At 63.5% G+C, this 114,051-nt stretch carries 105 protein-coding genes and 5 pseudogenes (2 of these 110 only partly in view); 55 read left to right on the top strand and 55 right to left on the bottom strand.

Annotated elements, in window-relative coordinates; genetic code table 11:
* On the bottom strand, positions 1-904 hold the beginning of the coding sequence (locus BLU88_RS06280; RefSeq protein ID WP_157688994.1) for a glycosyltransferase. 959 nt of this gene lie to the left of the window's left edge; 904 of the gene's 1,863 nt are visible here — the first part of the coding sequence; the start codon lies at positions 902-904; its stop codon lies off the left edge, out of view.
* Positions 905-1,098: 194 nt separating this feature from the next.
* Here BLU88_RS06280 and BLU88_RS06275 point away from each other — a divergent pair, with 194 nt between their 5' ends.
* From BLU88_RS06275 to BLU88_RS06260, 4 genes are all read left to right on the top strand, one after another.
* Positions 1,099-1,974, top strand: a complete 876-nt coding sequence (locus tag BLU88_RS06275; RefSeq protein WP_092017235.1) for a glycerophosphodiester phosphodiesterase — start codon at positions 1,099-1,101, stop codon at positions 1,972-1,974.
* A gap of 13 nt (positions 1,975-1,987) precedes the next feature.
* On the top strand, positions 1,988-2,749 hold the full coding sequence (locus BLU88_RS06270; protein WP_092011369.1) for a pyrimidine reductase family protein: 762 nt from the start codon (positions 1,988-1,990) through the stop codon (positions 2,747-2,749).
* Positions 2,746-3,270 (top strand): flavin reductase family protein, encoded by a 525-nt coding sequence (locus BLU88_RS06265; protein WP_092011366.1) that lies wholly within the window; start codon positions 2,746-2,748, stop codon positions 3,268-3,270. Before BLU88_RS06270 ends, BLU88_RS06265 begins: the two co-directional genes overlap by 4 nt.
* 146 nt (positions 3,271-3,416) lie before the next feature.
* Positions 3,417-5,003, top strand: a complete 1,587-nt coding sequence (locus BLU88_RS06260) for an FMN-binding glutamate synthase family protein (RefSeq protein ID WP_092011363.1) — start codon at positions 3,417-3,419, stop codon at positions 5,001-5,003.
* A 16-nt stretch (positions 5,004-5,019) separates the two neighbouring features.
* On the opposite strand, the gene BLU88_RS06255 is transcribed toward BLU88_RS06260, so the two are convergent.
* Entirely contained in the window at positions 5,020-7,521 is a 2,502-nt protein-coding gene (locus BLU88_RS06255) for an ATP-dependent DNA ligase (protein ID WP_092011360.1), read from the bottom strand.
* 169 nt (positions 7,522-7,690) lie between these two features.
* Complete coding sequence (locus BLU88_RS06250; protein ID WP_092011357.1) at positions 7,691-8,941, bottom strand: phospholipase D-like domain-containing protein; 1,251 nt, start codon at positions 8,939-8,941, stop codon at positions 7,691-7,693.
* Positions 8,942-9,092: 151 nt separating this feature from the next.
* Here BLU88_RS06250 and BLU88_RS06245 point away from each other — a divergent pair, with 151 nt between their 5' ends.
* The 4 genes and pseudogenes from BLU88_RS06245 to BLU88_RS06230 all read left to right on the top strand — a co-directional run bounded on the left by BLU88_RS06245 (position 9,093) and on the right by BLU88_RS06230 (position 12,061).
* The gene (locus BLU88_RS06245; RefSeq protein WP_092011354.1) at positions 9,093-10,205 is read left to right on the top strand and encodes an FUSC family protein; all 1,113 of its coding nucleotides are present in this window, start codon (positions 9,093-9,095) and stop codon (positions 10,203-10,205) included.
* A 72-nt stretch (positions 10,206-10,277) separates the two neighbouring features.
* Positions 10,278-10,589 (top strand): annotated as a pseudogene (locus tag BLU88_RS06240) (Ku protein); the annotation flags it as partial.
* 111 nt (positions 10,590-10,700) lie between these two features.
* On the top strand, positions 10,701-11,117 hold the full coding sequence (locus tag BLU88_RS06235; RefSeq protein ID WP_092011351.1) for a ChaB family protein: 417 nt from the start codon (positions 10,701-10,703) through the stop codon (positions 11,115-11,117).
* A 50-nt stretch (positions 11,118-11,167) separates the two neighbouring features.
* Complete coding sequence (locus BLU88_RS06230; RefSeq protein ID WP_092011348.1) at positions 11,168-12,061, top strand: SDR family oxidoreductase; 894 nt, start codon at positions 11,168-11,170, stop codon at positions 12,059-12,061.
* Between the two features lie 548 nt (positions 12,062-12,609).
* Here BLU88_RS06230 and BLU88_RS06225 read toward each other — a convergent pair.
* From BLU88_RS06225 to BLU88_RS06200, 6 genes are all read right to left on the bottom strand, one after another.
* Positions 12,610-12,996 (bottom strand): hypothetical protein, encoded by a 387-nt coding sequence (locus BLU88_RS06225; protein WP_092011345.1) that lies wholly within the window; start codon positions 12,994-12,996, stop codon positions 12,610-12,612.
* A gap of 142 nt (positions 12,997-13,138) precedes the next feature.
* Positions 13,139-14,728, bottom strand: a complete 1,590-nt coding sequence (locus BLU88_RS06220) for a zinc-binding metallopeptidase family protein (protein ID WP_092011342.1) — start codon at positions 14,726-14,728, stop codon at positions 13,139-13,141.
* Complete coding sequence (locus BLU88_RS06215; protein ID WP_231939715.1) at positions 14,715-15,554, bottom strand: C-terminal binding protein; 840 nt, start codon at positions 15,552-15,554, stop codon at positions 14,715-14,717. The genes BLU88_RS06220 and BLU88_RS06215 overlap by 14 nt, the downstream gene beginning before the upstream one ends.
* Before the next feature lie 169 nt (positions 15,555-15,723).
* Positions 15,724-17,379 carry a thiamine pyrophosphate-binding protein gene (locus BLU88_RS06210; RefSeq protein ID WP_092011339.1) on the bottom strand — a complete coding sequence of 552 codons (1,656 nt, stop codon included), beginning with the start codon at positions 17,377-17,379 and terminating at the stop codon, positions 15,724-15,726.
* Between the two features lie 3 nt (positions 17,380-17,382).
* Entirely contained in the window at positions 17,383-19,086 is a 1,704-nt protein-coding gene (locus BLU88_RS06205) for an amidohydrolase (protein ID WP_092011336.1), read from the bottom strand.
* Positions 19,086-20,426, bottom strand: coding sequence for an MFS transporter (locus BLU88_RS06200; RefSeq protein WP_092011333.1), 1,341 nt, complete (start codon positions 20,424-20,426; stop codon positions 19,086-19,088). The genes BLU88_RS06205 and BLU88_RS06200 overlap by 1 nt, the downstream gene beginning before the upstream one ends.
* Before the next feature lie 206 nt (positions 20,427-20,632).
* Between BLU88_RS06200 and BLU88_RS06195 the strand changes: the two genes are divergently transcribed.
* On the top strand, positions 20,633-21,622 hold the full coding sequence (locus BLU88_RS06195; protein WP_231939638.1) for an Lrp/AsnC family transcriptional regulator: 990 nt from the start codon (positions 20,633-20,635) through the stop codon (positions 21,620-21,622).
* A 56-nt stretch (positions 21,623-21,678) separates the two neighbouring features.
* Here BLU88_RS06195 and BLU88_RS06190 read toward each other — a convergent pair whose 3' ends face one another.
* From BLU88_RS06190 to BLU88_RS06180, 3 genes are read right to left on the bottom strand one after another with little or no spacing between them, the layout of a single operon-like run.
* Entirely contained in the window at positions 21,679-22,662 is a 984-nt protein-coding gene (locus BLU88_RS06190) for a M56 family metallopeptidase (RefSeq protein ID WP_092011330.1), read from the bottom strand.
* A complete protein-coding gene (locus tag BLU88_RS06185) occupies positions 22,659-23,048 on the bottom strand; it encodes a BlaI/MecI/CopY family transcriptional regulator (protein ID WP_092011328.1) in 390 nt (129 codons plus the stop codon). Before BLU88_RS06185 ends, BLU88_RS06190 begins: the two co-directional genes overlap by 4 nt.
* Positions 23,045-23,605 (bottom strand): hypothetical protein, encoded by a 561-nt coding sequence (locus BLU88_RS06180; RefSeq protein WP_092011325.1) that lies wholly within the window; start codon positions 23,603-23,605, stop codon positions 23,045-23,047. Before BLU88_RS06180 ends, BLU88_RS06185 begins: the two co-directional genes overlap by 4 nt.
* A 126-nt stretch (positions 23,606-23,731) precedes the next feature.
* Between BLU88_RS06180 and BLU88_RS06175 the strand changes: the two genes are divergently transcribed.
* The 5 genes from BLU88_RS06175 to BLU88_RS06155 all read left to right on the top strand — a co-directional run bounded on the left by BLU88_RS06175 (position 23,732) and on the right by BLU88_RS06155 (position 28,641).
* Positions 23,732-24,451, top strand: a complete 720-nt coding sequence (locus tag BLU88_RS06175) for a DsbA family protein (protein ID WP_197678200.1) — start codon at positions 23,732-23,734, stop codon at positions 24,449-24,451.
* Between the two features lie 3 nt (positions 24,452-24,454).
* Positions 24,455-25,663, top strand: a complete 1,209-nt coding sequence (locus BLU88_RS06170) for a hypothetical protein (RefSeq protein ID WP_092011322.1) — start codon at positions 24,455-24,457, stop codon at positions 25,661-25,663.
* A gap of 99 nt (positions 25,664-25,762) precedes the next feature.
* On the top strand, positions 25,763-26,509 hold the full coding sequence (locus BLU88_RS06165; protein ID WP_092011320.1) for a DsbA family protein: 747 nt from the start codon (positions 25,763-25,765) through the stop codon (positions 26,507-26,509).
* On the top strand, positions 26,509-27,480 hold the full coding sequence (locus tag BLU88_RS06160) for a cytochrome c biogenesis CcdA family protein (RefSeq protein ID WP_092011317.1): 972 nt from the start codon (positions 26,509-26,511) through the stop codon (positions 27,478-27,480). Before BLU88_RS06165 ends, BLU88_RS06160 begins: the two co-directional genes overlap by 1 nt.
* A 3-nt stretch (positions 27,481-27,483) precedes the next feature.
* Positions 27,484-28,641: a hypothetical protein gene (locus tag BLU88_RS06155; protein WP_092011314.1), complete on the top strand. Its 1,158-nt coding sequence runs from the start codon at positions 27,484-27,486 to the stop codon at positions 28,639-28,641.
* A 94-nt stretch (positions 28,642-28,735) separates the two neighbouring features.
* Here the strand turns inward: BLU88_RS06155 and BLU88_RS06150 are convergent, their stop codons facing one another.
* A complete protein-coding gene (locus tag BLU88_RS06150; RefSeq protein WP_092011312.1) occupies positions 28,736-29,518 on the bottom strand; it encodes an IclR family transcriptional regulator in 783 nt (260 codons plus the stop codon).
* Positions 29,519-29,640: 122 nt separating this feature from the next.
* Here BLU88_RS06150 and BLU88_RS06145 point away from each other — a divergent pair, with 122 nt between their 5' ends.
* The 4 genes from BLU88_RS06145 to BLU88_RS06130 are packed head-to-tail and all read left to right on the top strand — an operon-like array spanning position 29,641 to position 34,373.
* Entirely contained in the window at positions 29,641-30,210 is a 570-nt protein-coding gene (locus BLU88_RS06145; RefSeq protein ID WP_331712463.1) for a thioesterase family protein, read from the top strand.
* A gap of 40 nt (positions 30,211-30,250) precedes the next feature.
* Entirely contained in the window at positions 30,251-31,411 is a 1,161-nt protein-coding gene (locus tag BLU88_RS06140; RefSeq protein ID WP_092011307.1) for an acyl-CoA dehydrogenase family protein, read from the top strand.
* Entirely contained in the window at positions 31,411-33,591 is a 2,181-nt protein-coding gene (locus BLU88_RS06135) for an acetate--CoA ligase family protein (protein ID WP_092011304.1), read from the top strand. Before BLU88_RS06140 ends, BLU88_RS06135 begins: the two co-directional genes overlap by 1 nt.
* 8 nt (positions 33,592-33,599) lie before the next feature.
* Positions 33,600-34,373, top strand: coding sequence for an enoyl-CoA hydratase-related protein (locus BLU88_RS06130; protein WP_231939636.1), 774 nt, complete (start codon positions 33,600-33,602; stop codon positions 34,371-34,373).
* A gap of 33 nt (positions 34,374-34,406) precedes the next feature.
* Here the strand turns inward: BLU88_RS06130 and BLU88_RS06125 are convergent, their stop codons facing one another.
* From BLU88_RS06125 to BLU88_RS06100, 6 genes and pseudogenes are all read right to left on the bottom strand, one after another.
* A complete protein-coding gene (locus tag BLU88_RS06125; protein WP_092011299.1) occupies positions 34,407-35,699 on the bottom strand; it encodes an MFS transporter in 1,293 nt (430 codons plus the stop codon).
* Between the two features lie 134 nt (positions 35,700-35,833).
* Positions 35,834-36,067 carry a hypothetical protein gene (locus BLU88_RS06120; protein ID WP_092011296.1) on the bottom strand — a complete coding sequence of 78 codons (234 nt, stop codon included), beginning with the start codon at positions 36,065-36,067 and terminating at the stop codon, positions 35,834-35,836.
* Positions 36,068-36,457: 390 nt separating this feature from the next.
* Positions 36,458-36,910, bottom strand: a pseudogene (locus tag BLU88_RS06115) (aminotransferase class V-fold PLP-dependent enzyme); the annotation flags it as partial.
* Between the two features lie 285 nt (positions 36,911-37,195).
* On the bottom strand, positions 37,196-38,107 hold the full coding sequence (locus BLU88_RS06110; protein ID WP_092011294.1) for a dioxygenase family protein: 912 nt from the start codon (positions 38,105-38,107) through the stop codon (positions 37,196-37,198).
* Between the two features lie 51 nt (positions 38,108-38,158).
* A pseudogene (locus tag BLU88_RS19175) lies at positions 38,159-39,228 on the bottom strand (maleylacetate reductase).
* Positions 39,225-41,072, bottom strand: a complete 1,848-nt coding sequence (locus BLU88_RS06100) for an FAD-dependent oxidoreductase (RefSeq protein WP_092011291.1) — start codon at positions 41,070-41,072, stop codon at positions 39,225-39,227. The pseudogene BLU88_RS19175 and the gene BLU88_RS06100 overlap by 4 nt, the downstream one beginning before the upstream one ends.
* A gap of 155 nt (positions 41,073-41,227) precedes the next feature.
* On the opposite strand from BLU88_RS06100, the gene BLU88_RS06095 reads away from it, so the two are divergent.
* Positions 41,228-42,229: an AraC family transcriptional regulator gene (locus BLU88_RS06095; protein ID WP_167356873.1), complete on the top strand. Its 1,002-nt coding sequence runs from the start codon at positions 41,228-41,230 to the stop codon at positions 42,227-42,229.
* A 25-nt stretch (positions 42,230-42,254) separates the two neighbouring features.
* Here BLU88_RS06095 and fdhD read toward each other — a convergent pair whose 3' ends face one another.
* Both fdhD and BLU88_RS06085 read right to left on the bottom strand, forming a co-directional pair.
* Positions 42,255-43,136, bottom strand: coding sequence for a formate dehydrogenase accessory sulfurtransferase FdhD (fdhD, locus tag BLU88_RS06090; protein WP_092011285.1), 882 nt, complete (start codon positions 43,134-43,136; stop codon positions 42,255-42,257).
* 14 nt (positions 43,137-43,150) lie between these two features.
* Positions 43,151-43,684 (bottom strand): MogA/MoaB family molybdenum cofactor biosynthesis protein, encoded by a 534-nt coding sequence (locus BLU88_RS06085; protein WP_092011282.1) that lies wholly within the window; start codon positions 43,682-43,684, stop codon positions 43,151-43,153.
* 299 nt (positions 43,685-43,983) lie between these two features.
* Here BLU88_RS06085 and BLU88_RS06080 point away from each other — a divergent pair, with 299 nt between their 5' ends.
* Entirely contained in the window at positions 43,984-44,463 is a 480-nt protein-coding gene (locus BLU88_RS06080; protein WP_092011278.1) for a DoxX family protein, read from the top strand.
* Between the two features lie 144 nt (positions 44,464-44,607).
* Here the strand turns inward: BLU88_RS06080 and BLU88_RS19000 are convergent, their stop codons facing one another.
* The 3 genes and pseudogenes from BLU88_RS19000 to BLU88_RS06070 form a co-directional block, all read right to left on the bottom strand.
* Positions 44,608-44,994 carry a DoxX family membrane protein gene (locus tag BLU88_RS19000; protein ID WP_331712461.1) on the bottom strand — a complete coding sequence of 129 codons (387 nt, stop codon included), beginning with the start codon at positions 44,992-44,994 and terminating at the stop codon, positions 44,608-44,610.
* Positions 44,976-45,233 (bottom strand): annotated as a pseudogene (locus BLU88_RS19125) (aromatic-ring hydroxylase C-terminal domain-containing protein); the annotation flags it as partial. The pseudogene BLU88_RS19125 and the gene BLU88_RS19000, both read right to left, overlap by 19 nt.
* A 105-nt stretch (positions 45,234-45,338) precedes the next feature.
* On the bottom strand, positions 45,339-46,247 hold the full coding sequence (locus BLU88_RS06070) for an MBL fold metallo-hydrolase (RefSeq protein WP_269457687.1): 909 nt from the start codon (positions 46,245-46,247) through the stop codon (positions 45,339-45,341).
* 65 nt (positions 46,248-46,312) lie between these two features.
* Between BLU88_RS06070 and BLU88_RS18565 the strand changes: the two genes are divergently transcribed.
* The gene (locus BLU88_RS18565) at positions 46,313-46,489 is read left to right on the top strand and encodes a hypothetical protein (RefSeq protein ID WP_231939633.1); all 177 of its coding nucleotides are present in this window, start codon (positions 46,313-46,315) and stop codon (positions 46,487-46,489) included.
* Between the two features lie 84 nt (positions 46,490-46,573).
* Here the strand turns inward: BLU88_RS18565 and BLU88_RS06065 are convergent, their stop codons facing one another.
* The 3 genes from BLU88_RS06065 to BLU88_RS06055 form a co-directional block, all read right to left on the bottom strand.
* On the bottom strand, positions 46,574-48,373 hold the full coding sequence (locus BLU88_RS06065; RefSeq protein ID WP_092011272.1) for an FAD-dependent oxidoreductase: 1,800 nt from the start codon (positions 48,371-48,373) through the stop codon (positions 46,574-46,576).
* 51 nt (positions 48,374-48,424) lie between these two features.
* Positions 48,425-49,294 (bottom strand): fumarylacetoacetate hydrolase family protein, encoded by an 870-nt coding sequence (locus tag BLU88_RS06060; RefSeq protein ID WP_092011269.1) that lies wholly within the window; start codon positions 49,292-49,294, stop codon positions 48,425-48,427.
* Positions 49,295-49,364: 70 nt separating this feature from the next.
* Positions 49,365-49,976, bottom strand: coding sequence for a VOC family protein (locus BLU88_RS06055; protein ID WP_197678197.1), 612 nt, complete (start codon positions 49,974-49,976; stop codon positions 49,365-49,367).
* A gap of 206 nt (positions 49,977-50,182) precedes the next feature.
* Here BLU88_RS06055 and BLU88_RS06050 point away from each other — a divergent pair, with 206 nt between their 5' ends.
* From BLU88_RS06050 to BLU88_RS06035, 4 genes are read left to right on the top strand one after another with little or no spacing between them, the layout of a single operon-like run.
* On the top strand, positions 50,183-50,878 hold the full coding sequence (locus BLU88_RS06050) for a FadR/GntR family transcriptional regulator (protein ID WP_231939632.1): 696 nt from the start codon (positions 50,183-50,185) through the stop codon (positions 50,876-50,878).
* A gap of 13 nt (positions 50,879-50,891) precedes the next feature.
* On the top strand, positions 50,892-51,338 hold the full coding sequence (locus BLU88_RS06045; protein ID WP_092011266.1) for a MarR family winged helix-turn-helix transcriptional regulator: 447 nt from the start codon (positions 50,892-50,894) through the stop codon (positions 51,336-51,338).
* Between the two features lie 59 nt (positions 51,339-51,397).
* A complete protein-coding gene (locus BLU88_RS06040) occupies positions 51,398-52,645 on the top strand; it encodes an LLM class flavin-dependent oxidoreductase (RefSeq protein WP_231939631.1) in 1,248 nt (415 codons plus the stop codon).
* Positions 52,642-53,208: an NADPH-dependent FMN reductase gene (locus tag BLU88_RS06035; RefSeq protein ID WP_092011260.1), complete on the top strand. Its 567-nt coding sequence runs from the start codon at positions 52,642-52,644 to the stop codon at positions 53,206-53,208. Before BLU88_RS06040 ends, BLU88_RS06035 begins: the two co-directional genes overlap by 4 nt.
* A 127-nt stretch (positions 53,209-53,335) precedes the next feature.
* On the opposite strand, the gene BLU88_RS06030 is transcribed toward BLU88_RS06035, so the two are convergent.
* Positions 53,336-53,962: a TetR/AcrR family transcriptional regulator gene (locus BLU88_RS06030; RefSeq protein ID WP_092011257.1), complete on the bottom strand. Its 627-nt coding sequence runs from the start codon at positions 53,960-53,962 to the stop codon at positions 53,336-53,338.
* Positions 53,963-54,041: 79 nt separating this feature from the next.
* Here BLU88_RS06030 and BLU88_RS06025 point away from each other — a divergent pair, with 79 nt between their 5' ends.
* Together BLU88_RS06025 and BLU88_RS06020 are read left to right on the top strand one after the other, a co-directional pair.
* The gene (locus BLU88_RS06025) at positions 54,042-54,575 is read left to right on the top strand and encodes a hypothetical protein (RefSeq protein WP_092011250.1); all 534 of its coding nucleotides are present in this window, start codon (positions 54,042-54,044) and stop codon (positions 54,573-54,575) included.
* Positions 54,576-55,047: 472 nt separating this feature from the next.
* Complete coding sequence (locus BLU88_RS06020; RefSeq protein ID WP_092011247.1) at positions 55,048-56,256, top strand: calcium:proton antiporter; 1,209 nt, start codon at positions 55,048-55,050, stop codon at positions 56,254-56,256.
* 94 nt (positions 56,257-56,350) lie between these two features.
* Here the strand turns inward: BLU88_RS06020 and BLU88_RS06015 are convergent, their stop codons facing one another.
* Positions 56,351-57,085, bottom strand: coding sequence for a FadR/GntR family transcriptional regulator (locus BLU88_RS06015; protein ID WP_231939630.1), 735 nt, complete (start codon positions 57,083-57,085; stop codon positions 56,351-56,353).
* 136 nt (positions 57,086-57,221) lie between these two features.
* On the opposite strand from BLU88_RS06015, the gene BLU88_RS06010 reads away from it, so the two are divergent.
* Genes BLU88_RS06010 through BLU88_RS05975 form a run of 8 tightly spaced genes read left to right on the top strand, consistent with a single transcriptional unit; the run spans position 57,222 to position 64,250 of the window.
* A complete protein-coding gene (locus BLU88_RS06010) occupies positions 57,222-57,464 on the top strand; it encodes a biotin/lipoyl-containing protein (protein WP_092011241.1) in 243 nt (80 codons plus the stop codon).
* The gene (locus BLU88_RS06005; RefSeq protein ID WP_092011238.1) at positions 57,461-58,426 is read left to right on the top strand and encodes a thiamine pyrophosphate-dependent dehydrogenase E1 component subunit alpha; all 966 of its coding nucleotides are present in this window, start codon (positions 57,461-57,463) and stop codon (positions 58,424-58,426) included. Before BLU88_RS06010 ends, BLU88_RS06005 begins: the two co-directional genes overlap by 4 nt.
* A gap of 5 nt (positions 58,427-58,431) precedes the next feature.
* The gene (locus BLU88_RS06000; protein WP_231939629.1) at positions 58,432-59,412 is read left to right on the top strand and encodes an alpha-ketoacid dehydrogenase subunit beta; all 981 of its coding nucleotides are present in this window, start codon (positions 58,432-58,434) and stop codon (positions 59,410-59,412) included.
* The gene (locus BLU88_RS05995; protein WP_092011231.1) at positions 59,409-60,758 is read left to right on the top strand and encodes an aminotransferase family protein; all 1,350 of its coding nucleotides are present in this window, start codon (positions 59,409-59,411) and stop codon (positions 60,756-60,758) included. The genes BLU88_RS06000 and BLU88_RS05995 overlap by 4 nt, the downstream gene beginning before the upstream one ends.
* Positions 60,759-60,797: 39 nt before the next feature.
* Positions 60,798-61,778, top strand: coding sequence for an ABC transporter substrate-binding protein (locus tag BLU88_RS05990; protein WP_092011228.1), 981 nt, complete (start codon positions 60,798-60,800; stop codon positions 61,776-61,778).
* Positions 61,779-61,794: 16 nt separating this feature from the next.
* On the top strand, positions 61,795-62,745 hold the full coding sequence (locus tag BLU88_RS05985; RefSeq protein WP_092011225.1) for an ABC transporter permease: 951 nt from the start codon (positions 61,795-61,797) through the stop codon (positions 62,743-62,745).
* Between the two features lie 22 nt (positions 62,746-62,767).
* Positions 62,768-63,595, top strand: coding sequence for an ABC transporter ATP-binding protein (locus BLU88_RS05980; protein WP_157688988.1), 828 nt, complete (start codon positions 62,768-62,770; stop codon positions 63,593-63,595).
* Positions 63,540-64,250, top strand: a complete 711-nt coding sequence (locus tag BLU88_RS05975; protein ID WP_092011219.1) for a 2-oxo acid dehydrogenase subunit E2 — start codon at positions 63,540-63,542, stop codon at positions 64,248-64,250. Before BLU88_RS05980 ends, BLU88_RS05975 begins: the two co-directional genes overlap by 56 nt.
* Before the next feature lie 41 nt (positions 64,251-64,291).
* Here the strand turns inward: BLU88_RS05975 and BLU88_RS05970 are convergent.
* The 3 genes and pseudogenes from BLU88_RS05970 to BLU88_RS05960 all read right to left on the bottom strand — a co-directional run.
* Positions 64,292-65,034: pseudogene (locus BLU88_RS05970) on the bottom strand (transposase); the annotation flags it as partial.
* A gap of 266 nt (positions 65,035-65,300) precedes the next feature.
* Positions 65,301-67,376, bottom strand: coding sequence for a cytochrome c oxidase assembly protein (locus BLU88_RS05965; RefSeq protein ID WP_092011216.1), 2,076 nt, complete (start codon positions 67,374-67,376; stop codon positions 65,301-65,303).
* Entirely contained in the window at positions 67,363-68,040 is a 678-nt protein-coding gene (locus tag BLU88_RS05960) for a DsbA family protein (RefSeq protein WP_197678196.1), read from the bottom strand. The genes BLU88_RS05965 and BLU88_RS05960 overlap by 14 nt, the downstream gene beginning before the upstream one ends.
* A 284-nt stretch (positions 68,041-68,324) precedes the next feature.
* Between BLU88_RS05960 and BLU88_RS05955 the strand changes: the two genes are divergently transcribed.
* The 4 genes from BLU88_RS05955 to BLU88_RS05940 all read left to right on the top strand — a co-directional run bounded on the left by BLU88_RS05955 (position 68,325) and on the right by BLU88_RS05940 (position 72,297).
* A complete protein-coding gene (locus BLU88_RS05955) occupies positions 68,325-69,284 on the top strand; it encodes a cytochrome c biogenesis CcdA family protein (protein ID WP_092011210.1) in 960 nt (319 codons plus the stop codon).
* A 168-nt stretch (positions 69,285-69,452) separates the two neighbouring features.
* Positions 69,453-70,187 (top strand): DsbA family protein, encoded by a 735-nt coding sequence (locus BLU88_RS05950; protein WP_092011207.1) that lies wholly within the window; start codon positions 69,453-69,455, stop codon positions 70,185-70,187.
* A gap of 186 nt (positions 70,188-70,373) precedes the next feature.
* On the top strand, positions 70,374-71,039 hold the full coding sequence (locus BLU88_RS05945; protein WP_092011203.1) for a metalloregulator ArsR/SmtB family transcription factor: 666 nt from the start codon (positions 70,374-70,376) through the stop codon (positions 71,037-71,039).
* Between the two features lie 19 nt (positions 71,040-71,058).
* Positions 71,059-72,297: an MFS transporter gene (locus BLU88_RS05940; protein ID WP_231939627.1), complete on the top strand. Its 1,239-nt coding sequence runs from the start codon at positions 71,059-71,061 to the stop codon at positions 72,295-72,297.
* Between the two features lie 309 nt (positions 72,298-72,606).
* On the opposite strand, the gene BLU88_RS05935 is transcribed toward BLU88_RS05940, so the two are convergent.
* Together BLU88_RS05935 and BLU88_RS05930 are read right to left on the bottom strand one after the other, a co-directional pair.
* The gene (locus BLU88_RS05935; protein WP_092011196.1) at positions 72,607-74,208 is read right to left on the bottom strand and encodes an AMP-binding protein; all 1,602 of its coding nucleotides are present in this window, start codon (positions 74,206-74,208) and stop codon (positions 72,607-72,609) included.
* Positions 74,209-74,426: 218 nt separating this feature from the next.
* Positions 74,427-75,485: a GmrSD restriction endonuclease domain-containing protein gene (locus tag BLU88_RS05930; RefSeq protein ID WP_197678195.1), complete on the bottom strand. Its 1,059-nt coding sequence runs from the start codon at positions 75,483-75,485 to the stop codon at positions 74,427-74,429.
* A 280-nt stretch (positions 75,486-75,765) separates the two neighbouring features.
* Between BLU88_RS05930 and BLU88_RS05925 the strand changes: the two genes are divergently transcribed.
* Positions 75,766-76,386 carry a hypothetical protein gene (locus BLU88_RS05925; protein WP_092011193.1) on the top strand — a complete coding sequence of 207 codons (621 nt, stop codon included), beginning with the start codon at positions 75,766-75,768 and terminating at the stop codon, positions 76,384-76,386.
* A 142-nt stretch (positions 76,387-76,528) separates the two neighbouring features.
* Here the strand turns inward: BLU88_RS05925 and BLU88_RS05920 are convergent, their stop codons facing one another.
* The 4 genes from BLU88_RS05920 to BLU88_RS05905 are packed head-to-tail and all read right to left on the bottom strand — an operon-like array spanning position 76,529 to position 82,017.
* Entirely contained in the window at positions 76,529-78,817 is a 2,289-nt protein-coding gene (locus tag BLU88_RS05920; RefSeq protein ID WP_231939626.1) for a heavy metal translocating P-type ATPase, read from the bottom strand.
* On the bottom strand, positions 78,807-80,828 hold the full coding sequence (locus BLU88_RS05915; RefSeq protein ID WP_157688984.1) for a cytochrome c oxidase assembly protein: 2,022 nt from the start codon (positions 80,826-80,828) through the stop codon (positions 78,807-78,809). The genes BLU88_RS05920 and BLU88_RS05915 overlap by 11 nt, the downstream gene beginning before the upstream one ends.
* A 50-nt stretch (positions 80,829-80,878) precedes the next feature.
* Positions 80,879-81,655 carry a M56 family metallopeptidase gene (locus BLU88_RS05910; protein ID WP_092011187.1) on the bottom strand — a complete coding sequence of 259 codons (777 nt, stop codon included), beginning with the start codon at positions 81,653-81,655 and terminating at the stop codon, positions 80,879-80,881.
* A gap of 11 nt (positions 81,656-81,666) precedes the next feature.
* A complete protein-coding gene (locus BLU88_RS05905; protein WP_092011179.1) occupies positions 81,667-82,017 on the bottom strand; it encodes a BlaI/MecI/CopY family transcriptional regulator in 351 nt (116 codons plus the stop codon).
* Positions 82,018-82,197: 180 nt separating this feature from the next.
* Here BLU88_RS05905 and BLU88_RS05900 point away from each other — a divergent pair, with 180 nt between their 5' ends.
* Positions 82,198-82,863, top strand: a complete 666-nt coding sequence (locus tag BLU88_RS05900) for a DUF5134 domain-containing protein (RefSeq protein WP_092011176.1) — start codon at positions 82,198-82,200, stop codon at positions 82,861-82,863.
* An 11-nt stretch (positions 82,864-82,874) separates the two neighbouring features.
* Here BLU88_RS05900 and BLU88_RS05895 read toward each other — a convergent pair whose 3' ends face one another.
* Genes BLU88_RS05895 through BLU88_RS05885 form a run of 3 tightly spaced genes read right to left on the bottom strand, consistent with a single transcriptional unit; the run spans position 82,875 to position 85,218 of the window.
* Complete coding sequence (locus tag BLU88_RS05895) at positions 82,875-83,675, bottom strand: sulfite exporter TauE/SafE family protein (RefSeq protein WP_092011173.1); 801 nt, start codon at positions 83,673-83,675, stop codon at positions 82,875-82,877.
* A gap of 12 nt (positions 83,676-83,687) precedes the next feature.
* Entirely contained in the window at positions 83,688-84,389 is a 702-nt protein-coding gene (locus tag BLU88_RS05890; protein ID WP_197678194.1) for a thioesterase family protein, read from the bottom strand.
* 43 nt (positions 84,390-84,432) lie between these two features.
* A complete protein-coding gene (locus BLU88_RS05885; protein ID WP_092011170.1) occupies positions 84,433-85,218 on the bottom strand; it encodes an enoyl-CoA hydratase/isomerase family protein in 786 nt (261 codons plus the stop codon).
* Between the two features lie 202 nt (positions 85,219-85,420).
* Between BLU88_RS05885 and BLU88_RS05880 the strand changes: the two genes are divergently transcribed.
* From BLU88_RS05880 to BLU88_RS05865, 4 genes are all read left to right on the top strand, one after another.
* Positions 85,421-86,749 carry an MFS transporter gene (locus BLU88_RS05880; protein ID WP_092011167.1) on the top strand — a complete coding sequence of 443 codons (1,329 nt, stop codon included), beginning with the start codon at positions 85,421-85,423 and terminating at the stop codon, positions 86,747-86,749.
* Positions 86,746-87,387, top strand: coding sequence for a GntR family transcriptional regulator (locus BLU88_RS05875; protein WP_092011164.1), 642 nt, complete (start codon positions 86,746-86,748; stop codon positions 87,385-87,387). The genes BLU88_RS05880 and BLU88_RS05875 overlap by 4 nt, the downstream gene beginning before the upstream one ends.
* A gap of 246 nt (positions 87,388-87,633) precedes the next feature.
* Entirely contained in the window at positions 87,634-88,644 is a 1,011-nt protein-coding gene (locus BLU88_RS05870; protein ID WP_092011161.1) for an aldo/keto reductase family protein, read from the top strand.
* 315 nt (positions 88,645-88,959) lie between these two features.
* Complete coding sequence (locus tag BLU88_RS05865; RefSeq protein ID WP_092011157.1) at positions 88,960-90,411, top strand: MDR family MFS transporter; 1,452 nt, start codon at positions 88,960-88,962, stop codon at positions 90,409-90,411.
* A gap of 83 nt (positions 90,412-90,494) precedes the next feature.
* Here the strand turns inward: BLU88_RS05865 and BLU88_RS05860 are convergent, their stop codons facing one another.
* Entirely contained in the window at positions 90,495-91,046 is a 552-nt protein-coding gene (locus BLU88_RS05860; RefSeq protein WP_092011154.1) for a TetR/AcrR family transcriptional regulator, read from the bottom strand.
* Between the two features lie 198 nt (positions 91,047-91,244).
* Here BLU88_RS05860 and BLU88_RS05855 point away from each other — a divergent pair, with 198 nt between their 5' ends.
* Positions 91,245-91,676 carry a DoxX family protein gene (locus tag BLU88_RS05855; protein WP_197678193.1) on the top strand — a complete coding sequence of 144 codons (432 nt, stop codon included), beginning with the start codon at positions 91,245-91,247 and terminating at the stop codon, positions 91,674-91,676.
* A 10-nt stretch (positions 91,677-91,686) separates the two neighbouring features.
* Here the strand turns inward: BLU88_RS05855 and BLU88_RS05850 are convergent, their stop codons facing one another.
* Positions 91,687-92,202, bottom strand: a complete 516-nt coding sequence (locus BLU88_RS05850; RefSeq protein ID WP_092011148.1) for an SRPBCC domain-containing protein — start codon at positions 92,200-92,202, stop codon at positions 91,687-91,689.
* A 16-nt stretch (positions 92,203-92,218) separates the two neighbouring features.
* Here BLU88_RS05850 and BLU88_RS05845 point away from each other — a divergent pair, with 16 nt between their 5' ends.
* Positions 92,219-92,560: an ArsR/SmtB family transcription factor gene (locus BLU88_RS05845; protein WP_092011145.1), complete on the top strand. Its 342-nt coding sequence runs from the start codon at positions 92,219-92,221 to the stop codon at positions 92,558-92,560.
* Between the two features lie 5 nt (positions 92,561-92,565).
* On the opposite strand, the gene BLU88_RS05840 is transcribed toward BLU88_RS05845, so the two are convergent.
* Positions 92,566-93,798, bottom strand: a complete 1,233-nt coding sequence (locus tag BLU88_RS05840) for an MFS transporter (protein ID WP_092011142.1) — start codon at positions 93,796-93,798, stop codon at positions 92,566-92,568.
* Between the two features lie 110 nt (positions 93,799-93,908).
* Between BLU88_RS05840 and BLU88_RS05835 the strand changes: the two genes are divergently transcribed.
* Positions 93,909-94,460 carry a hypothetical protein gene (locus tag BLU88_RS05835; protein WP_092017221.1) on the top strand — a complete coding sequence of 184 codons (552 nt, stop codon included), beginning with the start codon at positions 93,909-93,911 and terminating at the stop codon, positions 94,458-94,460.
* A gap of 53 nt (positions 94,461-94,513) precedes the next feature.
* Here the strand turns inward: BLU88_RS05835 and BLU88_RS05830 are convergent, their stop codons facing one another.
* A complete protein-coding gene (locus BLU88_RS05830; RefSeq protein ID WP_092011139.1) occupies positions 94,514-95,701 on the bottom strand; it encodes a hypothetical protein in 1,188 nt (395 codons plus the stop codon).
* A 165-nt stretch (positions 95,702-95,866) separates the two neighbouring features.
* On the opposite strand from BLU88_RS05830, the gene BLU88_RS05825 reads away from it, so the two are divergent.
* On the top strand, positions 95,867-96,928 hold the full coding sequence (locus BLU88_RS05825; protein WP_092011136.1) for a helix-turn-helix transcriptional regulator: 1,062 nt from the start codon (positions 95,867-95,869) through the stop codon (positions 96,926-96,928).
* 309 nt (positions 96,929-97,237) lie between these two features.
* Entirely contained in the window at positions 97,238-97,714 is a 477-nt protein-coding gene (locus tag BLU88_RS05820; RefSeq protein WP_092011133.1) for a hypothetical protein, read from the top strand.
* 53 nt (positions 97,715-97,767) lie between these two features.
* On the opposite strand, the gene BLU88_RS05815 is transcribed toward BLU88_RS05820, so the two are convergent.
* From BLU88_RS05815 to BLU88_RS05805, 3 genes are all read right to left on the bottom strand, one after another.
* Positions 97,768-99,930, bottom strand: a complete 2,163-nt coding sequence (locus BLU88_RS05815) for a BCCT family transporter (protein WP_231939624.1) — start codon at positions 99,928-99,930, stop codon at positions 97,768-97,770.
* Positions 99,931-100,016: 86 nt separating this feature from the next.
* The gene (locus BLU88_RS05810; protein ID WP_092011130.1) at positions 100,017-100,460 is read right to left on the bottom strand and encodes an NUDIX hydrolase; all 444 of its coding nucleotides are present in this window, start codon (positions 100,458-100,460) and stop codon (positions 100,017-100,019) included.
* The gene (locus BLU88_RS05805; protein ID WP_092011127.1) at positions 100,457-101,077 is read right to left on the bottom strand and encodes a DNA-3-methyladenine glycosylase I; all 621 of its coding nucleotides are present in this window, start codon (positions 101,075-101,077) and stop codon (positions 100,457-100,459) included. Before BLU88_RS05805 ends, BLU88_RS05810 begins: the two co-directional genes overlap by 4 nt.
* 115 nt (positions 101,078-101,192) lie before the next feature.
* On the opposite strand from BLU88_RS05805, the gene BLU88_RS18365 reads away from it, so the two are divergent.
* Both BLU88_RS18365 and BLU88_RS18360 read left to right on the top strand, forming a co-directional pair.
* Entirely contained in the window at positions 101,193-101,753 is a 561-nt protein-coding gene (locus tag BLU88_RS18365; RefSeq protein ID WP_197678192.1) for a hypothetical protein, read from the top strand.
* A 2-nt stretch (positions 101,754-101,755) separates the two neighbouring features.
* Positions 101,756-102,076 (top strand): aspartate dehydrogenase domain-containing protein, encoded by a 321-nt coding sequence (locus BLU88_RS18360; RefSeq protein ID WP_231939714.1) that lies wholly within the window; start codon positions 101,756-101,758, stop codon positions 102,074-102,076.
* Between the two features lie 166 nt (positions 102,077-102,242).
* Here the strand turns inward: BLU88_RS18360 and betT are convergent, their stop codons facing one another.
* The 4 genes from betT to aztD all read right to left on the bottom strand — a co-directional run bounded on the left by betT (position 102,243) and on the right by aztD (position 109,115).
* Complete coding sequence (betT, locus tag BLU88_RS05795; protein ID WP_092011123.1) at positions 102,243-104,324, bottom strand: choline BCCT transporter BetT; 2,082 nt, start codon at positions 104,322-104,324, stop codon at positions 102,243-102,245.
* Between the two features lie 312 nt (positions 104,325-104,636).
* On the bottom strand, positions 104,637-106,016 hold the full coding sequence (locus BLU88_RS05790) for a short-chain fatty acid transporter (RefSeq protein WP_092011120.1): 1,380 nt from the start codon (positions 106,014-106,016) through the stop codon (positions 104,637-104,639).
* Between the two features lie 197 nt (positions 106,017-106,213).
* Positions 106,214-107,593, bottom strand: coding sequence for an NAD-dependent succinate-semialdehyde dehydrogenase (locus tag BLU88_RS05785; protein ID WP_092011117.1), 1,380 nt, complete (start codon positions 107,591-107,593; stop codon positions 106,214-106,216).
* A 253-nt stretch (positions 107,594-107,846) separates the two neighbouring features.
* A complete protein-coding gene (gene aztD, locus BLU88_RS05780) occupies positions 107,847-109,115 on the bottom strand; it encodes a zinc metallochaperone AztD (protein ID WP_231939623.1) in 1,269 nt (422 codons plus the stop codon).
* A gap of 170 nt (positions 109,116-109,285) precedes the next feature.
* Between aztD and BLU88_RS05775 the strand changes: the two genes are divergently transcribed.
* Positions 109,286-109,639: a nuclear transport factor 2 family protein gene (locus BLU88_RS05775; RefSeq protein ID WP_092011114.1), complete on the top strand. Its 354-nt coding sequence runs from the start codon at positions 109,286-109,288 to the stop codon at positions 109,637-109,639.
* 14 nt (positions 109,640-109,653) lie between these two features.
* Here BLU88_RS05775 and BLU88_RS05770 read toward each other — a convergent pair whose 3' ends face one another.
* Complete coding sequence (locus BLU88_RS05770; RefSeq protein ID WP_231939622.1) at positions 109,654-110,481, bottom strand: DUF981 family protein; 828 nt, start codon at positions 110,479-110,481, stop codon at positions 109,654-109,656.
* A 136-nt stretch (positions 110,482-110,617) separates the two neighbouring features.
* Positions 110,618-111,538, bottom strand: a complete 921-nt coding sequence (locus BLU88_RS05765) for a 3-hydroxyacyl-CoA dehydrogenase NAD-binding domain-containing protein (protein WP_092011108.1) — start codon at positions 111,536-111,538, stop codon at positions 110,618-110,620.
* Positions 111,539-111,702: 164 nt separating this feature from the next.
* Here BLU88_RS05765 and BLU88_RS05760 point away from each other — a divergent pair, with 164 nt between their 5' ends.
* Positions 111,703-112,566, top strand: a complete 864-nt coding sequence (locus tag BLU88_RS05760) for a hypothetical protein (RefSeq protein ID WP_092011105.1) — start codon at positions 111,703-111,705, stop codon at positions 112,564-112,566.
* 58 nt (positions 112,567-112,624) lie between these two features.
* Positions 112,625-113,893: a chromate efflux transporter gene (chrA, locus tag BLU88_RS05755; RefSeq protein WP_092011102.1), complete on the top strand. Its 1,269-nt coding sequence runs from the start codon at positions 112,625-112,627 to the stop codon at positions 113,891-113,893.
* 18 nt (positions 113,894-113,911) lie between these two features.
* Here the strand turns inward: chrA and BLU88_RS05750 are convergent, their stop codons facing one another.
* Positions 113,912-114,051, bottom strand: partial view of a long-chain-fatty-acid--CoA ligase gene (locus BLU88_RS05750; protein ID WP_092011098.1) — the 3' end only. Its footprint extends 1,492 nt past the window's final position; only the last 140 of its 1,632 coding nucleotides appear in the window; its start codon lies beyond the right edge, outside the window; its stop codon occupies positions 113,912-113,914.

The following is a 114,051-nucleotide window of genomic DNA, read 5'->3' as shown; positions in this document are numbered from 1 at the left end:
CCGGATCTCCATGCAGATCGTCCGTCAGATTCGACACAGTCGCAAGCTTTCCGCTCGATAGGTCCAGTCCTTCCATGGCGACTCGCTGCGAATCGGTGAGCGTCGTCGCCAGATCGAACCCGTCCAGTTGACGGAGGTAGCCGAACTTGTCTTCAGCCAACGCACCGGTGGGCGCATCATTGGCATCAGCAAGAAAGTGATTGTGATTGACCATGCAGAGAATGACGTTGTCGCGCCGGTACTCATGAATGAAATTGCCGACGAAGGCAGAGTCGCAGATGAGGTAGGAGGGCTTGTCTCCGATGACGACGTCGAGCCACGCCTGATAGAACTCCCGCGCCGTTGACCATTGTGCGATGACAGTCTGTTCGCGGTCGAACAGTGTGATCCGACGACCGCCTCGGCGACCGGGCTTCTTCATGTCCTGGCGATCAATGACAAGCAGATGCCCTCGATCGTGGTATCTGTCGGCCTGGAGCAGACTGTCCTCGGAATCGTTCCTCTGTTCAGTCCATTCCTGACCGGTCCGCTTGATGACATCATCGGCTGCTGTCGGATCGGGATCGACCGTGCCGACCATCCTGCGCAGCTTTCGGTCAGACCAGGAGGTGAGGTCCTGCCAGAGATTGCGGACTTTCACCTTACGGTCGATCGACCCCGCGGCCCGAAGCTCGCGTTCTCGATCCAGGCCTTTCATCTCCGGGCTCAGAGTCAGAATCTCAACGCGCCGATTGTCGAGCCGAGCGAAGGCGGAGCTCCGTTCCAGCGCAACCGTGGTCATGCCGCCGTAGTCGTAGCCGATGGTCCACGTCAGAGTGAAGTAGCTGCCTTCGGGCAGGCGACCGCGATGAGGGAATCGGTGGGGATGGGACTGTCTTGGGGATGTTTCGGGGATGCTGTTCACTACAGAAATATAGGCCGACCGCGGAGCAGCCGACCGCCGACACACCACAACCGAAAGGTGATGTGCATTTCACGAGGGACCTTTGCGGAATCGAACTCACGGGGCCGTTCATTTCCCACCCGTTCGCCCACTCGGCCGATGACGTTCACGGCGGCTTCGCCACACGATCACCTGCGCTTCGTAGCGTCGCGAACGTGAATACACAGAGAGAAACATCCACACACACCCGCCCGTACACGATTCTCGCCGCTGCAGTCCTCACTGCCTCGGCCGCCTTCGGCGCCGGCCTCGCCCCCGCAGCAGCCACCGGCCTCGGCTCCGCCGGAGACACACCGGAACTCGACTCCCCCAGCGACTACACCGCCCCCGACAAGGTCGCCGACCTCGAATTCCCGACCACGATCTCCCACCGAGGCGGCGCCGCTGTCTATCCGGAAGAATCCATGGAAGGATTCACCGCCTCGGCGAAGGACGGATTCCTCCCCGAAATGGACATCCAGTTCCTCGCAGACGGCACCCCCGTCCTCATCCACGACGACACTGCCGATCGCACCCTCAACGGCGCGACCGGACCCATCCGGGACCTCAGCCGCGAGGAATGGGACTCCGCCACGATCAAGCACCCGGCCGGCGGAGAAGAAGCCGCCACCGTCACCCTCGACGAACTCCTCGACGAAATGGGAGGCGAAGTCGTCCTCGTGCCCGAGATCAAACCCAGAGCCACCCCCGAGGAGGTCAATCGGGTCCTCGACGAATTCGACGAACGAGGATTGAAGGATTCCCTCGTCGTCCAGTCCTTCGACTTCGACGCTGCGAAGACGATCGCCGACCGCGGATACACCTCGCTCTACCTCATGGGTTCGACCATGCCGAAGGAATCACCGGCCGAGATCAAGGACGCCGGCATCGAATGGGTAGGACCAAGCAAGAACCTGCCGACGAACAAGATGCGCGAACTCGACAAAGCCGGCTTCCACGTCGCCCCCTACACACTGGCGACCGCGAAAGACGGACAGCGCCTGCCCGGATTCATCGACGGCTACTTCACCGACGACGCCTGGACGGGCTGAGTAGACTGCCTGGATGGAGCCTCTCGAACGCGGCACCCCTATCCCGGACCCGCTGACACCCTATCTCGAGGTCAATCGCTCCCAGCCGCGGCACGAATGCTGGGTCACCGGTCACATGGTCGCCGGCCTCGACGGAACCGCCGCCATCCACGGGCGCGTCGGCGCCCTGTCGACAGAACCCGATCAGGACCTCTTCCGACGGATGCGGCAGATCGCCGATGTCGTCATGGTGGGCGCTCAGACCATCCGCAGCGAAGGCTACGCTCCGATGCGGCTGAGCGAGTCCGCCCGAGCCCAGCGACAAGCACGGGGACAGTCCGAGATGCCGCCGGTGGCGGTCGTCAGTCGCAGCCTCGACCTCGACTGGTCCTCACAGGTCTTCGCCGCGGCACCCGAGCACGCGCGCACCATCGTCATCACGTGCGCCCGGGCCGATCCGAAACGGCTGGCAGCCGCCGAACAGGCGGCCACGGTCGTCATCGCCGGTGACGACCGGGTCGAACCGGCGAAGGCTCTTCAGGCCCTTGCCGGTTTCGGTTACCAGGTCGTCCTCTGCGAAGGCGGACCGCGCTGGCTCGGTGAGCTCGTCGCCGCCGATCGACTCGACGAACTGTGCCTGTCGATCTCACCGATGATGGGCGGTGATCCGCTGCCCGTCAGCGTTGCGCCTCCGGGAGCCGACATCGCACAGTTCTCTCTGAAATCGACGATGGTCGCCGATGACACCCTCTTCCTCCGCTACGAATCGAAGACGGCTGACGAGGGACGATCATGAGTGCCCCCGGGCTCGACGACCTCATGGGATCGGTCGATTCCCCGCTCATCGTCGTCACCACCTCGGCGGAGGGCGAACAGGCCGGATGCTTGGTCGGATTCCATTCGCAGGCGAGCATCGATCCTGAGCACTACTGCTTCTGGCTGTCGAAGGCCAACCACACCTACCGGGTGGCACTGCGTTCGGATCATTTCGCCGTCCATTTCCTCACCACTGCCGACCGCGAGTTGGCCCGTCATTTCGGGTCGCTCTCCGGATCGGACACGGACAAGTTCGCCGGTCTTGACTTCGCCCTCACCGAGGATGGGGTCCCGCTGCTTGCGGACCTGCCCAACCGCCTCCTTGTCGAACGCATCGCGATGCTTGACGACGGAGGCGATCACGTCTGCCTCACTGGGCGTGTCGATTCGGTCGAGGTCGCGGGCGGCTTCACAGCTCTGCGTCTGTCTCAGCTGGGGGACCTCACTCCAGGGCACAACGCCGAGGAACGGGCGATCCGCCTGCAGCGGCCCACGGACTGATCCGCCCGACTGTCGATGGTGACGGCAGACACACAGACTTTCCCCTCACGTCGCCGCCGCTTCCCAAGCACCGGTCGGAGGTCCACGATGGAATGTACGAGCGGGGCGGCTCAGTCTCGGCTCGGATTCCAGTCTGAGGAGGACTCATGGGACGGTTCCTGATGATCACGTCGACACTCATCGCGCTCGTTGCGGCGGCTTGGGCCGCCTCGGCAGGACCGTGGGCGTGGTGGGTCCTCGCTGCGGTGGTGCTCGTCATCGTCGGTGTGGCCGTGTACGACCTGCTGCAGCGCAAACACTCGATTCTGCGCAACTACCCGGTCGTCGGTCATCTGCGATTCCTGTTGGAGACCCTCCGACCCGAACTCCAGCAGTACTTCATCGAACGCAACTGGGACGGACGGCCATTCGACCGGGACATCCGCTCCCTCGTCTACGAACGGGCGAAGGGAATCCACGGAGAGTTGGCTTTCGGTACCGAACGGGACGTCAACTCCCTCGGCTATGAGTTCCTCATCCACTCCACCGCACCTGTCGCAGTTCCGGAACGGCCGCCTCGCGTGCAGGTGGGCGGACCCGATTGTGCGAAGCCGTACGACATGGCTCTGCTCAACGTCTCAGCCATGAGTTTCGGCTCTTTGTCGCCGAATGCCGTCAGGGCGCTCAACCGCGGCGCCGACCTCGGCGGCTTCGCCCATGACACCGGTGAGGGCGGGATCTCCGACTACCACCTCGAAAACGGAGGTGACCTCGTCTGGGAGATCGGGGCGGGCTATTTCGGTGCCAGGACCGATATCGGCGACTTCGACCCCGCCCAGTTCGCCGACCAGAGCTCCCGCGACCAGGTCAGATGCGTCTCGCTCAAACTGAGTCAGGGCGCGAAGCCCGGTATCGGAGGCGTCCTGCCCGCTGCCAAGGTCAATGCTGAGATCGCCCGGACTCGAGGCGTCCCGCAAGGAGAGAAATGCGTGAGCCCAGCCGCCCACAGCGTCTTCAGCACCCCGGTCGAACTCATCGAGTTCATCGCCCGGATGCGCGAGCTCTCAGGCGGCAAACCCACGGGGTTCAAACTCTGCGTAGGATCCCGCACGGATGTGCTCGCTATCTGCAAGGCAATGCTCGAAGTCGGTACCGCACCCGACTTCATCATCGTCGACGGTTCCGAAGGCGGCACGGGTGCTGCTCCGTTGGAATACGAGGATCATGTGGGCACTCCTCTCACCGACGGCCTGCTCACCGTCCATAATGCGCTGGTGGGAACAGACCTGCGAGATCGGATCCGCATCGGCGCCAGCGGTAAGGTCGCTGCGGGCAATGACATCGTCAAACGACTCATCCAGGGAGCAGACTATACGAACTCAGCCCGCGCCATGATGATGGCAGTCGGCTGCATTCAGGCTCAGATCTGCCATACCGGGAAGTGCCCGGTCGGTGTCACCACCCAGGACCCCAAGCGGCAGAGGGCCCTGCATGTGGATGACAAGAGTGAGCGGGTGCGGAATTATCAGGAGGCAACCGTGCAGCAGGCCGTGGAGATCATGGCGTCCATGGGCGTCAGCGATCCTTCCGAGCTGTCCCCACAGCAGCTCCATCGCAATACCGGCCGCAACGAACACCTTTCATACGCCGAACTCTACGATTGGCTCGAGCCGGGAGAGCTGCTGGCACAGCCTCCCCAGTCCTGGAGCCGAGACTGGGCTGCGGCCGATGCGGGAACGTTCCGTTCGGTCTGAGAGGACTGCATGGTGTTCAGACCCGCACATCCTCCGCGTCGATGTCGGAGCGCAGGCCGCGCCATACAGGGTGCCGCAGGCGACCGGCCTCGGTCAGGCCCGAGAACCGGACCTCCCCGACGAGGTCGGGGCGCACCCAGTGGGCATCTCGCGATTCGGCGGCAGGCACCGTGAGCGCCGGCGTCTTCCGTGACCGGCGATCGAGTCGGGCCCGCAGACTCTGCAATGCCTCGCCGTCGAACCCGGTACCCACGCGGCCCAGGTAGTGGAGTCCGTCGTCGTGGGCGGCGACCAGCAGTGAGGCAAAGCTGTCAGCGCGTTCGCCTTCTCCGGTGCGCCAGCCGACGATGATGACATCGCGCGTCGAGGCGTGCTTGAGCTTGGCCCAGGTGCGGGTGCGTTTTCCGGGGAGGTAGACGCTGTCGGTCCGTTTTGCCATCACTCCTTCGAGTCGGAGCTTCCGGCTGGACTCGAAGGCGGCGTCGACGCTTCCCTCGAACGTGTCGGGAATTTGGATGTGCTCGCTCTCGGTCACGAGGTCGAACAGACGTTCGCGCCGTTGCGTATAGGGGGCGCGCAGCAGCGAGGTTCCGTCCGCGTGGAGGACGTCGAAGAGCATGAGGTAGACGGGTGTGCGTCGCTGCTCCCGTTCGACATCGCTGTCCCGGCTCAACCCCATTCTGCGCTGGAGGCCCCCGAAGTCCGGTCGGCTGCCCCGCCCGAGGGCGACGATCTCCCCGTCGAGGATGCAGTCGACATCAACACACTCGGCCAGTTCGCGAAGCTCCGGGTAGGTGTTCGTCATGTCTCGACCGTTGCGGCTGGTCAGCTCGACGCTGCTGCGGTCCGCGTCGCCCGGCTGCACCCTTGCCAGGGCACGGATGCCGTCCCACTTCATCTCGAACGCCCAGTCCTCTGCCTCCCGCCGGACGGAGTCGATGTCTCCGACGCTCGCGAGCATCGGAGACAGATCCGCAGGCAGGGCCGCCCGCTTGCGACCGGCGGAGGGGGCCGCCTTCTTCGGCTCGTCCTCCATGAGATGGATCATCCAGTTCTTCTCGGGATCCTTGTTCGGGCCGTGGCTCCCGGTGTTGAACAGCGCGAACCGCTGCACTCCCCCGAGGCCGCCGTCGTCACGTCCATAGAGGACCGCGATGACTTCCCTGCCTTCGTTCCACTTCTCGATGTCGCAGGTTCCCGAGTCCCAGATCTCGACGTCGCCGGCACCGTACTCCCCCTTCGGGATCGTGCCTTCGAAGCTGCCGTATTCGAGGGGGTGGTCCTCGGTCTGGACCGCCAGGTGGTTCTTCCCCGGGTCGGTCGGCGGTCCCTTCGGCAGCGCCCAGGAAACCAATACCCCATCGTGTTCGAGTCGGAAGTCCCAGTGGAGGCTCCTCGCGTGGTGTTCTTGGATGACGAAACTCAGTTCGTCTCCGCTCGTTCCCTGTTTCGCTGGGACGGGTTCGCTCGTGCGCTTCGGATCCCGTTTGGACCGGTAGATTTCCAACCGGTCGCGCTCGGCTTCCGGGGTCTCTTCTGACTTCGAGTTCGCGTGGGACTCCGGATCCGCTTCGGACTCCGGCGCCGAGGCGATTCCTCCGACCGCCTCGACGAGGGTTTCGAGGAGGTCGCCCACATCGTCGATCCGGTCGAGGACCTCCTCGAAGCGCACCTGCTCGACGGTTGCCGGGTCGTCGAATTCGTCCCAACTGCGGGGAGCGGCGACAGTCGGGGTGAAGCGTCCGCGCAGGGAATACGGAGCCACGGTGGTCTTGGACGCCGAGTTCTGCGACCAATCGATGAGCACCTTGTTCTCCCGCAGCGTCTTCTTCATCGCTGAGACGATGAGCTTCCGGTGATCGGCTTCGAGGCTGCGGGCGAGTTCATGGGCGACACCGGAGACCTCCTGCGAGCTTGCCGACCCGTCCAGCGGTGCATAGAGGTGGATGCCTTTGGACCCGCTGGTCACCGGGTATGCGTCGAGTCCCATGCCCTCGAGCAGTTCGCGGACGAGCTGAGCCACATCGATGCAGTCGGCCAAATCGCGTCCTGGGCCCGGGTCGAGGTCGAAGACCATCCGGTCAGGGTACCTGCTCTCGGAATCGATCGTGCCGGGATCCTTCGCCCCCGCACTCACCGTCCACTGGGGGACATGGATCTCGAGCGCGGCCATCTGCGTGAGATACGTCAGCGTCGCAAGATCGTTGACCAGGGGATATCGTTTGGTGCCGGTGGAATGTCGGATCGCGCGTGTTCGGATCCACGACGGAGCGGATTCGGGCAGGTTCTTCTCGAAGAACACATCCCCGGGGTCATCGGGAGTGCCGACTCCGTCGACCCAGCGTTTGCGTGTAGCGATCCGGTCCCGGGAATGGCGGATGAGGTGCGGGGCGATCTTGGCACAATAGTCGAGGATCTCGCCCTTGGTCGTGCCGGTCTCCGGGTAGAGGACCTTGTCCAGATTGCTCAATGTCAGCCGATGGCGCTCGACCGTCACCTTCTGCTCGCGGCGTGCCATTGGGCACCTCCTCCTGCACAGTGTTCGTGCCTCTGCCCACGCATCTTCTCTCACGGTACTGGGCAGAACAGGTCTGCGACAGAGGTGCGGAAGCGCTCCGCCGCGTCTGCGCGGTCTTGGCTCTCTTCCGGCCGGCTGGCTCTTCAGGCCGGGTGGGGAGCGGCGTTCCTCACAGCCAGGGGCGCATTGGCACGAGCGCCCGTTCGGCGAGCTTGACCAGCTGATGCCGGTCGAGCCAATCCGTGCCGAGCTCCACACAGTGCACGGAATCTCTGCCGAACACCTTCTCCATCTCAGCGGCGAAGGCGCTGTCGATGACTTCGACATTGGTCTCGTAGTTGAATGTCAACGACAGTCGGTCGATATTCGCCGTGCCCACCGTCGACCAATCACCGTCGACGGTGGCGACCTTCGAATGGATCATGCTCGCGGTGTAGAGCAGGACCGTGACCTTCGAGTTGATCATCTGTTCGAAGAATCCCCGGGAGAGCCAGTCCCCGAGGATGTGATTGGATTCCTGCGGAACCATCACCCGCACATCGACTCCCCTGTCAGCCGCCTCGATCAGCGCCTGCAGAAGCTGTTGGTCAGGGATGAAGTAGGGAGTCGTCAGCCAGATTCGCTTCTGTGCGCGAGCGAAGGCGTTGAGGTACATGCTCCGGATCGGGTAGACGAGGTGGATGGGCAGGTTGGCAGCGACTCGCAGCTTCGACTCCCACACTTCGGGCGGGACCCAGGCGATCTGTTCGTCGGTGTCGTGGAACTCATTCCACACCTGCGCGATCGTCTGTCGCAGCCCCCATGCTCCCGGACCGACCGAGCGCAGATGGGTATCGCGCCAGTGACGGGCATAGAGGGAGCCGATGTTGAATCCGCCGACGAAGGCCACATCATCGTCGATGACGAGGATCTTCGAATGGTTGAATCCCGAATGGCGCAGGGGCCCCCGCCAGAACTGCCGCGCCACTGTCGGCAGGCGCAGGACATGGATAAGTTCCGACAGCTGCTGGTAGAAGGACGACGGGATCGTGAGGTTCGCAAACCCGTCGTAGATGAGGTGGATCTCCACTCCGCGATCCGCCGCCGCATTGAATGCGTCGATGAACCTCTGGCCCACCTCGTCGTTCTTCCAGATGAATGTCTCCATGAGGATCGAATCACGCGCCGAATCGATCGCATCGATCATGGCCTCGTACAGGGTGGAACCATCGGTGTAGATGTTGAGCTCTGACTCTTCGACCGTTGAGCTGAAGGTTCCCGGACGCGGAGCGGTGCGCGTTTTGCGTCCCCGTTTCTGGATCAGGTCGATGACCATCGAAGCTGCGATGGTCGCCGGCACGGCACTGGCCAGTCCGGCGACCGCCCAGGGCACGATTCGACGGCTGATGTGACTGGCAGGAGAAACTCTCAAAGGAGACATCCGCTCACTCTATCGCCTCCGAATCGGAGTGCCCTCGCAGGGAGAGTCTGCACACCCATCCGGGACCGCTCCCGCAGGAGGGCGACGACCCCTAGACTGCTTTCCTGAGTTGAATGCGTCTCAGCGGAACATCGATCCAAAGGAGCCGACGATGCCCCACCAACGCTCAGTGGCGGAATACCTCCGGCAACCGGAGTTCGCCACCGACCTGCTGCAGATCGCCAAGGGAGTGATCGCGGCCACGGGCGCATGGTGGTTCTCCGACGCCGTGCTCGAGAGCCAGATGCCCTTCCTCGCTCCGTGGACTGCTTTGCTGACAGTCCACGCCACCGTCTACAGGTCGTTCTCTCGAGGAGTGCAGACGACGATCGCGTCGACGATCGGAGTTGGCGTGTCCTTCCTCATCGGCAACTACCTCGGTGTCGGTATCTGGACTTTCGCTCTGGCGATGTTCGTCGGTCTGGCCGGTGCCCGCCTCTCGTGGATCCGTGACGAAGGTGTGGCGATTGCGACGACCGCGATCTTCATCCTCGGCTCCGGATTCGATTCTCAGCAGCCGCTGCTCGTCGATCGACTCCTCGAACTCGCCCTCGGGGTGGCCTTCGGCCTCGCCGTCAACCTCCTCATGATCCCACCGCTGCGGGATCGACAAGCGGCCCGCTATATCGACAGCGTCAACCGGCAGATGGGCGAAGTGCTCACCGACATGTCGAATCAGTTCTCCCACACATGGGACTCTGATTCCGCACAGGAATGGTTCGAGCGCACGGAGGCCATGAGCCGAGAGCTTGAGTCGGCGTGGCAGACCGTGCGATTCGCCCGCGAGAGCAGACGCATCAACCCCCGCACAGCCATGCGTATCGGCAGCTCTCACGGCCGACCTGCCGCACCGGAAAGTGCCCCGCACGACGAGGAGGAAGGCTATGAGAGCATCTTGCTCAGAGTCGACGAAGGCATCTCACACCTGCGGAACCTTGCCCGTACTCTCCGAGAGGCATCGTCGTCGGAAACGGAATGGAACACGCAGTTCCGTGAGGAGTGGGCATCGATCGTGGCCGATGCCGGACGGGCCATCGCCGATCCCGACAGTGAGGTCGAACCGGTCTTCGACAGGCTCGAGCAGCTCTCAGCCGATATCTCACAGGATCAGACGCTCCCGAAGACCACCTGGCCGCTCTACGGCTCCCTCATCACGAGCTTGCGCCACATCGTCGTCATCGTCGACGACGTCGCCTCAGCACGCAGAGCCCGAGAGTCCGACTGAAGCCCGGGGCCAGACGCTCTGAGCTCGTCGATGGGGGTAGCCAGTGCCCGAATCCTGCGTTTCAATGGGGGCATGAGAGCTATCTGGACCGGATCCATCGCCTTCGGCCTCGTGAATGTGCCCGTGAAGCTGTACTCGGCCACGGAGAACCACGACGTCAGGATGCACCAGGTCCAGGTGAAGGACGGAGGGCGGATCCGCAATCAGCATCGCTGCGAGGAATGCGGTCAGACCGTCGACTACGACGACATCGACGTCCTCCAATTCGTGCCCAGCGACGAAATCGACCCCATCATGCTCGAGAAGTCCTACTTCCTCGAGCCGACGTCGAAGACTCCGAAGGCCTACCTCTTGCTGCGTCAGACGCTCGAGAAGACAGAGCGGACGAAGAAGCGCACCGGCTGAGGCGGCGACGAGAGTGGCCGTCCTCCGACCTGAACACAAGCCGACCCCAATGCAGCTGACGACGCTGACACGATAGGAGCTGTTCACACCATGCCGAAGACGACGAAGACGGGAAAGCCGAAGGACGGCGAACTGCCCTCGACCTTGGAGAAGTCGAGCCAGAAAGCCCAACGAACCTTCGCAAAGGCCTACGACTCGGCCTTCGACCACTACGGGGATGAGAAGCGAGCTCATCAGGTCGCCTACGACGCCCTCAAACACAGTTTCGAGAAGGTCGGCGACAGATGGGTGGCGAAAGATTCGCCTGGACCCTCGGACGCGCAGAGCTCAGGCGGGAAGAACACCAATCGCGCAACGGCCGGCGGAGTCGATGCGAACGCGTCGAAGGAGCACCTCTACGCGCAGGCGAAATCGCTGAACATCTCTGGAAGGTCGACGATGACGAAGAAGGAACTTGTCGATGCACTGGAGAAAGAGAGCAAGCGGAAGACGAAACAGAATTCCTGAGACCGGCCTGATTGCCGCCCAGGTGCCTCCTATGTGCAAGGAAGAAGACGATGATCGACCAACTGACCTTCCAGGACCCCGCCACTCGATATCCTGACATCACACCTCCGAAGCAGGACCAGCCGGAACCGGGACTCGACGCCGATCTCATTCCCGGCACAGATCGCGGTGAGGACAGCTACACCGGCACAGGCAGGCTCCGCGGGCGCAGGGCGCTCATCACCGGCTCGGACTCGGGAATCGGATCCGCCGTCGCGATCGCCTTCGCCCGAGAGGGTGCCGATGTCGCCCTGGCGTATCTGCCCGCCGAGGAGGAGGACGCCCAACACGTCTGCGAGGTCATCCGCCGTGCCGGTCGCAAGGCCGTACCTCTGCCCGGAGACCTGTCCGATCCTGACTACTGCCGGGAGGTCGTCCGCCAGGCGGCCGAAGAGCTGGGCGGACTAGACGCCTTGGTCAACAACGCCGGGCGGCAGATCGCCGTCGAAGACATCGCCGACCTCACGGATGAGCAGTGGGAAGACACTTTCCGGACGAACATCCACGCGATGTTCAGGGTCTCCCAGTCCGCGCTCGAGCATCTCGAGCCCGGGTCGACGATCGTCAACAGCACCTCCGTACAGGCATATTCGCCTTCCGCCCGCCTCATCGACTATGCGTCGACGAAAGCGGCAATCAACAATTTCACCAAGGGACTGGCCACTCAACTCGCACCGAGGGGAATCCGAGTGAACTCTGTGGCCCCGGGACCGATCTGGACTCCGTTGCAGGTCTCCGACGGCCAGCCGAAGGACGCCCTGCCGCACTTCGGGAAGAACACTCCGCTCGGAAGGGCGGGGCAGCCGACGGAGCTGGCTCCCGCCTACGTCTTCCTCACCTCGTCGGAGTCGAGCTACGTCATCGGTGAGACCCTCAACGTCAATGGCGGCCAACCGAGTCCCTGAACGAACCGGCGCGAACGCGTGACCACAGGAGATACATGGAGGCGCGCTCACTCAGCCGTTTCAGTCAGATCGCTCAGCCTTGCTCACCGTGCCGTAGACGCCGGAACAACGTCTTCAGCGCCCACGCTATGGTGCCGGAGATCATGGAGCACCGCTTGCGGTGCTGCCAGACACGCGGGCCCCGCAATTGCGATGAGAGGCAGGCCGAGCCGGTGCCGCTGTCTGGTGGGGCCGAGTCGGGTCGACGTGGAAGAGAACCGCTCGTCCGCAGAGTTCTGTTGATGAGGCATGGTGGGTGTCCTGTTTCATGAGGACAATCGCATGTCCTCGCCGTCGTTGACACTCTCCACGTTAGGAACCGGCGCACGGATCCGCATCGGCCCCGAAGCGACACTCGAGTCGCTTCTCGTCAGCCCTGCCTACATCGGGAAGCGACTCAGGCAGGCACGCTGCCCAGCATGCTGGCGATGAGCCCGAGCACCGCCAAGGCCGCCACGACGAACACGATCACACGTTTGCGCATGCTCGGATTCTACCGGTTCCGTCTGTCACCACGGGTTGGCCTCCTGCCAGCGGGTGAACCAAAAGCGGTCGCCCTGATAGTGCGACTTCTCCGGCCGACACCCCTTGAGGTCCGAATGCTCCCCCAGCCACGCCCGCACCAGGGGACGCACCTCGTCCATCCGCCCGACCCAGTCGTCGAGAGGCAGCAGCAGAACCGCCTCGTCGACGGAGGTCAGGCGGCACGAGTAGTTCGGCAGACCCTCGGTGATCTGAGAATGCGTGTAGCTGATCTGATCGCAGCCGGTGGTGAGATAGAAGCGGATGAACTCACCACAGACATAGGAACACAGAGTTTTGAAGTTTCGGTAGCGGATCATCCACGCCGGAGGCTGGTACTCGCTGTCCTGCACCGCGCCGTCATATTCGCACATGCATTCTATTGTGCATTTCTTTTGTGCCAACACACAATGGCCACACTCCGGGCACCGAAGAGAGAACTGAAGCCTTCCTCAGTGACCGGACATCAACAACGCCGCTGCCTACAGATGACCGGCGAGTCCAACGGCACTACCGTCACTGAGAGCCGTTCCATCTGTAGTCAGGCCAGGGCAGGTCAACAGGTGCCGCGAAGTCGTCGGGCAGCAGGGGCGGCATCGGCTCGGCCCCGACCCGCCGGTCGAATTCCGATTTCGCGTCGGACAGCAGCTTGGGCCGCTGCAGCAGGTCGAGGAACGTTCCCGCAATCGTCTTTCCGGCAGTCTCGATCGTCGGTGTGATCGTCGAGGGGATACCGCCGAGGGCGTTCATCGCCCACGGCGGATACGGGCGACCATCGCCGCTGGGAGCAAGTGTCGGCCGGGCGATGTAGAAGCGCACCAGCGGAGCGTAATGCGACATCTCGACGTAGTCGTCGCTGGTCCAGTTCCTCTGCCACGCCGGCATCTGCTCACGCAGGATGCGTTCGGCTTCCTGCGGTTCGATGAGCTCTTCGGTGGCGGCCAGGAACGGCTTCTCCATCGGCTCGACTCCGAGAGCGGTCTGTATCGCCTGCCCCGTCTCCACGGCCTCCGGCCCGTATTCGGGCGGTCCGATCTGTTCAAGGTTGGAATAGAGCACCTCGGCGAGCACATGGTTCGCCCGGCCGGGCCGGCTTCGGGCCACCCATCGTTCTTCGACCTCGCAGTGGGCGATGGAGGCGGCGGCCGCGGCATTGCGGTCGAGGACGGCGAGGACGTGCTCGGCCATCTCGACATCGGGGGTTCGCCATGAATACTGCAGCCTGGCCACCCGCTGCGGCAGGTTGTCGGCGGTGGCCTGCCCCTCGGTGAGGATGGCGTCGGAGAAGCTCCACCCGCCGGTGGCCGGCAGCATCGAGTCGAGCATCATCCGACTGGACGTGTACATCTGCGACAGCGCCACATTGGCTCCCGGTGCCCGGGCGGCGGAGTGCGAGGCGGGGATCGGCGAGTTCGGGTCGGCGCTCGAGAGCTGCCAGGTCTCCGGGTGGTCGCAGACGAAGCTGTACACCTTGGAATAGTAGGCACCGCAGTGGGTGTCCCAACGGGCGGTGTTGCAAAGCGGCAGCATGTAGAAGGGATGGAAGGACACGATCGCGTCCGCATCGTCGTAGTAGCCGCGCAGTCCGTGGACGACCTTCGAGCCGTGCATCTTCTCCGCCGGCTCACCCGTGTACTTCAGCCGCCCGCCGAGGTTGTGCACCTCCATCGCATGCTTCGTGGCCAACAGGCCGGCGAGGGTCGAGAGCCCCAGCGCCGAGTGCGGGTCGGTGTGTCCTGGGGCGAAGCGGCTGAGTCCGGCTCGCGGCTGCTCATGCGTCGTCGCGGCCTGACTGTTTCCGGGCACTGCATCGTATTCGGCGTAGGTCAGCAGCGTCGGCCCCTCGCCATTGGACCACTCGGCGCAGAACGCGGTGGGCATCCCGGCCGAGCCGTCCTCGACGATGAAGCCGGATTCGCGCAGCCTCTTCACATACCAGGCTTGGGACCGGTATTCGCGCCAGGCCGGTTCGGCAAGCTCCCAGATGTGGGTGTGCCACTCGGCCAGCTCATCGAGGTGGGCGTCGATCCATTCCCTGGCGGTCGTCTTGGCGTCGCCGGGGAGGGCGTCTTCGGGAAACGGGGTCGAGTCATCAGGAGAGGTCATGCGTGCCTTCGGGTCGGTCTGCAGGAGTGTTCACGGGCGAATCCGGGCGTCCGGTCTCGAACAGGGTGATGGCATTCTGCGCCTGGATGCGCACGTACTCGACCGCGGTGCGATCGGAGTAGTAGGCGATGTGCGGAGTGAGCAGGACTTCATCTCGCCCCAGCAGCGGGTGGTCCGGAGTCGGCGGTTCCACGTCGAGGACGTCGAGGCAGGCCCCTGCGAGTCGGCCGGAGTCGAGTGCGCTCGCTAAGTCAGCGTGATCGATGACGCCTCCGCGGGAGACGTTGACGATCAGCGATCCCTCGGCCATTCTGGCGAGGAACTCCGCGTCGACCATGTTCTCCGTGTCGTCGGTCAGCGGCAGATGCAGCGAGAGCACATCGGCGCTCACGCGCACTTCGTCGAGGTCGACTCGTCGCACACCCAGTGCGTCGAGATCGGCGCGAACTTCCTCGGTGTCTGGCAGGTACGGATCGGAGCCGATGACGGATCCGAACAGCGCCGAGGACTGTCGCGCGAGCTCCCGTCCGATGCGGCCGAGACCGATGATGCCCAGAGTCAGCTCGCTCACTCGCCGGGGGGCGAGCGCCGACCGTGCGTTCCAGTCGGTGGGGTTCGCCGAGGCGGTGTAGAAGGGAAGGCGGCGCAGGTGGGCGAGCACGGTCGTCAGAGCATGGGTGGCGACTTCCTCGGTGGCGGCTCCGGGGACGTTCGTCACCCAGATTCCGTGTTCACTCGCAGCTTCAATGTCGACACTGTCCGTCCCCATGGACATAAGAGAGATGATTCTCAGCTCAGGCAGCGCCTCGATGACTTCTCGAGTGATCGGCGAGTAGCCCGGCAGAAGCGCCTGCGCCCCTTCGGCCCCGCGATGATCTTGTGAGAGTCGCGTGTTCGAAGCACTCGAGTTTCGAAACCAGCATTCTCAAGCATCGTGATAGCAGGTCTGATGTCGGTGTCGTCGACGTCGGTGAAAACTGCGATCGGGTGATCTGTCATTTGTTCTCCTCAGACGTGTATTCGGTGGGGTCGAGGTGGATGAGTTGGAGTCCACCCATGGAGAGAGCAGTGTCAACGGCGGCGGCTAATTCGACGGTCGAGTTCACATGTCTGCCGTTGCCTCCGAACGCCTGCGCGAGGGCTGGCCAGTCCGGTTGGACGAGGTCGACTCCGATGGGCGCGATGCTGATATCGGCTTCATTGGCTCGGATCTCTCCATAGCCGCCATTGTCCAGAACGATGACGGTGACATCTTCGTCCTGTTCGACGACGGTGATGAATTCCTGCACGGAGAACATCAGCGCACCGTCGCCGATGACGACGAAGCTCGGACGGTGTGGGGCACCGATGCGCGCACCCAAAGCTGCTGGCAGCCCATAGCCCAGTGTTGCGAAGGTGCCCATGTACGGCGTCGAATTTGCCCTCACGACCTTGAGCGTATTCAACAGTCCTCCATAGGCGATCTGCGAGGAATCGGTGGCGACGATCGCGTCGGCGGGCAATGCGGAGGCGATATCGGCAGAGATTGCGGTATTGACCGGTGAGAGTTCTGCACATTCGTTCTGTGCCGCCGCCAGCAGCTCAACTACCAATTCCTCGACGTCAGAATTCGGAGATTCTACGAGTGTTGGTGCCGCTCCGATTGACTCGACGATCGCGGTGACTACCGCATTAGCATCACCGACGAGACCGAGATCGGCAGTCTGGTTCTTGTCGATCTGCGTGTCGAGGATATCGATCCGGATGACTGTGCCCTGCGCATCGAGACGATCGACCCAGAGTTCGGCATCGCCGAGCTTCGCTCCGATGACGAGCAGCACGTCCGCGTTCCTGGCATGCTCGCGGACGCTGTTCAGCCGCAGGTTCGACCCCAGCGACAGCGGGTGATGCTCATCGAGGACGCCCTTGCCGTTGAGGCTCGTGACCACGGGGGCAGCCAACTGTTCGGCAAGCTTCCGGATCGGGCCCGCGGCACCGCGTGCACCGCCGCCGGCGAGGATCACCGGCCTGTGGGCGGCGCTCAGGAGTTTCGCCGCCTCGGCGATGCTCTGCTCCGGCGGCAGGGGCACGGGGTCGGCGGTGCGGGCCGTGACGAGGTGCTCGTCGAGGTCGGTGACCTCGACGAGCAGGTCGAGCGGGATCTCGATGTAGACCGGGCGCGGCCGCGAGGAGGAGAAGAGCGCGAAGGCGTCGTGGACGGCGGTCACCGCCTCGGCGGCGGTGCTCACCCGGCGTCCCCATTCGACGATCGCCGAGGCGGCCGCGAGCTGGTCCTTCGTCTCATGCAGGGTGCCCGCGTCGGCGAACTCCGCACCCCTGGCCGGGCCCGGGGCGAGGATGATCATGGGCCGGGACTCGCAGAAGGCGGTCCCGGCCGCCGAGAGTGCGTTGAGCAGCCCGGGCCCGCTGGTGGTGAGCACGACTCCCGGCAGCCCTGTCTGCAGCGACCACCCGTCTGCGGCATATCCGGCGCCCTGTTCGTGTCGGGCCGTGACGGCACGGATTCCCAGCGCCTCGAGCGGACGGTAGAACTCGAGGTTGTGGGTTCCGGGGATCCCGAAGACCGTGTCGACACCAAAGGAGCGCAGCGCCTCCATGACCACCCACCCTGTGGTTCTGCGCTTCTCCGTCTTCGTCAGCTGTTCGTGCATGGCTCAGACCTCTTCCATCGGACGATGATGATCACTGGAGGTGGGGCCTTCGGCGAAGTGACGGCTGATGCCGTCGACCCAGGTCTCACGGACCCTGATGCCGGCGATCTCTGCCGGGTCGACAGCCAGTGGGTCGGCGTCGAGGACGACGAAGTCCGCACGTTTGCCGACACTCAGCGAGCCGAACTCGTTGTCTCGACCCAGCGAAGTCGCTCCTTCCAGGGTGTGGGCTTTCAGCGCCTCGGCGGCGGTGATCCGCAGGCTGTCGGGTCCGAGCTTGGCGCCGCGCCGCGTCACCCGGGTCACCGCAGCCTGGATCGCTTCGAGCGGTCGCGGTTCGGCGACGGGGGCATCGGAGGAGATGGTGGAGGGGACACCCGCGGCGAGGAATTCGCCGAGAGGGTTGAACCGCTCTCCCGGGGTGCCGATGGCCTGTTCGACGCCTTCGCCCCAGTTGAAGTAGTGCTGTGTCTGGTTGACCGGCCGGATGCCGAGCTCCGCCATCCGCGCGATGTCTGCCTCGGTCGGCAGTCCGCAGTGCTCGATCCGGTGACGGGCATCGGCATCCGGCCGCTCTTCCAGGGCCTTTTCAACGGCGTCGACGACCATGGCGATGGCGGTCGGGGACTGAGCATGCGTGGCCGTCTGCAGTCCATTCGCATGGGCTCGGGAGAGCAGTTCGGTGTATTCCCTCGGGTCGTGGTAGAGCTGGCCGGTGCGGCAGGGATCGCCCACATAGCCTTCGGGGAAGTAGGCGGTCCAGCCGCCCAGGGTGCCGTCAGCATAGAGTTTGATCCCAGCCGCAGAGAGGAAGGCATTGCCGAAGGGACCGGTCAGGCCGAGGTCGATGACCTGGTCGAGGAGGTGGGAGAGGAAGTACATAGACACCCGCATGTCCAGCGCTCCCCGGTCGACCATCGTCAGGTAGGCGGCGAATTCGCGCTTCGACACCTGCGCATCGCCGAGGGCGGTGACGCCGCCCGCCAGGAATTCTCGCTGGACGAGGTCGAGCTGGTGCTGGTGCTCGGCCGCCTCGTCGCCGAGGTGGAAGTTCGGTCCGTGATGGCCGATCTTGACTCCGTGGAGTCCGGTGAGGACATTGCAGGCGGCATCGGAGAGTTCGCCGGTGAGCTTACCGTCGGCGTCGCGGAAGAATTCTCCGCCTTCGGGATTCGGCGTCTCCTTCGTGATGCCGAACTTCTCGAAGGTGAAGGAGTTGACCACTCCCCCGTGTCCGGAAGAGTTCATGATGTAGACTTCGCGGTCAGTGGCGATCTCGTCGAGCTCCTCCTTGCGCGGGTGTCTCCGCTCAGCGAGGTTGCGCTGCTCGTAGCCGTACCCGCGGATGGGTGTTCCTGCGGGCAACCTCTTCGCGCCCTCGCGCATGAGTTCGACGATCTCCGGGATCGTGCCTGCCTTCTCCGGGGAGACGTCGATCCAGGTGAGCATCTGCCCGTACATCAGCGGGTGGGCGTGGGCGTCGACGAAGCCGGGCACGATCGTGGCCCCGGGCCGGTCGATGCGCACAGGGTCGGTCCCGGATGCGGCCGCCTCCACCTCGGCACGGGAGCCGATGGCCCTGATCATTCCCCCGGCGATGAACATCGCCTCTGCGCCCGGATTCGCGTCATCGACGGTGTGGATGTGATCGGCGGTGACGATCGTCGGCTGCGAATCGCGGTCGTCGAAGGTGGCTAGTCTGCGCATCAGTGATCTCCTAGGGGTTGGTGGGTCGAATCGGTGGTCGGTGCTGCCGCGTCGACGGCATCCCGGTGCTGTGGGGCGAAGGCCGTGCCGAGCCAGGCGACGACCGAGAGCAGTCCGAAGAAGGCGACGACCGACCAGATGCTGCCCGTCCAGGCCATGAGGCCGCTGGCGATCGCCGGCGAGAGTCCGCCCCAGATGGCAGCGCCGAGACCGTAGGACAGAGACATCGAGGTGTAGCGGGCCTGCGGGCGGAACATGTGGGCCATGAGGGCCGAGAGCGGAGCCCAGGCACCCGAGAGCGTCAGTCGGATGACGGAGACGAGGACGAACATCACGGCGACGTCTCCTGCCTCGATGGAGAGGATGAGCGGGATCATGGTGGCGAAGGACAATCCGATGCCGAGGTACATGAGCATCTTGCCTCCCCACTTGTCGCCGAGCGCCGCCAACGGCAGGGTGACGACCGCCTCGACGAAGGAGGCAACGGTCATGGCCGCCAGGACGGTGTCGGCTCCGATGGCGACATCTGGGCCGGTGGCATAGTTCTGGATGAAGGTCGTGGCGATGACGTAGCCGCCCGAGGACATGGCGATGATTCCCATCCCCATGAGGATGGGCAGCCAATTGAACTTGAGCGCGTAGAGGATCGGTGTCGAATCCTTCTCTCGCGTGGCTTCCTGCTCGAATACCGGTGTCTCCTCGATGCGCAGTCGCACCCAGATGCCGACGCCGATGAGGATGACGGAGAACAGGAATGGGATCCTCCATCCCCAGGTCATGAGCACATCGTCACCGGCCGCGGCCAGGGCCCAGAAGGCCGCTGAGGACAGCAGGGCGCCGAGCGGATTTCCCAGTTGGGTGAACCCGCCGTAGAAGGTCTTCCACTTCTCGGGCGCGGATTCGACCGACATGAGGCTCGCTCCGCCCCACTCGCCTCCCACGGCCAGCCCCTGGAACATCCGGAGAACGATGAGGAGGACGGGGCCGAGCATGCCGGCTGTGGCGTAGTCGGGCAGACAGCCGACGAGGACAGTGGCCACACCCATGATGAGCAGGGTGATCGTCAGCGCGGGCTTGCGACCGAGACGGTCGCCGACGTGGCCGAAGATGATTCCGCCCAGAGGACGCATGAAGAAGGCCACGGCGTAGGTGCCGAAGGAGGCGAGAGTTCCCAGCGATCTGTCGACCTCGGGGAAGAACACCTGGGGGAAGACGATGGCCGCGGCGGTGGCGTAGACGTAGAAGTCGTACCATTCGACGGTGGTGCCGACGGCGGCCGCGAAGCCCGATTTCAATGCTTTGCGATGTGTCTTGGCCTGGCCCGGGTGCGTGGAAGGCATGCGGAGCTCCCTTGCTCGAATGTGATTCGCAGGCATGTTGTGTGCCTTCGCCGAATATAGGTGCTTTTGCATATGTTCGACAGGGATGCGACCGACCCAGGGGTCCATTTGCCCGCGCTTCTGACGATGGAATTCGACATTTCGCTCATTTCCTCTGTTCAAGACGGACCGCAACCGAATTTCTGCGAGATAGAATCGACCGAATCATGGTTTCGGAATTGTTCCGAGCCGCCGCGGACGACCGAGGGAGATTCCTGCCGATGACGACTCCGGAGGGCGCTGATGCTCAGCGGGACTTCGGTGACCTCGATGCTGCTCTCGTGCGAGCGCTGCAGTCCGACGGTCGCGCAAGCATCCTCGATCTTGCCCGCATGCTCGGAATCTCACGTGATCTCGCCTCACAGCGGGTGCGTCGCCTCATCGACGAAGAGGGTGTCAAAGTCGTGGCGGCGGTGGATCCCGGATTCGCCGGCCACGAGGTGCTCGTCCATGCGATGCTCGACGTCGAGGGGGCAGCGGCATCGATCGCACACCGGATCGCCGACTACTCCGACGCTGTGCTGGTCTCACTGGTCAGCGGCATGCGCCCGATCGTCGTCGAGTTCCGACACGGCGATCTCGGAGAACTCGACGAGATGCTCGCCGCCGTGCGCGCGATCCCCGGTGTTCGCTCGATCCGTTTGACCACTTATGTCGAGGTGCTCAAAGGCTTCTTCGTCTCAAACGCGCGCAAGGACGTCTCTCCGGATCCAATCGACATCGCCATCATCGCGATGCTCCAGCGCGATGGTCGCACGAGCTTCAAGACTCTGTCCGAGGAGGTCCATCTGTCTCCCTCGTCGGTCAGAGAGCGGGTGGCGAAGCTCCTCGACGCAGGTGTCATCCGCATCTCGGCGATCCGACCCGGCGGAATCTCACGCAGCCGGTTCTCCATCGGTCTGGGGATCTCGGCCCGTGGTGACCTCGACGCAATCCGAGAGCTCATCCTGGCCACACCGGCCATCGACTTCGCCGCTCGCACCCACGGCAGCTTCGACTTCATCGCCACCGTCCACGGCCATGTCTCCGGCGAAGTGCTCGCCGCCGTCGAGTCACTGCGCAGCCTGGCCGAGGTCGCTTCCCTCGATTCGTGGACCCACCTCGACCTCGTCAAAGAGGGGTATGCCCGCAGCGTCGGCCAGGAGCTGCAACTGTGAGAGTGCGGAAGGAAAACAGAATCCTGCTTGTCCGCGCCCCCATGGCTTCCGAACCGTCAAGGCAGGGTGCAGCCGGTGAGCAGAACGCCGATGTAGGTGGCGATGACCGAGGAGAAGAGGACACAGAAGGCGGTCAGCGCACTGCTCAGAGCCGCAGTCGGCAGCAGCCCCGGTGACATCCTGACGGGCGCGACGAGCTGCCGGACCCGGTCAGGCCCGGCGATATTCAGCGCATACGAACCGCCGAGGTGACTACCCTCCCCCACATGTGGCCCGATCTTGAGCAGAGCGCCGGCCAGCGCGGGAGTCCCTGCGACCTTCCGCGCACGATCATCGGCCGCGATCTCGAGGTAGAGCGGGACCGAGGCAGCAACCTCGGCGAAGAGCGGAATGAACCGCAGCGGCCGCACGAAGGTCTCCACCAGGGCCATGATCCCGTGATGACCCTGGTCGACATGGGCCCTCTCGTGCTCGAGCACTGCCGTCAGCTCACTGGGCTCCAGCGCCGAACACAGATTCTCAGACACCACCACTCCCCCGTACCTGCGCGGCAGGGAGAAGGCCAGATGTCGGTGGCCGCTGATCATCCTGACGGTCCGCCCGGCCAGTTCGACGTCTACGGCTTCCTGGCCGAGGATTCGAGCCGTCGCAACGTTCTCACGGTGCCGCCGTCTGGCCAGCAGCCCACCGCGGATGAGGAATCCGACGGTGACGAGCAGAGGCAGGAGGAGGAAGAGCACAACGGGGATGAGCGTGTCGATCTGAGCACCGCCGAACGGGCTCGCCGCGATAAGACAGCGCTGACACACATCACCGATGCGCACCGGCAGCACATCGGGGCCTTTGAGCAGCCAAGCCGCCATGAGGCTGAGCGCGGTCACCACAGCCCAGGACAGCAGCGGCAGGGACAGGAGAGCGAACACCGCCACGCGCGGCACACGCATGAGAACCGGCGCGGCAGAGCGAACGAGGGCGGGACCGGCCCAAGCGAGGACGAAGGCGAGCGCGGCGACGCATGCACCGCCGATCAGCAGGCTCATTCGGCGGCATCTTTCGAGTCGAGATAGTTGCGCAGCAGCCGGACGTCGGCGGCATCGATGCCCTCAACGAAGTGGAGGATCGAGGCAGCACGGTCTCCGCCGTCGATCAGCGCCGCCTGCATCGTCCGCGCCGTGTGCTGCTCGCGGCTGACGAGCGGAGCATGGAGGACCGAGCGACCACGACGCTCGCGGCTGACGAGCCCTTTGCGCTCGAGGTTCGTCAGCACGGTGGCGATGGTCGTGTACGCGGGTTCGGTCTGCGAGAGTTCGATGATCTGGCGAACCGTGAGCGGCTCATGGTCCCACAGCAGGCCCATCACCTGTTTCTCGAGGGCACCGAGGCGAATCGGCGCGGAGGCCCGACCCCGATCGTCATCGTGAGTCATGAGCGGACGCTCCTTTCGGGCGAGGGAAGTGGGCACGAGTATTGGCCCTTGAGGCGGATGATCACCGCCACCAGCAGGAGGACGACCGAAGCGGCAGCTAGGATCGGCTGGAGCGGTGCGAAGTAGGTCAAGGCGCCAGTGTAGCCCAGGGCGAGCAGCGCGATCTTGTTGCACACCGGGCATCCGACGGCGAACCATCCGAGCACTCCGCCCACGCCGCCGAGGACACCCGACCGCGGCTCGGAGCCGGAATCCGGACCACTCGACCGACCATCAGGCGCGGAATCGCGACCGCCCGCTTCCGCCTCGGAGGCAGATTCAGGAGTGCGCACATAGGTGGCGATGAGCATTCCGAGCAGCACCGCGGTGAGGATCCACACCGGGTAGTCCCACCATACAGGCGGGATATCGCGAGCGAAGAGGGAGTTGGGAATAAGCACCGTCGCGAGGCCGATGACCACAGCGGACCCTGCCGCTGCGGCCGCTGCCGAAGCGATGCGCCTGCGGTCCCAGAGCAGGAGGCCCCGGAAAGCGTCCTTGACAGCACTGACGAACATGAGGGCCCTCCTCCGATGCGGCAACCGATACGAGTCTACTATGCACATTAGTATACTATGAGTCATAGTAAATAGATCGACGCCGACTCGACCACACCCCAACGACTTCACCCTAAGGAGGCTTTTGTGCTTCGCACCGAACGCGGCCCCATGTTCTGGCTCGTCCCTCTGACCGTCATCATCCTCGCGACCGTGATCATCGGAATCGTCATCGCCAACCAAGGCGGGTCGGATGCCGACGCCCAAGAAGAGAGTTCGAGTTCGCAGAACGGTTCTGCCGAAGACGACGTCGACCTGTCCTTCGTCGAGCACAGAGATCCTGCGGAGACGAATGCGGTCGGGGACGTCGACGCTCCGGTCACCCTCGTCATGTACTCCGACTACCAGTGCCCCTACTGCGCAGCATGGAACGAGGACACCCTGCCGGCAATGATGGACTACGTCGACTCCGGCGATCTGCGCATCGAGATGCGCGATCTCGCCGTCTTCGGCGAGGAGTCCGAGCGGGCCGCACGTGCCGTCTTCGCCGCAGGCGAGCAGGATGAGTACTGGGACTATCACAACGCCCTGTTCGAAGGCGGCGAACACCGCCCGAAGTCTCAGCTCGACGATGACTCGCTCGTCAGCCTCGGCGAGGACCTCGGCCTCGACCCGCTGCAGTTCAAACAGGATATGAATTCGACGGAAGCCCACGACCAGTTCGAGACCGTCGCCGCCGAGGGACAGTCGATCGGCGTTTCGAGCACCCCGGCCTTCATCATCGGAGGCAAACCGCTGCTCGGAGCACAGCCCACCCAGCAGTTCACCGACGCAGTCGATGAGGCGCTTGCCCGAGCCGAGAGCTGAGACATGAACCGCCCCGCGGCATTCGCCATGATCCTGCCCGCCTGCCTGCTCACCCTGGGCTCGCTGTCCGCATGCTCGGCCCTCGACGCGAACGGCGAATCGACAGAGCCCCGGCCGGTGCACTCGTCGGCCGAGACACTCGATCCGGACGAGATCAACGGTTCAGGGACTGCCGGCGCCGGGGAGCGCAGCACCGGAGTCGTCGATCCCGGCTGGGACGCAGCCGCCCAGGAGGCCGAAGGCGTTTTCCTATCACTGCACGAGGCCGAGACGGACCTCGAGTTCCGTGCCGTCGATTCAGACGGCACGATCCTGTGGTCGGCCCAGCGTCCGCGTGTGTGTTCCGGGTTCCTCGTCACCGCCTCCGCAGACGGACCGGTGGCCGTACTCATGGACCAGCAGTCCGGACCGAGAGGCTCACTGGCGACGACAGCTTCAGGATTCGATCTCCACACCGGCGAGAAGCTCTGGGGTCCCGTCGAGGTGCCCGGACCTCTGCTCGGCAGCGGGCTCGTCTTCGCCGGCCCGCCGAAGGACTTCATCGGCCCCGGCGGCCCCCGCACCGCCCTCGATCCCGCAAACGGAGGCGTACTGGCCGTCGAGGACGGCGACTCCCCGCGGATCCTCGCGCTCCTCGAGCGCCACCTCGTTCTCGCTGACGGTGAGGAGCTCATCGGCGAAGATCTCGAGGGTCGACGACTGTGGACTCGCCCTGTCGCGGACCTCGGACTCACGGCCGCTGAGGCTCGCGAGACCCCCTGGCAGACCATCGGAGGCTCCCACGCACTCATCGGCAGCGGCGGCGGGCAGCGCACGCTGATCGACTTGCGCTCGGGAGACACCGTCGCCCGCGATATCGACGGCGCCGGCTTCGACTCACACAGCCGCACACTGGTGACCAGCGACTCGAAGCTGCACGGCTTCGACCTCGACGGAACGAAGCGTTGGGATGCACCGTTGGACGGAGGTGACGGGCTCTCCGCCGTCGGAGCCGGACTCGTCGTCACCGAATCGAGCACCAGGGATGCGGACGACGATGGCACCCAGACACGGTCGGCCGACGACGGGAAGCTCATCGATTCCGACGAGGAGCTGCCCGAGCACGAAGACTTCGGCGCGCCGCACCACATCGCCGACTCCGGCGCCCGGCTCGTCGGCGATCCCGGAAGCCCCCTGCTCGTCCCGCCCGTGAACCGAACAGCGAAGAAATGACCGGCCGTCGACACCGGCGAAAGCCGATCCGCGGCTTTCGGCCCACGAGATCGATGATCTATAGTTTACTAAGCATCTTAGTAATTCAGGAGTGAGAACATGGCCAGACATGCGGCCCCGCGCCCGCAATACCGCTGGTGGATCCCCGCCACGGTAGGCGTCATCGCCGTGGCGCTCGTGCTCATGATCGTCGTGATCGACCGCAGCGGCGAAGACGAGTCGACGCCCACGGCCGGTGGTGCAAGCTCCGAAACCGAGGTCGTCGTCACCGAGGTCGCCGACCCCGAGCAGTCCGATCTCGGCGATGTCGACTCCGGTGAAGAATCGGATCCGATGTCCGACGGTCCCGTCGACGCACCGGTCAAGCTCGTCGTCTTCTCCGACTACCAGTGTCCCTACTGCGCCGCCTGGTCGCAGGACACGCTGCCGAAGATGCTCGACTACGTCGACTCCGGTGATCTGCGCATCGAGTGGCGTGAGGTCAATGTGTTCGGCTCCGCATCCGAGCAGGCCGCGAAGGCCGCCTATGCCGCGGCCCTGCAGGACAAACACTGGGAATTCCACAATGCGATGTTCGCCGGCGGCAAGCCCCGCTCCCCCGATGAACTCACCCCCGAAGCTCTGACCACCACAGCCGAAGAGATCGGCCTCGACACCGACGAATTCACCGCGGACATGAACTCCCAGAAGACCGCCGAGGCGGTCGCGGACAATGCCGCCATGGGCACCGACCTCGGTGCGTTCTCCACCCCGACGTTCATCCTCGATGGGCAGCCGTACGTCGGCGCTCAGCCCACGGATGTCTTCGTCGATGCCGTCGAGACGGCGAAGAAAGGACAGAACTGATGGATATCAGCCTGATCAGCGCCTTCATCGGGGGCATCCTCGCCCTGCTCAGCCCCTGCGCCGCACTCCTGCTGCCGGCCTTCTTCGGCTCCACCGTCGGGGCGGGCTCGCGCCTGATCCTCCACGGCCTCATCTTCTATGTGGGCATGCTGGTCGTGCTCATCCCCTTAGGGATGGGCGCCGGCACTCTCGGGGCCCTGTTCACCTCCCACCGCGGCGCGATCGTCCTCGTCGCCTCGGTGATCCTCATCGTCTTAGGCATCGTCCAATTCTTCGGCTTCGGCTTCGACCCGGCCAAGATGCTGCCGGGAGCCGATGCCGCCCGGCAGCGCTCCGCGCAGGCGACCGGGTGGACGAAGACCTTCCTCCTCGGCGCCACGAGCGGGATCGCCGGTGTCTGTGCCGGGCCCATCCTCGGCGCTGTGCTCACCCTGGCCGCAACCAAGGGCAGCTCCGTCCTCGGCGGCATCATGCTCGCCGTCTATGGGGCAGGGATGGTCGTGCCGCTGTTCGTCATCGCGGCCCTGTGGACCCGCGTGGGCACCCGGACCCGAACGATTCTCCGCGGGGGTTCGGTCACCTTCTTCGGTCTCAGACTGCCCATCATGTCGATGGTCACCGGTGTCCTGATGATCGTTGTGGGCATCGTGTTCTGGACGACGAACGGCCTCGTCTCGGCACCGTCGCTGGTGCCGACGACCGCTCTGGCCCATGCTCAGGAATGGGTGAGTTCGTGGTCGTCGACGACGACCGACATCATCGTCGTCTGCGTGCTGGCGGTACTCGCGATCGCTCTGTGGTTCCGCCATGAGCGTCGCCGCGCCCGGCGAGCCGCTGCCGCGGATCAGGGCGCGGCCTCCGATCAGGGCATCGCAGCTTCCGGTCAGGGTGGCTTGGCATCCGGTCAGGGTGGCACCGCCTCCGCCGAGGAGTCGTCGAAGCCGTCACAGTCACCGGGAACGAAGCACTGAACCATGCGCGCCCGCAGACACTTCACATACCTTGCCGGAGCGCTCATCGGAGCCTTCGTCCTCGCAGGCTGTTCCCAGGCCCCGGATGACTTCGACCGAACGCCCGAGCAGGTCACCACCGACCTCGATGCCGTCGACGCCTCCGATCTGCAGCTGCCGCTGATCATCGAGCCCCTCGAACTCGTCGAGCCCGGATGGGACCTGCCGCCCAAGCACCTCGGCGAAGCATTCCTCTCTGCGAGCATCGACGACGAGACCCTCCAGTTCTCCGCCGTCGACATCCACGGCTCCGCGCTGTGGCAGGCAGAACGGCCGAGCGGATGCACCGGATTCACCGTGAGCGTCGATGCCGACGGCGCACCCCTGGCCGTGCTCACCGATTCCGATTCGTCGACCGACTGCAACGAGGACGTCACTGCGAGCGCCTACAGCCTGGAAACCGGCGAGCAGAAATGGGGCCCCGTCGACGTGCCCGGTCCGATGCGCGGACCGGGCACCGTCTTCGCCGCCGAGGATGACGATCCCACCGAGGCTCTCGCTCTCGATCCGGCCACCGGCGAGGTGGCACAGGGCGGGTCCTCGGACGTGCGCCCCCTCGGCGAGTATCGGGGCACAGTGCTGAGCGTCGACGGTGAGAAGATGCGTGCCACCGGTGAGCAGTCATGGGAGCTGTCGCTGCCGGACAACGGCTGGAACGCCGATGAGCTGCGTGCCGTCCCCGAGGCGGACCCGGGAGCGGACGTCATCGCCCTCGACGCCGGAGACGGAATCGGCCCGGTGCTCGACCTGGAGACCGGCGAGCTGCTCGATGACGATGCCCGCGGGGTCGCCCAAGATGCGAACACCGGGGCCATCGTCACGCTCGGCAAGCAGGGGCTGACGGTCATCGACGACACGGGCAAGAACGAACTTCCGGTGTCGGTGCCGCAGTCGGTCGAGCTCGAGGCGGCCGTCGGGGGTCTGATCTATCTGCGCGAGGGTGGCACATTGCGCGTCCACAATGCCGCGACCGGCAGCCTTGCCCGCGGCTATCCGGCCGACGGTTCAGGTGTGGTCGCGGTGCCGGGAGCGTTCACCCCCGAGGGCCTGGGCATAGTGCAGGCAGGAGATCGGATGCTGCTGGCCACCGACCGCGTCGCCGAGGGCTCCGAACAGTCCTGAGGCACGATCGGACGGATTCGCCTGAGGAGCCCGACAGGACCAGCCGGGGTTCCCCGAGAAGCCTCGCCCCGCTCATGCGCAAGGCGAGCTGTTCTCAGTCGCCCGCTCCGCCGACGGCTTCTCGGACCGCCGCGGTGACGAGCGCACCGAGTTCCGAGAATCTCTCGTCGGGGATCCTCTCCTGCGGCCCCCAGATGCTGATGACCCCGATGGGGTTGCGACGGGGCGCACAGATCGCAGCCGAGACACCGCACACACCATGTTCCAGCTCTCCGGCAGCGACGCTGTAGCCCACTGTACGGATCTCAGCGAGGTCGGCTTCGAGCTCATCCATCCGCGTGTGCGTGGACTCGGTATGACCGGTGAGAGGCGCGGCGAGCACTGCGCGTGTATCGCTCTCGGGAAGCCATGCCAGCATCGCCTTGCCGGCCGAGGTCGCATGCAATGAGACCCTGCGCCCTATCCAACGCACGGTCATCAGGCTAGGCGGGACGACCTCATCGACATACATCAGGCCGAGCTCACGAGGGACTGCCAGGCTGGCGGTCTCCCCCGTCTCCTCGCACAGACGCTTGAGAATCGGATGGCAGCGATTGATGAGATGGTCGACGCCTGCACTGCGGGCCAGCCGGTTGACTGCGAATCCGATCGTGTAGCGACTGGAGTATGGATCCTTCTCCACATAGTGGCGATCCTCCAGCGTAGCCAGCAGCCTCCAGGCGGTCGCCCGATTGATACCGCAGGCGTCGGCCGCCTCGGCCAGGGTCGACCCCTGCTCCGGACCATCGGCAATGGATTCCATGAGACCGATCGCTCTTTCCACGGACTGGATCCGGCTGCTGGACGGCGAGCTCTCGGCACCTGACTTCTCGGACATTGGCACTCCCTTGCTTGAACGCGCGGTGCGCGCCTCTGCACCGTATCAGGGCCTGCCCCTGCCTCGGGTGTATTGACAAGATATGCGCCTCTTTTGCATAATGCGTACAGTAATTGCAGTATATGCGAGGGAGCGAATGCATCATGCCCGAAGACGAGGCGAGGATCAGAACCCCATTCGAGGGCACAAGACGGATGGAGTGGCAAGAGAGCGGCGAGCTTCCCGCACCTCTCGTGCTCTATCGCTCAGAAGTTCCCCAAGCGTGGGTCGACTACAACGACCATATGAGCGAATCGAGCTACCTCCTGGCGTTCGGCCACAGCGCCGATGCGTTCTTCCGTTTCGTGGGGATCGATGAGGACTACCGTGCGGCCGGGCACTCCCTCTTCACTGTCGAGACCCATATCCACAACATCTCGCAGGCGCGCAAAGGCGATTCGTTCGAGCTGGCACTGGCCGTGCTCGACGTCGACGCCAAGCGAGTGCACATTATGCACATGATGCGCAATGTCAACACTGACGAGATCGTCGCCGCGGGTGAGCAGCTGCTCGTTCACGTCGACACTGAGATCGGCCGCTCCGCAACGATGGGCGATCAGCTCTTCGAGCGCATCAGCCAGCTGCAACAGGCCCATGCCGGCCTCGAACGTCCCGCCTTCATCGGCCGCCCACTCGGCATCCGCCGCCGCTGAGCCGACACCGTCCCACACACCAATCCAGGAGAATCGCACAATGGACTTCTCACTCGACATCGAACAGCAGGCAGTGGCCGACACCGTCCGGCAATTCGTCGAACGTGAACTCATGCCCTACGAGGATGAGGTCGAGCGCCTCGACGAACTGCCCGAGGGCCTGGCCGACCAGATCCGCGAGCGAGCCCTCAACGCCGGTCTCTACGCGGCGAACATGCCCGAGGACATCGGCGGCGGCGGCCTCGATCCCATCAGTCTGACCTTGGCCGAGCGCGAGTTCGGCAAGACGAGCTTCGCACTGCAGATGCTCGTCGCCCGTCCGAGCAACATCCTCGAAGCCTGCGAGGGAGAGCAGCGCGAGAGGTACCTGCTGCCCACCGTCCGCGGCGAACGCCACGACTGCCTGGCGATGACCGAACCCGGTGCCGGTTCCGACGTGCGCTCGATGACCACCCGAGCCGTTCGCGACGGCGACGACTACGTCATCAACGGCACCAAGCACTTCATCAGCCACGCCGATGCCGCCGACTTCGTCGTACTCTTCGCCGCTACCGGCGTCGAAGAGACACCGCGCGGGCCCCGTAATCTCATCACGGCGTTCCTCGTCGACAAGGGCACGCCCGGCTTCGAGGTCACCCGCGGTTCGGCGAGCGTGTCCCACCGCGGCTACCATCAGTGCGAGCTGTCCTTCGTCGACTGCCGGGTCCCGGCCTCCCAGCGCCTCGGCGAAGAGGGACGCGGCTTCGACCTCATGGATGAGTGGCTCGGCGCCAGCCGTCTGAGCGTGGCCGCCACCAGCGTCGGCCGCAGTCGTCGCGTCCTCGACATGGCCACCAAGTGGGCGGCCGAACGCGAGCAGTTCGGCCAGACCATCGGACGTTTCCAGGGCGTCGGGTTCAAACTCGCGGACATGGCCACCGACCTCGAGGCCGCAGAACTGCTGACGCTGCAGGCCGCCAGCCGCCTGCAGAACGGTCGTATGAGCAACCGGGACGCGGCTATGGCCAAACTCTTCGCCTCCGAAGCCCTCGGCCGGATCACCGATGACGCGGTGCAGATCTTCGGCGGGATGGGACTGATGAGCGAACTGCCCATCGAACGCTTCTGGCGCGATGCCCGTGTCGAGCGGATCTGGGACGGCACCAGTGAGATCCAGCGTCACATCATCTCCCGCTCGCTGCTGCGGCCGCTGGGAGCATAATGTTCGACCATCGCAGACTTCGGCGCTGCCTCAAGCCCGCAAGCATCGCAGTCATCGGGGGAACGACGGCCGCCAAAGCGATCGAGCAGACCCGTGGGATCGGGTTCGACGGCCCCGTCTGGGCGGTCAATCCCGGCCGGAACACCCTGGCCGGAGTGCCCTGCTACCCATCGATCTCAGATCTGCCGGCAACCCCCGATGCCGCTCTCGTCGCAGTGCCCGCCGAGGCATCTCCCGCAGTCGTGCGGGAGCTCGCCGCCGCCGGTGTCGGAGGTGCGATCTGCCACGCCTCGGGATTCGCCGAGGACAATGCGGCGGGAGCAGAACTGCAGGACGAGCTCGTCGCGGCCGCCGGTGATATGCCGCTCATCGGACCCAACTGCATCGGCATCATCGACTACCTCGACGGGGCGGCCCTGTGGCCCGACGAAAACGGCGGCCGTCGGGTAGAATCCGGCGTCGCAGTGATCACGCAGAGCGGAAACATCGCCCAGAACATCAGCATGCAGCGTCGGGGCATGCCCTTGGCGTTCCTGGCCACGCTGGGCAACAGCGCGGCCATGTCCGGGGCGGATCTCGCCTCGGGCCTGCTCGACGACTCGCGCATCACCGCCATCGGCCTCCACCTCGAGGCGCTCGGCGACGTGTACGCGCTCGAGGCCCTGGCCGCCAAGGCCCGGGAGGCCAATGTCCCGATCGTGGCCCTGAAATCCGGAACCTCGGCTCTGGGCGAGCAGGCCAACCTCAGCCACACGAACTCCTTCGGCAGCCCCGAAGTCCTCGTCGATGCTCTCTTCACCCGTTTGGGCATCGGTCGAGCACACGATCTGCCGACGTTCGTCGAAACGCTGTCGCTGCTGCACGTCCACGGCGCCCTGAGGGCGCCGACAGTGACCTCGGCCAGCTGTTCGGGAGGCGAGGCCGCCCTGCTGGCCGATGCGGCAGAGGCCGCCGGTGTCGAGATGCCTGAGCTGCCGGCGGCAGCTGCGGCCGGGCTGCGCGAGGCCTTGGGACCGCGCATCCATGTGCGCAATCCACTGGACTATCAGACCTACATCTGGGGCGATGTTCCTGCCCAGCAGAAATGCTTTTCGCAGCTGCTCACCGCCGGAAGCCAGCTGCACCTACTGGCTCTCGACATCCCTCGTCACGACCGGGCTGACCGCAGCATCTGGATGGGCACCCTCGAAGCCTTCGTCGGAGCCCATGCCGAGCAACCCGCTCCGGCCGGTGTCGTCACCTCGATGTCGGAGAACCTGCCCGAGGACGTCGCCATCGACCTCATCGGCCGTGGGATCGTACCGCTGCACGGAGTGCGCGAGGCTATGGCGGCCATCCGCATCGCCGCCGACATATCGGCGGCCCGGGCCGTACCGCCACTGCCTCTGGCGCCGACCGCCGACCGTTCGGGCCAGACAACCCGGGCCGGAGATCTGGTACTCGCCGATGAAGACAGTGCGAAGACAACACTGTCGGCACACAAGTTGTCGGTGCCGGTCGGTCATGTGGTGTCCACCCCGCTCGAGGCCGCAGCGGCCGCCGGGCAGCTGGGCTTCCCCGTGGTTGCGAAGGTCATCGAACCGGTCATGGCGCACAAATCCGACCGTGGAGGAGTGCGTATCGGGCTGATGAGCGAAGACGAGGTCATCGAGGCCGTCGATGCCCTGGAATCCGTCGGCACGCGGTTTCTCATCGAACAGATGGTCTCAGACGGGGTCGCCGAACTCGTCGTGGGCCTGCGCACGGATCCCACTTTCGGATCGATCCTCACGCTCGGGGTCGGAGGCACCCTCGTCGAGGTCGTCCGCGACTTCGCCACCCTCCTGCTGCCGGTCCGCCGCGAGGATATCCTCAGGGCGCTGCGTTCACTCAAGCTGTGGCCGGTGCTCGACGGTGCTCGCGGCCGAGCACGCGCCGATGTCGGTGCCGCAGTCGAGGCGATCACCGCGATCGTCGACTGGGCCATGGCCGACGGCACGGTCACCGAGCTCGAAGTCAACCCGCTCATCCTGCGACGGGCCCCGAGCTCGGGCGAGACCGCTGTCGAATGCGACCAAATGATCGGTCATGAGCTCGAAGCCGTCGAAATCCGGCAGGGGGCAGTGGCGGTCGATGTGCTTCTGCGCTGCGCCGCTGAGTCATTGACGAGATCGAATACACCCATGAAAGGACTGAAATGACAGCACCAGTGACAGTTGAAACAATCGGCACAACGGCTCTGATCACCCTCGATCGGCCGAAGGCCAACGCAGTGGACGTTCCGACCAGCCTGGCCCTCTACGCGGCGTTCTCCGAGTTCGAGGCCGATCCGCAGCTGCGGGTGGCAGTGCTCACCGGTGGCGGAACGCGTTTTTTCAGCGCTGGCTGGGATCTCAAGGCCGCGGCCGAAGGTGAGGCCGTCGATGCCGATCACGGCCCCGGCGGCTTCGCCGGACTCACCGAGTACTTCACCCGGACGAAGCCGATCATCGCCGCCGTCAACGGCCTGGCCTTCGGTGGGGGTTTCGAACTCGCCCTGGCTGCCGACCTCATCGTCGCGTCCTCGGAAGCGGAGTTCGCGCTGACCGAAGTGCAGCTGGGCATGATCGCCGACTCCGGTGGGGTGCTGCGTCTGCCCAAGCTCCTGCCCATGGCCGTGGCGTTGGAGATGCTCATGACCGGACGTCGGATGGGCGCGGCGGAAGCCGAACGGTGGGGCCTGACGAATCGGACGGTCGAACCCTCCGAGGTCGTCAGCAGCGCACTCGAACTCGCGGAGGACGTCGGCAACGGAGCACCTCTGGCGCTGCAGGCGATCAGAGAAGTGGTCTCGGCCACCCAGACGCTCGACGTGGAGGAGGGCTTCGCCCTCATGCGTTCGGGCCGACTAGACCGCTACCAGAAGATGCTGAGCTCGGCCGATTCCCGCGAAGGGTCGCAGGCCTTCGCAGAGAAGCGCGAGCCTGTCTGGCAGGGTCGCTGAACCCCTATGTTGAGTCCCAGGGGTGGTCGCTGTTCAGTGCCTACGGTGAACCGCGTGGATGAGAATGAGCGCGAGGATCATGCACAGCACATAGGTGATGCCGACGGTGATCCAGCCGAGGACGAACCCGCCGGGTGAGCCCACGATGATGCCCATGAGCAGCGGGCCCAAGGCGAAGCCGAAGAACATTCCGGCCGTGACCATGCCGCTGGCCGAGACCATCGAGGATGCGGGGATCGCTCGCATGAGTGCTGCCATGAGCACGACCGAGACGCCGAGCGCGGAGATGCCGTGGAAGGCCACTGCCACCCAGACGAGCAGACTCCACCCGGCTGCGTCGGCAACGAGGAACAACACCGCTCCGGCCAGGGCGATGAGAGCGAGGACCAATAGCAGGCGGGGGCCCGAAGCGCCCTTGGCCATGCGTCTGGCCCAGGTGACGCGGGCGATGACGCTGATGACGCCGGCCAGTGCGGCCGCGGCGCCGCCGAGGACGAGGCTGAAGCCCATCTCGCGCACGGCGAAGAGCGGTATGTACACGTTCGTCGCCTGCACGCCGATGCCGTTGATGAGCCCGAACAGCGCCAATGCCCACACCATGCCGGGGTGCCTGGCCGGACGGGTGGATGCAAGTTCAGGGTCGGGGTGAGACGCCTCGGCGGCGGTGTCGGCTGAGGTGTCAGGGTTGGGGTCGGCTGCCTTGGCAGCGGTGTCGACTGGGGATTTCGGAGCCGTCAGCAGCGGGGTGGTGCGCAGGGAAGACCAGGTCATCGCAAGCAGGATGAGCGGGATGATCGCGACAGTCAGTGCGGCGCCGCGCCACCCGATACCGAGCGCCAGAACAGGGAAGGCGAGACTGGCGACGAGCTGGCTGACCTGGACTCCGGACTGTTTGATGCCGACCCAGCTGATGCGCTTGGAGTCGGGAACACGCTCGAGGAGGATCCGGTTGGTCACACCGTTGGGAAACGATTGGGCGATTCCGGACAGCGCGGCGGCCAGAAGCAGCATCCCGAAACCGTCAGGCACGGCCACCAGCAGGAGTGCCAGCGCGGAGAGGACGAAGATGAACGCCATGAGCGAGAGATCGGAATGTCGATCGGCGAGGCGGCCCAGGGTGGCGTTGCCGATCGCGGCGGCACCGAAACAAGTGGTGGCGAGCAGGCCGAAGCGGGCTTCGGAGATGCCGAGCTCGGCAATGATCGAATCGCTCGTAGCACTGAGGCCGTAGAGCATGATCGGCCCAGCGGCGACGGCGCCGAGGAGGACGGTGAGCAGTCCGATGCCAGCGGGATTCTGGTCCGGTGTCCGGCCGTGGTCGGCCATCGCTCACCTCCTGTCGACGGCATGCTTCAACTCAGCATGCTAGCCGGAGGTCGACGGCGGGTGTGGAGGTGTCTCAGGCGCGGAGTGACTGCGGTGACACGGCACTGCGAGGGGCAGAACGAGGCGGGTCGTGTTCACCCTTTCGACCGGCGCACCACAGCCCGGTAAGCCAATGCGATGTCGATGGCGAGGATTCCGGCACCGCCGACGAGAACGGCGAGCGCCACCGCCACCGGGTGCGGTTCATTCCATGCCAGCAGTCCACACAGCACGGAGGCGAAGATGACGATGAGGGCTCCGGTGCGGAGCCGCCTGATCAGGCTGGCCTTCTCAGCCGAGTTCTCAACGGCCTGCAGTGTGTAGGTCATCGTCACTCCATCTCGTCGTCGGTATCGCCGCAAGCTGCGGTCGGAATGCGCAGGGTCTATCAGTCGCGCCCATTCCAGCCGCACCGGACAGGCACCGACAGCAAGGTTAACCTGCGAGTTCGGGCTTGGTAGGCCACATGAAGAAATTGTTGAATGTTTCAGTATTTTCATAAAAGCGGTATTACCGCGACCGGCTGGGCTGGACGACTGTTCGCCGTCGGCAAACGACCGGTCGATCGTTATGGCTGTGTTACCGACTTCCTCGGGGCTCAGCGCCGAGACAGGTCGGGCTCGATGATGCGACCTCGGAGGCCATTGCGGGGATCCTCGATCACGCCGCCGAGGCGACCCGCAGAGCGACCAGCAGCCAGGGGCAGCTAACAGCTCCTGTCAGGAAGTCACGGTGTCCGTCACTGCGTTGAGCGCCGGAGCCGTACCGACCCACGAATTCCAAGCCGGTGAGATGTCGAAGGCGCGTGCACCCTCGGCCAAGCGCATCGGCATTCCGTAACTGGCCGCTCCCCCGGCTGCGAACCAGCCCGCCGCCAGAGGCTTGAGCCGGTCGAAGAACGAGGCGCGGTCCGGACGGTCATTGTCTGCTGAGGCTGCCAACTGCCACGGCATAGTGAGGAACGCCGTCCCGCGTGGGGCGCACAGCCATTTGTAGGCGGCAACGGCGAGGAAGTCGACCTCGGCGGCGTTGAGCGGCAGCCATCCGACCGCCTGCGTGCCATCGAGGACGGTGAGTGCTCCGACCTCCCGCGCACGGCGGGTGATCGCCGGGATATCGGCGACTTCCCCGGTGGCCGACTGTGCGGCGGAGAAGGACACGAGCGTCGTGGACTCGTCGACCGCGTCCCATCGGCTCGATCAGCCGCCGTACTCTGTCCGGAGATCGATGAGCCCATCGGAACGACCGATGCGCACTGTTCCGCGTGTTCCGAAGAAGGACGCGTCGCCCCTGGCAACAGGAGCAGAAGGACGATGTCCGCAGATCCACGAACCCTATTTTGTTGTGGTCTTTCGGCATAGGAATCCGTTGCCACTGAGCCGGCGGCCATCATAGGGTCCCGCACAGCACACACACCAGCAGGACAAGACCCTATGACCGGTTCTCCTCGGACCGACTTATACGCCTTCCGGCGCGAGGACGATATCGAACCGAGTACGCGACCAGGCTTCACCGCCCAAGTCGCGACCGTCGGGAGTCGGAGTTCCCGCAGGCTGCTGTTCGAACTTCTTGATCAGCGAATCCTTGACGCCGAACACCGAGTCGGATGTCAGCAGCTCATCGCCTTCGACGAAGATGTGAGTGACGAGAGTACGTTTGTTCGGCGCGGTGACCATGAAGTGCAGATGACTTGCCCGCATCGGCGATCGCCCGGTCGCCGCCAGCATATTACCGACAGGACCATCATCGGGAATCGGGTAAGGAGTCGGGGTGAGCCCCCAGAATCTGAACGCCCCGGCTTCGTCGGCGAACAGATGCGCTCGACCGTAAACCCGACCGTCATCATGTTGGACGTCATAGAGACCATCCTCATCGGCTTCCCACACTTCGAGGCGGGCGCCAGGAATCGGATTGCCTTCAGTGTCACGGACGACTCCTTCGACCCAGCAGGGCTGACCGATACCACCGCCGGCAATGTCTCCCCCATTGTCGATCAGGGGTGCATCATCGACGAAGAACGGACCGAACACGGTGGCTTCGGTCGCGTCCTTATAGGGGAGGTTACTGACATTGATGGTCTGCATCGAGGCACCGAGGACGTCAGAGAGAAGAATGAATTCTTGTCTTCGGTCGTCGGTGATGTGACCCACCTGGGTCAGAAACTCGATCGCGGAGTTCCACTCGGTTTCGGTCAGACGAACATCGGTGATGAAATCGTGAAGGTGCTTGACCAAGGATGTCAGCAGCTCCTTGAGCCGTTCGTCGGTACAGCCGTCGAAAGAGGCGATGACCTTTCGCACGAGGGCCTCTTCCACTTCTGATGGGCTGGGGGTACTGGTCTTCGTAGTCTTACCTGTAGTTTCGCTCACGGTTTTCGTTCCTTCCTTATCGTCCCCGAACTTGGGGCAGCGTGCGGGATGTCAGCTCATCTCCATCGGATCGAGACCCTCGAGGGCAGCACGCAGCAACATGGTGAGGTTGTCTTCGGTGGGAGTCAGGGGGTTGTTTTTCGGAATCGCACTCAATGAGAGTTCGACTGCCTGGGGGATGTCGTTCTCGCTGAATCCGAGGGTTGACAGTGACTGCGGAGCGACCGTGGCAGCGCGCAATCGCTGCAGACCAGCGAGCGCGCTGTCGGCTTCGAACGCTTCGGCCATGCGTTTCTCTGCTTCCGGCGCCGATCCGGCGTTGAAGGCAAGCACGTAGGGCAAGATCGTTGCATGGGTCTGAGCGTGTGGCAGGTTGAAGGTCCCCCGAGCACATGCGCGATTTTGTGATGAATGCCCGAACCGGCCGAGGCGAACGCGACGGCAGCCAAGTAGGCGCCGAACAGCGTCAGTTCCAAGCCACCCAGGTCGTCGGAATCCTCTCGCAAGGCGGGCAGGCCACGATTCAATGTACGGATTCCCTCGAGCGCCATCGCCTGATTGATCGGATCCGTATTCGGGGCCCACATCGAATCAATACAATGGGCGAGCGCATTCAGACCGGAGGCCACTCCGAGGTCGGCAGGGAGATCCAGGACAAGCTCAGCGTCATAGACAACTGACGTCGGCAGAACCGCGTCGTCGACTCCCGTGCGTTTGCGAGCGTTTTCGGTTCTGCCCCATACGTTCGTCGCCTCGGACCCAGAGAAGGTCGTCGGCACCGCCACAATCGGGATACGGTTCTCCAAAGCTATGACTTTCGCCAGGCCCGTCGCCGATCCTCCCCCGACGCTGACGACAAGGTCGGCGTCGATCTCACGTGCTGTGGCAATGGCTCGTTCGGCGACATCGGATGGGACGTGCATGACAACTTCTCGGTGCCAAAGTGCGACCGGAAAGTGCGATTCAAAGTCACGAACCTTGTCTTCTGCAGACCCGGAGACGATAACCATGACGGCACTCGCTCCGAGCCTCTCGACCTCCGCGGCGACAGCGCCAGCCGCACGGCCAGGAGCAAAGATGACTGTTTGGCCAAGAGTTCTATGTGTGAAATCGAGTGTCATATGGATACTCCAGTCTTCCGTGTTGAACGCTCTCCTGCGACAAGTTCACTCCGCTCCAGCCCCAGAACCGACGTGAGCGCGGCCATGAGCTGTTCGACGGGATCATGTGGAAGGGTATTGATCCTCCACGCAACATGTTTATCAGGACGGACGAGGATCGCTCCGTCCTCTTCGGTCCCTCTTACGCGGGTCCAGTCGAAATACAGATCAGTGATTTCACGGTCTGGACCGATGACCACAGGCTCTACATCGACTCCGAGACGTCCTGCAACTGTATGTGCCGCGTCTTCCCACTGCACCCCAGTGGTCCCTGTCAACAACGTGAATCTCGTGTAGGGAACAAGGTCATGAGTCGAATACTTTTCGAGCCAGTTGCCGACCCAGGCATGCGGCAACCGCACGCCCGGATCCGTACAGGCTTCATAGTAGAGTTCCGGATCGCGGGGATTCTGTGTCGGTTCATTCCCGTCAGAGACAACACACGTTGAGCTGTAGCGCTGACCGAGCTCGACACCGTGAGCGTTGAACTCATAGTTCTTGAGGTCCATCGCTTCTTTGACCCTCGCACGTATGGCCGCACCTTCCGGCGTAGCGTCCTTGCGGGCCGCGATCGCAGCATTCATCTCCTCAGCTGACTGGCCCTCTTCGAGTCCAAGTGCGTCGAAGAGGGCACCGAATTCGCGGCCGGACTGGTTCGCACGAGTCACGATCTGTTTGGCCACAGGTGCACGTTCTTCTGAATAGGTCTCGAGCAGAGAATCATCGGCGTGCCCGTTCAACACCGCCGCCAGCTTCCACGCGAGATTGTACGAGTCCTGAATCGAAGTGTTCGAGCCCAGCCCGTTCGACGGTGGATGTTTGTGAACAGCGTCACCGGCACAGAAGACACGACCACTTTGCAGCTTTGTCGCATATTGCTCGTTGTTGCCCCACAACGAGATTCCGGTGATCTCAGCTGCAAAGTCAGGAACGCCGATGAGATTGCGAACAATTTGAAGGGCGTCCGCCTCCGTGACTTCGGGAGGCCCCTCGTTGATATCGAAACCCCATACGATGAGCCATTCATCCCAGGGCCTGACCATGCGGACGAGTCCAGCTCCGATTCCACCGATGTTCGATCCAGGTTGGACGACCCAATACAGGACTGAAGGTCGATGTCCTACGAGTTTCGTCATGTCGGCTTTGAACGTGATGTTCATCGATCCTGCGATATCCATTTGACCTTCGAGAGGAAGGTCTATGTCTGCAGCGACCTTCGAACGAGCCCCGTCAGCTCCGATGAGATACTTCGCGCGGATCGTGTACTCGTGACCGGTCAATCGGTTGAGCACTCTGACATCGACGCCGGACTCATCCTGGGTGTGCGAGAGGTACTCCGTAGAGAACTGGGTCTGTGTTCCGCGATTTGTCGCATTCTTGACGAGAATTGGTTCGAGATATGTCTGTGGGATATCGCAATTGAGCGACGGAGATGCCAGGCGATAGTCCGCGTGTCGGGCCGGATGATTGCCCCAGGTGAGGATCCTCCCGATCTCGTCACCGGCGATCGAAGTGCAGAATACGGTGTCCCCAATCATTTCGTGCGGGGTCGCTTCCGCAAGCACTTCCTCTTCGATGCCGACGTCTCGGAAGATTTCCATTGTCCGCTGGTTGGTAATGTGAGCTCTCGGCGTATTCGCTGTCCACCGATATTTGGTGATCATGATGTTGTCGACACCGAGAGTGGAAAGGAACAGAGCCGCAGAGGCACCGGCCGGCCCCGATCCGACAATGAGAACGTCAGTCTCAACTACCTTGTCTTTTGGGGTCTGAGTCTCCGCAACTCCGTCGTTGAATATGACCATAATGAGGCCTCCTCGCCTTGTGCAGTCAGTCGTGCAATAGTTGAAATCGTGGCAGATTGAGTGAGTCCGATCACCTGCATAGAAGAAATGCGGCGGAAATCAACAAAAATGACAACTCGAACTCCGCCGCCCGGAATAGGGCTACGATGGTGGCCATGTCCACCGTCAACGACGTGCGTGAGCAGTCGGAGATCTGCCTCAGACAACTTTCGGGACCGGTACAGACCTGGTTCTCGACTGAATCTGTGCCGCCGGCTCGTCGCGTCGCCGAGTGGGAGGCCCATCATGCTGAGTCGCTCGTCGGTCTGCGGACTGGCCTGAGTCCAGCTGCCGATCTCAGAGCAGAGGCGGCAACATTGCGTCTGCCGCGGTTGCGAATTGCGAAGGTTGTCGGAAGTCCGCACACGGTGCGCCGGCAGGCTGCAGACATAGCCGCGCATCCAGTCACAGGCGCCATCGCCTATATTCCACTTGAGGGCGCAAATGCGTTCAACCACCGCGCGGGACGGTTCGTTGTCGGTCCCGGCAGAGTACTGATCTGTGACGGCGACGCTGAGTTCGCCCGAGATCTGTCAGAAGGAGTCAATGAGCTTGTTCTCCATGTGCCGAGAACGGTTCTGCGAGAAATGACAGGGTCGAGTTCGGTGGGGAGGCCCACACTGATCAACCTTCAGCATGATCTGACACTGCATACTGCGAATCGAGAACTTGCAAAGCTGGCCGATGGTGCACTGCTCAGAGGGCTATGGCGCGGCGAGCGCCTTGAAACCAGACTGCTCGAACTGCTTGGCACACTGTTCGCCCGCTCAGCTATCGAACGAACACCGGTTGAGGATGCTCTGTCGACCATCGCTGAGTACCACCAGGACCCGGAGTTCAACGGATCCGCGCTAGCTCGCCGAATTGGCATCTCCGAACGTCAGCTCTCTCGGCTCTTTGCCGAAGTCGGATTGAGCGTTCCGCGCGCAGTCCTCGCAGCACGGCTTGATACAGCGCACAAGAAACTCACTGACGCTTCATCATCCAAGGTGAGCATGGCAGAAATCGCCGCACACAGCGGGTTTCGCTCGCAAGCTCAGTTCTCACGGAGTTACCATGCTCGTTTCGGCGTCACTCCGCTTCGTCATCGAAAACAGTTGCTCGTCTCGTCGAGTTAGCTTTCGCGCTCAGTGACCGACGAATTCAGGCCACGCGCTCGGGGTATGAGTATGCATTGAACCTGCCCTTGCGGTTGAAACCGATGACGCTCACGCCTACGTCTTTGCCGTATTCGACAGCCATCGCGGAGGGGGCGCTGACCGCGGACATCATCGGGATGCCTGCCATCGCGCACTTCTGGACGAGCTCGAACGATGCCCGCGCGGACACTTGCAGTACGGTCGACCGCAGTGGCAGGCCCCGGTTGGCCATGGCCCAGCCGATGACTTTGTCGACAGCATTGTGCCGGCCGACGTCCTCGCGACCGACGAGCAGTTCAGGCTCAGCGTTCGGATCGTCACCGACGGCGAAGAGTGCGGCGGCATGAACTCCCCCGGTCTTGTCGAAGATCTCCTGGGTTTCCCGCAGACGGTCGGGCAACTCACCGATCCGAGCTGCGGACAGCAGCTGTGGAAACTCGTACTCCTCCTGGTCCTCGACCTGGAAGGCAGCAGGGATGAGCGGAAACGCCGAGGTTTTCGTCACCGCATCGGCAGCCGCGGTTCCGCAGATCCCGCACGATGACGAGGTGTAGACGTTGCGGGCCGGCGCCGTCTCTGGATTCCAGACCCCCGGAGCCAGACGCACTTGGGCGACGTTGTAGTTCCGGCTGCCGTCGGGGGCGAGTCCGGCGGAGAAGTTGACCTCTTCGATATCGTCCATCGAGGTCACGACCGCCTCGGAGAGCAGATATCCGGCGATGAGTTCGACGTCGTGTCCGGCGGTGCGCATGGTCACGGTGTACTGCTCACCGTTGAGTTGGATCTCCAGCGGCTCCTCCCCTGCCAGGGAATCCGGGCCCGCCGAGACCTCACCGGTGGCGTCGAACTTATAGACCCGGGCCCGCACCGCCTTGCGCATCTGCATCTTCCGCTCCTATCTCAGACCCGAGGTCCGTGGTCGGTGCTGTCCTCGACAGAGGTCTGAATGTGCTCGAGGAGGTCATCGATGACGGTGATCCCGTCCTTGACCCCACCCTTCGAACCGGGGAAGTTGATGACGAAGCTGCGTCCGCGCACTCCCGCGACTCCGCGGCTCATCACCGCCGAGGATGTTGTCTCGAGACCTTTGCGCCACATCGCATAGATGAGGCCTGGGGATTGGCGCTCTAAGAGGTCGGCAGTGAACTCCGGGGTGCGATCATCAGGGGCGAGGCCGGTGCCGCCACTGGTGACGATGATGCGTGGGCGATCTGCTTCCCGAGTGTCGACAAGGAGTTCGCGCAGGGCCCGGCCAACGGGTTCGCCGTCGCGGACGACGATAGCCTCGGGAGTCTCATAGCCGCGGCCGCGCAGCCAATCGATGAGGATCGGACCCGTCGTGTCCGCAGCCTCTCCTCTGGCCGCCGAGGTGGAGGCGATGATGACGGCCGCTCTGCGTCCCGCTCCGAGGAGTCCGTTGTTCTCTTCGCTCACCTATATGCCCTCTTCCCATTTGGTTTCAATCGCACCCGTAAGCAGCACATCTGGTACGTGCGCCTGCTCGCGCGCCCTGCACTCACCCACGCGGCACGGTCTTGGCCACCATTGTCCCACTCCGGTCGGGGATGACCAGAGACGGCACGACACCGGGCCGCGGGAAGAGAAGGCAATTCAACGGACGATTCGTCGAGGGCTGCTCTCGCTGCTGTGCCGCGTTGGCGGTTGTTGTCAGCGTCTTGTCACCTTCAACACATACGATGTGATTGCAATTTCAACCAATCTTGGAGATCACAGTGTACGCAACGACTGGACTGCCGACCTTCGCCCGCGACATCATCACCCTCATCGCCCGGATCGGCCTCGGTGCGATCTTCATCGCCCACGGGTGGCAGAAGTTCAATGACTGGACCATCGCCGGAACCAGCGATTCGTTTGCGCAGATGGGCGTGCCGATGGCCGATATCGCTGCCCCGGTCGCAACCTTCATTGAACTCATCGGCGGAGCACTGCTCATCATCGGCGCGCTCACTCCCATGGTCGGGCTCCTGCTGGCGGCCAATGTCATCGGCGCACTGATCATTGTCCACCTCACCCCGACCCCTTTCGTCGACCAGGGAGGCTGGGAGCTCGTCGCGGCCCTCGCCGCAGGCGCTCTGCTGATTGCCGGCACAGGTCCTGGCCACCTGAGCGTCGACCGTCTCCTCTTCGCCGGCAAAGCAGGCAAGGGAGGAAAGCACTCGAGCGCATCCCGCGCTGCAGCCGCGGACGCCTGAGCCTGCGGCTGAATTCTTCGCCTGGGCCAAACTGTGCCCGCCAGAGGAGTCGAGCGATGAGTTCACCGACCTGTGGCACTTCTCTGGTCGTCCGCGGAGACGGGCGCGCGGCGCACCGGGCGCACGTGGCCGCGCAGGCTCGCACTATGCGCCGTCGACCAGTTCGGCTTCGGCTGCGGCGGCGTAGACGAGCGGCAGCTCGCGGCCTCCCCTCGCCACCCAAAGACCGTTCTTCGAGTTCACAGAGGCGGCCATTCCGAGTGCGCCCGTCACCATCGAGGCACCCAGTAGTGTACTCAGACCGAGCAGAAGCATGCCCGACCCAGCAGATTCGAATCCGCCAGCAAGGTTGACCATCTTCCCACCGGGCCCAAGGCCCCATTTCTCGAATGCCGGAGCAGTGCCCGTCCAAGCCCCAATCTCCTGAGACCTTCGAGGGCCTTCTGCGAACCATGGTCGAGCACGAGTCCGCCAATGGCTCCGCACCGAAGGAGCCGTCCTGAATTCGTGGAGGTTCTCCAAGCGACGCATCCATCGGAACGGACGAGCACTGCTCCGCTGTCATCGACCTCCCGAGTTCGAGCCCATGCGCCGTACGAGTCATCGATCGCCTCGCCGCGCCCGATCATGCGCGAGCGAATGTCGATCCCCAGTTCAACACCGAGCTGACGAGCGGCTTGCTCCCAGTCCTCACTTCCGACTCCTGAGAGCAAGGCGAATCTGCCTTCCCCAACGAGACCGAGCGTGGAGGCCTTGCGGCCGTCCCGCACCACCCCGATACCTCTGCCGGCCTCTTCGGTTCTGCTGAATCTGAGGGGTGATGCTGGGAATTCTGGTGTCACGCGCCTCGGTCTGGCGTCGGACGACCTGAAGCGCTATCTGCCGACCGCGATGCGCATGAGGTCCTCGCCGACGGTGACCTTGCCGTCATAGCCGTGCGCGGCCTCTTTCGTCCACACTGCTGGGTCGATGACACCGCCGCCGGTCTCCTCGATGTGGGAGAGCACAAGCGAGGGGACATCGGCGGCTTGCGCGATGGGTCCTACCTCGTCGACGAAGACGTGGGACTTCCCGTGGTGGTCGATGATGTCGTCCGTGAGACCGGCATCCGGCGGGATGCGCAAGGCTTCGTGGACGAGGATGTCTGAGCCCTTGGCCAGCGTGATGAGATTGTCGTTCTTGCGTGTGTCACCCGAGAACGTCACCGAACCGTGATCAGTGTCGAATCGGAAAGCGAATGAGGGGAACACCGGCCCATGCGGTACGAGGGTGGCGGAGACCTTGACGCGGTCGTCTTCCATCACAGTGAACGGCTTCATCGCCGGGGCCGTGTTCTCCCAGGTCGCGGTCGAGTCTCTGGGCAAGGCGATCTCGTGGACATCGGGAATGTCACGCGGGTCTCGGAACCCAGCATCGCGGATGAAGATGTTGCTCGAATAGGCGAACGCCTGGTGCAGATGGTCGGTGAGCGCTTTGATCCCCGGGGTCGGTTCGCCTCCTCCGACCGTCGGCAGCTTCCGGCCACGTGCCGTCGGCAGTCCCTGCGCCGAACCGGGACCCCAGACGGGAATTCCCGAGGGAGTGACGTCCCCGTTCTTCTCTCCGGTGGTACCGGCCATTATGAAGTAGTTGTAGTAGTCGGCGAGGTGGTCGGCGTGCAGGTGTGTGAGGAAGATCCCCGCCAGGTCACCGTACTTCAACCCTGAGCGTTTGTGCTGGCTGACTGAGCTCTGCCCACAGTCGACGAGATAGGTCTTGCCCTCGACGACCAGCGCAGAAGAGATCCCCCTCTCGGTCCTTCGCCGGCGGAGGACCAGCTTTCGTACCGAGCAGCACGAGATCGAACTTCGTGGCCCGTTGGCTGGGATTCGCCTTCGCCGAGGCGGTGCTCGGCCCGGCGTTCGCTCCTGAGTACCCGCAGGCCGAGAGAAGGCCGGCACCCGCGACGGCCGCACCGCTGAGCAGCGTCGAGCGCAGAACCGAACGTCTGGGCGGAGCCGTCACCTCCGAAACGGTTGCCGGGTGAGTCGTCGTCGAAGTTGTCTCGAAGCTGGTCTCATGAGCGCCATTGCACATAGAGTTCGGTGGTCCTTTCTATTGGTGGTCAGTCTCAGACTGCTGCGGTCGGCTTCCGCCCCAGCCCGACATTCAAAGCTTCCACGAGCGCTGCGGCCGGGTCGGCGGGACGCTCATGGCAGTTCCAGACGATGACGCGGTCAGGCCGCACGAGCAGCGCTCCGGAATCGGCAGTGTCGATGAGTGAGACCCATCGGTGGAGGACATCATTGAATTCCCCGCCCATGGACACCTGCGCCACGCGGATCTCACGGCCGGTGACCCGGCTGCCCTCGGCCGCGGCCTCGGCCCATCCGGCATCGTCGTGGCCGGTCAGCAGCGTCCACTCGCCGTCGCCGACGAGGTCGAGTGTCGACAACCTGTGTCGCTCGTGGTCGACCCAGGCGTGCGGCAGCAGTGAACCGGCCTGTGTGCTCGGGACATAGTCGAGATCGGGGTCGCCGGAACGGATGCCCGCCTCGGCGCCGGGGTCCGAACCGACCCCACCTGTATCAGCACCGGCACCGACGATGCCGTCCGATGCGTACTTCTGGCCGAGCTCGATGCCGAGTGCATTGAACTGGAAGTGCTGCAGTTCGACGGCCTCGATGAGCTCTTGGCGGCGCTTCGGATCGGCATTGAGCGCGTTGAGGCTGGCCCAGCCGTCCTCGGCGCTCTGCCCGGGTTCGAATCCCAGCGCACGAGAGATCGGACCCATGTCTTCGACGCTCTTCATCGCCCGGTCGACGACCCGTCTGCCGACGGGCTGGCGTTCCTGGCTATATGTGTCGAGCAGAGCGTCGTCGGCCTCTCCGCGGAGAACTGCGGAGAGTTTCCATCCGAGGTTGAACGCGTCCTGGACCGAGGTGTTCGTGCCGAGCCCGTTGGCGGGCGGATGGCGGTGCGCGGCATCACCAGCGAGGAAGGCGCGGCCACGGCGATAGTCGTCGGCGACGACATGGTTGATCTGCCATTTCGACACCTGCTTGATAGTGATGTCGACGTCGGGATCGCCGATCGTCAACCTTGCCCGCTCGATCAGCGCCTCGGTGCTGATATCGGGTTCGCCCTCGTTGGGGTCGTACATGCACAGCAGCACCCATTCGGTGTACGGCTTCACGCAGATCCATGTGCCCGAGCCCACCCAGTAGTCGTTGCCCGGCTGAGCCATCCAATAGAGAGTCCCAGGCCGGTAGTCGCAGTATTGCGTCAGGTCGGCCTCGAGCCAGATGTTCAGTGCCGCTCCGAGTCCGGACTCTCCGGTGAAGGTGAAGCCGAACTCCTCGGCCACGGTCGACCGGCCGCCGTCGGCTCCGACGATGTAGCGGGCGATGATGGTTGACTCCTCGCCGGAGTCACGGTCGCGGACGGTCGCATGCACCCCGTCACTGCGTTCCACCGCGGAAATGAGCTCCGTGGAGAAGCGGATATCGGCGCCATTGTCCTGGGCGCCCTGGAGAATGACCGGTTCGAGGATGTGCTGCGGGATATTGCACATCCGACTGGGGCTGGCGAGTTCGTAGTCGCCGGAGCGTTCGCAGCCGGTGCCCCAGGTCTCGAGGCGCGCAATCTCCTGGCCGGCGAAACTCGTGGCCCACACATTGTTGCGCATGTACTCATTGGGAGTGGCCACCTCGGTGACGGCTTCTTCGAGTCCGAGGTCGCGGAAGACCTCCATCGTCCGCTGGTTCGTTATGTGGGCACGCGGGGAATTCGCCGTGCCCGAATAGCGGGTGATGGTGATTGCGTCGACCTCGTCACGGGCGAGGATTGTCGAGAGGGTGAGTCCGGCCGGGCCAGCTCCGACGACGAGGACGTCGGTGCGGATGGGGGTGTCGGGTGCAGGGTAAGTCATTCCTCGTTCTCCTTCGGACGAGAATGTGGATGATGGGGGCGGATCCGAGCTTCAGCTCGCTGTGAACGTCTGGCGGAGTTCGCCGAGGTGGCCGATGCGTGAGCGCAGCACTTCGCCGTCCTGGATCCAGCGCTGGGGATCCCGGCCGAGTCCGACACCGTCAGGGGTGCCGGTGAGGATGAGATCACCCGGATAGAGGGTGATGACCTCGGCGAGTCCGGCGATGAGGGCACCGACCGGGAAGATGAGGGACTTCGTCGTCGAGGACTGCATGGTCTCGCCGTCGATGTCGCAGCTGATCTCCAGATCGTTCGGGTCGCCGACGTCAGCACCGGTGGTCAGCCAGGGGCCGACGGGAAGGAAACCGGGGAAGGACTTGCCGAGCGAAAACTGCGGGGCGGGGCCGCGCAGCTGCACCACACGTTCGGAGATGTCCTGGGTGATCGTGATGCCCGCGATGGCTGCCATCGCCTCATCTTCGCTCACATTGTGGATCTCGGAGCCGATGACGACGCCGAGTTCGACTTCCCAGTCCGTGCGCCCGCCCGGAGGCAGGGTCACCGTGGTGTGAGGCCCGCTCACACTGGAGACGAACTTCGTAAAGATCGGGGGCAGTTCATCGGGGCGTTCGAACCCGGACTCGGCCGCATGCTCAGCATAGTTGAGGCCCGCCGCGAGGATCTGGCGCGGGCACGGCGTGGGGCTTCCGAGGTCGGTCGAGGCGATGGCAGTGAGGTCACCGCCGTCGACGTCGAAGCTCTCGGCCCAGCCGGCGAAGGCCGACCAGTCGTCATAGAGGAGGGCGACCTCGGGGCCGAAGCGACCTTCGGAGGCCTTCTCGACGTCGATGCCCTTGGCATCGTCGAGAGTACTGTCCGACGAGATGAGTGTGGCTCGACCGTTGACATTGGCTAGACGCATGAGTACTTCGCTTTCCGCACAGCAGAGTGTGCACAGAATCGGCGGCAGGGCCGCCTCGGTGAGGATCGGGTCAGTAGGCCTCGGGCAGATACACCTCGGGGGTGACCTCCGGACGGTATTTGCCGGCGCGAGCATTCTCGTGCATCTGTTCTGGGGTGAGTCCGGCGGCGTGATCACGAGAGAAGTACTCGGGATCGAAGAACTCTCCGATCTGGTCGGCGGCGAACTCCGCGGAGAAGTACATCCATTCCTTCGACTTCTCCCACGCACCGAACGTGTCGTACTGGATCTCGACTCCGTTGCCCTCAGGGTCCTGGTAGTACATCGACACGGTCATGCCGTGATCGAGGCACATGAAGGGGACGATGCCGAGATCGCGCAGGCGCTCGTAGTTGTGGATCCACTGCTCGAAGCTCGCGTATTCGAAGGCTGTGTGGTGCAGGCCGATCGTGTGGCCCTTGTCCTCAGGTTCCTTGAGACCGGGCAGGGCGAGGAGGGCGATGCGATGGTTGGCCTCGTCATTGGTCAGCCAGGCAGCGCCCTCGGCCCAATGGACTGGGGTCAGGCCTGCGACCTTCTCATACCAGTCGACCATCTCATCGAGCTTGCGTGTGGTGAACGTGGTGTGGTGGAACAGCGGAACATTGATCGGACGCTTGCTCTCACGGTTCTTCGGGGCCAATGTAGTCTCCTTTGACGATCGGTGTCGGCATCGGCCTTGAGCCGAAGCTATAATTAAGAATAATTGATCATGCTCAATTACGAGTTCTAGAATGCATTGTCCTGCACGGGCGTGTCAAGGGGTCGGGTAATCTCATTATGATGACGACAACCAGCACCGAAGCGGCTCGTGATCACTTCGACGAACAGTGAGAGGATGGTGAGACGATGACAGACGGAGCTCACCCCTCGATGCACTCGTCCTCGCGTATCGACGTGGCGGTCAACGTCCTCTCAGAACGCGCGGCGAACCTCGAACCAGGGCAGCGCCTCGGCACGAAGGGCGACCTCCAAGCCGAGTGCGGCGTCTCAAAAGGGACTTTCAACGAAGCACTTCGACTCCTCCAACATCGCGGGGTCATCACACTGCGGCCAGGGCCGGGCGGTGGGCTCTTCGCAGCCGCACCGACGCCGATGGCGCGCCTGGGCAACTCGCTGCTTGCTCTCGACCAGGCGACAACCTCGGTCGACGATGCCATGAGAGTACGCGACGGACTCGAGCCGCTGCTCGTCGCCGACGCGGTCGAGCATGGAGGCCTGGCAGACGTCAAGGACCTGTGGTCGATGATCGCATCCATGAGGTCAGCCGTCGATGACAACGACGCCAAAAGGTTCCTCGAGTCGAACTGGTCGCTGCACAGGCGAATCGCCGAGATCACGCCGAATCAGATCCTGCGGTCGATCTACCTCAACCTCATGGCGATCATCGATGAGCACACGGTCAACGTGCTGCCGAGCGCGGAAAAGCCGCTCGACGAATACATCTGCGAGCGCCTCCAACTGCATGTCGACATCGTCGCGGCAATCGAGGAAAGGGATTCGGGCCGGGCAGCCGAACTCATGCAACTCCATTCGGGGACCTGAAGAGGGAGCCACGATGGAGGACCTCAATCTGAGCACGCTCATCTGGCTGCGCATGGCCCGCTTCGTCCAGAACAGCAACCGGCTCTCCAATGAGCACCTGCGCCAGTTCGGACTCACTGTCGCCCAATTCGAGGCCCTCGCCCATATCCGCAACTACGCACCCATCACACAGTCCGAACTCGCCGAGGGCCTGACCGTCAGCAGCGGAGGCATCTCCCGCATGCTCGCCCGGCTCGAGGCCGAGGGGCTGATCTCCCGCGAACAGGACTGGAAGACCAAACACATCTCGCTGACCGACATGGGCCGTGAACTTCTCGAACGTGCGTATCCCTCGCAGCTTCAACAGCAGTCATCGCTGTTCGACGATTCCTTGAGTGAGGACGAGAAGATTCAGCTGCACGCTCTCATGAAGAAGATCTACGACACCAGCCGGAAGCGCGGCGGGAGCAGTCGGGAATAACCGCGCCGACTTCTCAGTTGACATGGCAAATGACATTTTCGCCGTCACGAGGAGACACTTTGAGCGAGTCCGCGCGGGTGGACACCACCCCGTCACAGTCCCCCGACGCATCCGACACCCCACCCTCCGCAACACCGAGCTCGGGGCGGTCACAGCAGCCGAATTTCATGCACGAGTTCGGCTTCGACCGTGGTCAGGGCCTGCAGTTCGGCATCTACAGCCTCGGCGACCATCTGCCCGACCCACACGACGGCTCACGCGTCGACGCCGGTCAGCGCATCCACGAATTCATCGGGTACGCCCAGGCGGCGGAGGCAGCCGGGCTCGACTTCTTCAGCCTCGGCGAGAGTCATCAGGAATTCTTCGCCTCGCAGGCCCACGCCGTCGTCCTCGGCGCCATCGCTCAGGCCACCGATAAGATCCGCATCGGCAGCTCTTCGACGATCCTGTCGACCTCGGATCCGGTCAGGGTGTTCGAGAACTTCGCGACCATCGATCTGATCTCGAGCGGTCGCGCCGAACTCGTCGCCGGCCGCGCTTCCCGGGTCGGCCTGTTCGAACTCCTCGGCTACGACCTGCGCGACTACGAAGAGCTGTACGAGGAGAAGCTCGATCTGCTGCTCACAATCAATCGCGAGAAGCAGGTGACGTGGTCGGGTCAGTTCCGGGCTCCACTCAACCAAGCCGAGGTCCTCCCTCGCCCCACCGGGCGGGCGCTGCGCATCTGGCGCGCCGTCGGCGGAGCACCGGCGAGCGCGGTGAAGGCCGGACTGGCGGGAGTACCCATGGTCATGGCCCACCTCGGCGGGACCACCTCGGTGTTCAAAGGAACCGTCGACGCCTATCGTCGCGCGGCTGCTCATGCCGGATTCGACCCAGCTACCCTGCCGATCGCCACGGCCGGTTTCTTCCACGCTGCAGAGACCTCGCAGGAGGCGCTGGCTGGCATCTATCCGCATATCAACGAGGGGATGAAGCGCACGAACGGGCAGGGCATGCCCAAGCAGCATTTCGCGCAGAGCGTCCACCCGGCGAGCATCGCGAACATCGGCAGCCCGCAGCAGATCGTCGAGAAGATCCTTCACCAGCATGAGGTCTTCGGCCATCAGCGCTACCTCGCCCAGGTCGACTTCGGCGGAATGGCCTATGCCGACGTGATGAAGCAGATCGAGATCATCGGCACTGAGGTCCTGCCGACCGTGAAGAAGTACACCGCTGCAGCTCCCGAAGAGTCTGCCTCCGAATCCACCGGTTCTGCATTCGACTCCGATCCCGCTTCCGATTCCGCCGAGGAGACCCTGTCATGAAGATGGTCCTGCTGTCCGGTTCGAATGTCGGAACGAAGACCCGGACCGTGATCGATCACCTCGCTAAGACGGTCGCCGCCTATGACTCCAGCATCGAGCTCCACGTCATCGATCTCGCCGAGGCGGACATGATCTTCGCCGACGGCCGGAACTACACCGAGTACACCGGCGACACCGGCCGGGTGGCCAGGGAACTCATGGACGCCGATGCGATCATCATCGGCACCCCGATCTTCCAGGCCTCGATCCCGGCGGCACTGAAGAACGTCTTCGACCTGCTGCCGGTCAGCGCATTCCTCGACAAGGTCGTCGGCGTCATCGCCACCGCCGGTTCGTCGAAGCACTACCTCATTGCGGCCCAGCACCTGCTGCCGATACTGAGCTACATGAAGGCGCAGGTCGTCCAGCCGTATGTGTTCGTCGAGGAGAGCGACCTTCATCGCGGCGAGATCGTCAGTCACGACGTCCTGCAGCGACTCGACCGCCTCGTCGAAGACACGATCGTACTCACCCGCACCCTGGCCTCGATCCGGGAGGAGCGCGACGCCGCCTACGGGTTCTGAGAAACGCTCCTCCGCGCAGACGAGTCAAGTGGGTTCAGATTGCCGAATTCTCACGGCCGATATCGGCAATCTGGACCCACTTACTGCATCGTCAGATGCCTCCGAAAGACAATTGAGGCGTCGAAGCTCAGGCCCGCAGACCGTCGAGGTGCGCGGCGAGCAGGTCTCGCGCACGCTCAGGAGTGAGAACTCCCGGGTGAAGCGCCGAGCGCAGGGTCAACCCGTCGATGAGAGCAGCGAGCGTTTCGGCCTCGGATTGAACGTCGAGGCCGGCGCGCAGGACTCCGCGGCCAATCATGCTCTCGACGACTCGAGCCATGAGAACACGGGTGCCGCGCACGGCAGTCTCGAAGACATCAGCAAGTTCCGGTGTCGTTCGCGCTTCTTCCTCGAAGGCCAGCCACACCACTGATTCTCGGTGCCGGGTCTCATCCAGCGGCAGCAGCTCGGAGAGGAAGTCGACCGTCAGCTCTTTGGCTTCACCGTGATCGATGCTCCCGGCGTCGAGTCTGGGAAGCATGTCGGCCAGTCGCGCCTCGAGTCGCTCTCCGACTCGCTCGACGAGGGTTTCGAGCGCGAAACGGACGATCCCGTCGGCGCCGGAGAAGTAGTGGCGGATCGAGCCGATGGCCAAGCCGGTCTCGTCAGCGATCGTACGCAACGAGACCTTTCCCAACCCCTGCCTGAGGACGATGGCGAAGAGTCCATCGGCAATGAGCTCACGGCGCTGAACAGGATCGACGAATTTCGGCATAGATCTTTTATAGCATATCCCTGCTAGATCGTGTTATCGTTTTAGCACACACCTGCCACAACGTCGAAGGAGACCCACCATGCCACCCCTTCTCCTCGCCCTCGGAGCCATAGTCGTCATCGTCGTCGTCATCGTTCGGCGTTTCCTCGGAGAGCCCGTCGACGCCAAAGATCTCGCAGTTCCACCGCTGATCCTGCTGGGACTGGCCGCCAAGGAACTATGGGGGTTCCATCACTGGACACCGGCGAACATCACCTTCCTGACCGCCTCGGTGGTGGTCGGGGTCAGCTTCGGAATGCTGCGCGGAGCTTCCACTGTCCTCTTCGAACGAGGCGGCACTCTCCACCAGAAGTACACCGTGAAGACGATGATCATCTGGGCTTTCAGCCTGCTGGCCGGCTTGGGCCTGCACTTCGGTGCTCAGCTCATCGGCGCCGAGGAAGCCGTTCGCCCCATGACACTGAGCATCGGATTGAGCCTGCTCGGCGAGGCGATCACCTGCGGTGGGAGAGGCCTGCAATCGGGCATCCCATTCAGCAATCGCGACGCAATGCACAACAGCTCGGATACGTCAGCGCTGGCTGACCTCGTCGACCGCGCGCGACGGAGGTGAAGCTCAGTTTGAGCCACAACGGCCTTCGCCGCCCGCCTTCACCCGCACCTTGGCCTCGAGCCGGGAGGAGCGCGACGCCGCCTACGGGTTCTGAGGAACGCTCCTCCGCGCAGACTGGCACTGTCGCCCGGGCCGTGAGTCGCACCCCATTCACCCCTTTTGGAGCACTCTGCAGTCGATGCGGCATCACGATCCAGCGAATTGGTACACCTCTCTCTGAAGTGCTCACTGGGGAAAGTGGGCATTCCAGAAGAACATGTACCACAACAGGCTGGGTGGTCGGCTTCGCCTGCGCTCCGGCGAGCGCCTCCAGTCAACGTCGGGTCACACGAACCCATCCGGTGCCCCAGACCACCGGATTTGCCGAGTCAGGCACCCCTGGATAACCTGAAAGCGGAAGGAACCGACCGGGACGACCCGGTTGCGTGAGATTCACGATGAGGACGGCCTCAGAGACAGAGGAAGACCTTTCATGACCGCCGCCCTCCGCACCATCATCACGCCGACCGCAATCCTGCGACTCGTCCTCGGCTGGGGCGTATTCATCGCCCTGCAATTCATGGGCTCCCTGCTCGCACCTCCGGTGCCGATGCTGCTCCTTGTCACCGCGCTCGTCGTCATCATCGCGGTCATTCTCATCTGTGCCTTCGGAGTCGTCACCGAGGCCGAACACTTAGCGTCCCGCCTCGGCGATCCCTACGGCTCACTCGTGCTGACGATCTCGATCTGCCTCATCGAGGTCATCCTCATCGCCGCGGTCCTGCTGGGCCCCGGCGATCACGCGACGATCGCCCGCGATTCGGTGATGGCGGTGTCGATGATCATCCTGGGCGCTGTCATCGGCCTCTGTCTGCTGATCAGCGGACTGCGCCACGGCGCACTCACCCACAATCGCACGGGCGTCTCGAACTACCTGGTCATGATCGTCGTCTTCGCCGCCCTCGCCTTCGCCGTGCCCGCCCTCATCGGCACCCCTGACGGCGCCTATGAGACCTGGCAGGAGATCCCGATCATCGTGATCACCGTCGGCGCCTATGTCTTCTTCCTCTACCGCCAGATGGGTCCGCAGGCTCATGAATTCACCGAGGTGGCCCTCGCCGGCACAGCGCCGGCGGGCGCCTCATCGACAACCGGAACGACGCGCTCCTCCCCCGCCGAGGCGGCAGACCGGGCCGAGTCCGAATCCGAGTCCGAACCGCAGGGGATCGTCGAGATCCTCTCGACCCACCGCACGGAGATCGTCGCCCGACTGGCTCTCCTCGTCGCCACGGTACTGCCGATCGTCCTGCTCTCCCACGACATGGCCACGCTACTCGACGACGGATTGAGCCGCCTCGGTGCTCCGGTGGCATTGTCCGGGGTGGTCATTGCGATGATCGTGTTCCTGCCCGAGACGCTCACCTCGATCAGAGCGGCGTGGAACGGTGAAATCCAGCGCGTGAGCAACCTCTGCCATGGGGCACAGGTGTCGACGGTGGGGCTGACGATTCCGACGGTGCTGGTCATCGGGATGCTCACCGATCAGCAGATCGTGCTCGCCGAGTCGCCGATCAATCTGGCTCTGCTCGCGATCACGCTGCTGGTCTCGACCATAGCGTTCGCGGGCCGACGCGTCACGGCTGTTCACGGAGTCGCACTCCTCATCGTCTTCGCGGTGTTCGGGCTCGCGCTGTTCGCCTGAGCGCCAAGGTCAACCCCCGTCCATGATTGCACCCGCCGGCTGGTCGGGCAGCAGAACCGGGGCGCCTTGAGCGCATAGATGCAAAGCGCAGACCTCACGAAGCCTGCTGCGGCAGCGCCTTGAAATGTTCGTCGATTGCGGCCATTGCCGCCTCTTGCCGTCCGGACACGACCGCCTCGTAGATGTCTTCGTGCTTACCGATGAGAGCCTCCTTCGATACGCGAGCTACTGAACGATCGCTTCGGTCTTTCATACCCTGCACCAAGACGCCAGCCAGAGCATCAGCAAAGAAGATCAGCGCTGGATTGCCTGCGGCGCGCAACAGTGATTGATGAAACGCCCGATCTGCTTCCAGGATCTCCATAGAATCGTCGGTCGAAGCCATCGAATTGAGCGCGCTTCGCATATAGGCAATCAGTACCGGATCAGCGGCCTCTGTAGCCTCGGCAGCCGCCTGTCTTTCGAGCGCTATACGGACAGACTCCAAGCTCGACAGCGGAAGGTGAGACGAGCTGATCGCAAGGTTCAACGCGAATGCGAGGCTGTCCGGCTTCAGGCTTTCGACATACGTACCCGAACCTTTCCGACGCGCCAATGCGCCCAACCCCTCCAGAACACCGATCCTGTCCCGGATTGCGTTGCGGCTGACCTGCAGTTTCTCCGCGAGTAGACGCTCAGAGGGCAACCGAGCGCCAGGCTCGAGGTCATGGATGATAGTTGCCAGCCGACTGGAAACGGGGTCATCTGCAAAGATCTGCGTCATCGAATTGTGCGAATCGCTCGCCTCCGGGCCCAGCTCGCCCAGTGCGGCACGCGTCGAATCGTCCATCCCGGTCATCGTACACACCACCGCTTTCCGCGCCATCAGAGATTCTTTCATTAAGTGATTGACATCACGATACACCCAATCCAATAATAGGTCGTACCGCCTCAGAAAGTGGTACTACCAATTAAAGGAAGTTCGAATGATTACGGAAGTCACGGTGGCTGACCTCGGTGAAGGAAACGAAGAAGGCATCTTCGTCGACTGGCTCGTCGACGAAGGAGAAAGCGTCGAAGCAGGTGAGGCAGTGGCCGAAGTCATGACCGATAAGGTCAGCAGCGAAGTCGTCGCGCCAGTGTCCGGCGTCCTCCACGAGCAACGAGTCTCTCCTGATGACACATTGACCCTAGGCGTGGTCATCGGAACGATCGAGGTCAAGAGATGACACTCAATGGAGCCCGAGACGAACTTGGGATCTGGAGACAACTTGTCCAAGCTCGCAGTTTCGACCAAGCAATGTGCGAGCACAACCCGCATTGGCACGAAGCACGCGGTGAAGAGGCGGTGATCGTCGGAGGATTCGCAGGCTTGGAAGTCACTGACGTCGTCGCTCCACACTTCCGCGGAGCTTGCGCTGTCGCACTGCTGCGCGGCTCAACCCCTGAGCAGCTTGCGGCAAATGTGTTCGGCACATACCGAAGTCAGTCGCTGGGGAACTGGCGCGGAGACATCTGCCCGAGCCCCAGCAGCAATTTCATAGGAATGTTCTCGGGCTCGTTGGGCACATCGGTGTCGTATGCGACCGGAGCCGCCCTTCACCTCAAACGACAATCGTCAGAAGCCATTGCGGTATGCGCATTTGGAGACGGGACCGTCAATTCCGGCATCGTCTACGAATCGATGAACATAGCGTCGATGCTCCAACTTCCGATCGTCTACATCTGTCAGAACAACCAGTATGCGACTTCATTGCCGGCATCAGTCGCAATTGCGGGCAACGACGTCTCGGCTCGGGCTCGCGCCTGCGGCATGCCCGCCGTGGATGTCGACGGCAACGACGTTGACGACGTTATACGCAACCGGAACCAGGCAGTCGAACGTGCGAGACATGGAGCTGGACCGAGTTTCATCCACGCTAAGACTTATCGTCTCGGAGGCCACTATATGACTGACCCGGAGGTCTACCGAACCGCTGAGGAAGTCAGCTGTTGGGAGGCGCGAGATCCTCTCACCAGGTACCGCGATTCGCTTGCCGACAAGGGGGTCCTCTCACACAAAGAAGCACAGGAACACATCGCCTCCGAGAATCAGCAGATGCTCGAGATCATCGCAGAGGCGAAGCAGGAACGGGAGCACGATCTGCTCAACCGTTCGCCCTACTCCGAAGATTGGAGGGCCGCATCATGACTCGAATGACGATGAGTGAGGCGATCGTTGAAGCTATCGGGGATGCCATGGCCGCTGATTCCTCAATATTCCTGATGGGGCAGGACATCGGCGAGTTCGGCGGGCCGATGAACTCAAGCAAAGGACTATGGGAACGATTCGGACCACAAGACGCACTCATTGACGCCCCGATCTCTGAGGCGGCAATGGTCGGCACTGCAATCGGTGCGGCAATGGCGGGCGCTCGACCCATCGTCGATCTGATGTTCGGCGAGTTTGTCAATCTGGCGATGACTCCCCTTGGGCTGGAGGGGGCATCAGTTGCATTCAGAACAGCTGGTGGTCTGACTGTGCCGGTCGTCGTTCGTGCCAAATATGGAACTGGACCACACAGAGGGCATCCGGAAACTCCTGTTGGTGCACTGATGAACTTCCCTGGGCTCAAAATCGTTGCTCCAACTACACCACAAGATTCATACTCATTGATGTCGGCAGCAATTGCTGACCCGAATCCAGTGGTATTTCTCGAGCACATGAGTTTGCTACACGCCGGCAGGGGAAACGTTGATAGGAATCAACAGGTACCCATCGGTGCAGCCGACGTCGTGCATGACGGCGACGATGTCACGATCGTGACGTCGGGAATGATGGTCAAACGTGCGGTTCGTGCAGCCAAGCAACTCGCCAAGGAAGGTATCGCTGCTGAAATCGTCGATCTCCGTACTATCAAACCGTTGGATGTTCCTACCATTCTTCGTTCTGCGCAGAAGACGCAGGCTTTGCTTCTGGTCGAGGAGTCCTGGCCAACTGGAGGTCCGACCAGCGAAATCTGCACTCAAATCGTTCGCCACGCATCACTTGACGGCGGCTCATGCCGAATCGACGTTCTTGCCCCGCCGGATGTGCCAATCCCCTATGCACAAAGCTTAGAGAACTCGTATTTGCCCGACACGGTTCGCATTGTCGACGCAGTCAAGACCCTTGTGAAAACGGAGGTAGCAGTATGAAAACCAAAGCCCAAACTAGCGTGTTTCATCGAGATCTGGTCAATACCCCCAAAATGGTCAGTCACGCCGACGGTGTGCACGTATGGGACGCCGATGGCAATCAGTACCTCGATGCTTCTTCCGGTGGCAATGTTGTCATCAGTATCGGCTATGGAGTCGAGAAGGTCATCGATGCCATGACCGAGCAGGCACGTAAGGTGAGTTTCTGCGGAGCATTCACCAGCGAACCTCAGGAAGCGCTTGCGCAGCAGCTAGCAGAGTTCGCGCCCAATGGGCTCGACAAAGTCCGGTTCGTCTCGGGTGGTTCCGAAGCCAACGAGACCGCGATCAAACTCGCACGTCACTACCATGTGGAATCCGGTAATTCCGAGAAGTACAAGATCGTAGGACGCTGGCGCAGCTACCACGGCAACACTCTCGGAGCTCTGTCAGCCACCGGGCATGTGCTTCGACGAAAGAATTACCTCCCGATGCTCCTACCTTTTCCTCACGCCGCTCCTCCCTACCAGTACCGGTGTCAGTTCTGTTCCGAGCGATCATCTTGCACACTGCAGTGCGCCGATGACGTGGAAAGACTCATCCTCAATGAGGGACCAGAAAGTGTCGCCGCATTCATCGCTGAACCGATTGTCGGAGCTGCCGCAATGGGCATGGTCGCGGACCCGAAGTACTTTTCACGGGTCAGAGAGATCTGTGACAAGTACGACGTTCTCCTGATAGTCGACGAAGTTCTTTCAGGGATGGGACGTACGGGAGCCAATTTTGCCATTGAACATTGGAACACGCGCCCCGACATCATCACCTGCGGAAAAGGGATCAGCAGCGGCTATACTCCGCTGGGCGCGGTCATCACAACAAATGAGATCCATGACGCTGTACGCATTGGAAGCGGTGCTTTCGAACACGGATTCACCTACGGCGGCAACCCACTCTCCTGCGCAGTGGGCTCGGCTGTCCTGACCTACATCCAAGACAACAAGCTCGTGGAAAACGCAGCGACCGTCGGATCCTACCTGCAAGAGCGGGTGGCCCAAGAAATCGGTGGTCTGGATATCGTCGGTGAAGTTTCCGGGAAAGGCATGCTATGTGGAATCGAGATCGTGGCCGACAGAGAAACTAAGGAACCATTCTCTCCAGAAATAGCGATAGCTACCCGCATCGCTCGTCGAACTCAGGAGCTGGGAGTACTCATCAATCCTTCGTTCAGCGGAAACGTCGACGGCTATCGAGGAGATCGGTTCGGAATCTGCCCTCCGCTTACGTTCACACGCGAGCAAGTCGATGAAACCGTCGACGCGTTAGGCAGAGCCGTTCGAGAAGTCCGTGAGCAAGTCAGGTTCGAGTAGGGGCACTCAGCGCCCAAGATTTAATAAGGAGATCTCATCATGAAACGCATGTCCTCCCTTGCCATGTCTTCATTAGGTTGTTTGTGTTTGCTGGCAATGTCTGCCTGCGGGAACGCGTCCGATGCTGCTGGCAAATACGAGGGAAAAACCGTTTGCATCGACCAGAACACTACCGCGACTGTTATCAGCGACATACTGAAAGGGATCGACGATCAGCTCGAGACCCAAAAGGATGCGGGCTTGAATGTCGTGACTGAAAATCCCAACGGCGATACTGCAGCAGAACAGACCATCGCGCAGAAGTTCATCAACGACGGCTGTGACGTCGTCGTTCCCATAGGCACAGCAGCATCTCAACTGATGTCCACGGTGATCAAAGACATCCCTATCGTATTCGCCGCCTCATCCACACCCGTCGAGGCGAAGCTCGTCGACTCGATGCAGAATCCCGGAAAGAATGTCACCGGAGTCGCTGACATTCTCGATCCTGCACCAGACATCGATGCGATGAGAAAGATCATGCCTGAAGTGGGCACCGTGGGATTGGTTTGGAAGCTCGGCGACCCGGCCGGCGAAGCGCAGACGAAGAAGGCAATGAAGCACTTGGACTCCCTAGGAATCGAATATGTGCCCGCAAGCATCACCACCGGGTCAGAGATCGTCCAAGCGACGAAATCGCTTGTGGGACGTGCCGACGCCATTGAAATCCCGGGCGACAACGCCACCATGAGCGCAATCGGAGGACTCATGCAGACCGCCGATGATGCAAACCTGCCGGTATTTGGCGGAACAAGCATGGTCGTGGAGGAAGGTGGAGTTCTCTCGACGACCTTCGACTATAAGGATGTCGGCGCCGAGGTGGCCAAACTGGCGGTAAAGGTGGTGGATGGTGCTGACCCAGCAGAAACTGCTGTGGTCGTTCCAGAAGCCAGTGGGTACGACCTCAACATCACGAAGCTGGAGAAGCTCGGGCTCGACATTCCCAGCGACATCAAAGAATCAGCTATCACAACCTACTGACGAAAAGGACTCCCCAATGTTGTGGAATCTCATAGAAGTGTCACTTCAAGTTGGGCTGCTGTACGTGCCCCTGGTCCTCGGAATATATCTGGCGATGGGCGTCATGAGCCTGCCAGACCTCACCCTGCAAGGGTCGTTCGGAGTCGGCGGCTCCGTCGCAGCAACCCTCAGTATTGCAGGATACAACCCGTTTATCAGCCTCGGAATTTCAATGGTCGCGGGGATGATCTGCGGATTGATCACCGCCGGGCTCCACCTGGTCCTGCGACTAAGCGTGTTGCTCTCGGGAATTCTAGTCGCGACCGCCTGCTACTCACTGTGCCTGATCATCATGAACTCGGGAAATCTCTCACTGGCTGGCAGCACCACCATTTTCAGCTGGGCGGAGACGACCACACTTTCCTACGGTACGGTCACCATTATCACTGGAGCCCTCGTGGCCGCTGTGCTGTGCAGTGCCTATCTGTGGTTCCTCCATACTGAGTACGGACTGTCACTCGTCGCGGCCGGCAAAGACATCCAGACCGCTCGCGGTTTGGGCGTGCGCACCGAAAGGAGACAAGCAGTCGGCCTCGCGATCGCAAATGCGTTGGCAGCGCTGAGTGGCGGATTGGTGGTCCACAGTCAAGGCTTTATGGACGTCACCATCCAAACAACTGTGATTGTCATCGGACTTGCCGCCATGATGATTGGACTGAGCATGACACGCTCGCCGCGGATCCTTCTCATCGTTCTCGCCCTCGTTGGCGGTGCAATTGTCTATCGATTCGCAGTGTCCGGTGCACTTCACCTGGGACTGAACCCCAACCTACTGCAGCTCATCACAGCATCTTTGGTGGTATTGGTGATCGCTGCCCGTTCCCATGGCAAATCCATCACAGTCAGTTTCACGAGCAAGGGTAGAAAAGAACGTCGGATCGCCCAAACCCAGTTCTACGAGGAGGACCGAGTTGCAAGCTTCATCTGATCATCAGGCCACAGTCTCAGACGTGCGACTGACGAATATTACTAAACGGTTTCAACGTCCAGGGCAAGAGGACTTCACCGCTCTCGATGGGATCAGCCTCAGCGTTTCGCCGGGGACATTTCTTTCCGTCATCGGTTCGAACGGAGCGGGCAAGTCGACTATGCTGTCCATCATTGCCGGCAACATTCTCGCTGACGAAGGCTCGGTAGAAGTTCGAGGCACTGACTTGTCGCGCCGTCCCAGTTGGCGCAGAGTGGGAAGCATCTCGCGGGTACGACAGGACCCACAACAGAATATGATCTCAGCGCTGACAATCGAAGAGAATTTCGCTCTCGCAATAGCAGGAAAGTCGAATCGCTTTCGACTGCGGTTGCCCTCGAAGAAGAGTATTCGGAATATGGCTGCAGAACTTCTCGAACCGCTGAATATGGGGCTCGAAGACCGTTTGTCCACAATTTCCGGCAATCTCTCTGGGGGACAGCGCCAGGCCATTGCGGTTGCTATGGCAGCGATTGGAGACCCTGCTGTCATGTTATTAGACGAACATGTCGCAGCTCTCGACCCCAACAGTGCCGGCAGAGTTAACGAAGCCACCGAACGAGTCGTGCGACAAAAGCAGATTACAACCATCATGGTGACGCATGACATGAATCACGCATTGACACATGCCGACCGCCTGATCATGATGCATGCTGGCAAGATCGTCCTAGACTTTGACGGCCCGCGCTTGCGCGACCTCGGGCCGCAGGATTTGCAGGAACAATTTGCTTCGCTGTCTAGAGGGACCCTCAGTGATGCGACGCTCCTCAGCACAACAACTGGAGGGGATGTCGTTGACTGTCAAGAGTGAACAACACGGTCATTCAAGCGTTCGGCTACAAGGTATGCGACGAGCTATTGCTAATCAGATGGCGAAGTCGCATGCGGAGATCCCCGGGGTCCATATCATCGATGAAGTCGACGTCAGTGGTCTTCCACTGTCTCGCCTACTTCCCGTGATAGTCACGGCGACGTCTTGCATCATTCGGAAGTACAGCCACCTGAACGCGCACTTCGACGGTGAGGAACTGACCACCTTCGATTACTGCAACGTAGGCATAGCCGTCGATACCGACGACGGACTTGTCGTTCCAGTAATTCGATCAGCCAACGAAAAGTCCGTGGTTGAGATTGCACAGGACATAGATGATCTTGCCCTTCGTGCTCGTGAGAAGGCATTGACACCGACCGATATGAAAAACGCTACGATCACTGTCACCAGCCCCGGAAAACGCGGTGGCATTATAGCTACTCCATTAATCAATCCGCCACAGACGGCAATAATTGGAGTGCATCGTGCATTCGAACGACCAACCGTCCATGAAGGATCAATCCAGGTCAGGAAAATTGCCAATGTCACAACTACTTTCGACCACCGCGTCATCGACGGAGCTGAAGCCGGCGATTTCACCATTGAACTGGTACACCAGATCGAAGCCACGGTGAGGCATCTTGCAAACAGATGACGTGACCTCCGATCGAGGGGCCGAGACCGACGAGTGCACTCTCAACCTTCTTTAGCCTCGATTTTTCGTGGGTTGGCTCCCAACCATGATTTTCGAGTCCAGGGTCGCTCGGGCTGCAGGTCCCGCAACCGGTTGAGTCCGGCCACAATGGTCTTCGCCCAGCGGACCGTGTTCTTCACATGCACCACCGTCCGGCGGGCCGTGCTTGCGATCGTCGCTGGCAAGGTGTAGATGTGCATGCGCAGCTTCTTCGGCTCCCACCGACGAATCTCGTGACCGGCGAATGCCAACATCCCACTCCAGGCCTGGAAGTCCCCGGCAAGGGCGACGATGGCCGACCAGATCCGATTCTGGTCGAATCCCCTGAACGGGAAATACACCAGTCCGGTGTCTTTGGCGACGCGGATCCGGTCCTCACATCTGGCCCGAGATCGGTGTCGGACTTCCAGATCGGCGAGTTAGCTACCTTTCGTGTTCGTCGCGAACGCGGTCAGACGGTGCCCGTCGACATCGTCAAACCGCAATTGGGCGCCCGGGTGAGGGCTCTCCCGGGGGACAACGAGTCGCATTCCTTCCGGCCAGTCGTCGAGATCGAGAGTTCCGGTGAGTTCGGCGACGTCGGCACCATCACGGGGTTGACCATCGGTGTCATAGGTCGGTTCCCACGCGTCCAGTTTCGTCAGCTGGTGGTAGAGGTCTGGCATCGTCACCGGCAGCATCCACCCCACCGAGTACGACAGCGCCTCCCGGTGAGGAAGCCCAGGAAGTTGTGGGTGCCGCCGGCTTGGCCGAGAGCGTTGCTGGGAGCGGTATCGATGTGCAGGCGAGGATGGCTGCGGGTAGGCTTCACTCTGAGAGTGCTCCGTTTCCAACGGATTCTGGCTGTCTTCGCAAACACCATTATCCCTGGTCAGGAGCACTTTTCTTCTGTCAGTCCACCATCCGGTCGCTCCTAATCATGAAATCTCGAGTTTAGAGACTCCCTGCAGCGGCCGTTGCCAGTTGCGGCCAGTTCCGAGCATCGGCACATCTGCGTCACAATGAATTTGTTCAGAGAGCATCGTGATCCTGCAGCGCTCCGGCCTGCTGAGATGCCGTGGCATCGCTGGCTGATCCCCTGCGACCAGTTGGGGCGCCTGCCCCGCGACGGGCCAAACGGGCGAGCGCGTCGCCATAAGCATCACGCTCGCCGTGCAGACGCCGGACATCGTCGGCTCGCGAATCGGCCCTCCCGTCCTGTCGAGTCCACCGCACTGCCAAGATGATGACGGCGGCCAACAGCGGCAGCTGACCGCCGGCCCAAACGGCGACCCCGGCGACAGCTTGTGCGCCGGAGATGTCCAACCAGTCCAGGTCGATCGAACGATAGAAGTTCTGGGCCACAGGGATCTGAGCGGTCGTGAGCACGATTCCGAAGAAGGCGTGAAACGGCATTGCGGCAAGCAGGAAGCCGAGTCTGCCGAGCTGCGGCAGCTCCGCCGGAAGCCGGTCGATGCCGACGACGAGGGAGAAGAACGCACAGCCGATGATGAGCACACTGACATTCATCAGCTGATGGCCGAAGTGGTACTGCACGAGACTGCCGAACACAGGCGTGAGATAGAGAATGTACAGTGACGAGACGTAGACGACGAAGACGAGTAGCGGATGCAGGAGGAACTTCGTCCATCTCCACATGATCAACGCCTCAATGCGCGCATGGATCTGCAGAGCGACTCGACCGGAACCTGCTGTCGCCTGCTGCAGCAGGCTCAGAGGTCCTCCCAGGACAAGCAAGATCGGAACGATCATGTTCAACACCATGTGAACAACCATGTGCAGACCGAAGTCAGCGGTGGAATACTTGCCCACTCCCGACGAGGTGACTGCGATTGCGGTCACCCACCCGGCCATCCAGGACACCGTATGCAGCAACGGCCAGGTCTCACCACGACGGCGAATCGTCTGTCTGCCGACGCCATAGGCGATCATCGCCACAGCGGCGATGGTGGTCATCAGCAGGTCGATCCGCCAGGCCGAAAGCAAGGTGAGGAATTCAGGTGCAGCGTCGACGGCATAGCCGAGGAAGACTTCAATGGTCCGAGTCTGCGCAAAGTAGTTAGGCGAAGGAGCCAGGGTCATGGCCGCTGTCATCGCGGACCAACCGGTGAACCCGACCAATACGGCCCCTATAGCCCAAGGACTTCGACCCGATCGCGCACGCAGCAATCCGATGACGATGACGGCCAGCCCGACCCACCTGATCAGCATCTGCCAGCCGGTGATCGACCCTGACAAGGTCTGCCCGGCCAGCTTGAACCAGGTGATCACGATGTCGAAGTCGACGATGACGAGGATTCCCAGCCACAGCATCCATGATCGAGCCAGTCGCCGAAGAAGACCGATTCGGGGATGAAGAAGCTCCACGAACACCGCAGTGACAGCGGCACCCAGGGTCACGGCGATCACAGGAGTCTGGATCATGGCGGCGTCCTCAGCCAGATCGTGGTTGGGTCCGACGAGCACCTGCGAGATGACTACCGGCGCGAGGACTGAGACCGATCCGACGCCCAGGGCGAACGCGTGTGCGGCCCAGCTCTCAGCAAACATCGAGACGACGAAGACCAGGAACGCGGCACCGAAGACGATGAGCCAAGCCCGAGCGTAGAAAGTCGCCGTCAACGCGAACCACAACTGACTCGGACCGCCCAACGCCGAAAAGGACGTGCCATTGGTGTTCAGGGCATCCACGACGATCAGGATCAAAGCCGTCGTGGACCACACTGCGCTGAAGATCCGCAGCATGCCTCGAACCGAGTGACTCGCGCTCGACCACCCTAGGCTACGCGTCCGCGAAATGAACATCAGCCCCAGCGTTAGGGTGCCCAGAGACAGGACTGAGAACATCTCAGCCACCGAACGCAGCACTGCTGCGGCCGTCGCCACAGCCGATCCGGGGAACTCGCGCGCGATCGACGTGTAGGCCTCCGGGCCGAGATACGCTCCCGTTCGCACTGCCACCGCAAGAGACACAGCGGCCATGGCGACAACTACGACGATGAGAGTCGGCAATCGGGCTGCCGCTTCGTCTGCGCCGGTCCGATTCAGGGGAGTCTGCTCCTGCGCCCGGCCATCACTGCGCAGCATCGAAAGCACTGTCGAATGCGGTCTCGAATTGGCTCGTCGGCTGTCCGCCGATGATCGGCTGCCCACCCATCACGAACACCGGCGTGGCAGTGATGCCCAGGTCGATAGCGAAGTCCTCATTGTCAGCGATCAGTTCAGCAGTCTCTTCAGAGGCCAGATCTTCGGAGAACCTCTCCGGGGCGAGTCCGAGGTCTTCGGCCAGGGCGATGAGCTTGTCCTCGCTGAGATTCGCCTCGGTACGGGTCCGCCCGTCAGCGAAGAGAGCATTGTTGTATTCCAGGAACTGCCCCTGCAGCGCCGCCGCATACGAAGCCCGGGCAGATCGTTCAGAGGCCGGACCGTACACATTGACGTCGCGCCACTCGATTCTCAGCTCATCATCCTCGACGTGCTCCATCATCGCCGGCAGAGTCTCGTCCGTCCACGCCGCGCAGTACGGACACTGATAGTCGCTGAACATCACCAGCACGACCGGAGCGTCTTCGGGACCCACCGCCAACAGGTCCTCACCGTCCCGAGTCTCCGCCTCGGCGAAGTTCGTCTCCGCCCCACCCTCGCCTTCCGCCTGCGCAGCCGGATCTGCCTCCTCCCCGGTCGATCCGCTCGTTCCGGTCATCATCACGATCGCGACGATCAGCACCGCCGCGCTCACGGCCACGGTCACTGGAACAAACCAAGCCGAGCGAGGCCTGCTGTCGGGGTCAGCGGGCAAGGACAACCTCCACTTCATCTGCACAATTCATGATATTACTATGCCAGATAGTCGACTATATGAGATAGTCGTCTGAACAGAACGACCGCCCCACCCGGCAGCCCAGCAGCCTCACCTCGCGATCCACCCGCCGTCTCACATCGGCAATCCCTCGCAGCAGCCGATGTGCCGCTCAATCCGTCGCCGGGGCCCGGGGGCGACACGGTTGCCACAACGCAAGGCAGAAAAGGAACATAGTGGACATAGGTTTTCTCAGCGCATTCATCGGTGGTGCACTCGCGCTTCTCAGCCCCTGCGCCGCATTGCTCTTACCGGCGTTCTTCGGCTCGACAGTGGGTGCTGGACCGCGCCTGCTGCTGCATGGATTGATCTTCTATATCGGCATGCTGCTCGTGCTCATCCCCCTGGGCATGGGCGCCGGCAGCCTGGGAATGCTCTTCACGACGCATCGCGCGGTGATCGTCGTGACCGCATCGGTGGTCCTCATCGCCCTCGGCGCCCTGCAGTTCCTAGGATTCGGGTTCGACCCCGCACGCATGCTCCCCGGTGCCGACTCCGCCCGCAATCGCGCCGCCAGCGCGACAGGGTGGATGAAGACCTTCCTGCTGGGAGCGACCAGCGGGGTCGCCGGCATGTGCGCTGGCCCCATACTCGGCGCCGTCCTCACTCTGGCCGCAGCCCGGGGCGACATCATGGCCGGCGGGGCCATGCTGGCCATCTACGGCGCCGGAATGGTCGCTCCACTCCTGGTCATCGCGGCACTGTGGCGCCGGATGGGCCCGCGTATGCGCACAGTGCTGAGAGGACGGTCCTTCCGGTTCCTCGGCAGGGACTTCCACACGGCCTCGATGATCACCAGCGCCCTCATGGTCGCCGTCGGCATCATCTTCTGGACGACCAACGGTCTCGTGTCGGTGCACTCACCCATTTCGACGACGACGCTTTCGGCAATGCAGGAATCGGTCGGAGCCTTCTCGTCACCGATCGTCGACGTCATCACCGTGATTGCGATCGCAGCGATCACCATCGGGCTGTGGTTCTTCGTCAGCCGACGAAAGCTTCGCACCACACTCACGGGCAGCGATTCTGCCGCAGATTCGGACAACGTCACTGACGCGGACAAATCCGCTCGAGCAGACACCGCCTCCGCGCGCCGCCGACAGCAGTCATCGACAGAGGCCCCCGAAGACCTCTGAGGCGGAAAGCGCAACACCCCCTGCACTCGCCCACAATGCACCTCAGTACACCAGGCTCGCCAATCACCAGCACTCCGTACCGAGCCCGCCCTCACACGTTCACCGAATCCCTCCCAGGAGAAATCCGCGCCCAGCTCTACTCGCGGCCCCATCACCTGGTTTGCGCCATTGGAGGTCATCGCCCTCGCCGCAGTCCTCGTCGCCGTGATTATTATCAACCGTGGCTCACCCGACGACGCAGCCGACACACAGGCCGCAGCTCAAGGTGGGTCGGAGACCGAGGCCGCAGCCAAAGGCGAGTCCGGAACGAGCACCGACGAAGTCGACCTATCGTTCGTCGAACACCGAATCGACAATGACACTCGCTCCGGTGGCGATGTCGATGCACCGGTCGTTATCGTCATGTTCTCCGACTTCCAATGCCCGTTCTGCGCTTCCTGGAGCCATGACACTCTGCCGACCATGATGGACTACGTCGACGACGGAGAACTGAGGATCGAATTGCGCGAAATCGCCATCTTCGGAGAGGAATCAGAACGAGTCACTCGCGCTGGCTACGCCGCCAGCCTGCAAGACTCCTACTGGGATTTCCACAACGCTATGCTCAAAGATGGGAAGCATCGGTCGAAATCTGAACTCGATGAGGACTCACTCGTGTCCCTGGCCGCAGATCTGGGCCTCGACTCCGAACAGTTCGAAGCGGACCTGAACTCCGACGAAGCCCAAGAGGACTCCGACGCCACCGCCGAAGAGGGGTATTCCCTGGGCACCCCCAGTACGCCGGCCTTCATCATCGGCGGTAATCCGATTATAGGTGCACAACCGACCGAGGAGTTCGTCACGGCCGTCGACGACGCACTGCTCGCCGCAGGAGACATAGACGGCGGGAACCGGCCGCCATAGGCTGCCATCGGCGGCACCCCCAGATCGGGAGACGCGGAGAGGGACCTGACAACCCTTCGGCCAGGTCCCTCTCCGCCACAGCGCCAGCCCTCCGCCCCCGTAACGCCTCGCTATGAATCCAGACCGAAAAAGACCCCGAATCGATTCGGTTGATCAAAAGCAATTTCACCTCTATACTCATATTCCATGGATGCATGGAATAGACAACTACCTGAACGCTCCACAGTTTTCGAAGTCTTCGCCGAAGCAGTCAAAGCGATCGCCAACGGTCGAAGACTGGAATTGATGGAACTCATGGCCCAGGGAGAACACTCTGTTGAAGAACTGGCTCGGCTGACGGGGATGGCGATGACCACGACTTCGGCGCATCTCCAGACGCTGAACCGTGCCGGCCTGGTGAGCAAACGTCGCGAACGCACCACGATCAACTACAAGCTCAGCGGTGATGACGTTGCACAGCTCTACACGGCGGCCAAACGAGTGGCACTCAGTCGCTATCCGCGGTTGCGCGATGCTCTTGACGACTATATGGGCCGACCCGATGGCGGGGTTCCGGTGATCGCACCGGCAGAGGTGACATCAAGTATGTACATCATCGACGTACGACCTCTCGATGAGTACCAGGAAGGACATTTCCCCGGCGCGGTTTCGGTGCCGCTGGATCAGCTTATCGACCGCATCGACGAGATCCCCAAGGACAAAGAGATCGCCGTCTACTGTCGCGGCGAGCTGTGCCGACTGGCAACCGAAGCGGCTGCACTGTTGAGAGACTACGAAATCGAGGCAATGGCCATGGCCGAGGGCATCGTGGAGTGGCGCGCTGATAAGAAGGTCGACCTTGGCATCGCTTGAAACTGAACCAATCGCGGAAGTGACAGCCGCCGAGACGGCCCGAGTCCACAAGCGGACCCTGACCGTCGTCATCCTCAGCCAAATCCTCGGGGGTTCCGGGCTCGCCGCAGGCATCTCGGTGGGTGCGCTGCTGGCTCAGGACATGCTCGGTTCCGACGCCCTTTCCGGGCTCCCCACTGGACTCTTCACCCTCGGCTCGGCGCTGGCCGCCTACCTGGTGGGACATTCCACGCAGCGATTCGGACGGCGCATGGGACTGGCCTACGGGTTCATCGCCGGTGGAATCGGGGCTCTCGGCGTCGTGCTCGCCGCCGTCTCCGACAGCGTGCCACTGCTGTTCATCTCGCTGTTCGTCTATGGCTCCGGCACCGCCACGAACCTGCAGGCGAGGTATGCCGGAGGCGATCTGGCACCGGCGAACAGACGCGGGTTCGGCACCAGCATGGCCATGGTCGCAACCACCATCGGTGCCGTCGCGGGCCCGAATCTGATCGACCCGCTGGGCACCTTCGCCACCTCGCTCGGGGCACCGGCTCTGGCCGGCCCCTTCATCCTTGCCGCGGTCGCCTATGCTGCCGCAGGTGTGGTGCTGTTCGTCTTCCTCCGGCCGGATCCCTTCCTGTTGGCCCGGCGCATCGCCGCCGACTCCACTGTCAAGAAGTCGGGTGATGACGCCAATGAAGTGACGCCGAAAGTCGGAATCAACGCCTACCTGGGTGCCACGGTGATGGTTCTGACCCAAGTGGTGATGGTCGCCATCATGACGATGACACCGGTGCACATGCGCGCCCACGATCATGAGATGGCAGCCGTGGGCCTCGTGATCGGCCTTCATGTCGGGGCGATGTGGCTGCCGTCCTTGGTCACCGGCACGTTGGTGGATCGACTCGGACGCACCCCAATGGTCATCGCCTCAGGAGTGACACTTCTGTTGGCAGGAGTGTTCGCGGCGACCGCACCGGCTGACTCACTGGGTCTGCTGATCCTCGCGCTGGTGCTGCTCGGTCTCGGATGGAATTTCGGTCTCGTCTCCGGCACCGCGCTCGTCGTCGATGCCACGGTACCGCAGAACCGTGCTCGCACCCAGGGCACCATCGATGTGCTCATCGCTTTGGCCGGAGCCGGAGGCGGCGCGATGTCCGGCGTTGTCATGTCGGCTTCCAGCTTCCAGGTGCTGTCGCTGAGCGGCGGTACCCTCGCTCTCGTGCTCATTCCTGTGCTGCTGTGGGCTCGTTCCCGCCGTACTGCGAGCAGCTGACCCCTATTGCACACGCTCACCCTAGGGGCCGTGTCCGAAGAGCGCCGCGGCCAGCGGCGTTGGGCCCGCTCGGTCCTCTCACTCCGGTGCGAAGCCCCTGAGGACCCGGAAGCTGCCGACGCCCGAGTCTACGGCTCCGCGGACGAAGCCGGACGGAGAGGCCGGGACCGCTATGAGGAAGTCGACCGCCTCGGGGACCGACACGATCTCGGGGACACACCGGATCAGCCTTCCTGCCCGGAACCGAGCAGCCCCGACCTCGCCGTGCGGGGCGCGCCCGGCCCGCCATCCGCAATCCCGGCTTCGCGCTCAGTTCTCCGCCAGCTCCCGCAGGGCATTCTTGCGGATCTTGCCCGTCGAGGTCGTCGGCAGCGCGTCGACGAATTCGATGCCGGCCGGTGCCTTATAGGAGGCGATGCGAGTCTTGACGAAGGCGATGAGATCGTCTTCGGCCACCTCGGCGCCGGCCCCCAGCACAACGTAGGCCAACGGCCGCTGTCCCCACTTCTCGTCGGGCATTCCGACCACGGCCGCCTCGGCGACGGATTCGTGGGCGACGAGGGCCTGCTCAACCTCGATGGTGGAGATGTTCTCCCCGCCGGAGATGACGATGTCCTTGGCCCGATCAAGGATCTGGACGTACCCGTCTTCGTGCATCACGGCGAGGTCGCCGGTGTGGAACCAGCCGCCGCGGAACGCCTCGGCGGTGGCTTCTGGAGCACCCAGATAGCCCTTCATGACGTTGTTGCCGCGCATGACGATCTCGCCCATCGTCACCCCGTCGCGGGGCACGTCGGTGAGCACATCGTCATCGCGCAGCTCGACCACGCGCATGCGATCGGCGCTGATCATGCCGATCCCCTGCCGGGACTTCAGCGTCGCGCGCTCCTCCACCGGCAGGCCGCTCCATTCGGGCTGCGGTTCGCATGAGGAGTACGGGCCATAGGATTCTGTGAGTCCGTAGACGTGGATGACCTCGATGCCGAGGCTCTCGAGCATCGCGATCGTCGTCGGCGAGGGCGGGGCGCCGGCCGTGGTGATCGACAGCGAACCGCCCAGATCGTGGGCTTCCTCGGCCCCGGCGATGGTGTTGAGGACGACGGGAGCTCCGGCCATCCGCGTGACCTTCTCGTCGTCGATGAGTCGCCAGGCCTCGGGTCCGCGCACAGCGCGAATGCACACGTGCGTGCCCGACACCGCGGTCAGCGCCCAGGTCGTGCACCAGCCGTTGCAGTGGAACATCGGCAGCGTCCACAGGTACCGGGTCAGGGCCGCGAAGTCCTGCGTAATGACTTCGCCGAGCGAGTTCAGATACGCCCCGCGGTGAGTGTACATGACGCCCTTCGGCTGCCCCGTCGTGCCCGAGGTGTAGTTGACGGTGATCGTCGCGGTTTCATCATCGACCGCATAGGCACGGGGCGATTCCGGCGCCGAGGCGGTCCAGTCGGCGTACGCTTCCACGTTGAGATCCGTCGCGGTCACGTCGCCTGGGGTTCCGTCTTCGTCAGGGTGGACGACGATCGTTTCGACCCCGTTCGCCGCACCGGCATCGATGACCGGCTGGAGGAGTCCGGCATCGCCGAAGAAGAACTTCACCTCGCTGTGGCCGAGGATGTACTCGACCTCCGGCGGAGCCAGTCGGGTGTTGAGCATGACGAGCACACCGCCTGCCAACGGGACCGCATAGTGGGCGATGAGCGCCTCGGCGCTGTTGGGGGCGAGCACCGCAACCGTCTCCCCGGCCTTGAGTCCACGGCGGACCAGCCCTTCGGCGAGGCTCTGCACCGTCTCGGCCATCTGCCGGTAGGTGAAGCGGCGAGGCCCGTCGACGATCGCCTCCCGGTCAGGGTGGACCTCGAGCGAACGCTCGAGGAAGCGCAGCGGAGTCAGGGCGGTATCGAGTCCGGACATAGCGATCTCCTCATCATCGATGATCGTGGCGGCCGTCGACAGGAACAGCTGCGACGGTGTTCGACATCAGATTACCGACCGGCCGTGATCGTGCACACACCGCCCCTCGCCGAGGCGGCCGGCAGTCACCGTGCGCGTTCCCTATTCTTCGAGCTCCGGGACCCGTGCCTGAGCGTTCAACGAGAGACTTCCACGGCCAGGTGAGGGCGACGTCGCTGCTATTCGCAGGCGATTCCGTCGCCGTCACGGTCGAGGTGGGACCCGTATCCGGCATCACCCCGGCGCACGGGCGCGGCACCGGCTTCGCGAGCGGCCGTGCAGTTCTCAAAGTAGGTCGACGAAGAGTCCGAGGAGCTGCTGGATGATCCGCTCGACGAGGATCCTGAGCTCGAGGACTTCTGACCAGCGGGGCGGGTCTCTTCCTTCGTGGTGACGTTGTCACCGTCGCCGGGACCGGGCCAGTCGACGTCCTCGGCGAAAGTGGGTTGGTCGTCGCACGTGTCGAGGACGCGCTCCATGGCGGCCTTTTCGGGCGGGACGACCCACAGGTCGTATTTGTGTTTGACGGCGATCTGTCGGGCGACGTATTCGCAGCGAAAGGTCTTGTTCGGCGGCAGCCAGGTCGCGGCGTCGCCGTCACCCTTCTGCCTGTTGAGGCTCGAGCTCACGGCGAGCAGATTGAGCGGGTCGTTGCCGAATTCCTTGAGCGTCTCCTCGTCGAATTCGAAAGCCCCCGTCTGCCACGCGTTCGAGCGGGCGACGACGTGGTCGATGTCGACGGCATTCGCGCTGCGGTCGAAGTCATAGGTCTCGCCAGCATAGGGGTCGGCGAGCGTCCCGGCCAACACGATGCAGCCGCGGGTTCCAGCCTTGAGGGTGATGCTCATGAGGTCCCGGCGGAGCACGTCATTGCGGGTGTCGCAGCCGTTGTGGTCGGTGTCCGAACGCCACTTGAACAGGTCACCGTCGTAGCCGGTCTTCGGTGCCCGGCCCTTCACCGTGAGTTCGTCCAACATCGCCGAGGCGGTCCCCGCCGCCGAGCTGCCTGCGCGGCCCTCGCCCCCTTCTTCGCTTTCGCCTTCTTCGTCGGTGTCCTCGGACGATGACGCAAGGGAATCAGCGCTCGGTTCCGAGGCCGCGCGTGTGGGTTTGGGGTCGGCTGAACTGGAAGTGGCGGTGTCCACGGTTGGTTGGGCATCCTCGGCGCATCCGGAGAGGAGACCGAGGGACAGGACTGCGGCAAGTGCCACGAGAGTGCGGCGTGAGGAAGAGAGCAAGAGCTTGAGCTTTCGGGCGTGCAGGCTCGCCGGTGCGGCGAGATGGTTCAGACGTGGTCGTGGACCGAGCCGACATCTCTGCCGTTGCTCGATCCACTTCGATCAGTGTAGAACGGGCGGAGCGCCGATGGCATACGGCTGGCAGGAACGTATCCCATTCGTTAGGTGCGAGTTGTCAGGCGCGAGACAGATCGGACCGGAGGACTCCCCATCTGACCCCACCGGCATGTGGGTGCATGATGGAAGGGACCGGTGACCAGCCTCGGCGAGGAGATTTTCGATGCGACACGATGAGGAGCGTCCACGCACCAGCGGGTTCTTGGCCGATGGCACGGTGCCGGGACACTGGACGCAGGTGCTCGGGTCGATGCGCGCGAATCCGTTCACGCATCTTTTCCCTGATGAGGTGCGCGCCGAGGCGGCCCACCTGCTCATCATCGCGCCCTCCCCCGAGGTGGCCCATGCGTGCTTCGCGGAGATGCTCGATTCTTTCGGGGACTCGGTTGAGATCGCCGCCGTCGGGAAGCTCGTACCGGAACACGTCCCCGCGGGGACGTGGGTGTTTCTGCCGCACAGACAGGACGGGTGGACGGATCTCGAGGATGCCTCGGCGAAGCTGCGGGCGACGTTGGTCAAGGAGAACTCGTCACGGGAGGCCGACCGCAAGCTCGTCCTTATGGAATACGGGATCAACCTGTGGATGTGGGCCGAGCCGCCCTCGAGCGGAGGCGACCCGGTCTGCCACGCCGGAGAGCTCATCAGCTGGGAAAGTGCGTGGGCGCTAGGGGCATCAGGCGCAGAGAGTTCCAAATCGAGGACCTCACCACCGGCCGCCTCGGCACGCCCGCCGATCTACTTCGGCTTGCCGCCCATCCTGCGTCAGCGCCGCTGGGAATCCTGAACGCCCGCTTTGGCGCCTGGCTCTTCCACTCTGCTGAGGGGGCTCGCCTCAATCGTCCTTTCGTGCGAGGGACAATGCGAGCCTCGGGCATTGAGTCTAATTTCGCTGTCGAGTGACCCATCGTCGCTTGGGCCGAAGAGTGTCAAGCTCGCAGCTTCACGCGCTGCAGCCGGAGGCTGTTGTAGACGACGAACACCGAGGACATCGCCATGGCTGCCGCTGAGATCAGCGGGTTGAGCAGGCCGAACATCGCAATGGGAATCGCCAAGACGTTGTAGCCGAATGCCCACGCCAGGTTGCCGCGGATGGTGCCCAGAGTCTTGCGCGAGAGCATGATCGATTCGGCGATGGCGCCGAGGTCGCCCCGGACGATGATGATATCGGCCGACTTCATCGCGATGTCCGAGCCGGTGACCACGGCGATGCCGAGATCAGCGGCAGCCAGTGCTGACGCGTCGTTGATACCGTCTCCGACCATCGCGACGCGGTGGCCGGCCTCCTGCAGTGACGTCACGACCGCTGCTTTGTCATTGGGAAGGACCTCGGCAATGACATTGTCAGTGCCTATCCTCTCTGCGATGACACCTGCGGGAGAGGAAGCGTCGCCGGTGAGCAGGACGGTATGCAGCCCGAGAGTGCGCAGCTGCTCCACACTGGCTGTCGCGTCGGGTCTGATGTCATCGCTGAGCGCCAAAGCCCCCACCGGCACGCCGTCATCGATGACGATCACGACGGTGCGCTGCGCCTCCGCCTGGACACGGACCCAACTGTCTATCTCCAATCCCAGATCGATGCGCTCGGCAGCAGCGGAGGCGCTGATGACGGCCATCGGCTTCCCGCCAACGACCCCTTCGATCCCGACCCCGGGAAGCACTTCCACCTCCGAGATTTCAGTGGCGGTACCGGCTGACTGTTCCCCCGCCTCGGTGTGAGAGCGGACGAAGTCGAGAATTCCGCGGGCGACCGGGTGCTCCGAGCGCATCTCGAGAGCGGCTACCCTCTCGAACAGCTCGCCGCAGTGCGTTTTCGGCAGCCACGATTGCGCGACCTGCAGGGAACCGGTGGTCACGGTACCGGTCTTGTCGAGCAGCACCGTGTCGATACTGCCGCTGGCCTCGAGCGCGGTGTGGCCCTTGACGAGGATGCCCAAACGGGCACCTCGACCGATACCGACCATGAGCGCGGTCGGGGTGGCCAGTCCGAGTGCGCATGGGCAGGCGATGATGAGCACGGAGATGCCAACTCCGATCGCCCGTGACGGCGTGTGTCCCAGCGGCAGCAACCACACGAGCAGGGTGGCGAGTGCGAGGACGAGGACGACAGGTACGAAGATCGCTGTGATCCGGTCGACGAGGCTCTCGACCAGAGCCTTCTGCGACTGTGCCTTCTCCGCCATCGTCGCGATCTGCGCCAATTGGGTGTCGGCGCCGACGGCCTCGGAATCGATCGTGATCTGCCCATTGGTCGCGAACGAACCTCCGACGGCGCGGTCGCCGGCGGATACAGGCACCGGCACGGGTTCGCCGGTGAGACTGCTGGTGTCGAGTTCGGCGGTGCCGTCGACGATCATGCCGTCGACGGGCACGGTCTCGCCGGGACGCACGAGCACGACATCACCGGGTCTGACCGATTCGATGGGAGTGTCGACGAAGTCTCCGCCTTCACCACGGACGCGGGCGATCTTCGGAGCCAGGTCGCTGAGCGCGGCCAGCAGATCACCGGCCTTGCGCCGCGACCGGGTCTCGAAGTAGCGGCCTGCCAACTGGAACGTCGTCACCCCGGCAGCCACATCGAGATAGAGGGCGTCAGCACCCTCGGGGACGAGCCCGAACCCCAGCCAGGCATCGGGTCCGCTGAAGCCGAAGGCCGCAGTCACCACGGCCCAGCCGAAGGCGGCGATGACGCCCAGGGACACAAGGGTGTCCATGTTCGTCGTCCGGTTCAACAGGTTCTTCCACGCCGAACGGTGGAACGGCCAAGCGGCCCACGTCACGATCGGCAGAGCCGCTAAGACGCATACCCATTCCCAACCGGGGAACCGCCACGCCTCGACCAGCGCAAGCGCGATCGTGGCGTCCATGAGCGGCACAGTGAGCACGGCGGCGAGGATGAGGCGCCGACGCAGGGAGCCCAGCCGCACCTCGGCGGCCCGTTGGGACCAGGCATCGTCGCCGGGCGTGTGGATCTGAGCCCCGTATCCGGCCTTCTTCACCGCACTGAGAGCCGCCTCGGGATCGTCGAGTCCGGTGACGCGAGCGCGTTCGGTCGCGAAGTTCACCCACGCCGTGGCTCCGTCAATCCGATTCAACGACTTCTCGACCCGGCGGGCACAGGCAGTGCACGTCATGCCGGTGATGTCGATGTCGACTCCGCCAGTCAGCCCCGTTGATTGTGCCAAACTGCCCTCACGGACCGTGCTGTCACTGCTCACGCTGTCTTGTTCCTTCCCCTGCGCCTTCTCCTGCGGACGAGACGGCTCCGTCCATTTCGGCCAGCTTTCGCAACATGTCGTTATAGACCGAGAACTCATCACTCAGACCCGTATCCTCATGGCGGTCGAAGCGTCGCGCATCGTGCTTGTCCTGCCTGGTCCACTGCATGGCAAGGACGAGAACCACACCCAGCAGAGGCAGCTCTCCACCTGCCCAGGCGATGCCGCCGGCGAAATACTGTTCGGCAGCTATGTCGAGCCAGGGCAGGTCGAGAGTGCGATAGAAGTTCTGTGCCACCGGAGTGTTCGTCATCATCAGTACGATGCCGAAGAACGCGTGGAAGGGCATGGCGGCGATGACATATCCGAGTCTGCCGATGTGCGGCAGTTCGATCGGAAGCTTGTCGACGCCGATGACGAGCGAGAAGAACATGTATCCGACGATGAGGAAGTGCACGTTCATCAGCTGGTGCCCCCAGTGGTATCGAATGAGTTCGCCGAACAGCGGGGTGAGGTAGAGGGCGTAGTACGAGGCGACGTAGACAACGAAGACGACGAGCGGGTGGAGCAGCAGCCGCAGTCCCGGCCAGTTGATGAGTTGGTTGACGCGGCTGTGGACCTGCTTACCGAGGCGGCCGGTGCCCGTCGTTGCTCGCAGCAGGAGCGTGATCGGCCCGCCGCCGACGAGGAAAGCCGGGATGAGCATGTTCAGCGTCATATGCACGATCATGTGGATGCCGAAGTCGGCCGGGGAGTATTTGCCCAGCCCCGATCCCATCAGCACGATGGTGATGATCCACCCCGTCATCCAGCAGAGCGTTCTGATCACCGGCCAGGAGTCGCCGCGGCGGCGGAGTCTGAGCACGCCGAGGCCGTAGGCGGCCATGGCGGCGATCGCGACCGTGGTGAGCAGGAGGTTGATCCGCCAGTGCGTGAGCAGGACGAGCGGGTCGGGTGCGGCCTCGACGGTGTAGCCGAGGAATACGGCGACGGTGCTGTTGGGTGCGAAGTAGTTCGGTGAGGGAACGAGCGCCATGGCGGCCGTCATCGCCGCCCAGGTGGTGAATCCGACTAGGATGCCGGTGCGTGCCGCGCCCCTTCGCACCGAGGCGGCTGCCAGGAGCGCCATGACGATGACGGTCAGCCCCGCCCAACGTGTGAGCAGCTGCCATCCGGTGGTCGACTCGAGCAGCGGAGTACCGGCGAGCTTGAAGATCGAGATCATCACGTCCGTGCAGGCGATGACCACGATTCCCGCCCACATGAGCTTCGAGCGAGCCATCCGGCGGAGGATCCCGCAATGGGGGTGGAAGATTTCGAGGAGGACGCCGGCCGCCAGAAGTCCGAGAACCACTGTCGCCAGCGGAGTCTGGATGATCGATGCGTCCTCACCCAGATCGTGGTCGGGCCCGACGAGCACCTGCGAAATGACGACCGGGGCAAGGATGGCGATCATCCCGATCCACAGACTCACTGCATGGGCGGCCCAGGACTCGGAGAGGAGGGACACGGCGAAGACGATGAACGCCGCGACGGCGACGATGAGCCACGCGGCCGGATAGAAAGTCCCCGTCAGGGCGAACCCCAGCTGGTTCGGGTCGTTGAGCGCCGTCATTGACAGCCCATTGGTGTTGAGTCCGTCGACGACCGTGAGCAACAGCGCCGCAGTTGCCCAGATCGCACTGAAAACCCTCAGCAGACTTCGCGCCGTCGCACTGATCTCAGACCAACCTGGCCTGTTCGTGCGCGAAGTGGACATCAGCACGACAGCGAGTATGCCCAGGGTCAGGACCGAGAAGACTTCGTGGACTGAACGCAGCACTGCAACAGCGGCGACGACCGCCTGTCCCGGAAATTCCCGTGCGATCGAGGTATGGGTCTCGGGGCCGGCGAGGATTCCGGTGATGATCGCGACGGTCGCGGCGGTGACTGAGATCGTGAGCGCTGCGGCGGCTGCAGGTGCCTTGGCTGTCTTGGTTCCGCTTGCCGGTTCGTCGCGAAATCCCGTCATCGTATCCACCATATTACGAAACAGTGTAGTAGATACGACTTGAGAGTGATTCAGCCAGCTCCCAGATGGATGCGGCGCAGGCGCAGCGACCGCAGACGCAGCGAGACATCGCCACTGAATCGGCCTATGGACTCGAGAGCATCTCTGACCGCATCGGCCGATGTCGCCTGCACCGCATCGTCATCGGCGATCATCTCGACAAGGGTGAGCACACTGGCACGAAACCGCCGAGACACGGGCAGCTGCCGCGGCAGACAGGCGGAGTTGATTGCCGCCGCCCGAAGGATGAGGTTGTGTCGGCGCAGGATATGGGCCTTCTCATGGGCGATGATCGCCGCGCATTCGTCACCGCTGAGGACTCGACGCATGCCCGTGCTCAGATAGATTTCCGGCGGTCGCCCCGCCAGCGAGCAGGCGCAGGGGTCGTCATCGTCGACGGTGACGATGCGAAACGGCGAATCGACATACCAGTCAGTCCACCGTGAACGCAGAACCTGGACTTCGGCCCTGAGCCGACGCCCGAAATCGTCCGATGCACTGAGCACGACAGCGAACGCGATTCCGGCCGCGAAGAGCGCTACCCAACCCGCGATCCACGGAACCAGCACCTGAGGGCCGGCATCACCACGCTGCACATTCAGCGCTCCGACGATGAGGGCGATGACAGCGGCCACGCTGAGCAGCAGTCCGCCGATCAACGCGGTCAGCCAGGCGTTCAGCGCAAGACTCGGCCGTCTCGACTGCCAGCGGCCGAAAGACAGAACGACCGGGGAGAAGAAGAAGACGGCGGCAGCCGCAAAGAGAAGAATGATCGCCGTGACGAGCATGTCGGAGCGGATCAGTCGCGGACGAAGGAGCGAAGCACTTCGATCTCGTCATCATCCAACGATCCCATGAACGACATCAACACCTCTCGGGAGTCGGTCGAGTCGCGCAGCGTCTGCGACATCCGAGAGGCCGCCGTCGCGGCCTGAGAACGCACCGGGCTGATCATCAGCGACCGTGAGACCCGATCGCGAATGATCAGGCTCTTGTCCTCCATCCGGGTCAGGACCGTCATCATCGTCGTGTACGCAGGCATCGGCGGAGAGACGGCCGACTGCAGCTCAGCGACCGACATGGGTTCGCCGCGCTCCCACAGTGCCGTGAGAACCGCGTTCTCCAGTTCGCCGTTGCTCCTACGCTTCATTGTCCGCTCTCGCTCGTCGGTAGGTCGTGTCACCGAGGATACCCGGTCGCCTTCGCAATCGGCATGCGTCCCGCCCTGGCCGCGGCTCCCACCTCAAAGCCGACCAACCGCACACGCCGCCATAGAGCACCGCAGTGCCGCGGTCATGCATCACATTACTACAAAGTGTAGTATTTTGGGATGATCTCGTTTCCATGGCCTCTCGTCCTCACCGCGGCGTTCGCATTCACCGGCCTCGTGTGTCTCATCCACATCGGCAGGCACTGGAGCGAGACTCGGAGTCGGACATGTCCGGATGCCGGCGCAGCCAGGATGGACCTGGTCGTGCACGGCAACCACCTCGTGATGAGCATGAGCATGATCGCTATGGTCTGGGTCAGCACGGGAACGCTTGCCACTTGGGCCCAGGTCGCCTTCTTCACGACCCTCTCCGTCGTCATGATGATCGGTGCCATCCGGATCGAGGGACGGGTGCCGAGGATCAGTCTGACCTCACACATCGTGCTCAATGCTGCGATGGTGTGGATGCTCTTGGCGATGCCCCTCCTGATGGCCCACCAGATGATTGGCGATGCACACGGCGATGGACACGCCAGCGGCGGGAGCCAGAACGCCGGCCACCGCAGAGGCCACGACCACGGCTACTCCGGCGGATCCGACATGACGCAGGCGATGGCCCAGACTCCCGACTGGGCGACGGCCATCAACTGGGTCGCGATCACCCTGTCCGCAATCGCCGCAGCCTGGTGGCTCGCCCTGCACGTACGTTCGCGCCGCATCGGAATCCACAAGCTCTGCCATGCGGTCATGGGCCTCGGCATGGCAGGCATGCTCGCACTCATGTGAGCTGCCCGGGCTTACGCCACGGCGACGACCGCTCCGGCCGCCACCAGCAGCACGAAGTAGCCCCAGGCATGGAGGATCTCGGGGATCTTCGGCACTCGGCGGCGCAGGAACACGATGATCGGCAGACCGCCGATGAGCAGCGCCGCGGCGGCCACCAGGTCGAGTGATCCCACGATGCCCGGGGCATCGATCTCAGCCGGGGTCAGGATCGTCACGAGCACGGCCGGACTCATGATCACCAAGGTCAGAGGGTTGGCCAGGGTCGTGGCCACGGTCATCGTCGCCCCGGACCGGCGCATCATCGGCACCGTCATCACAGACCCGCCGACGCCGAGGAACGACGCCAAACCGCCGATCGGCACACCCCAGACCGCTGCAATTCCGCGGCCTCCTTCGCTGACCTCACCGACCTTATCGGCGACCGCAGTCTTGCGCCGGAAGAATCCTGGCCGGGCGAGCAGGTCAATGGCTGTGGCCGCGATATACGCGACGAACCCCCACTGCAGCAGCGCTTCCGGAGCGAACCGTCCCGCGAACGCGCCCACCCCTCCCCCGAGCGCGAGCAGCCCGAGCAGCCACCACCGCCGCTTGAGATGGGCGAGCGTGGATCGTTTCGTCGACACTGTCGCGACGATCGCATTGACGAGCATCACCAGCGCCGAGGTGGCCGCCGCCACCCGTGCCGTGTCATGTCCGAGCTCCGCATCGACCAGGGTGATGATCGGGACGGTGACGAAGCCGCCGCCGAATCCGAACAGCACGGTAGTCAGGCCGACGAGGCAGCCGATGAGGACGAGTCCGAGGAATTCCATGGCGCTAGGTTCTCAGAGCCGAGCGATGAGCAGCCGCTGGGTCACGGCTCCGACGTAGCCGATCTCGCCAGCCAGGTCTCCGTTGACGACACCGCGACAGTCGGGTCCGACATGGGTACGCACGTTCATGTTCAGCCATTCGGACTGCGGTTCGCGCGCAAAGGTCAGCGACAGCGTCGGCGGGATGAACGTCCACTCCCCAAACGGCACAGCCGCCGAGACGCCGTTCGCCGAGTCCGCGACGATGACGAAGCGCCATTCGATGGCGCGGCCGTAGCCCCAGTCGCAGCTGATGCCGGGGAAGTACTTCTGCTCCTGCGGTTCCGGCACCGAGGATGTGTCAAAGGTCGTGGCCACCTCGGCGCTGTTTTCCGGGGTCGAACGCATTCGCCACGCGGTCGCGGTGACGGCGAGCCGGTCGTCCGCCCAGAGCTTGTCCTCGACGAGTTCGATGCGCTTTCCGGGGCGGACAATGGTCGCCTCGGTGCGGATTCGACCCTGCGGGATGGGGCCGAGCATGTCGATCGTCAGCCGGTCGATGCTCATCGCCTCGTCTTCGCGGACTCGTTCGACGGCACGGGCGAGCAGCGCCGCGGGCGGCCCGCCCGCCGTGCTGCATTTGCTCGTCCCACGGGCTCGTCGTGGCCCGCGTCGAGTCGAATTCGTTCTCGCTGCGCAGGAGGTAGAAGGCCGCGGGCTACGGTGTGACGTCATTGTCTGTCACGCGCCCTCCTCAATCGTTCGTTAAGTTTTCAGGCTACTGCCTCTCGGCCCCCTGGGCGAAGGAAAGCGCGAATTCCGTCTTGCTGTCGGCGATGGCTTGCGTCTCGAAGGTGTTCTTCCACGTCCGCAGCATTCGTTTCTGCTGGGCGATGATTGCACGGTCGGCCCGCGTGGTGTCGTGCAGGAGAGCGAGCGCGCGCTCTTCGACTGCGGTTCTCCCACCCTCCGGCACAGCCTCTTCTTTGGCCGACACAGCCCCTTCCTCTCCTCGAGGGGCCTCCTCGGCGACAATGTCGTTGAGGAACCCGCAGGCGAGCATCTCCTCCGCAGTGAACCGATTGCCGGTGAGGACGAACTCGGTCGCCTTCGTCCAGCCCATGAGGCGGTGGAGATTGACCGATTCGAGCACCGAGGGAATGCCGATGCGCACCTCGGGCATCGAATACCAGGAGTCGCTGCCGCCGATGCGGAAGTCCGCGGCTGCGGCGATCTCGGCGGCCCCGCCGATGCAGTAGCCTTCGATCGCCACCGCCACCGGAAGGTCGCAGCTCTTGATCGCTTCGCATACCTCGCCGAGGCGGCTGATCGTCGCATAAGCCTGCGACGCGCTCGTGTGCGCGAACTGCGCAGTGTCCATGCCCGCCGAGAATCCCCTTTCGCCGGCCGAGGTGAGAAGGACGGCGCGCAGGCTTTCGTCCGCGTTCGCCTCGGTGAACGAGTCGACGAGAGCGCCCAGCATCTCTTCGGTGAGCGCATTCGCCTGTGCGGCATTGTCGATGGTGATGGTGAGGACGTCGTCGGTGCGGTGTTTTCTGATCATGCGGAACTCCTGCCGTTGAGCGGTTCCCGGCAGTTCTGGATCACCGTGGCGACGCCGGGCGCTGAGTTGGCTCATTCCCAGAACCTACTCGACTCGCTCCCGCCCCTGTCCAGGCATCCCACCCTGCGATCTCCTGTTGTATCCAAGATGGATGCAAGATACTGTGATGGAGTCCAAGCCACCATGACGACGTGAGACCGATATGACCAGCCACATCCGAGAACAGGCCAAACTCATCACCGCCCAGCTCCTCTCCGGGGCCGGCATCGCCTCCGGATATGCCGTCGGCGGACTGCTCGCCGAAGAGATCACCGGGCAGACGTCGATGGCCGGATTCGCGCAGATGAGCGTCATCCTCGGTGCCGGTCTCATCGCCTACCCGCTCGCCGTCCTCGCCGGCCGTTCCGGCCGTCGCAAGGCGCTGACCTTAGGCTTCGGCATCGGCACGCTCGGCGCCGTGGTCGTCCTCGTCGGTGTCACCCTCCAGTTCCTCCCCCTGTTCATGCTCGGGATGATGATGTGCGGTTCCTCGACCGCCTCGGGCCTGCAGGCTCGCTACGCCGCCGTCGACCTCGCCGACCCGGCCGCCGCCGGTCGTGCGATGTCGCTGGTGGTGTGGGCCACGACCGTCGGCTCCGTCCTCGGCCCGAGCTTCACCGCCCCCGGGGCCCATCTCGGCGAGACTCTGGGCATGAACAGCCTGGCCGGCCCCTATCTCATCTCCATGGTCGCGTTCGCACTGGCCACACTGTCGGCCTCGACCCTGACGAAGTCAGTGGCCGCCTCGACAAGGGATTCCGCTGCGACCGACGCTTCCACCACGCCCACCGCCGAGGCGGCCGTCCCACCACAGATGAGACTCGGCGAAGCGCTGCGCTTCGCTCTGGCCCGCCCGGTCCCGCTGTTCGCGATGATCACGATCGTCGCGGGACAGATGATGATGACCAACGTCATGGTCATGACCCCGGTGCACATGGACCACCAGGAATTCACCCTCGGGGCGATCGGCATCGTCGTGAGCATCCACATCGCCGGCATGTATGCCCTCTCCCCTGTCTTCGGCTGGATGGCCGACCGGTGGGGAGCGGGCATTGTCATCGCAGGCGGAGCCGGCATCTTCGTCCTCACGATCGTCCTGGGCGTCATCGATGCCGTGGCTCCGGAGTCATCGATGGTGCTGCTGTCGACCGCGCTGTCGCTGCTGGGAATCGGGTGGTCGATGTTCCTCATCGGCGGCTCGTCCCTGCTGACCGCCTCGGTGCCGGCGCATGCGAGGGTGCCGCTGCAGGGCGCGTCGGATTCGGCGATGAACCTCGGAGGGGCGCTCATGGCGGCGATGGCCGGGTCCGTGCTCGGCGCCGGCGGATTCCTCTGGATCAATCTCATGGCCACGTTCGTCCTGCTCATCGCCGTCGGATTCTCGATTCGGGCGATCCCGCTCATGAGCTGGCCCGGCCGCCGCACTTCCGTCCTCGCCGAGGCGAACGACCGCCCCACCACCGCCGCGAGCCAGGACGGGGCCGGAGAATGAGCGGAAAGGAGAAGTCGAAGAGCGCGGCCGAACGTGCGTATGCCTACGTCCGTGGGCAGATCCTCGACGGCGAACATCCGCCGGGAACGATGCTCGGCGAGGCGGCGCTGGCCACCGAGATCGGGGTCAGCCGCACCCCGGTACGCGTGGCTCTGGCCCGGCTGCAGGACGAGGGGTGGATTCATATCTACCCCAAACGCGGAGCGATCGTCCAAGGCATCGACGAACGCACAGTCGCCGAGCTCGCCGATGCCCGCTATGTGCTCGAGACGACCGCGGTCGAGCGCGCCTCCGATCCCATGCGGCAACGGTTGGCTGAGAAACTCGATGGTCTCATCGTGCAGCACCGGGCCGCCTTCGCCGAGGGAGATATCGCCCGGTTCATCGAACTCACCCTGGAATTCCACCGCGGATTCGTCGAGGCCGGTGACAACCGAGTGATGCTCGAAATGTATGCGCTGCTCTCCGACCGGCACCGGTTCAGCCTCTTCATGAACAGCCGGCACCTCCTCGATCGTTCGGACGAGCTCATCGCCGAACACGAGGCACTCGTCGCGCATCTGCGCGCCGGCGATTCCGCGGCGTTCGCGGCGACCCTGCAGGGGCATATCGCGGAGAATGCCGGCCCGGCGCGCTGAGGCAGGGACGCCGGCCGTGCCGGCACCACGATTTCGGTACACCCTGCTCTGAATTGACCATTTTCTTCAGTGGGCAATCGAGAGAAAGGTGTACCGAACTGACGGGCTGCTGCGATGCACCCACCCCATAACGACCTCGCCAGCACGGAAAGGCAGTCGCACGTGCCCGCCGCGCACTCGCCGCTTGCGCCGCCGCGGCTCCGATGAGGGGTTCCGAACGTATCTGCCCGGTCGTAGGCTGAGGTCATGGAGCACAGATATCTGGGAAATAGCGGACTCAAGATCTCCGAGATCACCTACGGCAACTGGCTCACGCACGGTTCGCAGGTGGAGAACGACACCGCCTCGAAGTGCGTCCACGCCGCCCTCGACGCGGGAATCTCCACCTTCGACACCGCCGACGTCTACGCGAACACCGTCGCCGAACAGGTCCTCGGAGATGCGCTCAAGGGCCAACGACGCGAATCGCTCGAGATCTTCACGAAGGTCTACTTCCCCACCGGGCCGAAGGGGCACAACGACACCGGCCTGTCACGCAAGCACATGATGGAGTCGATCGACGGCTCGCTGCGCCGCCTCGGCACCGACTACGTCGACCTCTACCAGGCCCACCGCTACGACTACGAGACTCCGCTGGAGGAGACGATGCAGGCCTTCGCCGACATCGTCCGCGCCGGCAAGGCTCTCTACATCGGCGTGAGCGAATGGAACGCCGACCAGCTGCGCGCCGCCCACCACCTAGCCAAAGACCTCGGCATCCAGTTGGTGTCGAACCAACCGCAGTACAACATGCTCTGGCGCGTCATCGAAGAACGGGTCGTCCCGACGTCGAAGGAACTCGGCATCTCGCAGATCGTCTGGTCCCCGATCGCCCAGGGCGCGCTGACCGGCAAATACAAGCCCGGCCAGCCGGTGCCGGCCGGATCGCGGGCGACCGATGAGGACGGCGGCGGAGCCGAGTCGATCAGGAGCCGCTACCTTCACGATGACAAACTGACAGCCGTAGCCAACCTCGAACCGATCGCCGCCGAACTCGGGATCACCATGGCGCAGCTGGCGATCGCCTGGGTGCTGGCAAACGACAACGTCGCCACCGCTCTCGTCGGAGCCTCACGTCCCGAGCAGATCGCCTCGAACGCCGAGGCGGCCGGGGTCACTCTCGACACGGGCGTGCTCTCCCGCATCGACGACGTCCTCGGCGACCTGCCGGAGACTGACCCGAACAAGACCCAATCACCGGCCACTCGCCTGACTTGACCCTTCGCCGAGGCGGCCGACCGCCCGTAGGAATTCCGACCGCGGTCCCCTGGTGGGGCCGCGGTCGGAATCTTTCGCACCAGCGATGAAAGCTCCCCGGCGGCGGGTGTCCGTCACCCAGCCGGGAGATGAACTCGACGAATCTCACACCGACCCGGGGCCGCCTCGGCGAGGGTGGTGGGTTAAACTGCATGGAACGGTTATATAACCAAGGAATTTATTTCCGGGCGCGACGAGGGGCCGATTCAGCACACCGCCCAGGGCGGGCTGTCGCTGAAGGACGAGAAGAGACACAGACGACGAACAGGTGAGGGGATGCCATTGGCGAACGGAGACGACATTCAGAAGGACCCGGCAGAAGGCACCCCGGTCAACCGGAACCTCGTGCTTGCGGTCCTCGTCTCCGGCGCGTTCGTCATCATCCTCAACCAGACTCTGCTCAACACCGCGTTGCCGGCGTTCATGCACTACTTCGACATCACGTCCGGTGCCGCGCAGTGGGTGACGACGAGCTTCATGCTCGTCAACGGCATCATGATCCCGGTGACCGCGTTCCTCATCGAGAAGTTCACGACGAGGGGCCTGTTCTTCACAGCCATGGGGCTGTTCATCCTCGGCACCCTCGTCTGTGCGATCGCCCCGGTCTATCCGGTGATGCTCATCGGCCGTGTCATCCAGGCTTCGGCCGGCGGCATCATCATGCCGCTCATGCAGACGATCCTCTTCGCGATCTTCCCAGTCGAGAAGCGCGGCACGGCCATGGGCACCTTCGGCCTCGTCATCGCCTTCGCCCCGGCCATCGGCCCCAGCCTCTCCGGCTGGATCGTCGATCACCTGCCGTGGCAGACGTTGTTCTACATGATGCTGCCGATTGCGGTCATCGACCTCATCGTCGCCTTCTTCCTGCTCAAGAACGTCACCGAGCGGACCTTCCCGCGACTCGACGTCCTCTCGATCATCCTCTCCACACTCGGCTTCGGCGGACTGCTGTTCGGCTTCGGCAGCGCCGGTGACGCCGGCTGGCTCAGCGCCGAGGTGCTCATCCCGCTGGTCATCGGTGCGATCACGCTGACCCTCTTCATCACTCGCCAGTTCAGGCTCGAGCAGCCGATCCTCGAGTTCCGCATCCTCCGCTACCGCATGTTCACCCTCAACACCCTGCTGGGCATGTGCGTGTTCATCGTCATGGTCGGCGGCATGATGGTCCTGCCGCTGTACATGCAGAACATGAATGACTTCTCGGCCATGGAATCGGGCCTGGTCCTGCTTCCCGGCGCCGCGGTGATGGGGCTGATGTCGCCGGTGACCGGTCGCGTATTCGACGCCATAGGCGCAAAATGGCTCGCCATCGCCGGCTTCGTCCTGCTCACCGGGACCACGTTCCTCTTCGCGCGGCTGGAAACGGACACCTCGTTCGTCTACCTCGCTGTGGTCAACACGGTCCGCATGTTCGGTGTCGCCATGGTGATGATGCCGGTGACCACAGCCGCGCTCAACCAGCTGCCCTCGCACCTCATTCCGCATGGAACAGCCCTGAACAACACGATGCGTCAGATCGCCGCGTCGGTCGGCACGGCAGCGCTCGTGACGATCATGGTCTCGGCCGCGCGGAACCCGGAGACCTACGGCCTGGCGGGCCTGGTCCACGGAGCGAACGTCGCCTTCTTCGTCGCCGCCTGCGTCGGGATCCTCGGCATCATCGGCGCGTTCTTCATCAAGAACTCCCACGGACTCGAACCGGGTCAGAAGAAGACCACCGGAAAGTGATCTCGGGGTCGGCTCGGCATCACCTGCCGGACAGACCCGTCAAGGACTGTCGACTGGCCCACCAACGACTGCGGACCGACCCCTCAGCGGCTCTTGCCCGACCCGTCGACGAGGTGGCCCGCCACAATACGCGCCTGCTTGAGTGCGTCTTCGGGCTCCACTGCACCGCTGAGCACCAGAGTGGCGTAGCCGTGGAAGAGCGACCATGCCGCCACCCCGAAATCGGAGTCCGGCCCCGATCGAGCCTGCACGACTCCGACTGACAGCGCGGCCCACGCTCGCTGTCGGGCCGCAGACAGTTCGGCGTCGTCATCGTGGAGCAGCCGGGGCTGGAACATCACCGTGAAGTGAGAGGGGCAGGCGAGCGCGAATTCGACATAGGCTACTCCGCGGGCAGTCAGTCCGCCGCCGTCATCGACGCCGGACATCGCTTCCGCCAGACGGTCGAATCCTTCGGCCGCGAGGGCCGTGAGCAAGCCCGTCTTGTCACCGAAATGATACGTCGGAGCGGCGTTGGAGACTCCGGCCCGTTTCGCCAGCGCACGCATGCTCAGTTTGGCCACGCCGTCCTCGGCAATCGCCGAGGCGGTCTCCGCCAACAGGGTCCGACGCAGATCCCCATGATGATAAGTCACACTTCGATCGTACCGGAGCAAACTTTTCATTGACAAGATATGTGCCGACGGCCCATCTTTTCGCCGTAAAGATTCACTGCAGCCGTACGGCTGCACTCACCCGAGGAGCCACCCACAGCACCCCTGCTCTTCCTTCTCATCACAACTCTCATCGCCCACATCGTCGGACACCTCAGCTCTGCAGAGGCCAGGCGAGGCTTGACCTCATGGCATGTGGCCATCCGGTACGGGCTGGCGGTGATGTTCGCCGTCACCGGCTTCTCCCATTTCGTCGGCATGCGCGAGGCACTCATCGACATGGTGCCGCCATGGCTTCCCAGCACAGTCGCCCTCGTCACTGTATCCGGAGTCTTCGAACTGCTCGGTGCCATCGGCCTGCTGATCAAGCCGACTCGCCTATGGGCGGCCGGCGGACTGAGGCTGACGCTCATCCTCACGCTCCCGGTGAATGTGCATTTGGCACTGACCGGCGAGAATCTGCCGTGGGACGGTCACCTGCTGCCGCGCACACTGATGCAGGTCCTCTTTCTGGCGGCTGTCCTCGCCGTGCTCATCCGCGATCTTCGGGCACGACGAGGTGCGCGCAGGCGGCTCGCGCCAGGCGAATCAACGAAGCCGTCCACGAGCTGACATTCAGGGCTTACTTGTAGTAGCCCTCGCGAAGATTGATTCCGTGCTCGATCCAGACTTTGAGCGCCGAGAGCATTCCGGTCCAGCCCATGCAGTTGCCGAAGGCACCCTGAGCTCCGCCTTCGGTGAGCCTCCAGGACTTCTCCGTGATCGTCACGAGGGTCCGCTCCCCGTCGTCGACGGGAGTGAACTCGAAGGTCGTCGTCGTGTCCTTGTCCACGGAGTCATCGGAGCCCTCCCAGCGGATGACGATCTTCTCGTCCTGGATGTTCTCGATGACCTCGACAGGGAATCGGCCCGGGAAGTCGGCGAAGTCCCATGTCACTTCGGCCCCGGCTTCCAGACGGCCGCGGGCACCGCCGGTCGTGAAGTAGTGAGAGAGCTGCTCGGGATCGGCAACCGCCTCGTAGGTTTCGTGCGGGGTCTTCGAGATATAGCCGGTGACGGTGAACGACAGCTCCTCAAGCGGACGTGACTGATCGTTCTGCTCAGCGGGCGTGTTCTGGGTGCTCTGCTCATCTGTCATGTGATATTTTTACCACATGTCTCAGGCGGAGGGAACAGGTTCGAACGAATCAGATGATGCAGTGTTCAAAGCACTGGCCAACCCCACCCGTCGCCGCATCCTCGACCTGCTCCGGGCTCAACCGCGCACGACCGGCGAAGTCTGCGATGCGTTTCCAGATCTCGACCGCACGACGGTGCTGCAGCATATTCGGGTGCTCGAGGGCGCCGAGCTGGTCACGGGCCGCAAGGACGGACGCACCCGCGTGCTGGCTCTGGCGCCGCTGCCGATCAAGCGGATCCACGATCGCTGGATCGGCGAATACACGCGCGCAGCCGTCGGCCTGTTGGCGCAGCTCGATGAGGATTCGCCGCGATGACCAGCTCAGCCGTGCTCGCGACCCCGCGTCTGCAGCGTCCGCGCAATCCACGACAGGGCTCCTGCGAGCAGCAGGACAAGGGCGCACACCAAGAACGTCGATGATGACCCGAGATAGGTGAAGCCGAGTCCGCCGACCACACCGGCGATGGCCAGCCCGATGTCGAAGTTCATATTCCAGGCGACGCTGGCCCTGCTCGGCGAAGTAACCGAGGCGAAGGCCATGACGAGGCTGGCCGACTGCATAGCGCCCAAGCCGAGACCGATGATGAGCATTGCGACGAACAGCGATGCACCGTAGGAGACGACAGCGAAGACCAGTCCGACCGCCGTCAGGACGAGGCCCAGGATATTGAGGGCGAAGGGCGGGAAGTTGTCCGAAACGGCCCCGACCACGAATCGGCCGATGACCGCCGATACTTGCATACCGGCGATGAACAGCGCTGCCACCGCGACGTCCTCGCCCGGCCCGAAGCCGACGATGATCCCGAAGACGATCATTCCGACGAGGAATGGGGAGAGCATGAGGACAAGGCCGAATGCCTCCCCCGCCCGGCGCCCCACCATCCGCAGGCCCCGCCCCTCCATGCGTCTAGGCCGAACCCCGACGGTCTCGTTGCCGCACGCAGAATCCCCCGCAGCGTTATCCCCTCGCCGAGGCGACCGACCGGGCACGTATTTGAGCACCGTGGGGATGGCCAGCAGCAGACAGGCGCACACGATGACGCGGAAGATCCAGATCGGGATCGTCTCGACCAGCCACAGTCCCAGCGGAGCCCCGACGGCTGCCGCCAATGACGTGATCCCACCGAAGAAGCCCAGCGCCTTGCCGATCCGCCCCGGTGAGGTCGTACCGGGAACCGCCGCATTGGCGAGGACGACGAAGAGCCCGAACCCGACACCTCCGCAGAGTCCTGCGAGGACAAGTGCCAACAGCGGCGGGGAGACGAAGAGGCCGAGGAGTTGGCCGAGGAACTGCAGCACCAGAGCCAACAGCAGCGACGTCTTGAAGCCGAAGGCCCGGCCGGCCCACGGGGCGAAGGGCTGGGCGACGATGACGCCGATCATCATCGTCGTCAGCACGGACCCGCCGGTGACGGTCGACAATCCGTCCGTCGCCGCGATCGTCACCATCGTCGAATAGCTGAAGAAGAAGGCGGAGAACCCGAACATCGCCGTCCACACCAGGCCCAGCAGGGCCGGGGTGTACGTCGTCTGAGGTTGGTGATCGGGACTCATAGTCCGAGGTTACGACATCTGCACTGCATCTGCCGTGCTCGTATCGTCCGCCGCCCCTCCGACGGAGAAGTGTTCACCTGCGAGTCAGAATGGTCGATTACCATCGGCCCATGACCTCATCGGAGCTGAACCGCGAAGCCCCCAGCGGCACTATCGACACTGCGTTCGTCCTCAAATTCGAACCCCTCTACGTCCTCACGGATCTCGAGTCGGAGATCTTCAGCGAAATCGGCCCGAAGACGAAGGTCCGCGAATCATTCAAACGCAAACACTTCCTCAAGGTCGCCGAGTGGAAGGCCATCGGAGTCCTGCCGGGACTTGAGGAGATCTCATCCGATGACATCGATTTCGTCACCGGCATCGCTCTCGACGACGACACACCCAATCGTTTCCGTCTGCCGCTGCTGCAGATGCTTCCAGGAGTGGGCGTCCCGATGGCGAGCACTCTGCTCACCGTGGTCATTCCGAAGAAGTTCTCCATCATGGATTCCCGGGCGCTGACCGTGCTGCACGATTTCAATCTCGTGTCCACGGACAACCCGGCGCAGATGGACTACCAGACCTACCGCAAACTCATGAAGTCGCTGGCCAAGGGTGCCAATTGTGCACCGATCGATCTGTATCGGGCGCTCATCGCCTATTCGCGACGCGATCGTGACTGAGTCGTCGCCCCCAGGGCCCGATTCAATACCGACAGCCTGCGACCGAACCGCAATCAGGCGGACAGTTCCTGCAGGCGCTTCTGCCAGAATACGATCTCCTCGGTCAGTCCCGCGGGGTCGAGACCGTCGGCATACTGGATGAGCTCTTCCTCCTGAGTCGGTGACATCACTCCTGCCGCGCGCAGCCGTTCGAACGGTGTGCGCGGCTCGTCGTAGATGCGTCGCTGCTCGCCGTGGCAGTCCCCTGCCCAGCCTGCGGGTTTGCGCGTGGGGGTGAAGTAGTTGAGCCGGTCGTCGACGGCACGCCAGAGTCCGTTGAGCGCCGACCGGGCCTCGTCGGTGTCATAGCGACGGATATTGCCGTACTCATGGACGAGATGCTGATGCCGCGATGCTTCCGGAAGCCGATCGCGGCGGAGGTCTTTGAGTACCGGATTGAAATGGATGTCCAGGCTGCGTGCCCACCGGTCGGTCGCCTCGTGGACGGTGTCATCGGGATTGCTCAGCTCGATGGCGTTGACCCAGAAGGGAATCCCCTGCACCTCATCGAGCGACCATTGCAGCACCTCCACCATGGTATCCGGAGCATTGTCGGCGAGACTGCGCGTGAAGACCCAGCCGGTGTGCAGGCATGAGGCGCTGATCGTGAACACGCAGTTCGAGGCTCGGGTCGGACCCGCATGAGCGATCGTGTCGACGAGAAAGAATCCGGGCTCGCACTCGTTCGGTCCCGAAGCGAAGTCGAGGAAGTCTTCGCTGGGACTGGTGAACCGTTTCGTCGATACTCGACGGTCGCGGAGGTCCTCGGCTCGCGCGGTGCGCAGATACCGGTCGATCGACGCCGGACTGACAGCGAGGAGCTCGGCACGGACATCGAGACTGTACCCCTCGCGATCGGGCACCAGGGCGCCGTGACGTTCAGCCGCATCGAGCAGCTTCGGCATCACCGCGGCCAAGTACTTGCCGCTCTGATACCCCGACCACTCCCAGATCCGAACGAGGAGCGCGCGTGATTCGGGCGAATATTTGCAGCACCGCGACGGCGCCTGTTCGGCGATCTCCTCGTCGTAGCCTGCATCGTCCTTGCCTCCGTGGAAGGCGGCCAAGCGGCGCCGTGCATGGTCACGCGACCATCCGGTGAGGATCATGACTTCGTCGAGGATCCACCCTTTGTCCTTCTTCCGCGACGACGAATACAACTCGAGATAGTCATCGACGTCGAATTCTGTTTCTGTTGTCACTGGGGAAGGAATACTCTGATTATCCTGCTGTTCGTGCATCAATTTCGTCAGTTCCTCCGAATTCGGGGAAGCCACTTCATTGTTTTCGCTCTGCCCCGGAACGATTTGCATAATGCTATTCTGAGTTCAGGCAGGAGGTCTTCCTAAACGACAGAAGACGCAGAGATGTCACAGACTGCAGCACGGCTGCTCGGGTTATTGTCACTGCTGATGGTTCCCCGAACCTGGTCGGGAACCGAATTGGCAGATCGTCTGGAAGTGAGTCCGCGGACCGTCCGGAACGATATCGGCACGTTGCGCGAAATCGGGTATTCGATCAACGGCACTCGCGGAACCGAAGGCGGCTACCGCCTCTCCGCCAACGGTGCGGGCATCCCGCCGCTCATGTTCGACGCCGATGAAGCGGTGGCGGTCGCCGTCGGCCTCCACTCGGGGCTGAGCTGCATCATCGGTGGAATGGAAGAGACCTCGGCACTGGCCCTGGCGAAGCTCGAGACCATTCTCCCCGCCGCAGTTCGGGCCCAGGTGCAGAGCCTTGCGCACTTCACAGTTCCGGTCGTCGGCAATCAGCCGATGCCGATCGTTGACCCCAACCTCATCGTCACCCTCATCGACCACTGTCGACGTCACGAACGTCTGCGCTTCTGCTACCTCGACGCTGGGGAATCCGCAACGCAAGAGGCCGCAAACAGCTCCTCGGCGCACGGAGTGCATCTGGAAGTCGAGGCCTACCGACTCGTCAACCGTCAGCATCGCTGGCAGCTGTTGGCCTTCGATCCCAGGGCCGAGGACTGGCGGATATTCAGCGCCGAACGCATTGTGCCGAAGACCCCGAGCGGTCGCAGCTTCACTCCGCGACCGCTCCCGGCTGAGGACATCGGCGACTTCGTCGAACGACATTCGACAGAGCCCAGATGGCGGCATTCGGCCCAAGTCGTCGTCGACGCCCCTGCGTCCACCGTGATACGAAGGCTCGCTTCCGCCGAGGGTACTGTCGAAGCACTCGAGGACGATCGCTGCCTCGTCACTGTCGGCGGCCAGAGCCTGACCACCATGGCCCTGGCACTGGCTCGATTGGACGCCGATTTCACCGTCATCGACAGCCCCGATCTCCGTGACTGCCTCCGCCGGCTCTCGCACCTGCTCGGTCGCGCGGCTGATGACCATGCTGCGCCGGCCCTCGAGGCGCCCCGAACGACGAATGCGGCTCCGCGAACAGACAAATAGGGATAAAGTCACAACCCGGCATAAATGCCTTTGTGCGAATATGTGAAATTTCGCGGGCATTCCATATGAGTCATGACCATTCCTTGTCTCTCGAGAACACCGGGCTGTAACTTTCCTGGATACGTTTCAGGTATCGGCCCACTTGATGGCGACTAATCCATTCGGGCCATTGTCGGTCACAATCCCTTAACTCCCCGATCGGAGAAATGCGATGCATCTGCCGTGCTTCGGCACAGCAACAAGTCCTCGTGCCGCCCACCTCGACACCGAGGGCAGGCCGCAGTGACAGCGACAGGCGACGAGCGGTCGATGACGACCGGGCAGCTCCGTAGCACCGAGGACCTCGCCGCACGCATCCGCCGCACGAACATCATCTATGCCCGCCTCTATGGGCCACTGGTGGTGCTGGTCATCACCGCCTCGTTCTTCCCCTACTACTCACCCGAGCCGGACAGCTCGGTCACGTACGGGAACCTGTGGCAGGAAGTCCTCATCATCGGACGGGGAGTCGGTGTCTTCGGACTCATCGCTCTGCTGTTCACCACCGGCCTGCTGTGCCTGGCGGCGGTGGGCCGCACGACAACCGCCGTCCTGATTGCGATCCTCACCGGCGCGATCGTCATCGCCTGCACCCTCCTGCAGGCGCCGGGCTATGTCAGCCCACCGGCGCTGACGATCTTCGGCATCATCGACATCTCACTCAGCTTCATCATCGCCGCGGTCACCTTGGTGCACTCCCTGCACCTGTTCGCCCTCGACCTCGGATTCCAACGCCGAATGGCCTGAGCCCCTCGAGAGCTCCTGCTTGGACGCGTGCCAGCAGACCGCTTCGTCCGCGCTCAGTCGGATCCCGGAGGGCGTTCTTCATCCGCGCCCTGTGCTTCGACCGGCTTCGCTGTTGCCGCATTCTGGTCCGTGGTACCAGCGACACCTCGGTGGTCCGTACGTGAGCGCCTTGTCAGACGAGTCGAGGTCGACTCATCACCCGACGCGATGTTCTCCGGCCTTGCGGGCCCTTTCGGCTGGATGGCACCCGGAGTCAATGTACGCAGCACATCGTCAGCGGTGAGGATCTCCACCGACTTCGTGTTCTCGACGTACCATTCGGTGAGTTCGGGGTCCTTGCTGTCGAGCCAGGCTCCCGCGCCTTCGTTCTCGGCCACCTTGCTCGACCCGAAGACGAAGTTGTCCCCGTGGTCGGCGATGCCCAAGCGCACTCCTTGGGCAATAGCCGCCTGCGCATACTTGCGCCTGAGCATATACGGGTCGTTGCGCAGGTCTTTGGCCCACGCGAACATCATGCCGATGACGACGAAAGCGAAGGGCAGGGCGGAGACGACCATGATCGACTGCAGACCCGACAGCGCATCGGCACCACCGGCCAGCAGCAGCGAGACCGCAGTGAGTCCGAGCAGGAGACCCCACACGATCGTCACCCAGGCCGTGGGCTCAGGCTTGCCCCGCTGGGACATCGACCCCATGACGATCGACGCCGAGTCCGCCGAGGTCACGAAGAACACGATGATCGAGATCATGGCGAGCACCGGAGTCACGGCCGCGAACGGCAGGTTGCCGAGCATAGTGAACAGCATGCCTTCAGCCGAACCGTCAGCGCCGACATTCTGGCCGTTCATGTCCATCCACATCGAGGTGCCACCGAAGATGCAGAACCACAGGAAGCACACAATGGAGGGAACGATGATGACGACCGTGACGAACTCACGCAGGGTGCGCCCGCGGGAGATCTTCGCAATGAACATGCCCACGAACGGCGACCACGAGACCCACCAGGCCCAGTAGTAGGTGGTCCAGGCAGACATGAAGTCCGCAGTCTCGGGGCCCTGGTTCCCGTTGCGCACGAGCATCGTGCCGAGTTCGCGGGCGAAGTCCGCTGCGGCTGCGGGGATGAAATTGAGCAGGAAGATCGTCGGTCCGACGATGAGCACGAAGAGTGCGAGAAGACCGGCGACGACCATGTTGGAGTTCGACAGGAGTCGGATGCCGCGTTTGACGCCGGAGACCGCCGAGATGATGAACAGCACGGTGAGGATGCACATGGTGGTCACGAGGAACCCATTGCCCACCGGTCCCCAACCGGAGACGACTTCGAAGCCCGTACCGATCTGCAGGGCGCCGATGCCCAGCGAGATCGCGGTGCCGAAGAGGGTGACGACGATGGCGAAGATGTCGATGATCGCGCCGATCGGACCGTCGGTCTTGTCGTGGAAGATCGGCCGGAAGACCGCCGAGATGAGTGGTGACCGGCCCTTGCGGTAGGCACTGTAGGCGATGGCGCCGCCGACGAGTGCGTAGAAGGCCCACGCGATCGGTCCCCAGTGCAGAAGGGTCTGCGCGAGTGCATCGTGGCTGGCGTCGACCGTTCCCGCCTTCGCGGTGAAGCCGTGGGGCGGGTCGAGGAAGTATGTCATCGGTTCGTACGGACCGTAGAAGAGCAGTCCGATGCCCATGCCTGCGGAGAAGAGCATGGCAATCCAGCTGACGGTGGAGAATTCGGGCTTCTCATCGTCGGCACCGAGCCGAACACCGCCGGTGCGGCCGTAGCCGAGGAGCATCATGAAGAAGAAGATCGCCAGGGCGAGCACACCGAACAGCCAGCCGAAGTTCGTCGTCACCCAGTTCAGCGAAACGTCTCCGACGGTGGAGATGTTGTCCGGGGCGATGATGGCCCAGATGATGACGGAGAGAATGAGCACTCCGGCGATGACGAACACCAGGGGGTTCGTCCCGAAACGCATCTTCGTCTGTTCGACTCCGACGCCGGGGATGAGCGCCGGGTGCACGGCGTCTTTGGCGATGGCCCGTTTGACCATGCGCTTGGCACTGGCGCGGCGAGCACCGGGCACACGCGCAGTTCCGCCGCCCGTCGAACCGGCATTGTCCGAAGCCCTGCCGCTGCCAGCAGAGGCGCCGCCACCGGATGCTGCGCCTCCTCCCGATTCGGCTGCAGGATTCTCCGGTTGATCACTCGAATTGCCACTCATCGACTTCTCCGTCCGTGCGTTTTCCATGAGAACTGCCTCATGACAGCGGTTTCGCACACGGCCCTTCGGCCGCGTCTTGTTGCCGGTCAGCTCGCAAGCTTCCCGGCAGCGTGCAGTGCGGGGATCACCTCGTTTCTGGTCAGTGGTGCGAACTGCCTTGTCTCGGTGTCGGCCGGCAGCGGGGAGATCGGGAACCAGCCGGCTTCGGCGATCTCGGCCAGATGTGCGACGTTGTCCGCATCGAGTGCCTCCGGCAGACCGTCGTAGCAGAACACGTCACCGATGACACGGTGATCGGCCTCATTGGCTGCCGCGGCGGCGAATGTGCCCAAGGCGTGCAACCGGTGCCGGTCCAGGTCGAGCCCGAGTTCCTCGGTGATCTCGCGCACGATGGTGTCCTCAGCGGTCTCTCCCGCTTCGGGTTTTCCGCCGGGCAGCATGAATGACGTGGTCCCGGCCTTGCGAACCATGAGCAGTTCGCGGCGCCGCGGGTGGAGGAGGACGAGCGCGGAGACGCGGATATCGTTCATTCCGACCACACTCCGGAGGTGCCTCGGCGGTGGGAATTGAGCAGATGCGTATCGACCATTCCGATGGCCTCCATCAGTGCATACATCGTGGTCGGTCCGACGAAGCGGAATCCTTTCTTCTTCAGTGCCTTGGACAGTGCCACGGATTCCGGTCCGGTCGTCGGGATCTCGGCGAGGGTGAGCGGTCGTGGTGTCTGCGCAGGCTGGAACGACCACAGGAACGCATCGAGCCCGCCGTCTTCACGCAGTTCGATGACCCGGTTGGCGTTGTTGATGCAGGCTTCGATCTTGCCGCGGTGGCGAATGATCCCCGGGTCGGCCAGCAGCTGTTCGATCTCGCCTTCACCGAATCCCGCGACGACGTCTGGGCTGAAATCGGCGAAGACCTCGCGGAATCGCTCCCGCTTCTTCAGGATCGTCAGCCAGGACAGTCCGGCCTGGAACCCTTCGAGGCTCATCCGCTCGAACAGACCCGCCTCGTCGTGGATGGGCAGGCCCCATTCGCTGTCGTAGTAGTCGAGCAGCATCGGATCGCCGTACGCCCACGGGGTGCGGGCCAGTCCGTCGTCACCGATGACGGCTCCGCCGGAGCCGCTGGGCTGTGATTCGTCGTCCATTCTGCAACCGTATCGCGTCTTGCTGACATTGCCGGCACGCTCCCTTCCTTGATCCCCGAGGTCATGGTCTCGCCGTTCTGAACCTCATGTCAGTGACCTCCGATAGGGTGCGGCCATGACCTCAGTGCTCCTCCTCGGATTCGGTGCCATCGGCCGTCACGTCGCCCAGCTGCTCTCTCCCGAGCTCGCCTCCGGGAGGCTCCGCCTGACCGCCTTGGTCTCGGACCGGGCCAAGCATGATGCCCGCCCGAATCACGGCGCCAAGGTGGTCGACCTCCCCCGACTCATCGAGCTCGCTGGTCTTCCCGACCCCTACGCCTCACCCTCGCCGAGGATGTTCGACCGTTTCGACATCATCGTCGAATGTGCCGGTGTCCCTGCTGCCGCCGAGCTCGGACCTGCCGCCATCGCCGCAGGCAGACCGCTCGTTCTCACGAGCGTCGGCGCCCTCGCCGACCCTGATACTCGCACGGCTCTGCTTACCGGACCCGGCCGACTGCATGTGACCAATGGGGCTATCGGCGGACTCGACGTGCTCGAGGCGGCGGCTCAGGCTGGTGGCCTCGACAGTGTCGAAATCACCACGTCGAAGGAGGCGAGCGGGCTTATCCGACCGTGGATGTCCGAAACCGAAGCCGAGCGTCTGCGGGGCCTCTGCCCGAGGACGGTTCTTTGACGGTGTTCGCGGGCAACCCCGCCGAGGCGATCCAGAAGTTTCCGGCCAACGTCAATATCGCCGTCGCTCTCGCTTGGGCGACTCGTGGACTGTCCACCGCCATGTCCGATGCCAACTTGCTCGGTGCCGCATTGGAGCGAGTGCGGGTCGTGCTCCAGGCGGCAGCCGGTCAGGCCCAGTCAGCCCATCGGATCCGAGCGGCCGGTTCGGCCGGAGAATTCGCATTCGACATCCGCTCGACGCCGAGCCCGGAGAACCCCGCCACCAGCGGACTCACCGCTCTGTCCGTCACCCGCACCCTGCGCCACGTGATTGCGGGGTGATCGCCTGACCGTCCTCGGCTCACCGCAGATCGTCCGGCCGCCTCGGTGAGGGAGAAACTGGCCGCCGCGGCGAGGGAGTCGTGCCGCGACGGTGCGAGAAACGACCACGCCCGGGATCTCCGACCAACAGGCCAGTGATCCCGGGCGTCGCTCTCACCCGTCAGCGTCAGTCATCCCGGTGGATGATGTTCTCCTGCAGCTGGAGGAATTCGACGTGGCGTTCGTACTGGTCGAGCACATCATCGATGATCTGCTCCTTCGAGAAGCCCATGATGTCGTAGCCCTGACCGGTGCCGCCATCGAGGTAGACCTCCATCCGGTAGTAGTCCTCGCCTGTTCCGCGCGGAACCATTCCGCCGAACGACGGCACACTGACCTTGTGCGGCCAGACCTGATAGCGGAACGGGTATTCCCCATCTCCGTCGACCTCGAACTGGAAGAGTTCGCCGTCGTCGACGAACACACCTTCGGAATCGACGCGGCCGCAGCGCGACGAGATTCCGCGGTCTTCCATCTCTTCGGCCACCTCGTTGAGGGTGGGGATGAGGACCTTCTGCTCGAATTCCTGGGCACGCGCCTGATTCGGGAAGGACAGCACTCGGCCGAGCTGGCGCTGCCAGGTCTCGTGGCCAGGGCCCCGGGAACGACGGGCCAACGAGCCGGGCAGGGTCGTATCGACGCTGTCGACGCGGTTGGCCTCGACCCGCAGCGCCTTGTACAGACCGATCATGACGAGGATGACGACGAAGGCGAAGGGCAGGCCCATGATCACCGTCGCGTTCTGCAGGGCGCCGATACCCCCGACGAGCAGCATCGCCACCGTCAGGGCACCGGTCGACAGTGCCCAGAAGATGCGCAGTCCGGCGCGCCCGTCCTCGGACGGATTGCGCAGGTTCGACGACAGGTTGGCCATGACCAGGGCCGCGGAGTCCGCGGTGGTGACGTAGAACAGCAGCGCCGTGAGCGTGGCCAGACCCGCGATGAAGGCGAACGCCGGGTAGCGGGAGAGCAGGTCGTAGAATCCGCCCTCGGGGCTGGCCATGACCGCTTCGCCGAACTTCGCATCACCGCTGCGGATGATGTCAAGCGCCGAATTTCCGTAGATCGAGATCCACATGAAGATGTAGATGAACGGAATCGTCAGGGTCCCCAGCACGAACTGGCGGATGGTGCGTCCGCGGGAGATGCGGGCGAGGAAGAGCCCGACGAACGAGGCGAAGGCGATCCACCAGGCCCAGAAGAACAGGGTCCAATCGGTCATCCATGTTCCGGTGTCTTCGAAGGCGAAGGTCTGTCCGGCCATGTTCGGGAACAGACGGACGAAATCCGTGACGTTGAGGACGAGGGCGTTGAGCAGGAACTTCGTGTTTCCGGCCACGAGCACCCAGAGGCTCAGCGCAATGGCGAGGACGACATTGAGGATGGACAGGAACTTGATTCCCTTGTCCACACCCGAGACCGCAGAGAGCGTGGCGACGCCGACTCCGACGACGACGATGCCGACCTGTGTGGCGGTGCCGATCGGGATCCCGAAGACCGTATTGAGGCCGACGTTGACCATGACGACGCCGATGCCCAACGAAGTGGCCACACCGAAGATCGTCCCCAGCAGGGCAGCGAAGTCGACCGTCTCGCCCACAGCACCATGGACGCGTTTGCCGAAGATCGGGGCCAGCGCAGAGCGGATCGCCAACGGCATGTTCATCCGGTAGGCGAAGTAGGCCAGGGCCATTCCCATGAGGGCGTAGAGGCCCCAACCGCTCAGACCGTAGTGGAAGAGCGCCCACACAGTGGATTCGCGGGCCGCGGCCACCGTCTCGGGCTCGGTGCTCGGCGGGGTGAGGTACATCGTGACCGGTTCGGCCACGGCGAAGAACATGAGATCAGTGCTGATGCCGGCGGCAAAGAGCATCGACGCCCAGGCGATGAGGCCGAATTCGGGTTTCGAATGTTCGGGGCCAAGCTTCGTGTTTCCGTAGCGGGAGGCCGCCAGGTAGATGACGAAGACGAGGACGGCGAGGACGAGGAGGACGTAGAACCACCCGAACCAATCGGAGGTCCAGCCGACGACGGAGCCGAGGACCGCCTCGGCGTTGGTCGGTGAGACGAGGGCCCATACGGTGATGGCGAGCGCCACCAAGGCCGCCGCAACGAACACCCGCTTATTCACGGGAGGCAGCGACGGCTTCACCTTGCCCTTCGCGTTCCCCTTCGGTTCACCCGGCGGGGTGTCGACTGATGCTGACATGGTTGTGCTCCTTATCCGGACGCTGTTGCGTCGTGGCATCGGACCCGGTCGAACAGCGTGCTCAACCGAGCATGATCAACGGCTGTTGCTGAATGGAATTCCGTCATCGCCGAATCCCCGGATCCCCGGGGACGGCCAACATCGGAGGTTACCACATAGATACTTCCGGTCACTTACCCTGTTGTGCCACGCGAATCTGCAGATCAGCGACCCACCCTCGCCGAGGCGGGACTTCCCGACCGTCGTCACGTCGGATCCGCCGCCTCGTTTCGTCCATGAGCATCGTCGAGTCTCATGGACAGACACCGAGCCTCAGAAGGAGACGAAGAGCAGCGCGGCCGCCATCACCACCCCGGAGCCGAGGAATGTGATGACGGTGTAACCGAGGATGTCGCGCATCTTCAGCCCGGCTATCGCCAGCACCGGCAGCGCCCAGAAGGGCTGGAGCATGTTCGTCCACTGGTCGCCGTAGGACACGGCCATGATCGCGATCGACGGATCCACGCCGAGCTGGTTGGCCGCATCGAGCATGATCGGCCCCTGCACGGCGAACTGCCCGCCGCCGGAGGGAACGAAGAAGTTCACGAGTCCTGCCGAGATGAGCGCGAGAACCCCGAACGAGGTCGGGTTCGCGATCGAAACGATGGCGTCGGAGAACACGGCGATGAGACCGGTCGACGACATGATGCCGAGGATTCCTGCGTAGAGCGGGAACTGCAGGAGGATCTCGCCGACGTTCGACGCCGCCTCCTTCGTCAGGTGGATGAGCTCGAAGGGGTTGCGCACGAGCAGCAGGATGAGCGCGAGGAACGACCAGTTGACGATGTCGAGGGTCAGTCCCCCGCCTTGGGCGAAGTGGATGATGAGGTAGGCGACGAGAGCGAGGCCGACGATGAGAGTGAGAATGCGCGAGGCGTCGATGCGGTCGGCCGGGGTGACGACCTCTTCGTCGACCTGCGACTGTTTCTCCGAGCTCACCGAAGCAGGAAGTTCGTAGACGGGGGCGTCGGCCTTCGGAGCGACGAGGAAGAAGAGGAGCCCGCAGACGATGATGACGCCGGCGATGGCCAGCAGGTTCCAACCAGCGAAGATGGTCTCCGACACGGGAACCGTCTTCCCGCCGAGGGATTCGGAGAGGAAGGAGTCCGGAGTGGCCGCGGTCAGCGGGCCCGATCCCGAATAGCCCATATGCCAGACGACGAACCCCGAGTAACCGGCGGCGACGAGCAGCGGGAAGTGGACTTTGATTCCGCGGTCACGGGACTGGACGGCGACCTCACGAGCGAGCAGCGCGCCGACGACGAGGCCGAGTCCCCAGGTGACGAGGCTGGCGAGTGCGGCGACGAGGAAGACGAAGACATAGGCGAAGGTGGCGTTGCCCGGAACGCGGGCGAGCCAGGCGAGCAGTTTCCGCACGGGGCCGGTGTTGGCGAGGATGTGGCCGAGCAGGAGGATCAGACACATCTGCGTCATGAACTCGAGCAGTCCTGCCAGTCCCTCGCCCCAGCCGGTGATGACGTCGACCGGGCCGGCGCCGGTGAAGATGAACGCGAGGACCGCGACGATGAGGGTGAGGACGATGGCGAAGGTCAGCGCCGAGGGAATCCACTGTTCGAGGAATCGATTGACCGGCCGCATGATCCCTTTTGAAGCTGCGGCGTTGACCTGGGTTGACGGCTTCGGTGCCGACATGGGGAGACCTCCCGCTGAGAAATATGAGAATTAGCTGTGCGTGGTCTCAGCATACAATCAGGGCGCTGCCTCCCGGTAGGAGACAGCGCCCTGACGGCGATCACAACCCGGTCACGACGGGAACCCGAGACTTCGGGCACCGAATTCTAGGAACCTGAACTCTCGGGCCCTGAGCCCTCGGTTCCTGAGCGAAATGATCAGTCCTGTTTGTACACGAGCTGCTTGTTGACGAATTCGTCCATCGCCAGAGGGCCGAGCTCGCGGCCGACGCCGGAGCGCTTGACTCCGCCGAAGGGCAGGTATTCGCGGCTGCCCTCAGGTGCATTGAGGAAGACCATTCCGGAGTCGATCTGGTCTCCGACGCGTTCGGCCCGTGCGATGTCGGTGGAGAACACGGCGGCACCCAGACCGAAGGGGGTGTCGTTGGCGAGTTCGATGGCCTCCTCTTCGCTGCTGACCTTGTAGACGATGACGGCGGGCCCGAAGAGCTCTTCGTAGTATCCGCGCATGCCCTTATGCACATCGGTCAGGACGACGGGTTCGACGTATGCTCCGCCGCCGTCGTACTTCTTACCGCCGGCAAGCAGGGTCGCGCCTCCGCTGACGGTGTCCTGAACCTGCTCGACGAAGCGATCGGCGGCGGCCACGGACGACAGCGGGGACAGTCGGGAGCCTGCCTCGCCGGGAACGGCGGGGGTGTTCTTCTTGGCCGCCTCGGTGATGGAGGAGACGAAGTCGTCGTAGATGTCGTCCATGACGATCATCCGCTTGGGCGAGTTGCAGGCCTGGCCGGTGTTGCCCATGCGGGTGTTGAAGAAGGTCTTCGCCGACTTCTGAACGTCGTCGGTGTCGAGCAGGATGTAGGGGTCGGATCCGCCGAGCTCGAGCACGACCTTCTTGAGGTTCTTGCCGGCTTCGGCCGCGACGGCAGCACCGGCACGCTCGGACCCGGTCAGGGACACACCGTGGTTTCGCGGGTCGGGCAGGATGATGTCGGCGACCTGCTCGTTGCTGGCGTAGATGTTGATGTAGGCGCCTGCGGGCAGACCCGCCTCGATGAAGATCTCTTCCATAATCTGCGCCGAGCGGGGGCACTGCGGGGCGTGCTTGAGCAGGATGGTGTTGCCCAGGGCCAGGTTCGGGGCAGCGAAGCGGGCGACCTGGTAATAAGGGAAGTTCCAGGGCATGATGCCCAGCAGCGAGCCGACGGGCTTGCGGCGGATCATGGCGGTGGCGTCCTTGGGGCCGCGCAGGGGTTCGTCGGCCATGAAGGCTTCAGCGTTGTCGGCGAAGTATTTGTAGATCATCGAGCTCAGCTGGACCTCGCCCTTGCCTTCCGGCACGGACTTGCCCATTTCGAGCCTGATGACCTCGGCGAGTTCTTCGGCGCGTTCGGCATAGATCTCGGACACGCGGGTCAGCAGTGCGGCGCGTTCGGCAACCGTGGTCCGGCTCCACTCGTCGAAGGTCGTCGCCGAACGGTCGATGGCGGCGAGGATCTCGGCATCGGTGGCAGTGGGGAATTCTTCGGCGACCTGGCCGGTCGCCGGGTCGGTCACGCGATACGTGGTGGTCATGGCTGTCCTCTTTCACTTCGACGGGGTTGCGCGATCACCGGTGGTGTGACCGCAGGTCCATCCCCCACGCTATGGCCGAAACCCGGCGGCGGCAACGGCGATCTCACCTCCTGGGCGGATTCCCAGCCGTCACCGAGGCGGCCGGCCCGACCGGCGGTGCTCTCAAGGGCACCGCCGGTGGGGTTCAGTTCGGTATCGCGTCGGTGTCGACCCGGGTTCAGTCCGCGCAGCCGCCCGGGCCTGCAGCGACTCTTCAACCCGTGACGCCGGTGAGTTCGTTCGGTGCGTGCGGCAGCGTCTCCTCGGCCATCACCTCGCCGGATTCGAGGTCGACGATGCGGATCGTCTTCTCCCTCGGATCGCTGACGTAGGCGACTTCGTCCTGGACGAAGAGCGTCGGGCGGGCCTTCTGCCATTCGACGGGCTCTTCCCATTCGTCGATGACCGGGTATTCCGCCGTCACCGAGGCGGTGGCGGGGTCGATGATCTTCAGCTTCCCGTCCGTGGTCAGGACGACGCCCTCCCCGTCGGGACCGCGGCCCAGGGAGCGGAAGCTGTAGGAGGCGCCGAGTTCGACGAGCGAGAGTTCATTGGTCTTCGTATCGGTGACGCTCACTCGTTCGGGACGTTCGAGCTCGGCGTCTGCGTCGACCTTGTAATCGCCGAGGATGTACTGCGATTCGTCGCTTCCGGACTGGTTGCCGATGCGGCCGAAGGAGTCGGGGGCGTCGATCTTCTCGAATCTCCCATCCTTGAACAGCAGTATTCCGTCCTCGCATCCGAGCGCGATGACGTCGTCCTTCGCGGCGGCTTCGCCGTGGACTCCCGGGCAGTCGTCGCTGTGGGCGATCTCCTTGCCCGAGCCGTCGACGACCTTCGCTCCCGATCGTTCGTCTTCGGTGCCGACCGTATGCAGCATCGATCCATCGGCGAGTTTCACGGCGACTCCGTGGTGGGGTTCGTCAGCCTCGGCGACCTTGGGCTTGGGGTCGTCTTCAGAGAAGTCTTCGGTGTCGAAGGTCTGGATCTTGCCGTCGCCGTCGCCGAAGAGCACGGTGGACTCGCCGTGGTTGACGACGTGTCCCGGCAGTTCTGTATCGAAGACGGTGTCGGTGAGCCGTGGGTCCGCGGCGTAGCTATGGGTGTGGTCGCCGTGCGGCTGGGTCCAGACTCCGGCGTCGAAGAGCCTGAACCCTTCGGCGACGGAGACCATGAGGTGTCGGCCGTCGCCTACGGGGTTGAGGCGGTTGAAGCCTTCGAGCTTCGTATCGTCGATGACCTCCAGAGTCGTCGCGTCGAGGGTGAGGATCCCGCCGTCGTAGGTGGTCACGATCCGCGGCTGGGCGCTGGCGAGCTCCTGGGCGTGCCCCTTGTCTTCCTTGCCTTCTGCTGCGCCGGCGGTCTTCTCGTCCTTGCCGACCGCATCAAAGTCGGTGGCGTCGTCGCCGGCCTGGCAGCCGGTGAGCAGCAGCGCCGAGGCGACCACGGCCGAACCGAGCATCGTGTGGTGTAGTTTCATCATTCGCACTCTCTAGTAGTGAGACTCGCTATCATTAGCAGGTCGATATTAACCCGATACATGACAGATATGCGAAATGAGCTCGCCGCCGACAACGAAAGAAGGCTCGGCACACCGGTGTGGGGCCGATAGCCGGCCCCGACTATGGCATGAGTCACTGTTACGGTAGTCCTATGGCCAGTGTGACTGAACTCGTGAAGCGCTACTACACCACCGTCGATGCCGGGGATGCGGGTGCCACCTCGGCGCTGTTCGCCGCCGACGCCAGCTATGATCGCCCCGGCTATCCGACGATGGTCGGCCAGCAGATCACAGACTTCTACCACGGTGAACGCGTCATCGAATCCGGTGCGCATTCGCTGCAGGAGATCATCGTCGACGGCGACCGCGCGTCCAGTCGCGGCGTCTTCAGCGGTCGCCTCAAGGACGGTTCGGAGACCTCGGTGGGATTCGCGGACTTCTTCCTCTTCGACACCGAGGGTCTCATCGCCGAACGCACCACATACTTCTACCAAGCAGCGGTCTGAGCCTCACAGGCTGGTCACATCGTGTTGACGATCAGCCCGATGTGCGTATAGAAGTTCATCGCACCGAAGAGGACGAACACGATTCCGGCGATCGTCCAGACCACGCCGGTCACAGAGATCGCAGCTCCACCGACCGGTGCGTCGACCGGGGTGCGGAGCACCGTGCGCACCGCGAAGGGGAACAGCACCGCTCCGAGTCCGACCAGCGCGAAGAGCAGCGACATGAATGTGGCCTCGATGACCGGGTAGTCGGCGAAGGCACCCGAGATCGGCTCCTGCGGTGGTGCGGCGAAGAGCTGGTAGACCGTTCCTGCGAGCGCGATGGCGAACAGCGCCAGACCAAGCGCTGCGATGAAGATCGACAGCGGCTTCACTGTGTTCGCCGCCAGACCCAGCGGGTCGGCATCGGCTTTGAGGTCGGCCCCGCGCTTCCACAGATACCAAGCGGCAGCGAGCATGAGCACGCCGAACGCGAGGCTCGTCTCTCCGAAGATGACGTTGTCGAAGGCGAAACCGCCGGCAGCCAACGGCCAGGTCAGGGTCATGTGCAGACCGGTCAGGGTGAGGATGAGTCCCAGCACGCCGAAGATCAGTGCCCACCCGTCGGTGCTGAACACGTGTCTGCCGCCGCGCCATTTCGATCCCGTGCTGTCAGCGGTTCCGGCCGCTGCGCCGGCACGACGCAGTTCCCGGTAGAACAGGACGACGGCGAGGAGTCCGGCTCCGACCGCCACTGACATGATCGTGTTGTAGGTGGGCATCGTGGCCCAATCGATCATTCCCGACGATTCGACGCCGGTGAAGAATCCGCCCATGGTGATTTCCTCCTGAGGTGATCGCATCGCAGCATCCGGGACAGATCGCCTCGGAGCGCAAATGCACTTGTCTTACCGATAACGCCGGGAACCACCTCGAAGATTCCATAATCGTGCTGGTGAGAATGTCTGTACCGTCACCAAGACGGGCCGGCCCTACCTCTCAGCGGCCTTGCCCCCGGGCGTCGAGCACCGCCTTCTGGATCCGGTCGCGGACGGCGGCGGCCCTTGGGGTCGGAGTCGGGCCGTAGGCTTCTTCGACCTGTTCGAAGACATCCTCCATGGCTGCGGGATCGACGTCGACGGGCAGATCCTCGATGGCAGCGAAGGCCGGGCCGATATGGTCCATGAAACCGCGGATCCCTGCCTCTCCCCCGCCGAAGTGCATTCCTTCGAACTGGCCGATGGCCGACCAGCGCAGTCCCAGCGAATTCTTCATCACCGCATCGAGGTCCGCGACCGTGACCACCCCGTTCTGCACGAGCGAGATCGCTTCCTTCATCAATGCGTTCTGCAGCCGGTTGCCGACGAATCCGCGGATCTCACGCCCCAGCACCACCGGCTCGCGCCTGCAGCTGCGATAGAACTCGACCGTGGCGTCCACGGTCTCCTGGGAAGTCTGCGGTGAGGGCACGACCTCGACGAGCGGCATGAGGTGCGGCGGATTGAACGGGTGGCCGACGATGACACGGGATGCCGCGGACTCCGGCAGCGCTGCCGCGATCGTCGACGCCGGAATCGTCGACGACGACGTTGCGAACACGGCCTCGGCCGGAGCCGCCTCGGCGATCTGGGAGAACAGCGCGGGCTTCGATTCGGGATCCTCGGGACCGGATTCCTGCACGAAGACGACCCCGGCCACAGCGGCTTCAACCGTCTCGGCGATGTCGATGGTGCCGACCTGCGACGCCAGCTCATTCCGGGCGGAGGCATCGGCGGTGACCTCCGCCTGCAGCTCGGCGACCACCTCGGCGAGGTCGGGACGAGGGTCGAAGACCCGCACCGTGTACCCGCTGCCGGCGAAGAGATAGGCGAACGACCGACCGATGGTTCCGGCACCGATGACGGCGACTGTTGAGCTCATGCGTCCAGGTTATACCCGTCCCACCTGCTCCGACGGCGGAGTTCACTGGGGCGTGCGAGTGCGTTCGCCCAAGCGTGCGGCCGCACACGCTCGACCGCGCGTCGTAGTCGAATCGTTGCCGCACGCGTCCCGCCGAGGCCGGCATCGGGTGGCACAATGTCACCATGAGCGCGAACCCAGAACTGAGAACAGTGGACTCGGAGATCCTCGCACTGGCGGAGGACGAATACGCCGCCGCGGCAGAGACCGCGGGCATCGAAGTGCGCGAGGTCCACACCGCCGACGAGGCGGCCAGGGCCTCCATGCTGCTCGACGAAGTCTGGAATGTCGACGAGACCGGCACCAACGTGTTCGAACCCAGCCTCATCATCGCCTTCGCCCACGCCGGAAACTATGTCTCGGCCGCCTACAGCATCGACGAACCCGACGAGATGATCGGTGTGACCATCGGCTTCTTCGGTCAGCCGCTGGGCACTCTCATGCATTCGCATATCGCCGGCGTCCGCCATCAGATCATCGGCCGCGGCGCCGGATCCGCAATGAAGCTGCACCAGCGCCTGTGGTGCCTCAACCTCGGCATCACCGAGATGACGTGGACCTTCGACCCCCTCATCGCCCGCAATGCGTACTTCAACTTCCAGCGCCTGGGAGTCGGCATGGTCGAATACCTCGAGGACTTCTACGGGCAGATGCGCGACGGAGTGAACTCCGGCCAGGCCAGCGACCGGATGATGGTCTCATGGCCGCTCGACCGTCCGGCCCGAGCCTCGGTCGTCGATCCCGGATCGGCCTTCCCCTGCCTGCGTGCCGATGACGGCGGGGAACCGCTGCTGAGCGAGGTGCCGAAGGAGACCGAATACGTGTCCCTGGATTTCCCTTCCGATATCGAGGATCTGCGCGGCCAGGATGCCGAGCTCGCCAGCCGGTGGCGACTGGCGCTGCGCACCGCGCTGACCGGCCTCGTCGGCGACGGCTGGGTAGTCGACACCTGCCTCAAGGGCGGCACGTACCTCCTCCACCACCCCTGAGGTCCCGTTCACGTGGTCAGTTCACCTCTGTGTTACCTGGTCCGTGTTCACTGATGCGATGACCACTGCACCTGCCCGCACCGCCGAGGTGGCCGGATCGTTCCTGCGCCTGGGCCTGACGTCGTTCGGCGGCCCCGTCGCCCACCTCGGCTATTTCCGCGAGACCTTCGTCGGCCGCCGCTCCTGGTTGGACGACCGAGAATTTGCCGACCTCGTGGCGCTGTGCCAGATGCTGCCCGGCCCTGCATCGAGCCAGGTCGGCATGGGACTCGGACTGCGCCGTGCGGGCCTGCCCGGGCTCGCCGCCGCGTGGGTGAGCTTCACCCTGCCGTCGGCGATTCTGCTCACTCTCTTCGCGCTCGGGCTCTCGGCCTTCGGCGACCTCGGCGACGCCGGATGGCTTCTCGGGCTCAAGGCCGCCGCGGTGGCCGTCGTCGCCGGAGCCGTGCAGTCGATGGCGAAAACGCTGACTCCCGATGCCGAGCGGGCGAGCATCGCCGCGGCCGCCCTCATCCTCATGCTCGTCATCCCGGATTCGGTCGTGCCGACGGCACTCGTCCAGATCGCCGCGATCGTCCTCGGCGGAGTGCTCGGTCTGGTCTGGCTGAAACGCCCGTACAAGGGTGCAGATGATCGGGAAACCCCAGCCGAGGCGGCCGCCCCCGAGACCGCAGCCATCGGGTCTCACGCTCCCGAGACCCGCGTCGGCTCACGCGGTGCCAGGCGGTTGGGCATCGCTGCCCTCATCGCCTTCGCCGCACTGCTCTTCGGACTGCCCGCGCTCTCCGCGGCGACCGGGGACGCGACCGTTCGCCTCATCGACATCTTCTATCGGGCCGGAGCTCTGGTCTTCGGCGGCGGTCATGTCGTCCTGCCGCTGCTCGAAGCCGAACTCGTGCCTACGGGACTCGTCGACCACGACACGTTCCTCGCCGGCTATGGTGCCGCTCAGGCCGTCCCCGGTCCGCTGTTCACCTTCGCGGCGTTCCTCGGAGCGTCGATGACGACGGGACCTGCCGGCATCCTCGGTGCCGGCATCGCTCTGCTGGCGATCTTCCTGCCGGCCGGTCTGCTGGTGATCGGGATCCTGCCGTTCTGGGAACGGCTGCGCGCCTGGGAACCGGCGACGGCGGCACTGACCGGAGTCAATGCCGCCGTCGTGGGTCTGCTGGGTGCCGCGCTCTACGACCCCGTCTTCGTCGAAGGGATCACCTCGCCTGCGACCCTGGCGCTGGCCGTCGCCGCCTTCGTCGCCTCGACCATGTGGAAGGTCCCGGCGTGGGCGACGGTGATCAGCGCCGGGGTGATCGGCTGGCTGCTGCTGTGAGCCCGAGGGCCCACCCGATCAGGACTCTTCCCAGTTCTTGCGCAGCAGCTTCTTGTCGAGTTTGCCCACCGAGGTGCGCGGCATCTCCTCGACGACCCTGACTTCGTCGGGCATCTGCCACTTCGCGAAACGAGTACTCAGGGTCTCGACGATCGAGT

Origin of the sequence: Brevibacterium siliguriense (assembly GCF_900105315.1) — a bacterium.
Taxonomy (GTDB): Bacteria; Actinomycetota; Actinomycetes; order Actinomycetales; family Brevibacteriaceae; genus Brevibacterium; species Brevibacterium siliguriense.
Note: the sequence above shows the minus strand (reverse complement) of the source record. Positions and strands in the feature narration are given on the sequence as shown.

Excerpts from the sequence above, each read along its gene's own strand:
- BLU88_RS06270 (WP_092011369.1), top strand. The coding sequence starts at position 1,988 with ATGGAGCCTCTCGAACGCGGCACCCCTATCCCGGACCCGCTGACACCC.
- BLU88_RS06265 (WP_092011366.1), top strand. The coding sequence starts at position 2,746 with ATGAGTGCCCCCGGGCTCGACGACCTCATGGGATCGGTCGATTCCCCG.
- BLU88_RS06260 (WP_092011363.1), top strand. The coding sequence starts at position 3,417 with ATGGGACGGTTCCTGATGATCACGTCGACACTCATCGCGCTCGTTGCG.
- BLU88_RS06255 (WP_092011360.1), bottom strand. The coding sequence starts at position 7,521 with ATGGCACGCCGCGAGCAGAAGGTGACGGTCGAGCGCCATCGGCTGACA.
- BLU88_RS06250 (WP_092011357.1), bottom strand. The coding sequence starts at position 8,941 with ATGTCTCCTTTGAGAGTTTCTCCTGCCAGTCACATCAGCCGTCGAATC.
- BLU88_RS06245 (WP_092011354.1), top strand. The coding sequence starts at position 9,093 with ATGCCCCACCAACGCTCAGTGGCGGAATACCTCCGGCAACCGGAGTTC.
- BLU88_RS06235 (WP_092011351.1), top strand. The coding sequence starts at position 10,701 with ATGCCGAAGACGACGAAGACGGGAAAGCCGAAGGACGGCGAACTGCCC.
- BLU88_RS06230 (WP_092011348.1), top strand. The coding sequence starts at position 11,168 with ATGATCGACCAACTGACCTTCCAGGACCCCGCCACTCGATATCCTGAC.
- BLU88_RS06225 (WP_092011345.1), bottom strand. The coding sequence starts at position 12,996 with ATGTGCGAATATGACGGCGCGGTGCAGGACAGCGAGTACCAGCCTCCG.
- BLU88_RS06220 (WP_092011342.1), bottom strand. The coding sequence starts at position 14,728 with ATGACCTCTCCTGATGACTCGACCCCGTTTCCCGAAGACGCCCTCCCC.
- BLU88_RS06210 (WP_092011339.1), bottom strand. The coding sequence starts at position 17,379 with ATGCACGAACAGCTGACGAAGACGGAGAAGCGCAGAACCACAGGGTGG.
- BLU88_RS06205 (WP_092011336.1), bottom strand. The coding sequence starts at position 19,086 with ATGCGCAGACTAGCCACCTTCGACGACCGCGATTCGCAGCCGACGATC.
- BLU88_RS06200 (WP_092011333.1), bottom strand. The coding sequence starts at position 20,426 with ATGCCTTCCACGCACCCGGGCCAGGCCAAGACACATCGCAAAGCATTG.
- BLU88_RS06195 (WP_231939638.1), top strand. The coding sequence starts at position 20,633 with ATGGTTTCGGAATTGTTCCGAGCCGCCGCGGACGACCGAGGGAGATTC.
- BLU88_RS06190 (WP_092011330.1), bottom strand. The coding sequence starts at position 22,662 with ATGAGCCTGCTGATCGGCGGTGCATGCGTCGCCGCGCTCGCCTTCGTC.
- BLU88_RS06185 (WP_092011328.1), bottom strand. The coding sequence starts at position 23,048 with ATGACTCACGATGACGATCGGGGTCGGGCCTCCGCGCCGATTCGCCTC.
- BLU88_RS06180 (WP_092011325.1), bottom strand. The coding sequence starts at position 23,605 with ATGTTCGTCAGTGCTGTCAAGGACGCTTTCCGGGGCCTCCTGCTCTGG.
- BLU88_RS06170 (WP_092011322.1), top strand. The coding sequence starts at position 24,455 with ATGAACCGCCCCGCGGCATTCGCCATGATCCTGCCCGCCTGCCTGCTC.
- BLU88_RS06165 (WP_092011320.1), top strand. The coding sequence starts at position 25,763 with ATGGCCAGACATGCGGCCCCGCGCCCGCAATACCGCTGGTGGATCCCC.
- BLU88_RS06160 (WP_092011317.1), top strand. The coding sequence starts at position 26,509 with ATGGATATCAGCCTGATCAGCGCCTTCATCGGGGGCATCCTCGCCCTG.
- BLU88_RS06155 (WP_092011314.1), top strand. The coding sequence starts at position 27,484 with ATGCGCGCCCGCAGACACTTCACATACCTTGCCGGAGCGCTCATCGGA.
- BLU88_RS06150 (WP_092011312.1), bottom strand. The coding sequence starts at position 29,518 with ATGTCCGAGAAGTCAGGTGCCGAGAGCTCGCCGTCCAGCAGCCGGATC.
- BLU88_RS06145 (WP_331712463.1), top strand. The coding sequence starts at position 29,641 with ATGCGAGGGAGCGAATGCATCATGCCCGAAGACGAGGCGAGGATCAGA.
- BLU88_RS06140 (WP_092011307.1), top strand. The coding sequence starts at position 30,251 with ATGGACTTCTCACTCGACATCGAACAGCAGGCAGTGGCCGACACCGTC.
- BLU88_RS06135 (WP_092011304.1), top strand. The coding sequence starts at position 31,411 with ATGTTCGACCATCGCAGACTTCGGCGCTGCCTCAAGCCCGCAAGCATC.
- BLU88_RS06125 (WP_092011299.1), bottom strand. The coding sequence starts at position 35,699 with ATGGCCGACCACGGCCGGACACCGGACCAGAATCCCGCTGGCATCGGA.
- BLU88_RS06120 (WP_092011296.1), bottom strand. The coding sequence starts at position 36,067 with ATGACCTACACACTGCAGGCCGTTGAGAACTCGGCTGAGAAGGCCAGC.
- BLU88_RS06100 (WP_092011291.1), bottom strand. The coding sequence starts at position 41,072 with ATGGTCATATTCAACGACGGAGTTGCGGAGACTCAGACCCCAAAAGAC.
- BLU88_RS06095 (WP_167356873.1), top strand. The coding sequence starts at position 41,228 with ATGTCCACCGTCAACGACGTGCGTGAGCAGTCGGAGATCTGCCTCAGA.
- fdhD (WP_092011285.1), bottom strand. The coding sequence starts at position 43,136 with ATGCAGATGCGCAAGGCGGTGCGGGCCCGGGTCTATAAGTTCGACGCC.
- BLU88_RS19000 (WP_331712461.1), bottom strand. The coding sequence starts at position 44,994 with ATGCGTCGCTTGGAGAACCTCCACGAATTCAGGACGGCTCCTTCGGTG.
- BLU88_RS06065 (WP_092011272.1), bottom strand. The coding sequence starts at position 48,373 with ATGACTTACCCTGCACCCGACACCCCCATCCGCACCGACGTCCTCGTC.
- BLU88_RS06060 (WP_092011269.1), bottom strand. The coding sequence starts at position 49,294 with ATGCGTCTAGCCAATGTCAACGGTCGAGCCACACTCATCTCGTCGGAC.
- BLU88_RS06050 (WP_231939632.1), top strand. The coding sequence starts at position 50,183 with ATGACAGACGGAGCTCACCCCTCGATGCACTCGTCCTCGCGTATCGAC.
- BLU88_RS06045 (WP_092011266.1), top strand. The coding sequence starts at position 50,892 with ATGGAGGACCTCAATCTGAGCACGCTCATCTGGCTGCGCATGGCCCGC.
- BLU88_RS06035 (WP_092011260.1), top strand. The coding sequence starts at position 52,642 with ATGAAGATGGTCCTGCTGTCCGGTTCGAATGTCGGAACGAAGACCCGG.
- BLU88_RS06030 (WP_092011257.1), bottom strand. The coding sequence starts at position 53,962 with ATGCCGAAATTCGTCGATCCTGTTCAGCGCCGTGAGCTCATTGCCGAT.
- BLU88_RS06025 (WP_092011250.1), top strand. The coding sequence starts at position 54,042 with ATGCCACCCCTTCTCCTCGCCCTCGGAGCCATAGTCGTCATCGTCGTC.
- BLU88_RS06020 (WP_092011247.1), top strand. The coding sequence starts at position 55,048 with ATGACCGCCGCCCTCCGCACCATCATCACGCCGACCGCAATCCTGCGA.
- BLU88_RS06015 (WP_231939630.1), bottom strand. The coding sequence starts at position 57,085 with ATGGACGATTCGACGCGTGCCGCACTGGGCGAGCTGGGCCCGGAGGCG.
- BLU88_RS06010 (WP_092011241.1), top strand. The coding sequence starts at position 57,222 with ATGATTACGGAAGTCACGGTGGCTGACCTCGGTGAAGGAAACGAAGAA.
- BLU88_RS06005 (WP_092011238.1), top strand. The coding sequence starts at position 57,461 with ATGACACTCAATGGAGCCCGAGACGAACTTGGGATCTGGAGACAACTT.
- BLU88_RS06000 (WP_231939629.1), top strand. The coding sequence starts at position 58,432 with ATGACGATGAGTGAGGCGATCGTTGAAGCTATCGGGGATGCCATGGCC.
- BLU88_RS05995 (WP_092011231.1), top strand. The coding sequence starts at position 59,409 with ATGAAAACCAAAGCCCAAACTAGCGTGTTTCATCGAGATCTGGTCAAT.
- BLU88_RS05990 (WP_092011228.1), top strand. The coding sequence starts at position 60,798 with ATGAAACGCATGTCCTCCCTTGCCATGTCTTCATTAGGTTGTTTGTGT.
- BLU88_RS05985 (WP_092011225.1), top strand. The coding sequence starts at position 61,795 with ATGTTGTGGAATCTCATAGAAGTGTCACTTCAAGTTGGGCTGCTGTAC.
- BLU88_RS05975 (WP_092011219.1), top strand. The coding sequence starts at position 63,540 with ATGCGACGCTCCTCAGCACAACAACTGGAGGGGATGTCGTTGACTGTC.
- BLU88_RS05965 (WP_092011216.1), bottom strand. The coding sequence starts at position 67,376 with ATGCTGCGCAGTGATGGCCGGGCGCAGGAGCAGACTCCCCTGAATCGG.
- BLU88_RS05945 (WP_092011203.1), top strand. The coding sequence starts at position 70,374 with ATGGATGCATGGAATAGACAACTACCTGAACGCTCCACAGTTTTCGAA.
- BLU88_RS05935 (WP_092011196.1), bottom strand. The coding sequence starts at position 74,208 with ATGTCCGGACTCGATACCGCCCTGACTCCGCTGCGCTTCCTCGAGCGT.
- BLU88_RS05925 (WP_092011193.1), top strand. The coding sequence starts at position 75,766 with ATGCGACACGATGAGGAGCGTCCACGCACCAGCGGGTTCTTGGCCGAT.
- BLU88_RS05915 (WP_157688984.1), bottom strand. The coding sequence starts at position 80,828 with ATGACGGGATTTCGCGACGAACCGGCAAGCGGAACCAAGACAGCCAAG.
- BLU88_RS05910 (WP_092011187.1), bottom strand. The coding sequence starts at position 81,655 with ATGCTCGTCACGGCGATCATTCTTCTCTTTGCGGCTGCCGCCGTCTTC.
- BLU88_RS05905 (WP_092011179.1), bottom strand. The coding sequence starts at position 82,017 with ATGAAGCGTAGGAGCAACGGCGAACTGGAGAACGCGGTTCTCACGGCA.
- BLU88_RS05900 (WP_092011176.1), top strand. The coding sequence starts at position 82,198 with ATGATCTCGTTTCCATGGCCTCTCGTCCTCACCGCGGCGTTCGCATTC.
- BLU88_RS05895 (WP_092011173.1), bottom strand. The coding sequence starts at position 83,675 with ATGGAATTCCTCGGACTCGTCCTCATCGGCTGCCTCGTCGGCCTGACT.
- BLU88_RS05890 (WP_197678194.1), bottom strand. The coding sequence starts at position 84,389 with ATGACGTCACACCGTAGCCCGCGGCCTTCTACCTCCTGCGCAGCGAGA.
- BLU88_RS05885 (WP_092011170.1), bottom strand. The coding sequence starts at position 85,218 with ATGATCAGAAAACACCGCACCGACGACGTCCTCACCATCACCATCGAC.
- BLU88_RS05880 (WP_092011167.1), top strand. The coding sequence starts at position 85,421 with ATGACCAGCCACATCCGAGAACAGGCCAAACTCATCACCGCCCAGCTC.
- BLU88_RS05875 (WP_092011164.1), top strand. The coding sequence starts at position 86,746 with ATGAGCGGAAAGGAGAAGTCGAAGAGCGCGGCCGAACGTGCGTATGCC.
- BLU88_RS05870 (WP_092011161.1), top strand. The coding sequence starts at position 87,634 with ATGGAGCACAGATATCTGGGAAATAGCGGACTCAAGATCTCCGAGATC.
- BLU88_RS05865 (WP_092011157.1), top strand. The coding sequence starts at position 88,960 with ATGCCATTGGCGAACGGAGACGACATTCAGAAGGACCCGGCAGAAGGC.
- BLU88_RS05850 (WP_092011148.1), bottom strand. The coding sequence starts at position 92,202 with ATGACAGATGAGCAGAGCACCCAGAACACGCCCGCTGAGCAGAACGAT.
- BLU88_RS05845 (WP_092011145.1), top strand. The coding sequence starts at position 92,219 with ATGTCTCAGGCGGAGGGAACAGGTTCGAACGAATCAGATGATGCAGTG.
- BLU88_RS05840 (WP_092011142.1), bottom strand. The coding sequence starts at position 93,798 with ATGAGTCCCGATCACCAACCTCAGACGACGTACACCCCGGCCCTGCTG.
- BLU88_RS05835 (WP_092017221.1), top strand. The coding sequence starts at position 93,909 with ATGACCTCATCGGAGCTGAACCGCGAAGCCCCCAGCGGCACTATCGAC.
- BLU88_RS05825 (WP_092011136.1), top strand. The coding sequence starts at position 95,867 with ATGTCACAGACTGCAGCACGGCTGCTCGGGTTATTGTCACTGCTGATG.
- BLU88_RS05820 (WP_092011133.1), top strand. The coding sequence starts at position 97,238 with ATGACGACCGGGCAGCTCCGTAGCACCGAGGACCTCGCCGCACGCATC.
- BLU88_RS05815 (WP_231939624.1), bottom strand. The coding sequence starts at position 99,930 with ATGAGTGGCAATTCGAGTGATCAACCGGAGAATCCTGCAGCCGAATCG.
- BLU88_RS05810 (WP_092011130.1), bottom strand. The coding sequence starts at position 100,460 with ATGAACGATATCCGCGTCTCCGCGCTCGTCCTCCTCCACCCGCGGCGC.
- BLU88_RS05805 (WP_092011127.1), bottom strand. The coding sequence starts at position 101,077 with ATGGACGACGAATCACAGCCCAGCGGCTCCGGCGGAGCCGTCATCGGT.
- BLU88_RS18365 (WP_197678192.1), top strand. The coding sequence starts at position 101,193 with ATGACCTCAGTGCTCCTCCTCGGATTCGGTGCCATCGGCCGTCACGTC.
- betT (WP_092011123.1), bottom strand. The coding sequence starts at position 104,324 with ATGTCAGCATCAGTCGACACCCCGCCGGGTGAACCGAAGGGGAACGCG.
- BLU88_RS05790 (WP_092011120.1), bottom strand. The coding sequence starts at position 106,016 with ATGTCGGCACCGAAGCCGTCAACCCAGGTCAACGCCGCAGCTTCAAAA.
- BLU88_RS05785 (WP_092011117.1), bottom strand. The coding sequence starts at position 107,593 with ATGACCACCACGTATCGCGTGACCGACCCGGCGACCGGCCAGGTCGCC.
- aztD (WP_231939623.1), bottom strand. The coding sequence starts at position 109,115 with ATGATGAAACTACACCACACGATGCTCGGTTCGGCCGTGGTCGCCTCG.
- BLU88_RS05775 (WP_092011114.1), top strand. The coding sequence starts at position 109,286 with ATGGCCAGTGTGACTGAACTCGTGAAGCGCTACTACACCACCGTCGAT.
- BLU88_RS05770 (WP_231939622.1), bottom strand. The coding sequence starts at position 110,481 with ATGCGATCACCTCAGGAGGAAATCACCATGGGCGGATTCTTCACCGGC.
- BLU88_RS05765 (WP_092011108.1), bottom strand. The coding sequence starts at position 111,538 with ATGAGCTCAACAGTCGCCGTCATCGGTGCCGGAACCATCGGTCGGTCG.
- BLU88_RS05760 (WP_092011105.1), top strand. The coding sequence starts at position 111,703 with ATGAGCGCGAACCCAGAACTGAGAACAGTGGACTCGGAGATCCTCGCA.
- chrA (WP_092011102.1), top strand. The coding sequence starts at position 112,625 with ATGACCACTGCACCTGCCCGCACCGCCGAGGTGGCCGGATCGTTCCTG.